The sequence below is a fragment of the Reichenbachiella agarivorans genome, assembly GCF_025502585.1.
GTDB classification, from domain to species: Bacteria; Bacteroidota; Bacteroidia; order Cytophagales; family Cyclobacteriaceae; genus Reichenbachiella; species Reichenbachiella agarivorans.
Map to the genome: position 1 here is coordinate 288,358 of NZ_CP106679.1, position 115,343 is coordinate 403,700.

Below are 115,343 nucleotides of genomic sequence, written 5' to 3' on the forward strand. Positions count from 1 at the left end.
CTCATAGTTTTCTTTACTTTCCTCACGGGATACTCTGCCATTACCAACACCGTGACAGACTGTGGCTGCTTTGGCGATGCAATCAAACTGACACCCTGGGAGTCCTTTACCAAGGACATCATTCTCTTGATAATGATTGTCGTCATTATGGTTTTGGACAAACCTAAAAAGGAAAAAGCCAATATGATGGAGCATGGTGTCATTGGAGCATCCTCATTATTATGTTTGATTTTGGCGTTCACAGCCATCAATCACCTGCCTTTCATAGACTTCAGAGCATACAAAATTGGCGCACATATCCCTACCAATATGCAACCTTCTGCGGATTTCATCTATGAATATGTGGTGAGTAAAGATGGAAAGGAATATACATTCAGCGAATACCCCAATGATCCTGAATATAAATTCGTCTCCATGACCCATGTCAATCCGGAGGCCGGTCCAAAAATCACAGACTTTGCTGTTTGGGATGACAATGGTGATTTTACAGAAGAGGTATTCAAAGGCAACAAATTATTCGTGATACTCTATGACGTGACCCAATCCAATCTGGAGGGCATAGCAGACATCAACACGCTCGTGCAATCACTCAATGGCAAAGTGGAAGTGTATGCACTGACAGCATCTGCCGCAGCGACCTACGAAGAATTTGCGCAGGCAAACAGCTTCAACATCAAATACTACTACACAGACGCTACCGTATTGAAGACCATTGCCAGATCCAATCCTGGTCTTTGGTTGCTACAAAATGGTACTGTCAAAGGAAAATGGCACCACAACGATGTGCCAAACTACTCAGAAGTATTAGATTTGCTGAAGTTATAAGAATATCAATATGAAATATACGCTACTTACTGTCAGAACCCTTGCTATCGCAACAATGATTTTGGCGATCTCATCTTGTGACAAAAATAACAACCTTTCTTTGTTTTCGGCAGCTGATGACGCACAATTAGGTGCTCAAGTAGCCGCCCAGATCGCAGATGACCCTACCAATTATCCTTTGTTACCTGAAACAGGAAATGAAGAAGCCTACGAGTACCTGCAAGCCATCGTCGACGACATCATGGCTACTGGCGAAGTGCAGTACAAAACAGAGTTTGCTTGGGAAGTGTACATCATCGACCAAGATGTACTCAACGCTTTTTGTACGCCAGGTGGGTACATCTATGTATATACAGGCTTGATCAAATACCTGGATAATGTAGATGACTTGGCAGGTGTGATGGGGCATGAAATGGCACATGCTGATCTCAGACACTCTAGTAGACAACTCCAAACCCAATACGGGGTGGGGACACTATTGAGCTTATTGCTAGGGGACAATCCCAATCAACTAGCAGAAATAGCTGCAGGACTAGCCAATGGAATTTCTTCTTTGCAATTTTCTCAAAAACATGAAAAGGAATCTGATGCAAGATCAGTAGAGTACCTAGCGGGAACCGATTATGCTTGCAACGGCGCAGCTTCTTTCTTTGAAAAACTATTGGAAGACGGCCAAGGGTCTACAAGCGGCTTAGAAGCATTCCTAAGTACCCACCCCTCTTCTGAGAGCCGTGTGGAAGACATCAACGAAAAAGCAGATGACCTAAACTGTGACAAAACCCTCAGCAATGACAACACCAATGGAATGTCCTATCAGGCATTTCAAGCTTTGTTTGACTAGTCAGAAGCTCTGCAGAGTCACTTATAAATAATGAAACATTCGAAAGCAGTACTATTCACTTGGCACTGCTTTTTTATTGAAGTTATATAAAAAAAGAAGTCTTAGATCAACACCTAATCAGAAATAAAATCCCCAGCATGGCCATCAGAGATTTTTCGTTATTGCCCAGTCATATACAAGACCTAATCTGAGAGTGTATCAAAAGTGAATATGGATAGCATTGTGATTACGACCTTTGTTCAATTCAGCTTACAATACTTCGTCATCAATTAACTGTAGATTCCATGGCTTTGTTCAGGTACGCGATTACTTTTTTATTGTCTGTTTTGATACTAAACTTCTCTGCTATCTTTTTGGTTTTGGCATCAAACACAAAGATCACTGCTGCTTCCTTGTGATTTTTCATGTAGTACAAAACCCCCATTTCCTCCAACTGTGGTTCGGTTTTTTTCTTGGTTTCACCATCAGTCACATCGTTGCTTAATACAACAATCTGCTTCCCTTCAGTATATTCATCTATCAATTGATGAATTCTTTGTCCATTGGCCTTGCAATAGGGACACCAAGTTGCCTCATTGATCACAATATACAAATCTGTTGATTGTGCATTTACTTGGCTCGAAAGCACAATCAACAAACAAAGCATTATTAATCCACTTTTCATCATCTCTATTTTATTAGTTCTCATATTACTAGTTGACTTATGTTGGTCAGTATTGAGAGTCTAACAAGTATTGAAGAAGAAAAAGTTCATCCACGACTAATTTTAAAGTACTTAATCGATCATCCAGTATTAACTTTCATCCCAATTATTATATAATCAATTTTCTTTGAACATTACTCGAATGACGAAAATGACCTGGCTCTACATCTTAATCCCCCTTCTTGTTTTGGGTATCTTTATAGTCACTGGAGCCAAAAGCCCAGACAAGTACAAATACTTGTTTCGAAACACCATTCTGAGTAAATCTCAAAAATTAGAATTGGGAGCAGTGCTGCGTGGACGAGTATATTACCCTCGCTACTTCTACATACCTACCCTCAAACAATACCTCGTCTATTCGGATGTGGACGAAACAGGGCCGTTTCATTCTAATAGACTCTACAACAATGATTGGGGCAAAGTACATGCGCGCTTGGACGAACAAGGCAATGTTTTAGAATCCTTCAAAACGGATTTGAGATTTTCGACCAAAAGTGGGTGCTTTTATGGCCCTAAAACTTACATTCCTTGGTTAGAAAGTGGTAAGATTGATCAGGTTCCCTATGACAGCATTTACAACGAAACATTTGAATTAGGTCAAAACGCATTCAATGCGTTGTTGATTGAATTGTATCAGCATGCAGATTACGTCGAGTACATCAATCTGAGAGCATCCAATGATGACTTGCATCAAGCTGCTGTGATTTTTAGGCGAGAGGGTAAGGTTGAGATCCTATTGTCAGGACTCAGAGACAGTCGTTTGAATTGCAATTTTCAAGAAAACAAAATGACCAACAATTTTGAGGACTATTACAGTCCTATCATGCGTGACGCAACTGCCTATGCGGATTCACCACCTCGCATGCAATTGATTGCCTTAGAAACCAACAACGACAATCCCTTTTTGTACTGGAGACGTTGGTTCAAGAATCCCTTTCGAATCGAGGCATACAAAAGTGAAGAATCTCAAGGGTGGGTTGGCATCATGGAATTTCACGGAATCCCAATTTATCTTCCTGAAGACGGATTAGGCTCTGCATATGTCCGCTTTTCAGTAAAAGGTGATCTCTTTAGATTCAAAGTATTGGACGTGTACAAAAGCAGCTTTTTGCCTTTGTACAACCTTGGCCTCCGAACCTTTCAGTTACCTGAATCTATCCGAACAGAGCACTCACTTACATTCATGGAGTCTGTACAAAACTCAGGTCAAAACCGACTTGGCGGTGGGGTATTTGTTGTCCGATCTAGTACCCAAAGTAATTCCTCCGCAGACCTGCCTTCAGGTCTTACAGAAGAACGTTTCAATACGCTACCCATCAATCTGCAAGAAGCATTGATGCACCCAGACAATGCTACGGATCTCATTATTCACGACAAAAGCATCTCAACATGGATTCCTGAGATAGAGCTCCTCAAAAACCTGAAACATTTGGAGCTAAACACGTCCATGACTGAAATCCCAGATGAGATTGCAAAATTCCCTCAACTTCAAGAATTGATCGTCCAGAACGGACAAATTCAACGTGTCTCTCCTCAATTGGCAACACTACAAAATTTGACACTCTTGGATCTTTACTCCAACAATCTGACAGCGTTTCCAGAGTGCATTCTACAATTGAAAAATCTTGAAAGACTAGATATTGGCTACAACGAAATCTCTAGTCTCCCTGCCGAAATCAGTGGATTGCATAGACTAAAAAATTTGGAACTGATATCCACCAACTTGAGCTCCTTGCCAGAGTCAATGATTGACATGAAGCAATTGTATATCTATGACGCAGGCAGCCTACAGAATAAACTCTCATCGGCTTATCAACACTTGTTTGAACTCAAATTTTCTAATGAACAGTAGAAGTACAAGATGTAGACGACAGGCACAAAAATATCCTTACACAATTGATATGTAAAAATGTGTTTCCTTTCGAACCGTACAGAGTCTGTATTACTTCTTTTGTGTGACTACATACACGCCACCAATCACGACAATAGCTCCCAATATCTGTCCCCAACTCAATGTCTCACCCAAAAACATCCAAGCCAAAACGATTGTAGAAACAGGGCCCAAACTAGCGATTACAGAGAAGTTGGGAGCACCGAGTATTTTGATGGCATAGGAAATCAAATAGGAAGGGATCACAGTAGAAAAAATTGCCATTGCCAAACTAAGCCAATACACCTGATGAGGGTAAGAAGTGAATTGAAAATCTCCCACCACAGCATAATGCAAACAGACACAAACACATGATACCATCATCGCCAACGAAGTAAATAAAGTAGACCCTAGCTGCGGGATCAACCAATCACTACCTACCAAATAGGAAGCGTAAGTCAAAGCACTTAATACAATCAGCCCCACACCAAGGAGGCTTGACAACTCCATAAAATTCGGTTCTTGATAGTACATGATTACTATCCCTAAGTAGGTAATCAAAATGGCCAAAACTTGAACCCTGGTGATTTTCCTTTTCAGAAAAACAGAAGACAAGACAAGCACGACAGTTGGGTATATAAATAAGATGATCCGCTCTAGACTTGCTTTGATATATTGCAAGCCTAGAAAGTCAAAATAGCTTGCTAAATAGTAGCCCAAAAATCCAAAGACAACAACAGATATGGCGATTTTGACCGTCAGTTTGCTTTTTAGAACTGACCAATTCAGCATGGCAACCAACAGGTAGAATGGCAAGGACAGCATCATCCTAAACAGCAACAGCGTAACGGTATCTACTTCATACTGATAGACCAACTTGACCATGACCGCCTTGGCAGAGAACAGCACAACGCCTAACATGGCAATCAAAACAGCAACCTTCTTTGTACTATACACACCCATATAGATGCGAAGTAAGTACTAAATAATTAATGCTACCATAATAACCTGTAAAACCATCAGTTTATTCCCCACTAATTAGCAGTTGCTTTGAGAGATAAAAAAAACTACATTTGTTTTTAGAGAAAAATTAAACTGAATCAGCCGTCAACAAGCATCAACCAATAATTAAAACGACAGACTAGCAGCATTTATGGATTTGTACGGGATTGTTGGATCACTGATCAGCTTTGGGCTAGTCGGTGTTGCAGCTATAATTTTTCAAAAATCAAAACGGGATCAAGCAATTGAGAAGGCACAACCATCTGTAGTCAGTGGTCATGAAAACACTTCTTACGAACATCTAAAACTTTTACTTGATCAGGCTCAAAAAGAAGCCAAGTTGGGCACCTGGAACTGGGATCTCCTCTCAGACACACTTACATGGTCTGATGAGATTTACCATATATTCGAATTCTCCAAACTCAACAAACCGAGTATTTCTCAAATCCAAAAAATCATCCACGAGGAAGATTTGGAAGAATACAATCATTCGATCAGCGAAATCATGCTGGGAAAATACCCTAGACGAATCCAGTATAGAATCCGAAATCAAAACAACCACATCAAGCATATCTCCGAAAAAAGAGAAATCATACGAGACGAAAACGGTCTCCCTATTCGTGTCCTAGGTACAACCCAAGACATCTCCAAACAAACCCAGACAACTGATTACCTATTTAAAACCAAGAGCAACTACCGTTTGCTCACTCAAACATTGCCCGTAGGCATATATCGATCCAACAAAAAAGGAGACATCCTTTTCGTCAACAAAAAGATGGTAGAGATGTTTGGCTTCTCTTCAGAAGAAGAAATGATGCAGAGTCAATGCCAGGACTTTTACCACAACCAAGAGTACCGTAGCAATCTCATCGACCAACTGGAAAACGACGGGATGATACTCGACTACAAAATCACCTTTCGTCGAAAGGATGGGTCCCTTTTCGTAGGGACAGAAAACGCACAAATCGAAGGAGATGAACTGCATGGTGTCATCCAAGATGTAACAGAACGAACCACCATCGAGGAAGAAAAAAATGAATTGATCTCCACCCTCCAGCGTCAAAATGAGGACATGGAACGATTTGCACACATCATATCTCACAACCTAAGGTGTCCCTTGGTCAATCTCGTAGGTCTGACACAAATCATGGATCGATCTACCCTCAGTCCAGACAACAATGAGATCGTAGACCTCATGGTGCTGTCGACCAACAACCTAGATATGATCATCAAGGATCTCAATAAGACAGTTTCGATCCGTGGCAAAAAACACGAACACTATGAAACCGTCAATCTCACCAAAAGTTTGGAACAGGTCAAGTTGGAGTTGAGAGAGAGCATTATAGACCATGGTGCCACTATCCTGAGTAATATCTCGATCACTGACGAAATACTGTCTATCCCAAGTTTCATCAACAACATCCTTTACCAAATTTTGGACAATGCGATCAAATTTCATGATCCCAACCGAGATCCAAAAGTTATGATCACATATACCTCCACAGACAAAACTGCGGAGTTTGTCATAGAAGACAATGGCATAGGCATAGACATGAGCACCAGCAAGGACAGGTTATTTAAGCTCTACGAAAAATTCTACCCCAAAATAACAGGACGAGGAGTTGGACTTTACATGACCTACAACCACATCAATGCACTCAAAGGCAGTATCCATGTCGACAGCCAATTAGGAGTAGGGACACGTATTCATATCAGCTTACCCAAAGATAACCACTGAGCCCTCAAGCATCCCATGACCTCCCATATCGAGCAGCGTGTGTTATTATTCGATGAACACCCCTATTTTCTTCGACCAATTCATTGGTACTCACAGCAACAAAGACCGCTCTCTTTCTTAATTTAGGTTTTTGGTTCAACCCAAACTCCGGTATTTTAACATTAAGCATGATAAGAAAGGCCATTTTCAATCGAAATGAGTACCATGAAACTATTGATCTATACCCTACTATGCGTCATTTCAATTTGCTTGCATAGCCATGCTAGTGAATTAACCCACACATCTATCTCTGGCCAAATCCTAGACAGTGAAACAAGAGAACCCTTGGCATTTGCCAATATCATCTATGGAAATCATGGGACGACTAGCAATATGGATGGGCATTTCGTACTCAATACCGATCACCAAAACAAAGAGACACGTCTCATCATCAAATACATCGGGTATGAGACAGCAACACTAACCTTGGAAGATGGCGGTACAGGACTAGTTATTGAGTTGAAACCTGAGTCTAAAGTTCTGGACGGAGTGACTATATATACCGCAGATGATGTGATCAAAGACGTCATTCACTTTCATCAAATCAATTATGAATTCAAAGACCAATTGCTACACAGCTACTACAAAGAATCCATCCAATCAGACGGTGATTACTATTACATAGCAGAGGGACTGTTCAGCATTTACCTACCCACGATCTATAGTGACAACAAACTCGCAGTGAGTGCGAGAAAAACGCGCAAAAAAGAATTCGTTTCGTTAGACACCGTCAAGATCCCCATGATCCAAGGGCATGTCACTGACATGGTAGATGGCTCAGCGCGTCGCAAGGGCAGCTTCCTAGACGCTGACTATATCAACAACTACAAATTCACCAAAGATGAAGTCACGACTTACGATGGAAGAGAAGTTTTCAAAATCACCTATGAACCTATCAACAAAAAGGCGACATCACAAGGGACGATTTTCATAGACATAGAGTCCAAAGCCATCATCAAAGCTGAATACTACCCCACCCTCGATCGACAAACATTCTGGACCAATGTCATGTGGACAGAAGAATACAAGGAGATTGATGGGACTTGGTATATCCACCGAGTCTCTTATCAAGGTGAATGGGAATACAAAAACAAAAAATATGCTTACGATGCACTGATGGTTGTCACGGATTTTAAAAACGTGAGCAAAAAACCCTACTTCAAAGACGAATTGACAGAAGACGCAGTTTTCTTCAAAGAAGCTTCGGTATTCTCAGATACTTTTTGGGCAAACGACACGCATCTAGAACTGACCGAAACCGAAAGGGTTTCCTTTGCCAAGAAGTAGCACTTACGCCCATTTGTTGACAGACTGCCAAGCCAATATGCTGCTATTTTTGACAGAATCTCTTTAATTTCCGCATTCAAAGAATTCTATACTTTTTTTCGATCTGTAGCGTGACACACAATATCTATCTCAATATTTTGGAATTGGAAGAGGGTGCATCCAAAACTGAGATCAAAGCAGCCTATCGCAGGTTATCCAAACAGTATCATCCCGACATCAATCGCTCGCAGGATGCCAAGGAAAAATTCATCGAAATCAACGAAGCGTATAAGTTCCTCATAGATGTAGGTCCCAGACCACAAACCATCACTTATGACCAACCAGACTATGGCTATGATCCACAGGTTGCCGCCTATCAAGAACGCAGGCGTCAGGCTCGTGAATATGCTAAGCAAAGGGCACATGATGCCATACGCAGACAAAGTGAGTTAATTAAATACTTACTGAGAGTCTTTAACCTAGCGTCTATTTTGATGCTTGCATTCAATATACTGCTGGAGATAGACAGCCATCTGCCTCTGCAAGCAGATGACCATCACATCGCAAACTACAGTCCCAAAATAGGTGGCAATATACATAGCAACCCCTCCTATGACTTGATTTTCTTTGAAGACTTCACCATGAAATTTCCAAAACACGAATTGAAGAAAATCGTCCTACCCCCAGTCGTCACTGTTCACAAATCTTTGATCTTTTCCATTCCAGTGTTGATGGATGCCAATATCGGCAATCATCTCGTTCGATTCAAACAAGAATACAGTCTGGTGGCTTTTTTCAATCTATTGGTCAAATTGGTATTCCTATCCTTTCTATTGTACCGATTTGTATTCAAGACTTTGGATACCCAACTGTCGATGGCGATTTTGATTACTTTCTTCTACCTATTTGAACTGATGATTTTCTTCTCTTAATCTCCAATTCATGAGACATGGCTTATACCTTTGCCATTCTGCTTCCAACAGCCCATGAACCACAACTTGTTTCAGGATAATCATTTTCTGGATTTTCATACACACCACCTGCGCCATGTGGATCGTGATGATGTGACAGAAATCGTCTCTATTCATATGGGTAAAGAACGGGCGCACCAATATTTCACCATAGGCATACACCCCTGGTGGATCGAACAACTCCTCACCTCGACCCAATCCGACGAACTCAAACTACAACTCAGCGATCCTCACTGTCTCGCTATGGGTGAGATCGGACTAGACAACACCAAAGGCCCTTCGCTTAAAATACAAACAGAGCTATTCAAGAGCCTTTTGCATCTAGCCGAAGACCTCAAAAAGCCTGTCGTGATTCATTGTGTGAGAGCCTTTGATCAACTCATCAAAATCAAGAAAGAATTTCCTCTCATCCCAAACTGGTGTGTACATGGCTTTGGCAGGCATGCGATTTTGGCTCGACAACTCGTCGACCAAGGGTTTTATCTTTCGCTCATGCCTAACATGCCTTCTTCCAAATATGAAGACATTATTAAATCTGTACCCTTGGATCGCATATTTTTAGAAACAGACAGCATGCCCGATGTGAACATCGAAGAAATATATTTTCGGATATCGAAATTGTCAGGTATAGAAATTTCTGATCTTTGCCGTCAATTGAATCGCAATGCAAGAGAATTTTTCAAAATATGAGTGATTGGTTAGAGAGAACGGAATTATTGATAGGTAAAGATGCACTCAACAAACTAAAACAAGCGCATGTATTGGTTGTGGGACTGGGGGGAGTGGGCAGCTATGCCGCAGAAACGCTCGTACGTGCGGGACTGGGTAAAATCACCATCATAGATGGTGACGATGTAGACCCCACCAACAAGAATCGTCAACTTCAGGCATTGGACTCTACCGTGGGACAACAAAAAGCACATGTATTGAAAGAGCGTTTCCTCGACATCAATTCAGACCTTGAGATTCGTGTCCTCGATGCCTTCATGGAACCAGATGCCATGCATTCATTCTTGCTGGAGAATCAATTTGATTTTGTCATGGATTGTATCGACAGTATCAAACCCAAGTTGTCCATGATTCTGATTTTGCGTCGGATGAAATTCAAGTTCATCTCCTCCATGGGTGCTGGAGGAAAAATGGATCCCTCCAAAATCCGCGTAACCGATGTATTCAAAACCACAGAGTGCAAGTTTGCCCAGCAAGTCAGAAAAATGCTCAAAGCCAAAGGCATAGACAGAGGAGTCCTATGTGTGTACTCTGAAGAGATCCAACCCAAACACGCACTCAAACTCACTGATGGCACTCATTTCAAAAAGTCCTTTTACGGTACCATCTCCTATATGCCAGCCATGTTTGGGATGACTATGGCAGCAGAAGTGATCAAGCGGATTACCGCCAACCAATAATACTAGAAGTTGACCACTACTATTTGCATCGAAAACAAACCACCAGATTTTCGATCTAGTGGTCTATTTCTACCATGCTGAAAATTTACTCCTCTTCTCACTGCTTTACCTTTACCCTACCAAAAGTCATTGCCTTTCTCAACCTGCATGTCATTGTATTTTTGGATAAAAAGGCTATCCAATTCTGGAGAATCTTTGTACTTGCTACGTAACTCTGTCAACTTGATTTGGAGTTCTTTCACTACATCTGCATAAGCTGGGTCGTCATAGACATTGTTCATTTCATTAGGATCATCGAGGCGATCATAAAGCTCCCATTCATCAATATCGTAGTAGAAGTGCACCAATTTATATTCCTTGGTCACGATACCATAGTGTCGCTTGACCATGTGTACGCTAGGGTATTCATAGTAATGATAGTACACAGCCTCCCGATCCCACTGCTCTTTGTGGCCTGTGAGCAGAGGCATCAGACTCTCGCCCTGCATGTCACTAGGCGCAGAGATACCAGCTGCCTCCAATAGTGTCTGCGCAAAATCTAGATTTTGCACCATTTCGTTTTCAACCGTGCCTGCAGCGACTTTGTCAGGCCATCTGACCATCAAGGGTGTTTTGAATGACTCGTCGTAGATAAAACGCTTGTCAAACCAACCATGATCACCCAAATAAAAACCTTGGTCGGAAGTATAAACCACAATGGTATTTTCAGCCAACCCGCTTTCGTCGAGGTAGTCCAACACCCGTCCTACATTGTCATCCACAGAAGAGATGCAGGCCAAATAGTCTTGCATATAGCGCTGATATTTCCATCTCATTTTTTCCTCCTCAGTCATCATGGGCCAGTGCTGCTCAAAGTAGTCATTGATCGAGTCCAACACGACATTATATTGTGCCTTTTGTTCATCTGTCGCTCGTCCAAATGGTCCATAAAATCCATTTTCGAACTCTTCGACCTTAGGCGTGACTTTATCTCCCATTTTCTCAAGGAGTTCGGGTCGGATTTTGCTATCATGGCTATACATCATGTGCGTCAATAGATTCATCTCCGCAGTCTTGGCTGCCGTTCCTCTATTTTGATAGTCATCAAACAATGTCTCTGGTTCGGGGAACTGTTTTTTGGTAAACTCCGCAAACTTATCAGGTCTTGGCCACCATGGGCGATGTGGAGCCTTGTGCATGTACATCATCATAAATGGCTTGTCTGGATCACGATCTTCCTTGAGCCAATTAAGTGTAAGATCAGTGATCACATCGGTCACATAGCCCATGATAGTCGTATCTCCGCGTGGCGTATCAAAATCTGGGTTGAGGTAATAGCCTTGACCTGGAAGGATCATGAATTCATCCGCACCTTTAGGGTTGTTGCCAAAATGCAACTTGCCAAACATGGCAGTCTGGTAACCATTGGCTTGAAAAATCTGAGGAAAAGTAACCTGTGTAGTATCAAATGGCATCAAATTGTCGATCTTCCCATTGATGTGTGTATGCTTGCCCGTCAGAATCGTAGCACGAGATGGTGCGCATATCGAGTTGGACACACAGGCATTGGTAAACAACATCCCCTCATCCGCAATCCTATCTATGTTTGGTGTCTGGAGCAGCTCACTACCGTAGGCACTGATAGCCTGATAGGCGTGATCATCTGACATAATAAAAAGAATGTTGGGTCTGGTCTCCTTTGTCTTTTCAGTTTGTTTGCAACCAAAAAGAATAGAAAGGGTGAACAAAAATAGGATCTGTGATTTAAGCATTTTTATCAATTTAAAATAAGCGCAATAGGATAACTATAGTTTGTTTTTTGCCTCGATGTAATTCAATGAAACCAAAAACAAATCAGTCTCTCGAAGGGTTTCTTCATAAAACACACCTTCATATTTATAATTATTGAAGAACCCATGACCTGCATTGTCATAAAGATACAATTCACACCGCGCACCTGCGTCATGCATTTTTTCATTGTAATTTTCAGCAATACTGACAGGGATCAAATGATCTTCTCTTCCCAAAAAAATAATGGTAGGAGGGGCTAGTTTAGTAATGTTGTGCGCAGGGGAAATCTCACGCCAGCGATCCCCCATCCGTGCATGCTCGAACCCCTCTGGGCCATTGTCAAACACAGGATTGAACAATACAAGGGCATTGGCCTTGGAACTAATACTCAAATCCTCGCCAGCTTCATCCAAGCCTGGCAAAACCCCACAGGCAGCAGCTAAGTGTCCTCCAGCAGAGCCTCCAGATGCAACTATCCTTTTCGTGTCAATATTCAATTGCTTGGCATTGCTCCGTAGAAAGCGAATTGCCGACTTGGCATCTGCCACCGACTCATATGGTGTCGTCTGGTGTCTAGACTTGACACGGTAATCTACCAAAACCGTAATCATCCCTCTAGAAGCAAAATATTCGGCCTGAGGCTGAAATTGATCAATAGTCCCACCATTCCATCCGCCACCAAAGTAGAATACAATCGCTGGATATTTTCTCGCTTTTTTGAAATCAGGAGGGAATTTCACCCGCATATTCAAGGTATCTCCCTTGATTACCTTGTATGTCAACTCTGTCACACCCTGGTGGTCGGCAATAAGCACATGATCCTTCAGATCCTGTGCACGTGTTGTGAACAAAATACTAGTTAACAATAGACATACGGTTGCTACCTTTTTGATTTGACCAACAAGCTCATTGACTAAAATCATCTCTTTACAATTTTGATTTGGCTTCCCTTGTTTTCTAATACTTCCCCATCTGTTTTGATTTCACAGTCTCTTGCTTTTGCTCCGATGACTATGGGCATTCCAGTCTCGTTTCTGAATTTCAGTCCGACAGTTTCTCCTTCATCAAAAGGTGACATGGATTCTCCATGCATGGGATGTGTGTAGCCTATGAGAATTGGGAGGGCTGTGGTTCTCTTATTTCCATTTTGAGATTTCAATACAATTTTATTGTTGCTGCCCTGAATGGTCACCAACGCATGCACTAGGCGATCTGATTCTGCAGGATCAACAGTCAATTCTACATTTACATTGCTACCTTCTACAAACATGAGAGGGCCATAATTGGCATCTCCACTGCAATTTTTGACTATGGCGTCATCACCTATCCAATAGGCACGTTCTGTACCTATTGTCTTACAGTTTTCAAGACGTATGCCTTCATTTGTGCGTAATTCAAACCCTGCTCTGGTGTTCTTTGCCGTACAATTTTTAAAATGAATATTTTTTATTTGTCCATAGGTGCGAAAACCATCTTCACACAGAGATTTCATGTAACCCGATGTGACTACATACTCTCCATCACGGTTTTGAGTCCATGTACGAAAGTCTGCATCAAATGCTGGCCCTGAGGTTTCTGCAAGTATATCATCTGTAGAGCGTACTTCTCCTTCGGCATAGCAATCTTCGAAGTAGACATTCTCAGCATCCTTTTGCACGAAAAAACAATGCCCAAAAGAACGATTGTACAATTTACATTGATAGAGTTTCGTATCACTACCAGTAACCAAAAGGCCACTGTGTTTTTGATGCCGAATGACCGTTTCACTCGCTTTTCCTTTTCCAAACAAATCACCATAGCCATAAGGATACGAGCCTGAAACATAGATGGTGATATTTTTCAACACATTGCCTCTTCCTGCAACTTGAAGTACAGTTCCTCCAGGTGAGGTGTCCTCACCCACACATCGTATGGTCAATCCAGCAAAGGAATTATTACTACCCATGATCAGGAATTCATCACTATGAATGGGAGGATTTAATGCAATACGTAATTCGGTGTCTACGATGATTTCCACCCCTTCCAAATTGAAGATATTGTCGTTACCGCTAAAATTGATATACTGAAATTGTTTGCGGTCATGACGAATCCGCATAGAATCCATTGTCAAATAGTCTGTGAGCGGGTAGATACCAGCTTGGAGGGTAACCACATTTCCACTTTCAGAAGCATACTTGGCAAGATCTGCGAGACTGCTCACCTGAATATCCGCAGCTTGTAGTGCGGTAGTCATCAAGATCAGGCCTACTACCAGTCTATTTTTCAAATTATTCATTCTCATCGTTGTATTCTTTCTCTACTCCGTTACTGGATGGTACTGCATGATCAACTTGCCCTTTTTGATTGGTGAAACAAAGTCTATCCCAATCCTATAGGCACGCTTGCCACTGCGCAAATGCTCAACTGGGACGATTTCGTCCGATATTTTTAGTTTACCTCCTTTGGCTTTGATGATCACCTCGACCTTTTGCTGAGCCAATTGCAAGATTACTCTGTCGTCATCCATGATTTCATAAGGTACATCCACCATGATCGCCGTACCGAAGGCAATGGCTTCCGTGGCACTGAATTCATCGGCAATTGTAATTGTACCATTTCCCTTCCGTTCATTTTTCATGCTTCTGGTGAGTGATTGTAGGGACGACACATCGTACGCTGCACTTAGATCCATCACGACTAAATCAGCTTTTTCTGCAAAAGAGCTCTCGATGATTTTGCCAGCTGCTTCTCGACCATTGATCTGCAATTGTCCATTGACACGAGGCACAGGATGTCCCCACGAACTACGTGCAGGGTTGTCAGGAGAGAAAGCTCCAGCAATATAAGACGGTGCGCCTATGTCTCCTGCGATCATATTCTCTCCCAATACAATGACATAACTCCCCACATCGCTGTGGTTGTGGTTCTCAGCATTGTGACCCGCTTTGATTGATACCGAAAACGGGATAGTCTGCTGCCCGCGAGAGATGACGACTCCATAGTCGTCAAAATAAGTCACTGATTCCTGAGGTCTGGCTGTTTGGTCGCCTGATATGTACGACACTGAATCGTTCCACTGAATGAGCAATTGCACGGCTTCATCAGGAACAAAAGTTTTGGGCATAGCTGCACCGTACTGTTTTGCAGCCATATAATAGGCAAAATTATCATTGTCAGAAGATACCCTGAGGACACCATCTGAATAACGAGGATAAAGACCGTTTTGAATCTCAAAGTTGGCAGGAAAGTTGGCCACTCGTTGTAATTTCTCTCTGTTGTCAAAAATGAATAGGTCTATTTTCCCATCTGTATAATCATAGAGTATTTGTGCCAAGTAGAGGTAGTGTCCAAAACCATAATTCCAATAGCCCGTTCCTTCTGAACAATATCCATCCTCACCAAAACCTGACATATAGTATCTCATACTATTGAGGGCTGCACCTATGGCTGCTGTTCTTTCTTCTTTATTTTGAGACATTACGATTGTTGTGAAAATCGTACCACTGGTGCATACAGAGTTCCAGTTGCTGGTACTGCGGATCCAAGTATTACTTGCTGGGTTCTCTTCACGACACGAGCTCAAATAGGAATCAATGATGCGCCATTGCAATTGACCTGCTATTTCTGCTCTCAAAGTATCTGACAGTCTATCTTGGAGCAGGGACTCAGACATGGCCAGTACCTGCCCAAATTTTCTCGCTCCCAAATCAATAGATACTCTCTTCCCTTCGAGCACACTGTTTTCTTTGTCATCGTGATTGGGGTGCAACCACGATTTCATATCCATGATTGCTCGACTGTAGACTTCAATCTGAGGAACAAACCGTCCTTTATTTTCCATACACTCTGCGATGACATAGTGCTCTAGTCGATCCATGGTGCGGTAATAGCGTGGCTTGTAGATGCCACGATTTCCTTCCAAATTGGCTCTTCGGTAGATTGAGTCGGCAATTGGTACTTCTGGTGCTCGGTCTAACAGTGTCTCCGTATGCTCAAGGTATTCTCTTCCCGATTGGCTGGCAGCTCTTTCATCCCAATACCCACGATCTGAAATAGGTGGAGATGGACGGTAATTTCCATCAGGGATCAATGGTCTGAGCATGGACAACTGTGCCTCGGAGGGGTAGATATTCTCTCCCTTCGTCAAAGCCAAATAATCAGCTATCTTCAATTTGTTGCTTTCATTCCCTGAGGACTGGGCCACAACTTGTGAAGCAAATAATACAAATAAGTATGCAACGAGTACTTTGATTGATGTCATCTATATTGGGTTTCGTGATTAAAAAAAGCCGAAACAAAGCGAACTTGTCTGCATGAATAGACAGAAACACTTTGTATCGGCTTTTGTATGTATCTTATTTCTTGATAACCTTTACTTGCTTGTAAGCACCTTTCCCACTCAATATGACTACATACATACCTGAGCGTCTGCTGTCAAAATTGACATTCAATGTTTTAGCATCACTTGGGATTTGATCTCTGTAGACTACTCTACCATCCAGATTGTACATGACCAAATGATCATAAACCGATACCGGGACGTTCAATGTCAGTTGAGTCGATACAGGGTTTGGATAGGCGATGATTTCCACATCCGATAAATCTGCTGACAAGATTTCTTCATCTATTTGCAAATTGTCCAAATCTGCGGATTCAAATTTCCACTGCTGATTTTGGTCGGTGACATCTAAACTGCCCAAGAACACCTTGGCTCCATCCGAACGCCCATTTCCAGCATCGATGACCATATTGTTTCCTCTCTTTTGCAAACGATAGTAACCATCCCCTGCTCCGATTTTTAACCACTGCTGATTGACGTCACTCTCAGCGCATTCAATCAAAGTCACATTTTGCTCTTCAATATTCTCTGTGCCACCGTGCAGGCAATATTCTGTGCCGTACTTTTGGTATGAAAAGTAACCATCACCACGATCGATCTCTGTCCATGTAAGATTCTCATGATTAGCATGTTTTAGCAGACTAATGGCATCACCGGCTTGCACTTCAGCACCGCCATTGATGGCATATAGCGACGCACTCCGCTTCACCATTTGAAATTCACCCCCACCTACGCTAGGCGTACCTTCGTACACTTCAACTTCGGCCAATGCCAAAGTACCTGTTCCATTTATTTGGATTCTGATGATACTTCCTATTGCTCCTTCTGCGTTTATGCTCAGGGTGGCCTGACTCAAAGAAGCAACCGTTTGGCTGTATTTGATTATCCCTGAGCTTTCTAATACACTCACGTTGAAATTGGCCAATCTTTCACTACAACAATCCGTCCTATTAAAGATTTTGATCTCACCGATGGCATAACTGCCTCCCAAGTCTACTTGCCACCATGGATAGCTAGAGTTGGCGTTGGTATGCGAAACCGAATTGTCTGCAAACACCCCACTGGTATTGCCATCTACTGCACGAATGGGAGCGCCATCATAGGCAATAGACGACTGAGTTGCATTGCCTCTGTATGCCAGATTGACTATAGCATCATCAGGAATACCCAGCAAGGCAAGGTTCGTGGTTTTAGCTACTGTAGACCCCTCGTATGCGACTGTGAATGTCTCATTGCTATTTTTCTCAACATACGCTATGTTGATCAGGTGATCTCCTGCTTCGAGACAGATACTGCCAGTGACCTCTTCAAAAGTAGCAGGTGAATGATTGATTACTTCAATTCCATCAATGGTCAAACGAGAGGCATCATCCGAAGAAATATAAAAATCATAGCTCCCCTCCTCCGCTATAGTGATGAAACCATCGAAAACCAACGCATACGTACTCAAATCATCAGTAGCAGCCACATTCAAATCTGCACTCCATCCTGAAAGAGCGGGAGACAATGAACCAAAATCAGGCAAAGCATCCCAATCTCCTTCGTACAAACTGTAATTGATCCCAGATGTCGCATAGGACGGAGGAGTCACGCCAGGCTCATTGACACAGGCCTCTTCGCAGGTTACTACTGTCACATCATTGTCAGTCCCCTCATCTGTAATCAGACCACAGGTAATTCCCGTCACATTGTAGCTGGCAGATGGTAAATCCATCTCATATCCTGACAAATTGTAAATCGTCATGTCTCTGGCAGTGTGATAGTTTTGTGAAGAAGGTTCTCCACTTAAAAAACGTTGATTTTGGAGATACCCACCCATTTGTATTTTTAACTCAGGGTTTACATCCGCCTCGTTTCCTCTCAAAACTACTCTGTGTCCACTACCTCCTATATAGGCTACACATTTGCTACCATTGTAATAAGGATCGACCGGAGGGATAATGGTAATATCTGCATTGAAGTTCCTATCATTGTCATAGGTACTTTGATAGACAGGACCATAGGCTGCGTCAGCTTTGCAATTCACAACCGAACCAGAAGCCAAAGCATATCCCTGCTCACATCCAATGATTGTACATCCTTCCACATATTTTGAACCAGTAGCATGAGCCAATGTGATTCCTCCCCTCATGTTCTTGACTGTACAGTTGAGTACTGTCACGTTACTCGTACCTCTTGAATAGTGAACACCATCAATTACTGTCTCACCAGCATTGTATGCACGAATACCCTCTTCACCAAGACTCATCATGTGTCCTGGAGGCAAGCGATACCCCCATGTAGTCATAAAATCGACCAAATCCGCAGGAGAACCTGTGCCTTCCTCAGCCAACATGTCATCAGTGGATCGTACTTCCCCTTCTACATAGCACCCTTCTATAAGTGGGTTGTTTGCTGCCTGCATAAAAATACAGTGTCCGTAGGTCCTGTGAATGAATGTACAGTTTTTGACATGATTGGACTCTCCTCTGACTAGACAAGTACTGTGTTTTTTGTGACCAATGACGTTGCCTGAGCCTCCCTTGCCAAAAGCATCTCCGTACCCATATGGGAAAGAGCCCGTGGATGTGACATGAAAGCCTTCTACCCTATTGCTAGCGCCATCAATGACAATGTTGACAGCCCCACTCGTAGGATTATCATCCACTGAACCATCATCAAACAAAGTCAAGTTTTTTAGCACATTGTTGTTACCTGTAATTTGAACTTCATAAACGTCATAGTTCCCATACGCTCTGAAAACCTCTGTTTTCACCTTGATAGTCACATCGGTAAAATCATAGGTACTGCCATTGCCTGATACCAATAGGAGCACTTTGAAATAGGAATTATTTGACTCAGTATAGGTTTGACTCTCAAACAGCTTGTTGGCAACATCCTCTGCAGTAACTGTATATGTCCCAGGTGCCAACTTCACATGGACATTGCTTTCCTTGAGATAGGGTTGCAATTCACTTAGAGATTGAACCACTGTTTGGGCGTTTAGTGATGCTCCCAATGTGATCAAAACTAAAAACAAACCAATCTCACGAATTGTTGCTTTAATAGTAGTTGAAATTGAATGGTAAATTTTTCTTTTCATGCTTAATTATTTTAGTAAGTAATCGTCTTGTCATAGCTATAAGGAGCATCATTCACCCCTTAATATTTTTTATATCTTTTCTACCTCCACAAAATAGGCCCCCAATTCAGTCTCATCATCCAAGGTGAACCAAGTCTGAAGTTTGGTATCTCCCGCTTTCAAATCCACAGTAAACTCTACGTATTCCATAGTCCCATCTACTGCCGCACTCTCCTCATAGTCTTGTACTTTCACTCTGGCCTGACGGATATCGAGTGCTTTTCCTGGTTTACTTTCTCCCACGCTGGTAGCAGGCAATGCTGGACGTATAGCTGCCGAAGCATTGAGTGCAAGATGTGTTTCTACGGGCCATCGGCGCAATCTCAGTTTGTACTGACCACTCTTAGCTACTTTGATCAACCAGTAGCCATTGTCAATGTACCCACTGCGTATATGGCGTTGGTGCCAGGGGCTTTCATGCTGGGTGTGCCAGTCATGACAGTACAGTTTTGTGGGATTTTCTGACTCATGACCTATGTAGATGTATGGCTGATCTTTGTAGCTCGGAGATATCTCTGCCCACCATTTGTCATAATAGGCCTTGTACTCAGCCACTTTCTCTGGATACTTCTCGGCGATATTGGTACGCTGCTCTGGATCGGTCTCCAGATTGTATAGCTCCACTCCGTCAATCAGTCTCCACTTGTCCTGCATCAATGATGTCCTGAGCCATGGCTGAGGCACTTCGGTTCTTTGCGAATTGGTGATTACAATTCTATCCTTAAAATCACCATTGTCACCATGAATCAATGGCACGAGGCTTTGTCCGTCAAATTTGATATGTTCAGGAACTTCCAATCTCGCCATCTCTACCAATGTAGGCAGGATATCATAGTGAGCCGTCAACTCATTGATATCTTTACCAACAGTCACACCACCATCTTTCCAATGAATAAAAAGTGGCACTCTGTGACCTCCTTCATATTTACTCGCCTTGATACCACGCATACCTGCATTGTATCCTTTTTTTACAAAACCATCTAGCCTGTGACCTTCTACCTTAGCTCCTTGGGCAGTACCATTGTCCGTAGTGAATATCAAGATTGTATTGTCCATGATGCCACTGGTTTTGAGATAATCCACCAGTTTACCTATGTTTTCGTCCACGTTGGCTATCATCCCATAAAATGCAGCCATAGGTATGCTGTCATTGTCCTCATATTCCTGATAGGGATCTAAATATTTGTTTTCAACAAAATAGGGAGAATGTGCAGCATTGGTGGGTAAGTAACAGAAGAAAGGTCTGTCCTTGTTTGCATCGATAAATTTGGTAGCCTCAGCAAACCAAATATCGGTACAATACCCTTCGAATCGTTCCAATTTACCATTATGAATGTAGGTGTCATTGAAGTAATCATTGTCCCAGTAATCCATGGTTTGCTCGATACCTCCACCTCCATGTGTCAATACTTCATCAAAGCCTTTGTCTTGAGGTCTGAAAGGATAATTATCACCTTGGTGCCACTTGCCAAATATCCCTGTAGCATAGCCATTGTTTTTCATGATTTGTGCCACTGTAGTCTCTCGCTCTAAAAGCAAAGAGCGACCATTGACGGTATGCCAAACACCCGCTCTGTTGGCATGGTGACCTGTAAGCAATGCTGCCCTACTAGGCGCACAAGTAGGGTTGACGTGATAATCGGTAAAACGCACACTCTGGGCATGCAGCTGATCTATGTTGGGAGTTTGGATGATGGGATTGCCCAAAGCAGCAATGTCACCATATCCTTGATCATCTACCAAGATGAGGATGACATTGGGCTTCTTGATTTGTTCTGCCGTTCTCTTTTTTTCAGCCGCACATGACATCAAAATCAAAACGCTCAATGCTATTTCTGTAATCCTAATTAGTCTCTTCATTGCTATCCAATCACCTATTGTTCCCCAATCTGACCTTTCGACGCTACCATGCTTATAAAATTTTCGAAAAGTCCTCGTTGATATCATTCAGAATAATTGAATCCACTCTATACCCTGACTGATTCCCTTCTGATTTAATATCCTAGCAAAACTCAATAACCACCAATACATTCAGTATCAACTATGGTTCAGAAACTATAAAAAATGAGTCTAGTTAACCACAAGCTCTTCTTTTTCATTTAATTACTCAACTCTTCTCAGGTACTTTTACTTCGTCTTCAAGTCGGTCAATTACAGCTTGGTGGTTTAGTTATTTTCATAAGCATTACTTCGTCTGTTCCTCTCTGATCATTTTCCCGTTTTTCAGTTCTCTGACGAATACCTCTATCGTGCCATCTTGACTATCTAGTTGCTCGATTTTAATTTCCTGTACTCGTCCATCGGTCAGGGTCACAACCAACTCATTTTCATTTTTGGCTACCACTGATTTGATCATTGATTTGGTTTCGTAGGGCTCGATCACAGACAAGTATCTGGCTTGTGTCCCTTTGCTGCGTACAGCCATGGATTTGAGACGTGAAGACTCATCTCCGAGCGGGAAGTCTCCTCCTATTTTGGCCTCAAAGCGCAGGACATCCATCCCATCGAGATCAACAGTGATTTTTGCCAGTTCCTCGTTATTTTCTGGCATAGCGGGTAGGGACTTCTCCATCGGCTCACCTGCTATTTTGATCGGTCCCCCATAGTAATCCTTTCCTTTGTTTTCGGGAATCAACACATTTTCATATTTAACTGGAAGTGAAGAAAGATAGACGGTTGATCCATTCTTTAGCACCAGCTTTGCATCTCCCCAGAAGATGGTGTTGTTGCGAATCTTACCTGGTGTCATGGTAGTCAGTTCTAATTTGCTCTTTCCTGAGATGTCTAGAGATATAGTTTTACTTCCCAAAATCCAAGCTCCAGTGCTATCGCTCAGGATCTGTTGATCATCTACACTGACAGTGTACCATAGTTTTTTGTTTACATAAAAACCCTCCGTAGAAGTTCCAATCATTAATTCTGATTTCGGTGGCCAAGCATTGAATACATCAATTTTTAGCGGACCATCTAGGCTATACGGCAATCTCACTCCTTCATTGTCACAACCTTCTCCCCAGCACATTTCGAATTGGGTGCGAGAAGTTCCCTCCACTTCGTACCAGTTGCAATCTGTGATGAACTGCGCACTACCGATCGGATCAGTATTCATCTGGTTGGTATGCTTGACCAATTCCACTTTGTCTGCTTTGATTCCTTTGAACCCCTTTGATTGAAACATCCAGTCAAATTCATGTTCATTTTCACCATTCAAGTAATCTGCTAATACAATGTAATCGTCCATTACAACCATCGCTCTGCGCTGCAACACTGGTTCAGTAAACTCCGTCACTTCACCAAATGCAGGCTGAATCGCTGGAAGGTCAATGGTCCGACTTTCGTCCCACATTTTTTCGGCAAAAGTCTGTCTATCGTTTGGGATCCCTCCATATGGTGGGTGGCTCCATTTTGAATTGGTTTCTATCGCAGTAGCTTGCATCATATCTCCTGTATGAAACAAGAGTCGTTTGTTTTCTACTGGCTGTTGCATTTTTTGATCCACTACTACCATGTTTTTGTTGATGGATACCTGTTTCCAGAATTTGTAGAGATAGCTCTGGTATCCATACCAAAACATCAAGGTTCCATAAAAACTACGTCCATAGCGACTCATATGCACCAAATCGGTACGGTCAAAGTGTCCATGGTATCCTCCATGTGAGCCGTAGTGTAGAGCAGCTTGAATTTGCTCGGACTGCTGCCTGCCAGCCGTCTGTGAACGCAATTGTACAATGCCCATGTTGTCAGCATAGGCCGAAACTTTCATCTTCTCTGAGGTTACTTTTGGCAGATCTGGCACACCATAAAGTAAGTCACGCGTATCTCCTCGGTTGATAATGGCGGCATATTCTGGATCGCGGTATATGTAATAGGCCAATTCGTATGATTTGCCAGACAACTTGCCTTCGACCGCATCATTGACCGCCAGCAACACCCCACGAAAATCCATAAATGGAATAGAGGCATCCCACATATCTTTGATGCTGACACTGTTGCGCTCAATTTTGCCCCATTTTTCAAATTCCATTCCCATGATTCCACCTTGTCGTCTACTCGCTAGGAGTGAAAAATGCTTGGTCGTTCCTATCGGAAAAGTCATGTCTTTGAAATTGATACCCCAAGGCTCCAGTGCCAGTGCTATTTCAGAAAATTCTGTCGCTACCCAAGTGTTGTACCCCACGGCACATTCGTACCACCAGCCATCATTCATAATACCATGTTCCAAATGCTTGTAGATTCCTGTTGGGGCATTTAATAACTGATCTATTAGGTACCAATCTTGTAGATTCAAGGCACAGTACATAGCCGCGGTGAGTTCGGCCACATTCCAGTTGCTGATCGCTCCTTTGCTATTTCCTTTGAGTGTCTGCGTGACAAACAATCGAAACGTGGCTTCTGTCCGTTGTCTATCTTCTGCTGTGACTTGAGGGCTATTTCTTACCAGATCGTACATTCGACCTACTGCTTGCCAGAATTTTCCTTCCCCTACAAATGAATTGCTTCCTCCGACAAGTGTCGCTTGATAGCCTGTTTTCGGGTCAATCAAACGTCGGAGCAATTTGAGGCATTTCTCGGCATAAGCTTCATTTCCTGTCAAGTGATAAGCAATGGCACAATCGTAAATTTCAGTTCCGTTTGTTGAAAACACTGATTTGCCCAATGGTCTCTCTGTTTCATTAGAAAAATCTGCGCCGTTTGGCACAACCCACTTTTTGGCATTCCTTTCGTACTCTTCTAAGGCTTCTTTGGCCCAATCATATTTTTCGATCTTTTCATTTATTTTCTGCCATCCTGCATCAGTGAAAATAATATTTGGGAAGGGAACATGAACTGCCGTAGTAAATTCAAGGCTTGGAGAAGATGCTCCCGATCCATTGGCAATAGCTTTCACCACTTGCTTTTCACGGATCCCCTGTGGCAAATGAGCTGGAATCTCCACCGTAAGTACGCATTTACCCACTTCACCAGGAGATAGAGAAAAAACTGAGGGTTCGATACGCGCTTTCATTGATTCCCAACCCATGGTTTCAATCACCATCTGAATACCTTGTAACTCATCTGTTGTATTGGCGACTTCCATTTCGTACTGTACCTCTGTACCTGGATCGGAAGATTTTCCTCTGATTTCTGCCTCCAATGCGGCAGTAAGACCTTTCGTTACAAATACATTTCGGATTTTATAAGTAGGGTTTTCATCGGATTGAAGGGACAACAATACATGCTTCACGGCAAAAAAGGTCCCTTGCCTCTGACCTGCATCTATGTCAAACAAATCCCATGGGATATAAACCGTGTGCCAACCTTTGCCAACCAGTCGCACCTGAGCTGTACTTACGGGGTTCAAGTCTTCATAATCCAGCGTATCCACTTTCAACACGGCAGAAATTTGCGCTGTGGTTTCTTTGTGCAGATAGACATCAAACACCAGCCCGCTGTACTTGGTCCAATCCGCAGCATCTCCATGAAAGGGTCTGCTAATTCCAGGGAAGTAAATGCGATTTTGATCTGCATAGGTGTATGAAATGGCCGTACCATTCGCGATGAGTGCCTCCCCATTTTTTACCTTGCTAGCACCTGACCAATCAGTAAAATCGTTGGCTCCCACTCTCTCCTTTGGTTGCGCCAAAGTAATTGTCGAGATTATGACTGTTAAAAAAAGTAAAGCTGCGTTTTTCATGTGTATTTTATAAATTTTATGGCTGTATGGAATTCCCAAGGCATCATTTTCCTTTAGGATGAAGATTTTCTGTTCTCAATCTTCATCCTTGGTTGGTATGCTTATGGTCATTTCATATTCAATTGTTCTTTCATCAAAATCATTTTTCCCTAATCACCTCTGCTCTCAGCTGAGCATGATTGCTACATACTCTGGCGACTAATCGCCTGCTGATACAGTTCCTCAGTCTGTATTCTCAGCTTCCTCAAAGTCTCCCCATGCTCTGGACTGTTAACTAAATTGTGCTGTTCCAAGGGGTCATTTTCCACATCGTATAGTTCCTCGATTTTGGGACTATGCTCGTAATAGACAAAATACTTCCAGCGAGCTGTACGTACGCCCCTGCTACGGTAGGATTGATTGGCTTCAATTAGTTTTTGATTGATCTCGTCTACGTTTTGGCTATATCGCTCTTCGAACATATCCACCAGAAAAAGATCCTCCATCAAGACCGCATCTCTCCAATCAGACATGTCCTGAGTCTGATTCAAAACTCCACTGATATCTCTCCCCTGCATACTCAGTGGTGGCTTCAGCCCTGCCATCGAAACAATGGTAGGAGCCATATCTATGGACGAAATCAGGGCATTCTCCCTCCTTTGACGTTTGGAATCAGGCACGCGTCCGTCATAAATAATGAGTGGAGCTTTGACTGATTCTTCGTAGAGCAGGCATTTGTCAAACAATCCATGTGAACCTTGAAAACGACCATTATCACTTGTGTAGATGATAATGGTATTTTCAAGAAGTCCTTTTTCTTTCAACTTTTCAACCAAAAGCCCCACCTGCTGATCTACTGTATAGCCCTGTGTGGCAAATCGACGCACAAGACGTTGATACAATTCTGGTGTGGAAGAGCGCTGGCGATGAAGATATACACCGCGAGCATTTTCTTTTACTACACTCGGCAATTCTTCATTGTCTCCTTCTACCCAGTTATCTGGCACTGAAAAATCCTGATCTTTGAATTGCTCAAAATGTGGCATATACATGTCTCGATTCTGATCATGCTTCACTGCATAAAAACTGACCGAAAGACAAAATGGCTGATCCACTGGCTGAGTATCTATAAAGCGCAACATGGCTTCACCAGTTCGTCGAGTGGTTGATGAGTTGTCTCTGTTTTCCATCTCTCGATATATCGTCTGCAAAACCTCATCGGTTTCTGGCCAAGCCAAAACCCCATTCCTTTCGTGTGTTTCAGCACCTGCAAAAAAATCGAAAACATGCCCCATGTTTTCTTTGTAATAGTGTTCTTTCGGTGTACTTGGCCTTTGTGCTTTTTCTGTCACCGTAAACCCAACCTTGCCAATAAAACCCGTTCGGTAGCCTGCTTTTTTCAATACTGCGGGATAGCTCTGAGCAAAATCTGCCTGTGACAAAGTGTAATCATTGGGCGCAACAAACCCGACTCGGTGACTAGATATAGGGCGTCCGGTCATCATGGTCACGCGGCTAGGCATGCAAATCGCCACAGCATAAAAAGCTTTGTCAAATGTGACTCCCTGTGTAGCCAAATTATCGATATTGGGCGTATTGAATTCAGGTTTGCCGTAGCAGCCCATGTTGTCCCAACGTTGATCATCCGTCATCAAAAAGATGATGTTGGGAGGATTGCTCTGTTCGCGCTTTGTGGATGGGTTTTGGCAAGATGACAAAACCATAGCGCACCACAATCCCCCGATCCAAACCCGTGTTCTCATGCTATATGTACATCCCATGATTTTCATCAAAGGGAAATTTTCAATTCTACACCTGCGTATCTCGTCTCTTTCGAACTGCCACCGATCACTTCTACCACCAAGTCCATTGGTTTTTGAGCAAAATCGATGTAGTCTCCCGCTGCTTCTCTAATGGTCACTTCTTGGTTCTTCTCACTATATGAAATCAATAGTTGTGAATACTCCCCTTTTTCATAGTCATAACTCTCATTGTCATCCAGATAGAGTACAAACTCAGCATCCTGACCAGGGTAAATTTTGAGTTTCAACGGCTCCTTAGTTTCTTGTGTGGCATACTGTACTTTGGGACCGAATGGAATAATAGACCCTGCCTTCACGAACATGGGCGTTTCACTCAATGGCGCACTCACTCGAATGGTAGTGCCACCATGTAATTTTTCTCCTGTCCAGTAGTTGTACCAATCTCCAGCAGGCAGGTAGATGTCCTTTTCGCGCTGTTCATATTCGGTCACCAAACCCACCATGATCGACTCTCCGAAAAACAACTGGTCTTTGATCCCCCAAGTGTTTTTATCCTCTGGATAATGATAGACCAGAGGACTCATCAGTTGTCGACTGTTGCTAGTGATCTGCCATGCTTGTGAATAGATGTAAGGCATGAGCTGGTAGCGCAGATCGATGAACTTGCGTGCAGTAGCTTCAAAAGCTTCGTCATATCTCCAAATCTCCGTCTCAGACACATAGCCATGGATACGAAAGATTGGGCTGAATGCCCCAAACTGAAACCAACGCGTAAGCAATTCGATGTATTCAGGATTGGTGTATTGGTCATCAAAATCAGGATTGATGGATTTCGAATCTCTAAAAAAACCTCCAATATCATGTGTCCAATACGGCACGCCTGCCATGGTAAAATTAAGACCTGCAGCAATCTGTTCTGAAAACTGCTCCCAAGAGGCCTCCACATCTCCAGACCAAGAAGTAGCACCGTATCGCTGCTGTCCAGAATAAGCCGAACGAGTGAGGTTAAACACACGCTCAGTTGGGAATTCTGTTCTTCGACCATCATACATGGCCTTGGTCACTAAAAGCGAATAAGGATTTTGCACGTTCTCGAAAGCTCCCACGGCAGTCATCGCTTTGGTATCGGTCACCCCTTCTGGTTCTGTTCCGTCCAACCAAATCGAACTTACTCCTAAATGAAACATGGAATCGCTCAACACTCTGTAAAATCGCTCTTGGACTCCCGAGTCATATATATCCACATAATTACTGCCTTTGATTTTTGAGAGATTGTACTTTGATTCGAGACGCTCATTTTTCATCTCAGGCCATACGGAAACCATCAGTTTCATATGCAACTCGTTCAGCTCATCCACCATCGCTTTAGCATCAGGATATTTGTCTCTGTCCCACTCTGGGCCCTTCGTACCCTTTGGCCAATAAAACCAATCTTGCACAATGTTGTCTACTGGAATTTCTCTTTCACGCATTTCACGTGCATTCACCAGTAACTCTTCTTGGTCGTGGTACCTTTCGCGGCACTGCCAAAAACCATAAGACGCTTTAGAAAACATAGGGGCTTTTCCTGTCAATTTTTGATTGAGAGCAATCACTTCACCTGGATTTTCTCCATGTACAAAATAGTAATCAATCGTATGGCCTTTTAAGCTACTAAACACCGTTTTATTGAAATTTGGCTCGTTGTAGAACAATCTTCCGGAAATTTTCGCACCTGTGTTTTGAAATACTACTTTATAGGTTTTGCCTGCTTCCAACATCATCTTGCCAGAGTATCTTCTAGGCATCCAGATCGTGGAGTAATAAATCACTTCTTCGCCATCTATTGTCACCTTGATCTCTCCACGCATACGGCCATTATTATCGCTCAAGGCCATGAATGTGTATTCGCCTGACTGCTGGGGAGTAAACGTAGTTTCGCGAATATTTTTCTCTTCATCTTCCTTGGTCGCGTATGCCGCTACATTTTCCTTTTCGCCATCTACAGGTACGACTTGTTCGTTGCTCTTGGCTTGCACTGCTTGGTCTGTGACAAACTCAATTTCCTTTTGGGTTTCGTTGAAATCGGTAAGGCTATAGTTGTGCCAGTAGATGCCATAGTTTTTGGTGGATACCAAAAATGGTATGGCGATTTCCTGGTTGTACTGCTGCAGACGAATGGGAACATTTTTCCAATTCATAATGCCACTTTGGAATTGCCCTAGACCATACAGTGCTTCATCTCCAGCCACGAAAGCTTGCGAAACTACATTGCCTTCAGCCTTTGGGTTGAGGTAAGTCATTTCATTGGTTTCGGACAAGAGAAGCTCGCCATCTTTTGACTGATATCGGACAACTCCATCCATGTCTACCAAAATCTTTAAGGCCTCGGTATCAATCACTACTTGCTCTTTTGATTCGGAAAGCTCCCATGCTACCTGCTGTGGTTCCAAAACAGTGACATAGTCAGGCACCGATGTCTTCATGCTATCCATAGTCAATCCTTTTCGGACATGGACAATGGCTTTGTCTATGATGTCAATTTGTAACGTAAGACTGTCGATGTAAATGGTGACCCCCTGAGCGGACTGTGCTATCTGATGTACAAAAGTTGACTTACACCCGGCCACCCCGATAAACAAGAAACTAAGCCCAAATATTATCCTATTCAATTTTCGAAAATTTTGCATCCTATCTTAATTACTTAGTAGTTTCTTCCTTTCGGATTATTTTTCCATTCTTCAATTCTTTCACTGATACTTTCAGGGCAGCATTTTCGCTTTCTAAGCCTGATATCGTAATCTCTTGCGACCTACCGTCCTTGAGCACGACTACCAACTCGTTGGCACTCTTAGCCCTTACTGATTGGATGGCTGACTCTGTCTCATAAGGCTCAATGATTGACAAATAGCTCGTTTCTTTGCCTTGGGTTCTCACAGCCATGGTTTTTCGTCTCTCGCTTTCATCTCCGAGTGGATAGTCTCCGCCTATTTTGGCTTGAAATCTCACAGCGTCTATTGCCGATAGATCAACAGTAATGATTCCTTTCTCCTGGTCATTTTCGGGCATCCCAGGCAAAGAATGTGGCATCAACTCCCCTGCAATCTTCACAGGTCCATCGTAGTAGTCCTTTCCTTTGCTACGGGGGATGATGATGTTGTCATACATTACCGGAAGTGAAGAAAGCAATTGCTCTGACCCATCTTTCAATATCAGTTTGGCGTCTCCCCAGAAGATTGTCTTTTTGTTTGAATTGCTTATCGCTGAGGTCAATACCAATCGTTTTTTGTCTGTGATGTCTACATCTATGTTTTTGCTGCCCAACACCCATGCACCAGTGCTGTCATTGACCAGCACCTGATCATCTGCCTCCACTGTGTACCACAGCGACTTGGCGACATTATGTGCTTCTGCTGGCATAGCCAGCATGATGTCATTTTGCAATGGCCAAGCATTAAAGACATCAATTTTTAACGGCCCGTCCTCACTATGAAGCATCAATGTCCCACTGTTATCACATCTTTCGCCAAAACACATTTCAAATTTTGTTCTAGCTGTACCTTCTGTGTGGTACCAATCACAATCCGTGAAAAATTGAGCTGCACTCAAAGGATCCGTGCTCATCTGATTGTCATGACGTACCAATGTTTTTTGGTCGGCACTCAACTCCTTGAAGCCCTTCATCTGCATCAACCAATCATAGGTATGTTCCTGTTCTGCTTTTAGGTAATCAGCGAGCAGCACATAATCATCCATCATCACCATCAAGCGACGCTGCAGTACTGGCTCTGTATATCCAGTCACTGCACCATAGGCTGGAGCATCGGTTGGTACTTCTATGGACCTACCTTCTTGCCATGTTTTTTCAGCGAATGAAACCCCTTCTTTGTCTCCATACACCATCCCTCCATAGGGAGGGTGGCTCCATCGAGCTGTGGTCTCCACAGCGGTCGCTTGCATCATTTTGCCTGTATGAAATAGGATTCTGGCGCTTTCCTGCGGCTCTTGCATTTTTTGATCCACGACCACCATGTTTTTTGTCATGGAGGTTTGAACCAAAAACTTGTAGACATAATTGGGATAGCTGTACCAGATCATTTCGGGATTGTAAAAACTACGCCCATAACGCATCATACTCAAGAAGTTCGTTCTATCAAAATGCCCGTGATATCCTCCATGTGATCCGTAGTGCAGCGCTGCTTGTATCTGCTCACGCTGAGGTCTGTCTGCTGTCTGCGATCTCAGTTGTACTATACCGATGTTGTCCGCATAGGCTGACTGTTTGTTTTTTTCTGATGCGACATCTGCCAGCTCAGGTACTCCATAAAGTAGGTTCCTTTGTTTGCTCCTCCCCACTACTACTGCGTACTCTGGATCTCTATAGATATAATAGGCCAGTTCGTAGGGTTCACCTGTTACCAAGTCCTCACGGGCATCATTCACGGCAAACATCACCCCTCGGTAATCCAAAAAAGGAATCAATGCATCCCACATATCTTTAATCCCAATGCTGCTTTTGCCAATGTTGCCCCACTTATTAAAGTTCATGCCATATAGACCTGGTTTCATACGGGACGGCATGAGGGAATAATACGAAGTAGTACCAATAGGAAATTGAACATCCTTCAAATTGACACCCCAAGGTTCCAATGCAATAGCTGCTTCTGAAAACATGGTTGCGCACCAGATGTTGTAACCCACCGAACATTCATACCACCATCCATCACTCATGACTCCCTGTGCAAACTGCTGGATAATACCTGTAGGAGCATGGAGTATCGCGTCGGCAAGGTGCCAATCCTGAATAGCAAGCGCACAATAAAACGCCCCCGTCAATTCGCTCAAATCCCAGTTGCCTATGCCTCCCTCATCATTACCCATTTGGACTGTCTCTATGTATAGACGAAAGGTGTGCTCGATCAGATCATGATCCTGCCGGCTCAAAACTCCTGCATCGTATATCATATCATAGGCTCTGGCAACATCCTGAAAGACACCACCTTCCTTTACAAAATTATTTTGGTTGACCCGAAATGTAGTTGGATAGCCATTGTCCATATTGGTAAGTCTTCGCAAAAACAGCGCACATTTTTCGGCATACTCCTGCTTCCCAGTGAGTCGATAGGCAATGGCACAATTCATCACATTACTCCCTTCGTTGAAATGAAACAAATACCTGCCAAAATGTGTGTTCGTTTTAGGCAGTGCGGTAGCTATTTCGGGAACCTTCCATTTAGATGCTTTGGATTCATAGGTTTCTAAGCCTTGTTTGGCCCACTCATATTGGCTTATCTTGTTTTTTACTTCTTCCCATTTGGGAGTAGTAAAGACAATGTTGGGATGAGGCACAGTCACAGCTGTAGTCAACTCCAATGACACCCCAGCAGCTCCTTGACCATTCGCCACGGCTTTGAGCACTTGTTTTTCTCGCACACCCTCAGGCAAGCCTCTAGGAATACGAACCTCAACCTGACATTTTTTCACCTCATTGGGAGCCAAAACTATTTGGGATGAATCTATAGAAGCAACCATCGACTCCCAGCCATATCGAGCAAACATCAATTGCACTTTTTGCACTTGCAAAGTTGGGTTGCCAACTTCTATCTCATACACGACTACTTCACCTGCTACAGCAGACTTGCCTTGAACTTTAGAGGTCAATGACACTTGTTTTCCTTTGGTCAAACTAACATTACGCAATAATAGTTTGGTGTTTTTGGAAGATTTTGCCATGATCTCCAAGGTCTTGATACCCTGCAATGTGCCCCATTTTTGGCCTTCACTCACATCGAGCAAATCCCATGGGACATACACCGTCTGCCAACCCTTCCCTACCAATTGGATTCTGGCGCTGCTCACTGGGTTCAAATCCTCTTCATCCTCTTGTGCCACTTTCAGTGCTACGACAACCTCCAAAGGGGACTCATTTTTTTGATAAATATCAAATGATAATCCAGCATAACTACTCCAATCTGACGCATTGCTATAGTACTTTCTAAAACCCTGGTAACTCACTTGACCATCAGGATAGCGATACGAAACCGTAGAACCACTTGTGAAACTCCCTTCACTTTTGGCGGTCTTGATGAATCCCGACCAGTCCGAAAAATCCTGCGCACCTACGTCTAGTCGCTGCTGGGCTCGAAGGGTGGTTGATAGCAAAAGGACGATGACTAAAAAATTAAATTTCATGTGTGTATTTTATAAATTTTATGGCTACATGGAATTCCCAAGGCAAAGTTTTCCTGTAGGATGAAGGTTTTCAGTTCTTAATATTCATCCGCTCCACGTCGGTTCGGTCGGTCTGCTTATGTTCATTTCATAAGAATAATCTTTGTTTATGAATTGACATTCAATCCAAATACTTCAGGTCACTTGTGTTCATACTTCTGAAACACATATTTTTTTTGATATCTCTTATTTTTTTACCAATACTATCTCCTGACCAGGCTGAGTCGGTATGTCATACAAGTAGCTCGTTGGCAATATGGTTAGATTCAAATCTGCCGATTTAGAAACCACCGTATTCTGATTATCAGGCAATTGATAGAATGGATTCTGGTTCACACCAACAGCTGGCAGCAGATTGCTTTTGTCGTCAAACCTCAATTCGCTGTATGTACGTACGCGGCAGTTTCCTCCGAGCGTAGATCTGATCACGACCTTGGCCAACTCCCCTTTCTGCCATTGCATATCTAAGATTTCAAAACCACCTCTAGCACGCAACCCCTTCACCTGACCATCTACCCATACATCTGGTAGTGCTGGGATCAAGTGAATGGCTCCATCATGACTTTGCATCAGCATTTCCGTCAGCCCAGAAGTAAATCCGAAATTGCCATCTATCTGAAAGGGAGGATGGGCATCCAGCATGTTAGCATAGGTTCCACCACCTTTAGGTGAATCTGGCCTTCCTACCAATTTGATTTGTTCCTCCATCAGTTTGTAAGCATGATTACCATCCAATAGGCGCGCCCACAGATTGATTTTCCAGTTCATGGACCATCCTGTAGAAGGGTCGCCTCTGTATGTCAATACATTTTTTGTTGCTTCGAATAACTCAGGTGTTCGGTAGGGTGAAATCTGATTGGAAGGATACAAGCCATACAGATGTGATACATGTCGATGGTGATCCTCAGGGTCGTCCCAGTCTGTCAGCCACTCTTGTAACTGACCATGCTGACCAATTTGCATAGGAGGCAACTGTGGTAGGGTTTCTTCTATTTTCTGAATCAATCCCGCATCCGTACCTAATAGATTAGCCGATTTTGCCGTTTTGGTGAGCAAATCATACACCAATTGGGTATCCATGGTGGTACCATAGGCAATATTTACCATGTTAGGGAAGTGAGCTGGGCGGTTTTCTGGAGAGGTCGAGGGAGCCATCACCAACCAACCATTTTCTGGTTCTGGGGTCAAAAAACTGAGACAAAACTCCGCCGCACCTTTCATGGCGGGATATACTTCGCGCAGGTATTCCAAATCACCACTGTACGCATACTTGTCCCACAAGTGCTGCGAAAGCCACACGCCCCCCATGGGCCACATACCCCACGTGGCACCATCTACGGGTCCACAGATTCTCCATAGGTCTGTGTTGTGATGGGTCACCCAACCCTCTGCACCATACATCACCTGTGCTGTTTCTTGGCCTGCCACAGACAGGTCTTTGACTAGTTCGATCAGTGGCTCATGCATCTCTGGGAGATTGGTCACCTCCGCTGGCCAGTAGTTCATCTCAGTATTGATATTGATCGTATAGGCACTTTTCCAAGGTGGATCGAGCTGGTTACACCAGATACCCTGAAGATTGGATGCCTGTCCTCCCGGTTGTGAGGAACTGATGAGTAAATACCGACCGTATTGAAAGTAAAGTGCAGCTAGCGACGGATCAAACGATGAACTGAAATCTTTGATCCTCAGATCGGTGGTCTTTTCTGCCGCTGGAGACTCTCCGAGATCTAAAGTCACCCGATTGAAAAACCGCTGGTAATGATCGATATGGGCATTTTTCAATTCTTCATAGCTCTTGCCTTCCAAAGCTCCGAGGTAATTCATCACACGCTCATGCTGATCTGCACTGATATCCTGATAATTGACAAAATTGGTTGCAATTGCTACATAGAGCGTAACGCTGTTGGCCTTTTCTACAGTCAATGCCGTATCTCCAGCCATGATGGTACCACCTTCTGGGACGATCTTTACCCGAGTCTCAAACTTCACTTGGCCTTTGGTGCCTAGCGCTTCCTTGGGCAAACGCTTGTTTTTGCGATCGTTGCTCCTTCCTTCCATTTTCAGCACATCTTTTCCTTCGGTTTTCACTTCAAAAAACGAAGGATTGGGACGATCCATCGACGCTGCAAAACTGATCTGACCAGGCTCACTGGCAGTAAGTTTTACTACCAACACCTGATCTGCAAAAGAAGTAAAAACCTCTCTTTGGTAATCAACACCATCCACTGAATAAATAGTCTTTTGGATGGCAGTACTGATGTCCAACTCACGGTAATAATTGTTGTGATTTTCATGTCCAGCAAAGTTCAAATAAAGATTTCCTGCTGTCTCAAACGGCATACCATGAGAGGTTTGGGAAATGATTTTTGCATTGGCTAGTTCATGTGCTTCTTTGTACTTGCCTGCAAAAAGAAGCTGACGAATTTCAGGCAATATCGCCTTGGTCTCAGGATTGTCATTTCGATGTGGCCCTCCTGACCAAAGAGTCCCCTCATTGAGTTGAATGTTTTCATTCTCAGGTATGCCAAATACCATCGCTCCTAACCGCCCATTGCCAATAGGTAAGGCTTCATTCCAGTCAGCAGCTGGAGCAGTGTACCACAGTGTCATATCCTTGTTCAACATTTCTGTTGGTCCACAAGTAGTCAGTAGTGAGACCATCACCACAGCCCAACCCAGTAGCCAATTTTTCGACACTTTATCCTCAGTTGATTTTTTTAGTAACCTCATTCTATTTCATCTCGAATGTAAAAATTGCCCTTTTGCGTACTCTCATCTATCTCTCCCAGACGTGACTACCAGCTAGCAATTCTTGGTATTCTTTATCCAACCGCATCTTCATATTGGCGAATTGCTCTGGATTTTGTTCTGCAAGATTTTTGGTTTCCCCTTTGTCTTCTACCATGCTGTACAACTCAAAATCCACCAATTCTGCACTTTTTACAGAATCCACATTGCCAGGATAGATGTTCAACATTTTGGGTAAATAGGCAGAATCGTACTTCAACCTGGCCATGATCTTCCAATCCCCATCACGCATGGCGATTACATGATCGTTGAGTGCGTTGTAAAAAGCCCACAACAATGGCTTGTTGCGTTCAAACACTCCGGTCTTGAGCATTGACACCATAGATTCTCCATCCAGTTCATTTTTGGGTAATTCCGCCCCTGCCAGCTCACAGAAGGTTGGCATGAAATCCAAAGAAGAAATCACAGCATCCGACTTGCCTTGAAACATCGGTTGGCCCATCCAGTACATGATGCCAGGCACTCTAAATCCCGCTTCATTTGTCCATAGCTTCATGCCTTTGAGCTCGCCAGGTGATCCATATGATCGGTAGGCTCTTTCATATCGACCTAATGTCTCAGGGCCATTGTCGGAGGTAAAAATCACAAGTGTATTGTCATCATACCCCTTTTTGGTGAGGTAATCCATCAAACGCCCCACTGCCAAATCCACATTCTCTACGTTAGCGAAATACTGTGCCTCGTTTTCGTTTTGTGCTTGAGGCAAATACTTTTGAACCAATTCCTGAGGAGAAGCAACTGGTACATGTGGCTCATGAAAGGTAACTTGGAGATAAAAAGGTTGATCCTTAGGCTTTTGATCCAGCCAGCTCATGGCTTCATCTACTACAATCTGACAACTGAATCCTTCGATCTCTCCCACTTCTTCACCGTTTCTTACAAAGTTTCTAGGGTTTTCGTGACTTGGTGCGGCATTGTTGTGCGTGGCAAACCAATGATCAAATCCAAAATGGTCCGGGGTGGGCTGTTTTTCAGGATTGTTAAACAACGAACTACAATGCCACTTGCCAGACAAGCAAGTCGCATAGCCTACTGACTTTAGTCGTGCAGGGATGGTCTCCTCGTCTGCTTGCATGTGTACCAAGTCGCGATTGTTGGGTCTAGGCTTTTCTCCTCCGATGATAAAATCGTAAATCCCTGCGCGATTGGGACTCCTACCTGTCATCAAACCAACACGAGAAGGCGAGCAAACTGGTGCAGCTGCATAAAAATTCGAAAACTGAATGCCCCTGGCAGCCATGTTGTCCAGATTTGGTGTTTGGATCACTGGATGTCCATAAGATGACAAGTCTCCATAGCCCAGATCATCACATAGAATCACGACAATATTGGGTTGATCCTGTGCAGTGGTATTTTGTTGTTTACAAGAAAATACCGCCATCACTAGAATAGATACTAAACACAGTTTGGTACGCTTCATTGTTTTATTCTTTATTCGATTAGACATCACTTAAAGTGGACATCTTTTACAAATTCATTTGTCTTCACCTGCTCCGATACCACTTTCTTCCCATCCAAAATCACGTCATCAAAAATTACATTTTCGACTGTATGAGTGTCGTCAAAACCTGTCAACTGCATGCTGGCATGGTCTCTAATGATATAGGTTTTCCAATCAGTGCCATCCTGAAATCCAGTCAGGGTAGTATCAATAGGTGCTGAAGTAGCCGTGATGTTTTTAAATGTCACATTCCGCACGTTTCCACGCTCTTCGGATTCGGTCCACCGTGTCTTTCCTATCCAGCATGAAATGAGTCTTCGGGCTTCCTCAACTCTAATGTCTTGAAAAGTAACATCGCTAATGAGCGCATCATCACAATGGTAGACTCGTAGTGCTGTTTCTCGACCTACGTCATGTATCACATCACAGTCCTCGAATAGTACTTCGCTCACATCCTCATGTATCTCTGCTCCAATGCTGAAGGCATGAGCCAGTTCGTTCCAAACCACACATTTGCGTGTATGAACATTCTTTACTTCTCCTTTCCCATCAAATGATTTAATCACTACGGCATCATCCAATGTGCGCATAAAGCAGTTTTCTACCAATACATCACGGCTGTTGGAGATATCTACGCCATCTGAATTGCCTCGCCACCCAATGATCTTAATGTTGTCGACATGGATATGATCAGAGGCCTGTATAGGCACTGTCCAGTGACTAGGGTCACAAATAGTAACCCCTTCTATTTTTAGATTCTCAGCATGTTGGGCAAAGATGGTATATCTTCTTTTTGATTTTGGAATCGCAGACTGGTCGATAATTCCTCTCCCTCTCACTGTAATGTTCTTCCCTTCTAGCAAGAAGGTTGGAGGTGTCTGATTCTGTCCGATGATTTTGTCTAGGTGCTCTAGGTCAGGATCTACCCCACATCGCAGATAGGCTCCACCCGCTAGATACACTGTCGTCCCATCACCCACAGCAAGGTGGGTCACATCGTGGATACCTGGTCCAAAGTACACTACATTGGGATCATTTGGATCAGGAATATTTTCTTCAAAAGGATTGACAAAGATGTGCAATGACTCATGCCAATCTCCATTGACCTCTAGGGTCAAGTGGCCTAGCTGCTCCACACTAAATGAGATGTCATTTCCATCTATTGTGGGGACTATGTCATATGAGGTGGGCAACACCTTTATGGTGTTTACTTTGGTAGGATAAGTCACCTTTATCTCTGCCTTTCCATTAATATCAAATGAAGCAAAAGAGGCAAAACCAAACTCGCTACGAGAATGATTGAGTCGAGGAATCGGTCCATTCGGTGGGATTTTTGTTTTATAAACAGGCACTGCGTTGTTTTCCACTTGCACTGTAAATGCTTGTGAGAGTTCAACACCCTCAGGAGCAGGATAGACTCTGACGGTTTGACTGGCTGGCGTATGCTGAACGCAGGAGGCCAAAAACAATGTACTAGCCACTAACACACCTGCTCCAAAACATTGAAGCGGGTAACTTAGATTTTTTAGGTTTATCTTCATTTTCAACATTTCAGTTATTGATTCCATAGTTTGTATGGGTCATTGTGAGTGATCATTTCTTGCAAGAGCAATGCTTCCATTTCTCTCAATTTGTCGGCATATTTTGGATTAGAGGCGAGATTGGTTTCCATCTCACCTGTTTTATTGTGCTGAGCCAGGTATTCATTTGGGTTTTCGGCAAGATTAAAAAGCTGCGTTTCTCTGACTGCCCCATCCATTACATCATATTTGATCAACTTCCAATCCCCCTTGCGAACGGTACGCATGCCTGGCTTGGTACCACCACAGTACACCCCATATTGCACGTCGCGGATGGTGTTTTTCTCTCCCATCAACACGGATTTAAAACTAGTGCCCTGTACTGTCTCAGGAATTTGGATTCCTGCCAACTCACAGAGGGTAGGCAGGACATCATAGAGGTAGATGTTGCCTTCTACTCTCTGACCCGCTTTGATCCCAGGTCCAGCTATGACAAATGGTACCTTCCAAGTGTGTTCATAGAGATTTTGTTTCCCCATCAATCCATGACGACCAATAGACATCCCATGATCCGAAGTGTACACAATGTAGGTATTGTCCAATTCCCCCATTGCTTCGAGTTTTTGCAAGACTCGATTCAACTGAATGTCTATATTTTCGGAACAGGCGTATTCTCTCCCTAGCTCATTGCGGACAGTCTGCTCGTCTCTTCTTTTCCATACTCCACTTACCCGCTCTTCGTCTCTGAGCTCAGGATGACCATGAAAAAATGGATGCTCACTCAGGTAATTGTCCTGTAGTGGTGGCTGACGCTCATTCAACAATGGCAAACTCGTGGTGTCTTTATGGTTCGTTGCTCCATACTTGGTCAGAAGTTCAGGTGTACCGTTGCGTGTGTCATGGGGATGAGAAAAACCGAAATAGATAAAAAATGGATTTTCTTCTTTGCTGAATTCTCTCTCTCCGAGGTACTCCAACACTTGCTTGGCATGCCAGGCACTTCCAGACTCTTCTGTACCTCCACGTTTGGTAGCGTCTTTTACAACAGCGAATTGCCTGTTGGCTCCTGGATATGAATTGCCCTGCTTACATGTGCGCATGGTCTTGTAACCTGCGCGATTAAAAATAGCAGGAAGCGTCATGGTATCTAGGGGATGAAATTCGGTTTGGTTTTGAAACGCTGCACTCGGAGGCAAATGCCACAAACTGCGACCTGTCATGATCATGTGTCTGGATGGTGTACAGACTGCACCATTCATAGACCCCATGTGTCTGGCACTTTCGAAAACCATCCCACTAGCGGCCAATCGATCGATGGTGGGAGTCTCCAAGATGGAGTTGGGGTCATATTGTTTCAGATCAAAAGGTGACTGATCATCTACCAATACAAATAGAAAATTAGGTCGCTTCTTCACTTCCTCCCTGCACCCTCCGAAAACCAATCCAACTCCTAGGAACAAAATGAGTATGCCACATTGAAATCTCAATTTCTTCATACTTAATCCATTAATTAGTCGATCAAAACATCATATCCCTCAGGATACGCTTTACTCTTTCCTTTCTTTAAAGTGATTCGAATCGGCTGATCCGAACTGTAATAGAGTTTGCCATCTACTGACCTCAATGTTGCTGTAGCTGGTGCATCTATGGCTTCAATCTGATATTGACCATACTGGAGCAACTTGCCCTTGCCAAGATAGAGGTAGTCCAATTCCTTACCTTTGACAGAGCTGATTCCAAAAATACCCCGAAACACATTGTTCTTCCCCGACTTGTATAATCCGTCATCAGTAGCATTGTAGATGTATTGACTTGATTCGCTAGAGACTACTTGAATGCTTACAAAATTGTCGGATGTAGCCAGAGTAGTGATACCTTGGATAGATTTGTTACCTGCCTCGTATGCTTCAAAAACTCCTACAAAAGGACTTTTCACAGCATTGTTTCCCGTCTGCCTAACCACCAATGTAGGTGTGACCTGAGGACTTTTATTGACTTGACCTGGGGTCAGGTCTGATCGCAAAGTAGTCGGCGGTGCATCCACCTGATACAATTCCCTTCCTGTCTGCCCCATCATCCACATATCAATCTTAAGCTCAGGAGATACCGCATCAATCGTCCAAGACGACCAAAAATCTCCGTCGTGATCTACTTTTCTCACATTCTCGAAGAATGAATATGCAGGATGAGGAACATCTGTGATGGAGTCCGCTTGCAAGTCCAAAACTTCATTCTTTGCATTTTTCAATTCCATCGTATTGCCCAATATGTGCTGTAGATAGTCGTTGTCCTCCAAATCGGATCTAAAAATATCCACATAATACCCAGTCGTAGGGGATGTACGAACCATCGCAATCAATCGGCGTTTTTCATCCGCAGACACATCTGCAAAAGAACAATACTCAGAAGTTGTGTTCTCGTTGTAAAATTGATCAGATGACACGAATGGATCCATGGCATTGACCGTGATGTCTCCTTTGCTATAGCCCTGAACAATGGTGTTGCTAGCAACCGCCCCACTGTAATATTTCATATCAGGTGACCAATAAGATTCATAAGCAGCTCCATCTGGTGCCAATGCCCACCCCTTGCCATAAAACTGCCAAGCCAAGCCATTGGCTGATAAATGATGTTGGTGAGTACCTCCGTACAAGGTAAACATCATACCATCTTCATCGTCATTGCCATTTTTCATGATCAGATGACGGTGAAATGACGAGTAAGCAGCTCTATTGTAGGGCAAAGTACTCTCAGAGGTGGTCAGAGGTTGATTCAAAATGATGCTCCTCCAACCGGACTGTGATCGATCATACTGTCCAGAGTTTACTCCCTTATTCAATACTGTCGCGATTTTATCTGCATTCTCTTGGTTGTTTTGCCAGGTATAATAAGTGTACAAGCGTTCGAATACCTCATAATCTAGTGGTCCTCCTCTCATGTCTCCAAATACAACCAAGTTGCCTCTGGCATCTAGCCAACCTAGGTTAGCCATTGCTGCCTTTTGAATCATTGGGTTTTCCCCTACGGTATTTACACCTGCACGATAGAGAGGCAGAGCCATTTCTAGTACAGCACCAATCATACCTGAGGCATACCCTGGTGATTCTGGCCAGAGTCCTGTATTTGTGTCATAGTTTTTCATGATCTCTGGGAGTGCATCGTGATGCTTGCCCGAGATTTGTGTGTAGTAAGGAATGTAATATTCTTTGCCTTTGCCATCTGCATAGTACTCATTGGACTCCAATACCAACATGCTACTAATGATATGGCGGTAACGATTGACATTCCAGTTGCCCTTTGCACCTCCACGCACCAGTCCTATTTCTATAAAGCGTTTGAATACCGTACCAGCCATATCTGTGACAGTCATATTCAATTTAGCGAATTGGTTGCTTGGATTTTGAACCATGTAATCATGAAGAAAATCATAAGCAACAGCAGCAGGTTGCTGTCGATCATCATGGATCACTTCATAATCATAATAACCCATAATCCCTCCTGGAGCATAGCCTCCTGGACCTTTGGTAGATTGATCAGGATCAAGTGGCGGCTCCATATAATAGATACCCATCAGCCAAGTCCATAAGATGTCGGATGAGAACTTGGCATATTTTTCTTCTTGAGTAATGTAGTATGCAAACGCGGCCTTTTCGGCCAGTTCCAGTATCTCCTTGTTGTTATTACGGATCATGTGTCCTGTCTTCTTGTACGGGATCAATACTGGAGTAGTATCACCAGAAGACCTACTAATCCCCCACATATCACCTGTTTCATTGAATGGGGTTCGTCTTTCCAAGGGTACATTGACGTAATCATTCCAACGTCGCATGCCTGGAAGTCGCACCGTAGGCACAGGAGCATTGCCCTCACCATAGTCCCAATCCTGACCTTTGATGTAACATTGGGTGTAGCGCTCACCTTCTTTCCAATACATGGCTAGTCGAGAAACAATCCATGCTGAATCAGATTGGTGACGTGTCACATGGGGGTCTATCTCAGCGAGCAATTGCTCCCAGCTGTCATTGGCCCATGATTCCGTTTCTATTTTCTGTTTCAGATTTAGACGATCCTCTTTACTGACAAGTAATGTAGGATGATTTCCGATGGAAGGGTTGGGTTGACCCAGTAGTGGAATGTAAAAAACCACTAGCAAAGCCAGGGTGTGAAGAAATCTAAATGGCATGTTGTCCAATTTTCTTGAATAATAATTTAATCTTTCTGATGGCAATTTCTCAATATTGACTCGGATTGGCTATGACTTATCGTCCCCTACTGATAAAATATGATTCAATCGTCATATTTCTTCCTAGCAATCACGGCAACACAGTCATACAAATAGAAAAGACTCGATCACAATTGTCCCGAGTCTTTTCGTTTCTCTATTCTGATTCATTGGTGTCTGAGCTATATACAATCTTGAGCATTTTTTGCACATCATCATAGTCGCCAGACACTACCTTCTTATTGATTTGCAGCGACGAAGCTTCTTGATTCATGTGAAGACGAAAGGTAGTTTTGTCTTGCCCATGAAAAACCACATTTGGCTGTTTTCCAAATCCCTCAACCAAAGCTGTGTACTTGGACAGTGCGTGTATCAGTACCTGTCCCTCGCGACGTAGATAACTACCATGTCCTATGAATAGCTCGCTGACATTGTCGACCTTGGTATCATCTGCTCCCTCTTGGAATTTCATCACCGTCAGGTACGCATCTGTCTCCCATCCATTCATTTGGTTGACACTGTTGCGATGCTTGAGTCTACCGTCTGCCAGTAGGTTAAAATATAATTGTGTTGTCTCTCCGTTTTGAGTGATTGAGACCCCGATAAAATCCTTGCCTTCGAATCGTTCGATGACAGGGAGCTGCTCTTTGTTCTTGTCAGACTTCAACACGATCGCTGATATGAATTTGATTCTATCCGTCTTTTCTGCAGGTGTGATGGACCAATATGGTTCTCTTTCATCAGGCTGATGATCCTTGTACCCCAGTTTCTCCGTCAAACGCATCTGTTCGGGAAAATCATGAGGCAAACCACCCACGGGAAAAGTCTCAGGGTACAGTGGACGAACAAGCACCTCTGACTGTTCATCTTTGACTATCAGATCCATCCCTTTTCTCTTTGACTCACCATTGTAATGGAGCAACCACTCAAATTGCCCTGGCTCATGAGCCAACAAATCATCGATGACTAAGATCACATCTCCAACCCACACAAAGTGACGGTAGTTTCTCGCCAAAATCTGAGCATATGGACCCGTAGCATTGGCCATCACATATTTAAAATTCTGTCCTTCTACCAGATAGTGCAAAGAGGCAGGATTGACTACTCCATAATAGGGATCTCTCTTATTTTGACCTTTTCCGTCAAACAACACTACATTGTGTGCCTCACTCTGACAATAATATTCACTGTACAGGGGATTACCATAGGATGACTTGCCTGATTCGGCAATGATGTATTTGCCATTGTGAAAGACCACAAATGAACCTGCATCTGCGTGGGTATGATTCCAAGTAAAACCTGACTTCACAGCAAGCAGTGTGGCATTATCTTCCCAAGAGCTACGCATAGTTGCCCACCCCATATCCGCAAACAGTATCGAAGTAGGCAAGTCAGGTACATAGTCAGATGGCAGTACAGGCAAATCTGGATGTAAAATTAATCCTTCTGGAGAGTTCAGTCTGAGGTATTCTCTATCGTTTCCACTGTTGTTGACTTGGTTGATGTACCAAGCATACCTATCCTTTTGAAACCCCAAATTCCATAATAAAGTCACACTCCCTAGTCCTGTGATCTCCATGCCTGAGTCTCCAAAAGGAACTGACTGTACTTTATTGTCCTGAACATAGTAACTCGCATGAATGAAAAAATCTGCGATTTTGTCCAATACTGGCAACTCCACCTGTGGTTGATCAGGCCAGACCTCTTGAAAAGCCAGTCTGAACAACAAATACTGAGATATGCCATAATTGGCGTAATTGACGCTTTCATAAAAACCGCCTTCTCGATCAAAAGTTGACGGTTTGTTTTGCAAAATGCTCCCAGAGTATGTCACCCACTCGGTAGCTGTCGCTGCGATTTCTTGAGCCCACTGGGTTGCTTCTGGAATCTCATCTCTCACTGCCAATGCACCTACACCTGCCATATAGACGCACGCACTCCACCAGTTGTGCCCCATGGTATCGAAGGTATGAAAGTTGGTATCGACTAGCAACCAATCTTGTCGTGCGGGATCTATACCAACCCGAACAAAGTCTGTGGCAATTTTGTGTCTTTCGTCGGGTGTCAAGAAAGTATAGATGCAATCATACCCAACGGCTATATAAAAACTCGTATGCGAGGTCTTGAGTCCGCCTTGCCAAGAGGGTGTTCTACTGAGAAGTTCATTGCCTTCCCATGTTTCTTTGGAGGTATAATCCTCCAAAATTCTTTTGATCGATTTCGCGTACTGTTCCTCACCTGTCATCCGATAGGCCAATCCCAATAGCAGACAGTCAGCAGCCCCTCCCTTGTTGCTTTTGACTAGCGTTTTGGCTTGTTTGAGTTGATCATTCCAGAGTTCCTTGATCGCTGGGTCGGACTTTATCTGACTTTTGAGTCTCGTGATGTTATCATCTGTGTACAGCAGATAGTTTCTGTCTTGGGCTATGGATGTGCTACATACTGACCCCAATAGAATGACAAATAGAGAAAGAATTTTGAACTTATACATTTGTTTGTTGGATCTAAACTTGAAATAATGATTTATTGATAGGCTACCCAAAACAATGTTGGTAAAGTGTAATAATAAAGGGCTCTCCTAGTACGGAGAGCCCAATGTTCAATTGAATGAACCAAAAAGGATTTTCAATCTCAAATAGAAAACACTAGGTCTATTTGAGAACAAAATAGCAAGGCACACACCTTGCTATTTGCCATTATTCAACTATAAAATTTTAATGGTTCTCCATATAAGCCTGAAGTTCTTCAAGGCTCTTGAATGTCATAAACCAATCACAAGACCAATCAGTACCAATTAAGCTGGCAGTAACATTACTTGCGCCAAAACCAAATGAATCCCAATAAGTAAGACCACTAGCTACGTCAAAACTCGCATTGTTTTCAATAAAGTCTCTACCATCCCAATAGAATACTCCTCCATCTAAGGCAGTACCTGCAAAATTGTTTGCTGCAAAACCTGGGAATGATGGCTCTGGAACCAGCTTAGTCCATTTTGTAAATGGCACAACACCGTCTGGCAAATCAACCTTCATAGCATAGATTGGGTATTCTTTGCTGTACACCCAGTTTGGTACATATTGAGGGTCACCTTCTAGCTTACCGCTAGTTGCAGGCTTACCATTTTTGTACATGCGGAAGAAGTCCATTCTAGCTTCTGCGAACGTAAGAACCATCTTACTCCCCGTTTGATGATATGCCATTTTGTGATCTGTAAACTCACATCTGATTTTATCGGCATCTGTCGTGGCTGTGAGTACTTCCTCATCAAATTCGAAATAATACTTCCCAACAGGTGTGTTCTCAGCGATATAAGCCTTAAGGTTATCAAGTGTCTCAAACGACCTGATGAAATCTACCGAATATCCTGTCTCAGATGAACGTGCAGTGATATTGAATCTAAAGTCGGAAACAAGGGTTTTCTCATCTACTGGTATAGTAGTCTCAACATCACTATCATCTATAAACGGAGCACTTCTCAAATCCCAGTAATACACATCACCAGACAAGATGCCTCCGTATTGATTCACATCCCCTCCAAATACACCTAAATCCGTTTCGAGTGAAAGATCAAAGTCTCCCAACCTAGTCATTTTCATCGCCACATATGGGAAGGAACCTCCATCGATCAAGATAGACTGGTTAAACTTCAGGTCGGATTGCTTACCACCTACAAACTCTACAGAGAGCATACCGTCAGCCACGGAAGAAGTTCCACCTTGCTGAGGTTCCCAACCTCCGTCACCATTATCAAATGTCTCATCAATTCCAACAAAAGGATATACAAACTGTGGACCTGTAATAGTCTCAGGTTGCACCACTAGTGTGATTGCACCTGTGACACCTACCGGTATAACGGCTTGTATCTCGGTGTCTGCTACAGAAATCAACTCAGCTACCGAATAGCCAGCGTCACTGGTCGAAGCAAATCTCACCTCAACATCACTCATCTCAGTACCAAAGTTCTCTCCAGTGATGGTAATAATCTCTCCAGCAGATCCTGCCGCAGGATCAATACTAGTAATCTTAGCTCCTGCCAATACGACGAAATCTTCATCAAATCCTGCCTCATTGGTCCAAACTTTTACTGTTACTTCTCCAGTTACCGCACCATATGGCACACGCACACGAATCTCTTCGTTATACACCGTGTCAATCACCTGCGATGCTACACCCCCAAAACTCACAGTTACGGCTTGAGGATAATCTCCAAAGTTAGTCCCTGTGATCACCACAAGTTCGTTAGGCTTTCCTGATTTAGGACTATAATCGCTAACTGTAATATCTGGATATTCAGTTATTTTGGGTAGTTCTTCTTCGAACTGACACGCAGAGTACACTGCGACAATCACTCCAATCACTATCCCAAAAAACGCCTTATTTTTAAATATGTCTTTCATAAGATTAAATTTTTTATAATGTACCAATAGGTTTACCATCCTGGATTCTGCAACAGCTCTTCTGTAATCAGAATATCAGCAAGTGGAATTGGAGACAAATAATTCTTTCTAGTAAAGTTTCTATTAGATGTAGCATCTAATATCACCGCATTTAGCAGTGTTCCTGTACCATTCTCAACTTTTTCCAATCCGAAAGGAAAAAACTCAGGCTTGTAAAGAGAAGCATCTGTTTCATAGATAGTACCTTCAATGATTGGCCCATGTACAGCAGCACTTAACTCTGCTTCTGCAATACCCCATCTTTTTAGATCATTGAATCGGCTGTTTTCACCAAACAACTCCAAAGTTCTCTCTCTTCTAATTTCTTCCAACATGTCTAACCCATTGTCATTCACTAAGGAATTTGATAATGGATCCAATCCAGCTCTGCCACGTGTCAAGTTGATTGAAAGATTAAGATCTGCATCACTGATTGCTCCGTCTCTTTCAAACAACGCCTCTGCATAGATCAAGTAAACCTCTGCCAATCTCAAATATGGGAAGTTTTGTGACTCCTGCGTAGTTTGTCTATAGTTAGGATAATCATATGACTCGAATTTTTGATTGGTCACACCTACACCAGATGCGGTTTCACTTTGTGCTGTGAGTGCTGGTGATCCATCCGCTGGTATATCTGAAAAGTATGACTTCATTCGATAGTCTCTATTCTTTATTTCGTCAGACATTTTATTATATCCTTGAAACAAAGCAGATTTATCAATTGGCAAACCATCCGTGCATAAGAACAAGTCCAACATTTTTCTACTTGGAGCCAAACGTCCCGCTACAGTATGACTAATCTGTGCACTAGCACCTGCTTGACGCAAAATAAAATCATAAATACCCTGAATAATAAACTCATTATTACTGGATTTGCCCAATCCCAGTGGATTAGATGCATCACCATCCAAGTTGAAAAGGTAGTAGTTACTCATGTTGTCTAGGACGTCATTGTGATTCCACAATTCGTACCCGCCGTTGTTAATCACATCGGCAGACAAAGTAATAGCCTCAGATAGCATATCAGATACTGAAGGGTATTGATCAGGCACGAAAGATCCCGCTCCTACTGTCTCTCCATCACCATCTGTGCTTGTACCCACATATTTTTCCCATGTAGCTTCATACAACAATACTCTGGCTTTCAAAGACTCAGCGGCCCACTTGCTCACTTTACCTTTGTCGCTGTCTGGTATTTCCTGCTCAATTGGCAGCCCTGCTATCGCAACATCCAAATCAGCTAAAACCTGTGCTACTACTTCATACCTGCTATTTCTTTTGGCTAATTTCAATTCTGCATCATCCAATTCGAAATTTTCGGTAATAATAGGAACTCCACCAAAATTCTGAAGCAATTCATAGTAATGGTACGCTCTGAAAAAGTAAGCCGTAGCTACATATCTATTAATATCAGCCATGTCTCCAGTGAATTCTTCACTTTTAGCGATCAATGTATTGACATCACGTAGAAAATAATAATGATTGGTCCAATAAGGATTAGTTTGTTCTACAGTGTTGGTACCACGACCCTCAGCTTGAGGCAAGGCAATCAAATCACTCCCAAAATCCATCCAGTCACCATAACCAGTATAATATGCATCTGCCAAACCGCTGCCTTTCACTCTGCTCCATCCAATCAAATTGAAGTACAATTGATTGGATGCATATTCGAAGTGCTCTGGGGTTTTGAAGTAAACCGCCTCGGTATAGCTACCTCTAGGTTCTAGGTCGATAAATCTATCTTGACAACTTGGCATCAATGCTAACAGCAGCGCGACAAGTGTTATATTTTTTAATAATTTCATCATTTCTTCGTTTAATAATTTAAATACTTAGAAAGTAATCACTGCGCCTAATGCGTAAGACCTCATGAAAGGGTAAACATTGTTGGCACTCTCTCCCATTTCAGGATCATATCCATCCTTTATACTGGTGGCTTCCCACAAATCATTTCCTGAAAAGTAAATTCTAGCTTTAGATATCTTCACGACATTCGTGATTTCCGAAGGAATGGTGTATCCAAGCACTAAAGTTTTCAAACGAATGTATTTGCTGTTCTGCAAAAAGAAATCGTTGTTTCTATAGTTGTATTGCGCTCTGGTAGAGCTAGTGGTCAACTTAGGGTACTCTGCATCTGTATTGTCCTCTGACCATGTTTTGCCCAAAAAGGCAGTCGTTTGATTAGACCATGCAGCATAGAATGGATAAGAAAGATGCCCTATTCTCTGTACATTTTGTTGCAGGTGTCCTTGGAAATTCGCCGTAAAGTCGAATCCCTTCCACGCTAAATTGGTATTGATTCCAAAAAAATAATGTGGGGCATTGTCTCCCATAAATTTCAAATCACCACCTTCTTCGGCAGTAGCAGAAATCTGACCATTACCATCCAAATCCTTTTTGATGATGTCTCCAGGTCTCAGTATAGATGTACCAGTTGGTAATTCCCCACCACCACCATACGCTGCGTAGTATGCATCTACCTCATCTTGTGTCTGAAACAATCCGTCTGTCTCGTACATCCAATATGCGTTCAATGGGTACCCCACACGGTATTGGTCATTCGAGGCATTGTTCAACCCAGCAACCCAGCTTTCAGCACCTTCTAATGACACCAACTCATTGGTATTGTTAGCCATATTGACTGATATACCATATCTCAATTCACCAACTTGATCTTTCCACCCAAGGACTGCTTCCCAACCTTTGGTTCTAAGGTGTCCTATATTTTGTGTAGGAGCAGTTCCTCCCAATCCTGACCAGAACACTTGACTAGCCAACATGTTTGGGTTGTTCTTGATAAAATAATCAAAGCTTCCAGACAGTTTATGCTTAAACATCGTAAACTCAACGCCAAGGTTTGTCATCTGTACTCGTTCCCAGGTTCTTACGTTGGTCGTCACACTACTCACCCTAGCTCTGGTTTGATTCGCAGGATCGACACCAAATGGAATAGTACCAAATGCCATCGTAGACAAATAATCATTCTCTCCAATACCCGCTTGACTTCCCATTTCAGACCAACTTGCCTTCAACTTCAAAAAACTAAGTATCGAATTGTTGCGCAAGAAACTCTCCTCTGACACCACCCATCCGAGTGATCCAGAGAAATAGTTTTGCCACTTGTAACCATCGGCAAACCTAGAAGAAGCATCTGCTCTGCCCAATGCTTCGACCAAATACTTTCCTTGGTAGTCGTAGTTAAATCTACCAATGTATGAATACAGACCCCAATTTCCTTCACCACTCTTATTGGTTTGGACACCCGTGCCTAAGCTTAGCGTATATACATCCAAGGATTCTATACCATCTCTTCTTGCTTCGATGTTTGACGACCTATCAAGATCAGCAGTCACACCCCCCATTAACTTAAAATTATGCCCGGAACCGATAGTCTTAGTATATGTCAAATAAGCATTGTATGACTCTCTGGTTGATTCCAAAAATTTAGAATTGATATAAGTGGTTGCATTGGCATCTTGTACCAAAACACCTGCCCAAGTGTACAATGGAACAGACAATACATATTTATCTTCCATATCAGATCTTTGACGGTAAGATGCCAAAACCTTGAATTCCAGTCCTTCTACTATCTGAGCTGTCAATCCTACATTGATCTTGGTAATATGGTTTTCCTTTTCTTCTCTACCTCCATCAACAGTCTGGCCTACAGAGTTTCTATTTCCTATTTCAAAATTAGAAAACCACTGGCCGTAAGGGTTGTAGGCAGGAAAGATCGGAGGGTCACTGAAGATACTACCCGCTTGAAGTCCCGTAGATGGAGATGATGTTTTAATAAACTGATGAGACAATCCTACATCCAGACTGATTCGATCAGTGATTTTCTGATCTACATTCATTCTAAATGTATATTGCTTCTGTCCGTCATATGCAGTCTTCAACGCACCTTGGTCATCAGAGAAATTCCCAGATACTCTATAGTTCGTTTTATCGGTTGCTCCAGAGATAGACAAATTATGTTGCTGTGAATAGGCATTGCCATACATCTCGTCAAATCGATCAGCATCTCCTAGATAAATCGATCCCCAAGCCGTGTCGTCATAAACTCTTTCTACACCGTTGGACATATCGACCAAATTCTCTCTTGTACCCCATTGCAGGTACTGACCGTTACCTTCAGCATCGACTGCTGCTAAAAAGGCTGTACCAAATTCACTCATGTTTGGCACAGGAGGTTTATTACCTATGGTCTTCACACGGTAGCTACCACTATACTGAACCTGCATAGCGCCAGAGCCTTTTTTTGTCGTCACCAAAATAACCCCGTTGGCTGCTCTGGACCCATAGATCGCAGCAGAACCATCCTTTAGGACAGTCACCGATGCAATATCATCTGGGTTCATGTTGTTGAACTCCGTCTCTACAGATGGTACTCCATCAATCACATAAAGAACCGAACCTCCATTGATCGAAGTAGTCCCTCTGATACTGACATTCATGTCCTCATTTCCTGGACGAGCACTTGCTCTTGTGATCTGAAGTCCTGGAGTCTGTCCTTGCAAAGACAACAAAGGATTGTTGACGGCTTGACTTTGAAAAGCCTTGTCATCGACAACCTCTACAGCACCAGTCATAGTCTGCTTGGTTTGTTCACCATATCCCACGATGATGACCTCTTCTAGACTTTGTGCGTCCACTTCCATGTTGACCGTGAATTGCGAACGTCCCCCTACTGTTATATTTTGAGATACATATCCAATAAAGGATACTGTGATCTGAGCGGATTGATCGGTAACTTTCATGCTGAACTTACCATCTAGATCAGAAGTAGTACCATTGGTAGTACCTACTTCCATGATCGTTGCTCCTGGCAATCCTATGCCAGTTTCGTCTAATATCTGCCCAGAAATCTGGGTTCCTTGTGCGTAAACTGATATTGCCGATAAGCAAATCAGCATCAACACAACCATACCTCTTGATAGAGTATATGCTATACTTTTAGTTATAGTTCTTTTCATAAATTTAGTTTCATAATTAATGCTTAATACCTTACTGATAAGGTGCTACTTGCTCAGGTCCCAGACTCCCTTCTAGTCATACAGGACTGTTGACAAGTTGCTAATCTGACGGTGTAATTTTTTGTCTCATAAGTTTATCGTTTTAAATAATCATCCATTACAGTGTAAACCGAGCTCATGGTTTACAATACAATCTTAGATATTCAAGTTATGAAGCGATATAATTCATGATTCATTGGTTATAAAACATCGCCCAAAAGGCTCATACGCTCAAACAGAGCCGTTTTTCGCTCATTTTTAGGCCTAGAAAAAAAAATTACAAAATTTAAAAGAGCGATAAGTTATAGAGTATCAAGACGATTCCTAGGCAAAGACATAGCTCAACTCAGGAATCTCACGCACCGTGCCCCTCACTTGCAAACTCTTGAGGAGTCTTGCCAAATAGTTCTCGAAAAGTTTTGGAAAAATAAGCAGTCGAGTTGAAGCCAGACATGTAAGCTATTTCTTTGATAGAACCAGTTTTCTTCTTCAACAGCTCTGCCGCGTATTTGAGACGAATGGTTCGGATAAAATTGCTAGGATTTTGCCCAGTGAGGGAATTGACCTTTCGATAGAAGTGCGACCGACTCACCCCTATCTCGTGGAGTAGTTGCTCCAGCCCAAAATCAGAGTCGCTTACATTGTCAACTATAATCTTGGTCACATCGTCCAAAAATTTCTCATCCAGCGAATTGGTGGTCAATTCATTGGATGCGATAATTCCTGTTTGAGATAGAAATTTTTCTCTCAGTCTCTTTTTCGATTCAAGTAAGTTTTTGATCCGTGCCCGCAGTACGTGTACATTGAAAGGTTTAGGCAAATAGGCATCTGCTCCAATATTATAACCTTCTATTCTATCTTCTTCCAGACTACGAGCAGTCAGCAATATGACAGGGATATGACAGGTGTCTGGATTGGTTTTGACCGAACTACACATCTCAAAACCATCCATCTCTGGCATCATGACATCACTGATGATGATATCTGGATAAAACTTCAAAGCCTTTTCTAAACCTTCTCGACCATTGGCGGCTTCTTTGATTTTAAATTGATGTCTCAGTTCATTTTTGAGATGTAACCTTAGTTCCTTGTTGTCCTCTACAATCAATATGGTTTGACGATCAGCAGTATCTATGTCTATTTGCTCGTCTGCATCCAAAATATCCATATCTGAAATTGACAACTCGTACTCCAGAGATTTAATGCTGTTCATATCAAAATCTTTGATATTACGCCTTACTTCCTGATTGGATCGCAGTGCATCACGCAGTTGTTTACTTTCTTGTGGTAGTCTCACTGTGAAGCGACTTCCCTTGCCGTACTCACTATCGACCAAGATTACTCCATCATGTTGCTCTACCAGACTCTTAGTAAAGTTGAGTCCTATCCCTGTACCAGAATTGGTGCTATCAATATGAAAAAATCTCTCGAAAATAGCTGCTTGCTGTTCCTTTTTGAGTCCTATGCCTGTGTCTTCCACGATGATCTCTACATACTCCTCAGAAGTCTTTTTTGCTGAAAACATAGGCTCCAAGGTATTCTTGGTGTATTGTCTGACTGATACTCGTATGCTACCAGCAGGTGGCGTGAATTTGAGCGCGTTGGACAATAGGTTGGTAACGATCTTCTCCATTTTGTCTGGATCAAACCATATATATATGTTTTCTACATTGGACTCAAAGTCCAATGCAATGGATTTTTCCTTCGCCAAATCCTCAAAGAGTTTTGAAATATCCTTGGTAAAACTCACGATATCCCCTTTCAGGGGGTCTAGCGGTGCCTTACCCAAATCCATTTTTCTAAAATCCAGCAACTGATTGACTAGATTAAGAAGTTTTCGTGCACTTCTTTGGATCGTGTATGCAGAATTTTTGACAATCTCAGGATCATCAAACGACGAAATGATCTTATCAACTGGGTTCAAAATCAAAGTCAACGGTGTTCTAAATTCGTGAGATACATTTATGAAGAACTGAAGTTTCATCTGATCCAATTCATGTGTTCGTTCTTCATTGATCATCTTTGAGTAATATTTAAAAACAGCCCAAACCACCAGTGATACCAAACAAAAATAGATAGCATACGCCCACCATGTCTTCCAAGGCGGAGGCAATATTCGAATATTCAGTTTGGCAGAAGGGGAACCTTTCCAAACCCCATCCAACGAGGCTTTCACCTCGAACTGATACTTTCCAGGGGGTAAACCTGAATAATTGGCTGTCCGACTCTTTCCAGCATTTACATAGTCTTGATCAGCACCGTGCAATTGATAAGCATATTTTACTCTGTCAGGATTATGAAAATGCAGTGAGACAAATTCCAAAGTGATGTACCCCTCGTTGTATTTCAGAACTATTTCCTTCGTTTTGTCAAAAAAGTCCTCCAAGATGACTCGCCCATTTACTTCCTCACCTACATGCACAGGTTGGTTCAACAATTTCAACTCGGTAATCCTAGGCCCACCTTCTAGTGAGTCTTGTTCGATTTTTTTTGGATCAAACAGGTTGAATCCGTTGATCCCCCCCGCCAATATCCGTCCGTCTGTCATTTTGATGATTGACTTGCTTTGGTATTCCATCCCTTGTAGTCCATCATTGATATTGTAATTTTTAAAACTCTCTGTCACTGGATCGAAATGACTCATGCCACTTTTGGTGATGATCCATAGCTGGTGCTGATCATCCTCTTCTATGCCAATGACGAGGTTGTTGGGAATCCCGTCCTTCGTAGAGTAAGTTTTGATCAACTCAAATTCACTGTTCAAATGATGAAGTCCTATATCTGACCCTACCCAAATGCCTCCATGATGGTCTTCCATGATGGTATTCACCAAATTACCTGTGATATTAGGCTCCATTATGGAATGAAATTTCAACCCATTCTCTATATCTCCAGCTATACTCGTCCAACACATCCCTACAGATGTCCCTATCAGGAGTCTATCTTTGGAATCTACATAAAGTGAAAAAACATAATTGCCTATGATGCTAGTGGAATCAAGTGCATTGTGTTTGAAAAAACTAAACTTGCCATCTCGTGGATCCAAGAGATTGAGACCTGCTTCTTGAGTGCCTATCCATAATCTATGACGGGCATCCTCTATCGCACACCATACAGAGTTTTGACCTATACTATTGGTGGTATTGTCATGTTTGTATTGTTTAAAAATCCCCGTTTTAGGATTCAGTTTATTTAGTCCTCCATCTAAGGTGCAAATCCAAATCCCACCATCAAAACACTTTTCGAGGTAGAGTATCTTGTCGGAACTCAAAGAGTTAGGTTGACGGGGATCGTGCTTGTATTGCTTGAAGGTGCCTTGTGACTCATCAAAAAGATTGAGTCCTGCTCCATCTGTACCTATCCATATATTTTGATTAACATCTTGAAGCACCGACTGGGCAATCCTGATATCAGATCCATTAGATTTTTTATAGAAGTGATGGCCAAATGCACTCTTGGAAATGTCAAGTTTAGCCATTCCTTCGTTGTAAGTGGCTATCCAAAAAATACTGTCTTTGTCCTGCAAAATCTTGGAAGTCTGGTTGTTGGGCAAAGAAAAAGGGTCCGCTGGATCGTGTACCAATGTATGAACCAATGACCCTTTGGCATCCAATACATAGATGCCATGATCAGATGTTGCTATCCATATATAACCTCCAGCACCCTGATATATATCATAGATAGCTATGCTCTCTGTTGTGATTTGAGGTAGATAGAACTCTCCCGAGGTGTCCATGATCGACAGTTGCGAAAGATCGTTTCCTATCCAGACCTTTCCTTCTCGATCCACCAGTAGGGATTTAGGCTGATGATCCAACCTATCTCCCCCTTGATTTTTGATCGCGATTCTTTCAAAATCATCTGTATCACTGCGGTATCTATGGACATGATTACCTCCTGTCACCATCCATATCTGGCCGTCTTTGTCTATATCTATTCTTGAGACATCATTATGATCTATAGAATATGAATTTGACGGGTTGTGTACATAATGTGTGAAACGTAATTTTTCATAATCCCCACCCGCTATTTCATCGAGTGGCGCTTTGCTTATCCCATTTTTTGTCGCAACCCATATCTCATTGGTCAGGCTATTGTAATTGATATCATTGATGACAGCTCGGGTGCTGGCTCTCACAAAATCCCCCTTGTACAATTGGATGCGCCTAAACACACCACGCTCTCGACGGTAAATATTCAAGCCATTTTTGGTACCCACCCATAGATTACCATAGCGATCTTCTTCTATAGCCTGGACTCGGTTGTTGCTGATAGATGCCGTGTCATTGATAATGGGACGAAAGATTTTGAATGTATAGCCATCGTAGCGATTGAGACCATCAATGGTACCAAACCATAGGAATCCCTGACTGTCCTGATAGACGTCCACACAGGTACTGCTTGACAGCCCCTCAAGTGTTGAATATTTCTCAAATTTTAAATTGGAAAACTGAGCCTGAAGTGTTTGCATCACCAAACAGCACATCAGACTATACAACAGATAGTATTTAATCCTTTTTGCTTTCATAATCTTTCTCACCCCTTTTTGCTGCACAGTGCAGTCTATAACTCCCCGTCGATCGCCTAACCTTTCCCAATTATCGGCTGTTCAACTACTGCTATAAAATCGCATCAATCTGGCGCAGATTGATGCGATTCATAATTACTGTGCTCTAAATATAGGAAAATCTTCTACTCGCTCGCAACAAACTTGCTCCATTACTTGTTGTAGTTGTGTTTTGAGCATTCCGATGATGTGGTCACCTCCTTCATTGCCCAGTGCTGCTACGCTGTACATGAAGCTTCGTCCCATGAAAGTAAACTCCGCACCACTCGCCAATGTCCTCGCCACATCTGGTCCTGAACGCAGACCACTATCCATCATGATTTTGATCTGTCCTTTGTATTTTTCTGCGATTTTGGTGAGAGGTGCAATCGTTGATTGCCCTGCATCCAGTTGGCGTCCTCCGTGATTGGAGACGATGATCCCGTCCAAACCTAGTTTAATGGCTCGCTCGGTATCTTCCTCACTGGCTACACCTTTTAGCACAATTTTTCCCTTCCATTTGTCACGAATGGCAGCTACTTTGTCTTCATTGAGTCTCCCTGAAAACGTCTGATCCATGAATTTCCCCAGCTGCTTCATGTTTAGTCCCTTAGGCATGTAGGGAATCAAAGTCTTGAAATTAGGTTGACCATGTAGCAGTGTCTTGACGGCCCATTCTGGACGCCCCATAATCTGGAGTATATTGCTCAGTGTCATCCTAGGGGGCATGGCTAGTCCGTTTCGTATATCTCTGGGACGAAACCCAAAAGTTGGCACATCAGACAACAGTACCAAAACGGGGCATTCTGCTGCTTCGGCTCGCTTCAAAATATCGTCTCTCACCTCCTCTTTGGCTGGATGATAAAGTTGAAACCAGGCTCTGCCTTCTGTCAGTTCGCTGGCACGCTCTATGCTCATAGTCGTGACCGTGCTAAGGATAAAGGGCACATTGTGACGGTAGGCCGCTTTGGCTAAAATCTCAGGTGCATTGGGCCACATCAACCCTTGCAGTCCTACAGGGGCAATACCAAATGGGGCATCATAGGTATGTCCAAAAAGCTCTGTGGACATATCCGATTGAATATGCTTGCTCAAATATTGCGGAATGAGCTGCACATCACGAATCTCCTTGGTATTGCGAATCAGATTGACGTCCTCATTGCATCCCCCATCCAAATACTCAAATGCGAAACGAGGTATTTTCTTCTTGGCCTTTTCGATCAAGTCCTCAATCGAAGGATAGCCTGAATTGTATGTCCATTTACTCATAATTCAAATATTTTATTCATCAAAACCCATTTCTCATTTCCTGTAGCGAACGGCAATCTTGCCTGGTATTGATCCATCAATTGCTCCCATTCTTGTACTTTGGGATTGGCCTCATCTATCTCATTTTTGCGCTGAAAGGAAAACTCCTCGTCAGCCTCTATCATCATAAACAGTCTGTTGGCTACTTGATAAATCTCCATAGTATGGATCCCAGATTCTTTGATGCTATCCAGTATCTCAGGCCATACTTGCTGATGGTGCGTTATGTATGCTGCAATCAAAGATTCATCGTCTTTTAGATCCAGTGTAAGCGTATATTTTTTCATCTCCAATTAAATTTTACCTCTCATCACACGAATACCATAGCTGGCAATGAATACAAAACACAACAAGGGCAATACAAAAGAAAAATTGACCTCCGACACGCCTAATATCTGTACATCTGCATATCCGTCACCTCCCAAATCCAAAATCATTCCTTGAAAAGCGGGCATCAGCGCGCCGCCTACGATAGCCATGACCAAGCCAGCAGCACCAATTTTGGACTCGTCCTCTGTCAATCCTTCTAGGGCTATCCCATATATCGTCGGGAACATCAGGGACATACAAAACGATATCGTCACCAAACAATAGAGTCCAAAAATGCCTTGAATAAAAATGGTACCAAGTGTAAAAACAATAGCTAATAAAGAGAGCAACGCCAATAATCGACCAGAATTGATAAAACGCAGCAGGTAAGTACATAAGAACCGACCCACGAAAAACAAAATAAAGGCAGCAAATTGATAACTCCCTGCAGTGACACCATCCACTCCCATCGACTCTGCATACTGGTAGATATAGGTCCAGCACATGATCTGTACACCTACATAAAAGGCTTGAGCCAATACACCCTGTGCATAATGTGGTTTTTTGATCAGTACCTTGATGATCTCCCAAGTACTAAGATTGTCATCTTCATCTTTGCTCTCTGGCATGTTGCTGATGACGATCAAGATGAAAACCCCTATCACCACCAAGCCTAAGACCACATAGGGGTCTCTAATCACCATCAAATCAGATTGTCGTATAACGGTTTTGGCTGTTTCTGATAAATCCGAAAACTTCACATCATCAGATTTCAGCTTGGCCAACACAAAATTCTGTGCCACCAGCAGCCCTCCAATCAAGCCGACAGGATTGAAGGATTGCGCCAGATTCAAACGACGGGTCGCAGTTTCCTTACTTCCCATTGATAAGATGTAAGGGTTCGCAGTTGTCTCCAAAAAAGCCAAACCAAAAGTCAATACATACAAGCCTATCAAGAAAAAACCAAACTGCTCTGTAACGGCCGCTGGATAAAAAAGCAATGCGCCCGTAGCGTACAGACCTAGACCTATGAGGATTCCTGTTTTGTAGGAGAACTTCCGTATAAACATGGATGCTGGCAATGCCATGGTAAAATAACCTCCATAAAATGCCAACTGTACCAGCGAAGCTTGGAGATTGTTGAGTTCAAGTACTTTTTTGAATGCAGATACCATCGGATCGGTTACTGCATTAGCAAATCCCCACAAAGCAAACAGGGAAGTAATCAATATAAAAGGTAACAGTATCTGTCTGGATACCACTTTGTCATTTTTCATCATCATGCTTAATTTAGTCCTTTGTGATTAGGTCGTAGAACGATCCAAATGTACATATCCTCCATCTACAAAGAGCCACTGGCCAGTAGTGTGAGCACTACGCTCTGAGAGTAAAAACACAGTCATCGCCGCAATTTCAGCTGCTTCGGTCATGCGTTTTTCTAAAGGAATTTTTTCTACGATACGTGCTAGTTTCTCATCTGGGTTGTCAAAGGTATTGAGCCATGTCCTATAAAGTGGCGTCATCACTTCGGCTGGCAAGATGGCATTGACTCGAATACTGTATGGTGCCAACTCTACAGCCCATTCTCGTGTCAGAGCCAATTGAGCCCCTTTGCTCGCTGCATAGCCAGACGTCCCACCTTGACCTGTCACGGCAGTCTTAGAACTGATGTTGACAATTGATCCTTTACTCTCCTTGAGATATGGGAGCGCATAGTGTACCATATCGTAGTAGTGCGTCAAATTCGTCATTACAGATTGTTTAAACCTGGAAGGACTGCCTGACTCCAGCCCTACGCCATCATTGGCACCTGCATTGTTGACCACACCATCAATTTGACCAAATGTCTGGATGGCCTGATCGACAATTCCACGACAAAGATCATCTTCACCTAGCTCAGTTACGATGTTGAGACACTTACCTCCGAGAGATTTGATTTTCTTTTCTAGTGCTTGACCTGCCGCTTCTGAGCGACCTACAATCACTGGAATGGCACCTTCGGCGACCAACTCCATCGTGATGGCTTCCCCAATTCCTTTGGCTCCACCAGTCACTATGTACACTTTATCTTTTAGTTTTAAATCCATTTTTTTAGTAATTAAACTCAACTATTGAGTGTTTATACTTTTATGCTATAGAAATCTGCGGCAGTCTTGCCCATGATTTGATCCTGCTCAAATACTGACAAGGATGCGATATAGTCTGCCAATAGGTCGTGCACCTGACCATAATCCGCTGCCAGCAAACATACTGGCCAGTCCGAACCATACATCAAGCGCTTTGCCCCAAAATGCTCCATACAAAAATCCAAGTATGGTGCAAAATCATCACGGTCCCAGGACTGCCAACCTGCCTCCGTGACCATACCAGATAGCTTGACAGCAACGTGATCAAACCGACTGATTTTCTCCATCTGTTTTGCCCATTCGGCGAATGATGCTTGCTGGATGTTGGGCTTGGCGATATGATCTATCACCAATGGCATCTCAGGCAAAAGTTGTATCAATTGGGTCGCTTCATCCAACTGTGATTCAGTGATCAAGATATCATAGGTCAAGTTGTGATCCTTCAGTTTTTTGACACCTTGTACAAATTGATCCTCTGTCATATATCCAGCAGTTTCTGCTTGGAGGATATGTCGGACTCCTTTGAAATAAGGATTAGCTACATAGCGCTGCAAATCTGTCGACAGATTATCCGATCGGAGATCTACCCAACCCACCACAGCTTTGATACAATCGTGCTGCTGGGCTAGTCCTAGCAAGAAGTCCGTTTCTGTCAAGGACTGATCTGCTTGCACAGCAACACATCCATCTATGCCTCTTGTCTCTAACAAAGGCTGCAAATCAGCGGGCATAAAATCCCGCCGAATGACTGACATCTCCTCTGTGATCCAAGCGTCTCGCTGCGGATCAAATTGCCAAAAGTGCTGATGGGCATCTAACCTCATTGTCCTGAATAAGCTACAGCAGTTTGCTTTGAGGTACCCAAACCGTCGATTCCCAGCTCCATGACATCCCCTGGTTTCAAGTACACGGGAGGATTGAACCCTAAACCTACTCCTGCTGGTGTACCCGTAGATATGATATCGCCAGGCTCCAAAGTCATGAATTGCGACAAGTAACTGATCACAGTAGGAATATCAAATACAAAATCAGAGGTATAACCATCCTGAATTTTCTTTCCATTCAATTTCAACCACAGGTTCAAATTGTGAGGGTCTGCTACTTCGTCAGCTGTGACAATGTATGGCCCTAGTGGTGCAAAAGTATCACAACTCTTACCTTTGACCCATTGACCACCACGCTCTAGTTGAAAAGCACGCTCACTCACGTCGTTGTGCAAGGCATAGCCTAGGACATAGTTCATGGCATCTGCCTCACTCACATAGCTCGCAGTTTTGCCTATCACCACGGCCAATTCTACTTCCCAATCGCTCTTTTGGCTGCCTTTAGGTATCACCACATCGTCATTGGGTCCACAAAGACTAGAGGTAGCTTTAAAGAAAACAACAGGCTCCTTGGGCACTTCCATGCCACTTTCTTCGGCATGTTTTCTGTAATTCAGTCCAATGCAAATAATCTTGCCCGGACGATATATCGGCGCGTCAAATTCTGGATTAGTGATCGTCTTTAAGGACTGAGAGTCTAAGAGTGATTGAACTTCTTTCACTTTATTGTGATCAAAGAAATCTCTATCGATATCCTTTATATGCTGAGATAGGTCATAGTGTACATCACCTACACTGACTCCTGGCAATACTTGGTTGTCTTGTCTGTATCTAAAAAGTTTCATATCTGTTTCTTTTCAATTAATTAATTAATTATTCAATGTGATAAATCCTCCATCTATTGGAAAATCACTACCTGTGATAAATGATGCCTCATCTGAGCACAAGTAAAGCACCAAATCACCAATTTCTTCTGGTTTACCCATGCGTCCAATCGGTTGTGTTTTGGATAGTGCCTCAAACATTTCTGCTTCATTTCCTGGATAGTTTTTGGATAGAAACCCATCTACAAACGGTGTATGCACTCTGGCTGGAGAGATGCTGTTGCAACGGATCTGCTGCGAGAGACAATCCTTGGCTACCGAAAGCGTCATGGCATGCACAGCACCTTTGCTCATAGAATAGGCAAATCGGTCGCTGATCCCAACATGCGCTGCAATAGACGACATATTGACGATGGCTCCACCCTTGCTTTTCATCATCCCTACACCAGTCTGCAGACAATGAAATACTCCCTTGACATTGACTGCATAGATTCGGTCGAGATCTTCTGGAGTCGTATTGCTCAGGTTACCTATGTGCGCAATGCCAGCGTTATTCACCAAAATATCCAAGGGATTGCCGTCGGTAGCTTTGGAGAAAGCTGCCTGTACACTACTGAGATCAGACACATCACAGGCAAAACAGGTAGCTTGCCCTCCTGCGGATCTGATTTCATCAACCACTGCACTGCCTCCCTCTTCATTCAGTTCTAGAATACCTACATCTGCACCATTGCCTGCCAATGCGATCGCTATGGCTCTGCCAATACCACTGCCTCCACCTGTGACAATGGCTCGTTTTCCTGTCAAATCAAATTTCTTTTTCATAATGAGACTCCTCTTTTCCAAAGGATAAAATCGTTTTGTTCCAAATCCATTGCCTTGGTTGATTCACCACTGGCAACTGCTATAATTTTTTCAAGTATTTCTCCCCCTACTTCCGCGATTGTTTTTTCACCTCTCGTAATAGGTCCAGCATCTAGATCGATGATGTCGCTCATTCTCTCTTTCAAACTGGTGTTGCTAGAGATTTTGATCACAGGTGCTACGGGATTGCCCGTCGGTGTCCCTAGTCCAGTAGTGAAAAGAATGATATTGGCACCTGACCCTGCCAAACCAGTCGTAGATTCGACATCATTGCCTGGGGTACACAGCAGATTCAATCCAGGTTTGGTCAATGGCTCTGTGTAGTCCAGCACATCTGTGACCAGAGATCTTCCACCCTTTTTGGCTGCTCCTGCTGATTTGATCGCATCCGTGATCAATCCATCTTTGATATTGCCTGGTGAAGGATTCATATCAAATCCTGACCCGACAGATTTGGCCTGCTGTTCATAGGCACGTTGGATGCGAACAAATTTTTCTGCGACCCGATCGTCAGCACAACGGTCTATGACATCCTGCTCCACACCGTTGAGTTCGGGAAACTCGCTAAGTATCGTAGCTGCTTGTAACGACACCAACAAATCCGAAGCATAGCCCACCGCAGGATTGGCAGAGATGCCAGAGAACCCATCAGAACCTCCACACTCCAATCCTACCACCAGCTTACTCAATGGCGCTGGTTGACGTCCTGTCTTGTTGACTTCTTTGAGTTGCTCAATGGTCTCGGAGATTGCCGTTTTGATGAGTTTTTCTTCGGATTGAATAATTTGTTGCTCCAGATAGATCACTGGTTTGTCGCCAGTAGGATACAATTCCTTTTGAATCTCCTTGAACCAATCGATCTGTGCATGTTGACAACCGAGGCTCAAGACTGTAGCACCCGCCACATTGGGGTGATGCAGGTAGCCCGCCAACAGGCGCAACAGTGTCTCGGCATCCGCACGTGTACCTCCACAACCTCCGTCGTGGTAGAGGAACTTAATGCCATCCACATTCTTAAATACCCGCTGCTGCAGTGGAGATTGATCCGCATCTACACCTCCAATCAAGTCATGCGCATATTGCATGTATTGATTGGGCTTTTTGTACCCCAATGAGGACTTGAGAGTCTCTTCGATCACTTTCAGATTCCTGTTTTCACAAAAAACCAATGGAATAAAAAGCCAATAATTGGCCGTCCCGACCTTACCATCCTGGCGATGGTACCCCATAAATGTCCTATCCTGCCATGCCGCGACATCCAGAGGTTGCCATTCGTGTTTCTTTCTGTTTTCCAGTGAAATTGGGTCTGCAAAATGAGTGACATTGGCAGTAGTAATTGTGGTTCCTGCTGCCAAATCCACATTGGCTGTACCGACTGGTACGCCGTACATATATATTTTCTCTCCTTTTTGGAGACTTTGCGTCAAAAACTTATGTTTCTGATTCACAGGATCTTTTACTTCAATGGTTGCACCATCGACTGTTACTTGTCCTCCTTCGAAATTTTCCAATGCTACGACTACATTGTCATGCTTGTCAATTTTCAAAAATCTTTTGTCATCCATAATCATTACGCTATTCTACTTTCACATAATTAGCGGAAGTCACAATCAGAGACAATTAGAACAGGCATTAATTGCTATGCACAGGTGTGCGCAGTATCTTTGTGCATGGGTAAATATGTCACACTGAAACAACTCGCTCAACAACTCAATCTCTCGCATACGACTGTCTCTAGGGCACTACACGATCACCCTCGCATCAGTCAAGCAACGATCCAAAGAGTCAAGCAACTGGCGGATGAATTGGGCTATGTGCATAATCCCAATGCCCAAATCATGAACCGCGGCAAGACGAAATTCGTCGGGGTGATTATACCAGACATTACGATCTTTTTCTATTCCAAAATAATAGAAACGCTTCAGATCGAATTGGGCAGAGTGGGCTACAGCCTACTCCTGTTCAATACCCAAGAAAATGAAGCAGAGGAAAGAAAAGCTGTTCAATCGTGCATAGAGCAAAGAGTAGCGGGCGTTTTAGCTGCGATCAGTGCTGGCACAAAGCAGCACGATCACTTTGAGAAAATATTGAAACATGAGATTCCTTTGGTGTTTTTTGATCGGGTGGTCAATTTCCTACCTGTTCCCAAAATCATTGCGGATGATTACAGAGCCTCTTATCAAGCCAACCAATACTTGATCGAAAAAGGCTGCAAATGTATCGCTCATGTCACGGCAAGTATCCATCTCAACAATAGTAATAACAGACTATATGGCTATATGGATGCCCTTACCGACAAAGGAATCACCGTAGACGAGCAACTCATAAAATACTATGAAATGAATCCTCAAAGTATTGAACGGTTTTTGATCAAAACTATCAAGAACTATCCTCAACTGGATGGCATCACGGTATTCAATGACTATGTGGCCAACGTCGTGGTAAATGCCCTGCTCAAGCTCGGAAAAAAAATACCAGATGAGATTTCGGTATTTGGGTTTTCGGACGAGCCCATCGCTAGCTACATGCACCCTCAGCTCTCCTCTGTACAGCAAGTGGCTCCAAAGATGGCGAGCCTCAGCGCTCAAAAACTCCTTTCGATCATCAATCAAGATGAAGCACTCACCGCTGAAAAAATTGTCATCAATCAACAACTAGTCATCAGAGAGTCTACTAAGAAGTAACCCCCAAATTTCTATCTCATCTCAAGCTTGGTTTTCAAAACTGGTAAAGCCGTCTGGTTCATACTCTATAAAAATATCGTCCTAATATTTCTCATATCGCTTTCATGAGCCACCCATCAGTATAATTCATAGAACAAAACACCTACCTCATTTGACCAATATGCACTTCAAACATCGATTTGACTCATGATTTATGTTCTATGAATCATAAGTCATATCACTCTTTTTCATTTTCCACCAATATTGTAAAGAGAATGACGAAAACTCATCGTGTCAAGACGATACATGTTAATTGAATCAGTTGGACACTAAGAGCAATTCGATCAAGAAGCAATGATTATGGAATGAACATGCATATCAAGTACAAACTATCTTGTATACCTCATTTCACATCACAGGTGCTTCTCACCTTCATAGAGTCAAATTCAAGATCACGCTAGAAGGAACACATTAAAGAACAAATAATAGATCGCACAAATGAATAACGGAGTATTGTGGGGGATAGATCTGGGGGGAACCAAAATCGAAGGAGTAATCCTCGATACGTTGAATCAAAACAAGATTCTATTCAGAGAGCGCGTACCTACAGAAGCCAGCAAAGGATACACTCATGTACTCAATCAAGTCAAGCATTTGTTTGATTCCATGGTAGCTCATCAGGGCACACCTCCTACCACATTAGGTATCGGGACACCGGGGACTTTGATACCTAGCACTGGACTCATGAAAAACAGCAACGCTGTGGCACTCAATGGCAAACCCATGAGAGATGATCTTTCGCAACTGTTAGATATACAAATAGAAATGGCCAATGACGCCAACTGTTTTGCATTGGCAGAAGCCAAATTGGGAGTAGTGAAGGAACTCTACCCAGAGGCAAAAGTCGTATTTGGAGTGATATTGGGGACAGGTGTCGGAGGCGGTCTAGTTGTGAATGGTCAAGTAATCAATGGTCATCATAGCATTGGCGGAGAGTGGGGTCACAGTTTGCTTCCAGGATTTGAGGGTCGTCAGTGTTTTTGTGGCAAAACAGGAGACAACGAGAGTATCCTGTCAGGACCATCACTAGAATGGTACTACCATCAACAGACTGGCGTACAAAAGGAACTAAAGGAAATCGTCGCATTGGCAAGATCCAAATCTGACCATGTAGCTGTACAAACTCTACAAAGACTCACATCTGGTTTTGCACAAGCGATCAGTGTGGTGATTAATATCATAGATCCAGATGTGATAGTCATAGGTGGTGGTGTAGGCAACATCGATGAACTGTACTCCGATGGACGTGCAGCAATCAATCAACACATGTTTAACCATGATTTTCAAGCAGCCATGGTCAAACCTGCACTAGGTGATAGTGCGGGAGTATTTGGAGCTGCCTTTTTAACAGAGAACTAACATCAGATAATAAACATCTTGCTCCGAAAAGATTAAAAACCATAGAAGAGCATAAAACAATACATATGAAAAATCACATTTTAACAATCGTCCTAGTCGGACTTATCGGTATGGGGTGCCAACAAAAGCAAAAGGAAGCTTTTGATATCGACAAACAGCTCGATTATTGTGTCTCACAAGCTCAAAAAACGCTTCAACTCATTCCCGATGATTCTGCTTCTATACCAAGAAATATCCCCAACGGCGCAAAGGATTGGACGTATGTTGAATACAGAGATTGGACGAGTGGTTTTTGGCCAGGTACACTTTGGTATCTGTATGAATATACGGGAGCGCAAAACCTAAAAGAGGAAGCAAATCAGTTTACTCAATATCTGAAACCACTTTCAGTAGAACCCGCCACAGATCACGACTTGGGATTTCAAGTATTTTGTAGTGCAGGCAACGGATACCGTCTGACAAACAACCCGGCCTACAAAGAAATGATCCTCAAATCATCAGACACACTCGCTACACTCTACAACCCAGTAGTAGGTACAATTCTGTCTTGGCCTGTCAAGACAGAATATCCTCACAACACGATCATTGACAACATGATCAATCTAGAAATGCTGTACTGGGCAGCAGAAAATGACGGAACACCCGCATTGAAAGAAATTGCTGTGACACATGCAGACAAAACCATGAATAATCACTTCCGTGACGATTTTTCGGCATATCACGTAGTGATCTACGATACTATCACTGGAGAAAAAATCAAAGGCATCACCCACCAAGGGTATGCTGACGAAACCATGTGGGCTAGAGGACAAGGTTGGGCGATATATGGCTATACCATGATGTACCGAGAGACAAAAAAGCCAGCGTATCTCAAAATGGCACAAAACACGGCACGCATCTATTTGGATAGGTTGCCTTCAGACATGATCCCTTACTGGGACTTTGACGCGCCAGGCATCCCTGATGCACCTAGAGATGCATCAGCAGCAGCGATAGTTGCTTCGGCATTATTAGAATTGTCCTTGTATAGTGAAGAGGCACTGTCAAATGAATATGTGTCTAAGGCCACGGCCATGTTGGAAGAATTGTCCAACAACTACCAGAGCAGGAATAAAAATACTGCATTTCTGATGCATTCTACAGGTCACCACCCCAATGGGTCTGAAATCGATGCTTCTATCATCTATGCAGACTATTATTATGTAGAGGCACTTTTGAGACTGAAAAAACTACAACAAGGAGAACCAATAGTAAATTCTGTATTGGCTAGTTTCCTTCCTAAGAGTAATAAATCATAAATTAGATATTGGCAGAATTAAATTCTACCAAATCAAACCCACAAAAGCATGAACAAAAGACTTATTTATTACTCCATAGTCGTCGCGATGGCGGGCTTTCTCTTTGGATTCGATACGGTCGTGATCTCTGGAGCCAACCTACCTATCAAAGAACTGTGGCAAACCTCTGAATGGTTTCATGGCACTTTTATCATGTCCATGGCTTTGTGGGGGACTGTCATCGGAGCATTGATAGCAGGGTTTCCTACTGACAAATTTGGTAGAAAAAACACCCTTATTGGTATTGGAGTTCTATACTTCGTATCGGCCATTGGATCAGGATTAGCGACTGACCCCTACATGTTTTCATTTTTCAGATTCATAGGGGGGCTAGGTGTAGGCATCTCTTCGATCGCCGCACCTACCTACATCTCTGAGATATCCTCAGCCAACAACCGCGGAAAACTGGGTGCTCTGTATCAATTCAACATCGTGTTTGGTATACTGATCGCTTTCATCTCCAACTACCTACTCAAAGGAGTCGGTGGAGCCAATGACTGGCGATGGATGCTTGGGATCGAGGGATTGCCAGCGATTATTTACACAGTCATGGTATTTGGTATTCCCAAAAGCCCAAGATGGCTGGTATTGCACAAAAATGATGAGGCTGCAGCACTAAAAGTATTGCAAAAAACCTCGACCGCAGAAGAAGCTCAAGCAATCTTGGTTGACATCAGATTGGATCAAGAACAAACGAAGGACGATGTATCGAGTGTATTCTCCAAAAAATACAAGGTATCCTTACTGCTGGCCTTTTTGATTGCTTTTTTCAATCAATTGTCAGGCATCAATTTCATCCTCTACTATGCTCCAGAGATACTAGAAAAAGCAGGATTTGCCACATCTGATTCTCTGTTTAGCTCCATAGCCATCGGGTTGGTCAATCTGATATTCACCATCGCAGGGATGTACCTGATCGACCGAGCAGGAAGAAAGCAACTCATGTATATAGGTTCGTTTGGCTATATCATTAGCCTTTTGATGGTCGCCTATGGCTTCTACACCGAAGCTACCGCCAGCTTCAAACTTGCCTTCATTCTCCTGTTCATTGCATCACATGCCATAGGACAAGGTGCAGTGATATGGGTGTTTATCTCCGAGATATTCCCCAACAGGGTACGGGCTTATGGACAAGCTTGGGGCTGTGGCATCCACTGGGTATTTGCAGCATTGATCACCTTATTTGGTGCAGTATTGATTCATGTATTCGAACCATGGATGATCTTCGCGCTATTCGGTGGCTTGATGGTATTGCAGCTTGTTTTTGTACATTTCATGATGCCTGAAACCAAAGGAAAGTCACTCGAACAACTTGAAAAAGAATTAGTTAAATAATAGTAGTAAATGCCTGAAGTCAAGTAATAATCAATCGTAGATTAAGTAATTAGTTTTAGTGTTTGGTAATAGTTTGAATTAAGATTAATTATTTGAGGACAGGTAATAGGTGGGTTACTTCTCTTGGGAAGTTTCCCACCTTTTTTATCCCCCTTAGCTAAAACAGTCTCGTCGTACCTGCCTTTGCAGGCAATAAAATTGTCGTGCTTCTTCAATCTTTGTTTCTTCCAGTCAGTACAAAAAAAGAAGTCGGACATTGCCGACTCCTCTTCTATATCTACAACAGATTTTTCTCCCTACCTGCTTTTGATGTATTGATTACTCCTTAACTAATCTAAGAGTTTTACTGTCATTTGCTCCTTCTAATTTGAGCAGATAGATGCCAGCACTGTATTGTTTTACGTCTATGGCCAATTCTTCGACGGCTGGATCAAAGACATCTCGTTGAAGCATGCCTCCCCTCACATCAAAAAGCATATAGCTGCTAAATCCTTTGTCCTTGACTAGGATTTTAAAAGTCTCCATCGCAGGATTAGGATATATTGTCAATTCGTTTGTCAATATACTTGGGTCTACGGTCTCCTGACTGACTACTCTGGCGCTGCTTACATTGTCAAAGCGCCATTGTTGGTTTTGATTGGTGCTGCTAGACGCCCATAAATACACGTTTTGATTTATTGCGCCTCCATTCCCTCCGTCAATAGAAAAGTTGGTGCCACGTTTTTGTAATCTGTAGTGTCCATTGCCTGCATCTATTTTTTGCCACTGTTGAGCATAATTACTTGACGAACACGTCTTTAGAGTCACATCTTGTCCATTGGATCCTCCACTCCCTCCATCAAGGCATACTGTAGTGTTTAGTTTTTGATAAGAATAATAACCCCCACCACGATCGATCTCAGTCCAAGTCAGGTTGGCATGTTGTACATAAGTATAGAGCTCAACTGACCTACCTACCACTGCACCTACTCCACCGTCGATGGCGTAGTTTGTTGCGTTTCGTTTGACGAGCTGAAAATCCCCTCCAAACGAAGGACAGTTTGACGAACTGCTAATGCTGTTGTTGGATCCGCTATTGGTTACTGTACCACAAGACTCCCCTGTTATATAGTTCGTGCCTGATGCTATGACAATCGGATAGTTTGTGAAGTTTTCTATATCTACATGATAACCTGAATGATTATTCTGCGATGCGTTACTTCCATTCAAGAAACGAATGTTTTTGTGATCACCACCCATTTGTATTTTTAGGTTTTGATTCACTGTGGCTTCAGAACTCCTCAGCGTAACATTGGAATAATCACTCCCAATGTATGCCACACTTTTACTCCCGTTGTAGTACGCATCTACCGCAGGGATAATCGTGATGTCCGCATGAAAGCCATTATCATTGTCATAAGTGCTTTGATATACAGGGCCAAATGCCGCATCGGCTCTACAATTGACCACATTTCCTGAGCCAATTGCATATCCCTGCTCACAGCCAATGATCGTACATCCTTCGACGTATTTGGTTCCAGTAGCATGTGCCAGCGTCACTCCTGTTCTCATGTATTTGACTGTGCAGTTGAGCACAGTAGGATTAGAGGTACCTCTTTCATATCCGACACCATTGATGACTGTCTCTCCTGCATTGTAGGCGCGGATTCCACCTTCACCCAAACTCATCATGTATCCCGCAGGAAGTTTATATCCCCAGACGGTCATGAAATCCACGTTATCCGCTGGTGAACCTGTGCCTTCCTCGTCCAACATATCATCGGTAGTCCGCATTTCACCTTCTACATTGCACCCTTCGACCGTAGGGTTGCTAGCTGCCTGCATAAAAATGGCATGACCATAGGATCTATGAATAAATGTACAATTTTTGACGTGATTAGATTCACCTCTGATCAAACATGCGCTGTGTTTCCTATGAGAAATCACGGGTCCTCCACCCTTGCCAAAAGCATCTCCGTACCCATAGGGATAAGAACCTTTGACTGTCACATGAAAACCCTCGATTCTGTTGCCAGATCCGTCCATGACTAGGTTGCATGCTGACTTGCTTGGGTTGTCATTTACAGAGCCATTATCCACCAATGTTAGATTTTTGAGTACATTGTTGTTGCCTATGATCTGCATTTCATACACGTTGTAGTTACCAAAGGACTGAAACACCGCTGTGGAGACATTGATAGTCACACCTGTAAAATCATAGGTACTGTTGTTTCCCTCAAAGAGAAAAAGAACCTTTGAGATTCTACCCACTACATCGGATTGATCTGAGTACAATCCGTTGGCCACATCCGCTGCGGTGACAGAGTATGTACCTGGAGCCAATTTGACATTGGCATTGTTGTCATCAAGGTATGGCTTCAAAGCACTGAGCGAATAAACTGTCGTCTGTGCATGAGAAACCAATCCAAAAAACATGAGGCATACGGTGGCTTTCATACACCATAGCCAAGTTTGGCTGATTGTAATTTTAGTTTTCATAATTATGCTTTATTTAATTTTAGTTTTTAAGTCTTAGGTATTGGCCAATTGACAAATACCAAAAGTGCGCTAGGACTGAATGATCGGATTGGATCAAAATTCAATCGACTAAAAACACTCACTGATACAAAAGCATATAGTAGGGAGGTAGAAAGAAGGTAGTTACCTTACTATCCAAAAATCTGGTTGTTTGCATTGATCTGATGTTTAAGTAAAGGTTGTGAAACAGCAACAACTACTCTCTGCCATACCATGAACAGAGATAAATAGTTAAACTTCAACTACTCAACCTAATTCGTTGTTGGTTCAATTTCCTCATTTGATCATCCAACTCATATCAACTATCAACCAATATGTGTAAAACAAGGCTCCTTAAAAATGTGACAAATCGCGAAAAAGCAAGCTCTCAATCAAACTGTATAACAAAAAAGGGCCATACCGATGAAACATCGACATGGCCCTTTCTCCACATAATCGCACACAACGATTTTAATCTATTTGTTCGATGAGCATGACGCTCCAGGGACTAATTTTCTGCTCTAGGATCAACTTCCCCTTTTCATCTGCACTCACCAGACTGGTCTTGAGGGTAGATGCAGCCTGCTTCATTACCTTAGCTTGCTCACGTGTAGGAGGCTCTGGTTGTCCCATATTCTGCCAGTAGTGGTAGATATTGCCATGATCTCTGTCCAGTATTTCTATCTTGAACATCGCACCTGGTTTCAGATCAGAAAGCACGATGGATAGATCCTTTGCGCTTCCCTTAGCCATATCTGCATAACTCATGTTGCCTGCAGGTACTGCTCCATTTGCCTCTTTGGGGTAGTTGTATGCCAAGGCCACCACCTTGCCACTACCCGATTTTCTGGTCACAAAAAGATGCTCTTCTTGAGATAGCACTTCATCCCCCAGCTGATGCAGCATACGATAAGCATGATAGGATGGCTTGACGAATCCTTGATAATTGATCATTCCAAAACCACCATGAAAGATACTCGCTGCGCCTCCCTTTTCTTCGAAAATATCTGTAAAGGTCCAAAAAGCCAATGAATGAGTCAATCCGATACAATCCAAATTGGTCTTGACGATATAGGCAGCTGCAGGCAGGAGATCGTGCATCCTGTCACGACTACTTGGACTGGTATTCCACTCTGTGAGGTGAATTTCAGCTTTAGGATAGGCACTTTTTGCTATAGTCGCATTGAGCCACTCCAAATCATCTTTGGTAGACCCAACATATCGAGTCAGTCCCTTGCCTTTGCCTGTCTCTGGATTGAAGGCGTAATCTGTAGGATATGGATGACAACTCACAAAATCGACTGGCAAACTTTCTTTTTGACAAAAAGCCAGAAAATCCTCAATCCATACTCCATGCCATTCCAACGAATTGATGTCATCAGTAGCAAAGAGCGCATCAGAGATACTGCGATCTTCTCGCTGTCCCTTGTATCGATCATCCGGCACAAAATTGCTCGTCGAAGGTCCACCTACTTTTAATTGACTGTTTACCGATTTTACAGCCAGCGCAGACTGCTTGTACAGTTCAAAATATTGTGCTTTGGTTCCATCAAAAAAGCCCCAATCTAAGTTGGGTTCATTCCATACTTCAAAATACCATGTTGATACTTCATCAATCCCATAGCGATCCACGCAGTGTTGGGTAAAAGCCTTGACCAAATCATGCCACATACCAAAAGTTTCTTCTTTAGGTGTCACCCGTGCCTTCCACCAAAACACCGTCTGGCTGCTATCTGCTGCCAATGGCTCTGGAAAAAAGCCCAATTCTACAAAGGGACGTACTTGGAGATCGAGCATGCGATCAAACAAGTCATCAATGTACTGCCAGTTGTAAGTGATCTTTCCGTCCTTTTCGAAGACTGGAAACATATCATCGTGAAAGAGACCATGAAAACGTACATATTCAAACCCACAATCTTGCTGTACTGTTTCGAGTTGCTCCAACCATCCAGCGCGCAATCCCTCATTGGCACGTCCTGCGCCCACACATTTACTCCAATAATGCTCAAATGCCTGCCCTTGGGAAGTAGCACTCACTTTTGTCTTCTTCTGCGCCCATAGCCCTGTCGCCATGAGCACAAGTGTCCATATCAATACTTGTGTCTTTCTATTCATACTTATGTTTATTCTACTACGACGATTTTTTCAAAACTTGTTTCCAATCTAAATTCGACCCAATCTGGGCTATCACTACTGATGATTCCTTGGCGTGCATCTATTTCCTGATCCCCTCGGTATATCTTGATCATTTTGGGATCAAAATCCTTGGTCCTTCTCAGTGACACCACCACAGGTTGATCATTTTGCATCTTCAGTTCACGACCATCACGCTCCAAACTCACTGTTGCAGGTATTCCCGTAGTGATTACTTTCACCTCTTGGTTTTCGAAACGTGTGATTCCTGATAGAAACACAAAATCAAAATCAGCATGCTCCTTGGCACGAACCGTTGACAACAAGCCTTTTTGATAAAATCCTTCTTTCTCAATCACACTAGAAACAGTCTCTCCCACGTGAATAACATCGCGTGTGCCATCTATCAATGCTACTGTGATTTGCTGTGCTCCCAGACGATTGCCGTCAAACTGTATGTCAAGAATCTGATTGGAATCTACCCCTATGTAGGGATTGAAAACTGCCACAAAAGGATCACTCCATGCCGACCCCTGTCGCCTCAGCATAAGCGTCGGTATCTTTGCGTCTAGTAGTTCACTAGGTGCAGTACCTTCAGTGATGGCGTTACATTTGGGTCCGAGGACGGAAAAAACCTGCTGCCCCGTATAGCCCTTGGCCCAAACATCCATGAACTGATCGGGTTTGTTGTCACTTTGGATAGTGAAACGCGCTTTTAGGTCTAACCCTGTTTGTGCTTTTTTCTTATCAGTGAAATAATCATAAGCTTTCAACTCCCCATGCTTTTCTCCCAATTCATCTGTTGGAGTGAGTGTTATTTTTTGACCCTTGGTATCGAGAATATCAAGCGACTGACCTAGGTTGTGATAAAAATAGTCATGTTGTTCCTTTCCTCCGTTGACTTTGCCCGAGCGAAAGATATCCAAGGCATAGCGCTGGCCAGCGGGTGTTTCGATCATGGTGGTCACACGGCGCTGATTGGCCTCTGTCTTTGGCTCAAAAAAAGAAACATCCACGAAGCTAACTTTGTCAAAAAATGCTTGCTCTCCAGACTTGGGGAAACTGCCTTCGAGGGTATATGGATCATAACTGCGCATCGATGCATAGGTAGATACTCCGTCTACCACCACGGTATTGTGGGCGGGAAACTGCGAGTAGTACTCCAAAAAATCAGGATGCCAATAACTCGATCCACGCCCCATATCTGGCCCGAGTACGTAGTTGTTGGCATACAACTCCATCGCGATACCATTGGCATGGGCATGGTTGCCGTAGGAACCCAGCGTAGAGATCATCATGGCGTCCTGCCCTTGGCCCTGACGCTGCACAAACAAACTCACATTGGGGGCATAAAAAGTAGGTGTCACCAGAGATTCACCCTTCTCAATCTCTGATCTCGACAGCAAATCATCTGTGTAAAAAAACAGCTCAAACAATCCACCACCTTTGCGCTGGTAATGTCCTCTATCCATCAAATCATACAATAGTCCACTTATTACCTTTTCTTTGTCCAATTCATCATACTTATGATAATTGGCAATCAGCAGTTCAAAATTGTCGGCAGGCAAAGTATGATGCCCAGAGTCTCCAAACCCCAGAGTGTATCCATTGGGAAACTGATACTGAAAAGCTGCCAATGCGGCCTTTTCCACAATGGGAAAATTTTTCAGTTCATTCTCATGGGTAAAGTTGTCCAACAGCGTCAAAATCTCCAACAAACTAGTAGTCACATGCATGGAATAGGATGGTGATTCAGGCCAAATCCCATTGTCCTGATCGTATATTCGCATAGACTCACGTAGGGCAATTTGCTTCGGTGATGAGATATCAAAGGTGTTTTTGAGATAGTATTGGCGACCCTTTCCATTCTCATATTGGCTATCATCCTCCAGTACGATGGCTATATAGGTAAGAAAACGAGCTTGAAACAAATTCCAATTGTTGTCTGGTACGCCATAAGTGATGATCTGATCCCCCCACTTCTGAAACACAGCCTGTGCATGCGTCAGATTCATCTTGTGATTTTGAAAATAATCATAGAGGAAATCATAGGTCTCAACCAGAGAAACAACGATCCTTTCATGTATCACTTCGAAAGTCGCCAACCCAGAGATGTTTCTCTGGCTGGATGAGTCCAGTACTATGGGGGCATCTCGATAATACATCCCTTCTATGTATTGAAAGAAGACTGGAGTCGCTAATTCTGCGTATTTTTCTTCTCCAGTGAGCCAGTAGAGAAAAGCAGCATCCGCAGCGATCTGCATGATGTGGTCATTGATTTTTTCGATCGAGTGCCCAGACAATGAGGGCTTGATCCATTCCCATGCGCCGTTATCCTTCCTCTGTCTATAGATGCCACGGGCATCGTCTTGATAAGGCTCCACCTCCTCTAGGCTAGGTGTACGGTAGTCTGTCGCCCAATCACGTGTGCCAGAGTAGCGCACAGTCGGTACAGGTGCCTCTCCTGCCGAGTGGTCAAAATCACCCCCTATCAAATAGACCTCCGTGTGCTTCGTATTCCAGTTCATCTGCAATCTGGACAGCAACCAAGTAGAATCTTCTTCTACATAGGCAAGGTATTTTTCCAAATTGCTCTTTTTCTTATCAATGATGGCTCTCTTCCAGCTTACCTCCTTGACAGATGTGACAAAATTGTCCTTCTTGCCATCGTTGACATAAATCCTCGGATGCCCACTGTATTCTTGTTCGGAACTGGAAGTGCATGCGCACATCACCCAAACCATGAAAAAGAATAGTGATAAATGATGATACGTCTTTTTCATATTTGCGTCATATTATTTCAAAGTCTTATGATGAAACCAAAAAGGTCGAAACGTTTCATTACGACCTGTCAGTCGACAGAATATTAGTAGTTAGCAATGGTCACAGTACTGATCGATTTGGCCTGTAAGCTTAGGTTGATAGTTTTATCTCCCATCTTAACGGTACTCGTTTTCACGCTTTCCTCCCCGTTGTAAATAACGAGTACGATGCTACCATCAGACTTTTTGAATGCCAAGTGATTCTCCCCGTCCGACTTGAGGAACTGATCCCCAGGTTGTACAAAGTGTGAGACATGCTTGAAAAGATAGTATTCATCCGTGTACTTCACGGTTTTCGCCTTGCGGTCTATGATTACCATTGAGTTTTGAGGCCATCCCCACGAGCTCATACCAGTTTCGTCCAAGACCATGTTCCAGTACATATAAGAACCAGCTCCTGACCTGAGGTAATGAATAAAAGTCTTCCAAGACCTTTCGAGTGAGGTCCAATCGTTTTCACTTTCTCCACAGATGTTTTCAGTTTGCATGAGTCGAAAATCAGGATATTCTTCATGGACTGTAGCGATGGCTTTAGATCCTCCCCATTGAAAACCTACTCCTGTGAGGTACTTGGCGGTTTTTTCATTGTTGAGAATCGTACGTACATAGTCAGGATTGCTCCAGTTGATCGTCCCGAGCCATATCTCGGTATCCAAACTATCCTGCTCAAACTGTGGTCCGAGATAGCCTCCTATGAAGTAAGACATATCCTCTGCTCGCCAAGTACAGCTGGGCCAGTTGGGAGAGTAGGCAATTTCGTTTTGAGGCATGATCGCAAAAAGTGGCACTCCTGCAGCTTCGTAAGCCTTTACGAATTTAGAGAAGTAGAGCGCATAAGCCTTCAAATAACGCTCCTGCATTTTGAACCCTGTGGCATTGTTGAACATCTGTGCGCCTGGATCCATGCGGTTGCCTCCTTGTCGACCTTCCCAATCTCCTGCCCGCAGGGAGTAGTGCTCATTGACCTTCATCCAAGCAGGAGGAGTCCATGGAGATGCCCACACTTGTAGATCAGGCCTTATTTTGAGGGCTTCTTTGATGTATGGAATCAATATGAAACGATCTCTATCAATATTGAAATCTCGCATCACAAAATCCTCCGCTACATCATTGGAGGAATAATAGCTCAAGGCATAATCACTCGCTCCCAAAGGAATCCGACACATGGAGAAATTAGCTCCTTGCGCTGAAAACATCTCCTTAAATACCTTTTGGTAATCTGTAGTAGGCAGACTGGTCAAGGCTGTCCAACCCAGTTCGTTGAATGCTCCACCGAAACCATCCATAGTTTGCAATGGTAGCTCCGGGTACAGTTTGATGGTACTTTCTACTGTCCCTTCTGATTGAGCGATGAATTTCTTAGGCTCTACCCAACGCTTGCTCTCCGTAGTATAGACCATATCTATGTTTTGTGCTGCTGAGATTTGTACAAGTAACATACTCATCCCCAAAAGCACAATATGCCAAATCATTTTGTTGTTTTTTTTCATATGTTCTTTATCCAAAAAAAATTAATACCAAAAACACTCCGCAATTCCATTCAAAATCTATGACTGCTTTATAAATCATTGTTATTTGAGGGGTTGGGTATGTATGGCTTGATTTCTCATGACCGAAATCTCTGCTTTTGTTTCGCTCATTTTTACCATATCCAGCCCCAATAGATCATCTGTACTTCTGATCTTGGTATCACCTATTTTCAAGATCACATCACCTTCTCGCACACCAAGAGCTTTAGGCTGTCGGTCCATGATTTTCATGACCCACGCACCTTGCATCTCATGTAGCCCTGCTGCAGACTGTTCTGCCATGGTTTCGATGCTTTTGAGTTTCATTCCCATCCAGATAATAGCATTGGGTACGGTATTCTCGCCTTGGTACTCTGGATCTATTATAGGTACTTCGGGGGTTTTGGCCAAAGCCTTCAAGGCAGGAATTTGTACACCAAACGCATCCATCGGGAAATTCTGAAAGCCTACTTTCAAAGCAGGTGAATCGTCCCCAACCTCAAAATTCAACTGTGTCGGATCCAAGAACAATGGATCCCCGAATACACTGGCCGAATCTACACCTTTGGTGAGGGAGAGCTGTAGGGCATCTTCGTTGGTAAACAGGTTGTGATCCACTTGCTGACCCCAACCACGCATCCCCACGTCTTGATGGGATTTCATGGTGATATTGTTTCTAAATATGTCCTTGGAGTTGGCAAACCACACATGAGGGTGAAACCCATTGTTGATCATTATGTTGTTTTCGACCACCCGATCAAAGCCTTCGCGCAACTTGATCCCTCCATTGAGGCAGAGATTGTTGTAGATATGGTAGTTGGTAGAGCCATCATCGAGATCTATGTCCCAACCATGATCACAGCGGAAGCGGTTGTTGCGAATCACTGTGGTATGTATTGCATCCCAACCAGTGATCGAGCGATGAGCCAGCGTGAGGCTATCCATGTATTGCCTATTAGGATGCCAAAATCGGTCTCTTCCCCAAGAATTGAACGAACCATGGTCACCTGTCTCCAATACAGTATTGAACACATCGTTGTATTCCAATACATGCCCGCCCCAGGTACCATCACCTATGTTGATACCTGCGCGAGGCACATCGTATATACTGTTGTTGCGGACAGTTATATTCATGGACATGGCGATTTCTACGCCAGCTGTTTGTTTTTCTACTCTACCTATACGGTATATCAGGTTGTTTTCTACTAGACAGTTTTTGGGATAAAAATCATTTTGTGGACCTGATAGGGTATCCATCTCTTGCACAGGTACGAATTCCCCATAACGAAACGCTGGAGAGCGCACTGCTGAAGATTCGCCTACAAAACAAATGGCACTCGCACCACTCTCATGAATGTGATTTTGGGATAAGGTAATGTCACGATTGTATCCACTCACAAAAACCACATTTCCTCCCAGATTGACAAATTCACAATCACTAATGCTACAGTGCTCTGCTCCTGCAACAAACAATGCTCCACCACGGAATATGGACCAGTCACTTCGCAAAAGCTGCTCATACTCGTTCATAAATGTACGTTTGGTATGTTCAAATTTGATTCCTGTGATGACCACATCACGTACAGGCTCTTTTTCATCTCCTTGTATAGAAATCAAATTTTCCAGAACAGTCCCTTCAAATTTGGCAGTTGCCAAATCCAAACCCAGCTCTGGCCAGTAGTATATTTTTTGATTGTCACGATCCAAGAACCACTCACCTGGGCTGTCGAGTTCTTCTAGGACATTTTCGACCATTCGATACTGCTCATGTGGACGAGAGGGGCGATTGTTTTGCTGCCCACCAGCCAATATCGCATTTCCAGTGCTATCCACACCGGTGATTTCAAAGTGAAACCCTCCCCACTTGCCACTATGCATGGCATGAAAGTAGGCTCCCTCTGGATGTTGCCAAGTCTGGATTCGCTCTGGTGATATGGCATCAGCAGCATGACCCTGCCAGTAACCTCCCTCCTCGGAGTAGTTAGGGTAGCGAGCCAAAATTTGTAGCTTTCCATTGGCCAAAAATTGATCAAAATTTATGTTTTGATTCAAAGACGCAACAACTATGCTGTCACCGTGATTTTTCCAATCTAGATCCAAAGGAACAGAACCTTTGAGTACGACTTGGTCACTGCCCTTGCCTTTCAGTGTCAATCCACTCAGCAACGGAGATATGAGAATAGGTGAAGATAAATAGTATTCGCCTGGCTCCATCTCAATGGTCAGGGCAATTGGGGTGCTTGCAGATTTGATTTGTTCTGCCCGAGCTATTGCTTGAGCAAGGGTAGGAAATGGTTTCTCCTTGGAGCCATCTGCGTCCTGTGGACCACTGACATCTACAAAGATTTGAACAGAGGGCTGTTCACAGCCAGACAATATAGACACCCATCCCAGCAACAGCAGGGCGCAATAACAAATAGTCTTCTTCATATCTCGATTGGAGAATATACCGATTGCCCAAATGAGCAATCGGTAACACATCATTTAACTAATTACAGTTCTTACAATTCTATCTTGATGACCGTAGCAGATGAGTCCAATGCACTAGTAGGTAAAACTACCTGAGATTGTTCTACATCCCATTCTAACTCCACCCCAGGATCAGCTAGCAATGACATTTTGCTAGGTTTGATGTCGGTATTGATCGCTAGACGGCCATTGGCTGGCCACTCGAATATGTGCGCATAGATCACACCATCTTTGGCAGTATATCTTCCCCACTCTGGTCTGTCGTATGGACTTGCTTTTGCACCATAGATCGACTCACCGTTGACCTTGGTCCACTTGCCCATGTCGGCCAGACGTTCTACACTTTCTTGTGGGAATAAACCTTGTGGATCGGGCCCTATATTGAGTAGAAAGTTTCCTCCTTTGGATACTATGTCCACGAGGTTCTGAATGAGGACTTCACTACTCTTCCAGTTGGTGTCAGACGGCTTATACCCCCACGAACCATTCATTGTCATGCACGATTCCCAATCTGCATCGATACCAGTAGCGGGGATTTCTTGCTCTGGCGTACCAAAGTCTCCCGCATAATTGCCTTCCATATCCATCCCTTCCATGCCATTACGACCTTTGTCTACACGGTTGTTGACGATGGTGCGTGGCTGCATCTCTAGGATCATATTGTACATCTCTTTGCCCATCTCAGTGGTGTAATCTGGAATCCAATCTCCATCAAACCATACCACACCTATATCACCATACTTAGTCAAAAGCTCTCGTACTTGTGGTTTTAGATAGTTTTCATAATATTTTGGAAACTCTGGATTAAAGGCTGTGGAGTCCTTTTGTCCCACATTGTAATTAGGATACAAGGGTGCCTGTGCCTCTGGGTGATGCCAATCTACTATAGAGTGATAGAAGCAAAATTTAATTCCACCTTTTTTACACGCCTCTGCCAGTTCCTTGACAATGTCACGCTTGAATGGCGATGCTTCCATGATATCATAGTCTGTCACCTCAGAATCCCATAGACAAAAACCATCGTGGTGTTTGGAGGTCAATACGATGTACTTCATACCTGCGTCTTTGGCCATAGCCACCCAAGCGTCTGCATCAAATTTCGTTGGATTAAACTGAGCAACTACTTCTTTTTCGTAGTCTTCGATGGTATAATCCAATTTGTCCATAATCCACTCAGCCCCTCCTTTGCAGATTTCACCGTTGCGTTCACCACCAGGCACTGCATAGGCCCCCCAGTGGATAAACATGCCAAAACCTGCATCGCGCCACCACTGCATTCTTTCATCATCACTGATGACAACTGGTTCTTCAATGATCACTTTTTCTTCCTTAGCTTTTTGCTGACACGCTGCCCCAAAAAGCACCAAGGCTACCCATAGATAATTCGCTACTTTCTTCATTCAACTTTACTATTTAGTATATACTTTAAAATCTTTGTACCTCCCAGAACGGGTAAACATATGCCGCAATCCTATTCGTCCCTCGACGACTGGCTCAAAACCTGTCAGATCCCATTGGTATAATTTTTCCTTTTCATCTCCCTCTACCTTCAGAAAGAGCTTTCCATCTGTTTTGACCCAAGTCATGTGGTAGGTGATACCAGGAAGAAACAACTCAGTCTTATCAAAAGACGGTGGCACCTCGGTCTCTCCAAAGGTTTCTTTGCTCTGAGCAGGGTACTTTCGTACTCGAATATAGTCATTGGTCGGGTCTTCATTGACCATCGGAAAAGCCGCATAGCTGATGTGGATTGTATTCATATTGAGCCAATATTTGCTCATAGTCGGAACTTTACGATAGTCATTCCACTCAGTAATATCTTTGCTAAATTGCCCCTCACCAGTGCCTGTGGCTTGAATAAATAGTATATTGACATTGACTACCTGCTCATCTGTCCGCGTAAAATCGTACTCAATCTTCACGTCCCCCTCAAAGGACTGTTTGGTCCACAATACAGCATGATGAGCATCATTTCTGTTGATTGGACCTGCCGAAAAATCCATTCCGCTATCCGAATTTTCAACCGTTGCGATCTCACCGTCCAAAAACCAATGTGTACGCCAGTCATCGGTACATGGATCTACTAATGCCAACTCCCATTCAGTATCCGCATCGAATTTTTCAAAATCATCTTGTGGTTTGGTCTTGCAAGCCCACATCCCTGCGGACAAAGCTAAAATTGTGATCAATATTTGTTTGTTCATTGTCAATTCTTTCATTTCAATGGAATCACCATGTTCCATGTTTTGCTACCGTTTTTGAATCCTCCAGGTCCATCCATCGTAGCGAAAAATATATGGGTAGGCTCTCCCTCTTCTACCAATACAAATGGACGCTCTAACTGCCCTTGCTGAATGATCTTACCATTGTCCCATTTCACTGTTTTGGTATAGGCCTGAGGATTTTGATCTACTACCCAAGTGAGCCCATCTTTAGAGTGCGCAAGTAATCCATCTCCTGCTTCTCCAGTGATTCTCCCTCGTTGATCTTTGGCCACCATGTGATAGCCATGGCGGTCAGACCACAAATGTGGGTCTTCAATCTCACCAAAATTTTGTTCTGAAAAAAGCGGCTCGTCACCCATCACCACATAGGGTCCTTTGTAAGACGGCGCTGTAGCTACACTGACACTCATGTCACCATGTGAAATCTCATCAGATTGGTATCCCCTACCCTTAAAAAGCAACACTACGCTACCATCATCTTTGATCAATGGAGATGGGTTGGATGTCAAAAAGCTATAGAATGTATCTGGCTTGACATCTAGGATAGGGGCTTCCAATCGCTCCCAAGGGCCGTATGGACTTTTAGCAGTAGCAATGCCTATGCGTTTTCTCCAGCGACCTGCGATGCACCATTTGCTATCTAGGGTAAACTCATCTACATTTTGTGTTGTGACTTCTTCAAACGGATGTGTAGAGCCCATGTAGTATAGGATGTAAGTATCCTTGTACTTCACCACTTTGGGGTTATGACTAGATCTACCGTCCCAGTATTGCGCCCCTCTTGCCCCGAGTGCTACATCACTGAAGCGATAGGGACCCTCGGGCGTTTCTGAGACGGCATGTACTATCTCAGAAGCTATCATCCACCCTGGATGAAATGGCAAATATTGAGGCCATCTCGATACATACATATGGTACAGATGGTCTTCGCCTTTGATTACAGAACTACCCCACACCCAGTAACCCTCCTGTTGAAAACCTCCATTTGTTGGTGCTTCTCTTAGATTGGTCATCATGGTATTTTGTCCAAAACAGTGAGTGGTCAAAATAGCCAATAAGAGTACCAGGTTTAATATAATCTTCATGTTAGTCTTTCTGCAAATAGATTGTTGCATTCTGCATGGCAAGTTCAAAAATTTATACCATCGAGCATATAAATAATGAGTCTGATGAGATAACTATTGGTTCATACAGCCTGTCGCCAAACCAAAAACCTCATTTAAATACATATACTACCAAATCTAGTTACCGAAAGATAAGCCCATCATTGGAGAGGTACAGGATGTGGATATGCTAAATAAACTTTTATGGGAGGAAAATAATCAGAGACTACTCACTCCATAAAATGCAGAAGCCTTGATTGACATCAAGGCTTCTATCCCACTACCGCAGCATTGGGTGGTGATGCGTGAGCATCGTATCAAAATTAACTACAAACTTGACCGTTTGTGCTTCTCAATATTAAAAAAAAATCTTTAGCTCATTTTATCAAGTTGTAATTTCATCTCCTTTGATTTTGCGCAATCTATTCTCAATAGAGACTCTGGTCTATTTTGTAATACTCGTTGCTTGAATTTGGTACGATAAACCAACCTATTTTTTTCTTAATTATTTTTCGACACCAAAACCGATACCTTATAAGCAAAAAACCTCTGGAAATCAATAGATTAACAGAGGTTTATGTGCCAGAGGCGGGACTTGAACCCGCACGACCAGAAGGTCACAAGATTTTAAGTCTTGCGTGTCTACCGATTCCACCACTCCGGCAGTATCATGGAGTATTGTTGTACCCTCAAGCCTATGATAAGAACTGCTTGTACACAAAAAAAGTGTATGCGCGATGCTATTGCACCTTCTCACTCACATACACTCTCACACTCAATTGAGCGAAAGACGGGGTTCGAACCCGCGACCTCCACCTTGGCAAGGTGGCGCTCTACCAGCTGAGCTACTTTCGCGTTGTTATTAGTCCATCTGACTAAATTCGAGTGCAAAGATAGACAGCAATTTTAATTATTCAAGCCTTGGTTTATAAATTTTACGAAGTATTTTCTAAGCAATTGACTATCTGATTTTTCTGATCCAAACTATTTTTTCATCAAGTCCATTTGACGCGACAAGATCAGCCTACTGACTACTTTCTCAAGTACCAAAAGAAACAACACCCCTTCAATCATCAAAAAAATCTCTACAGAAACAATACCCACCAATCCTGAAAAATATGGTTTCACCCAATTTCGTGTCATGTCCAGGTATGATGTCGGATTATCAACTGCTGTCCCTCCTAACATGAATACACAAAGTCCCATGGTAAATACCAACAAGATCAACATCACGATAAGTATTCGCAAATTGGTCTTGCGTTTCTTTCTGAGTACTGCGGCTGACACCACTCTATTTGTGAAATCATCGGTCACCGTTTCTATTGGCAACTGTTTCATCCATTGATCCATTTGATCAAACGACTCGTCTCTTTCCGATAATGAATTGTGTTCTTTCATTTCCTTTGACTTTAATGCACGACAGATTCCAATTCTGTAGGCATGATAACCTTCAATATTTCCCCCAAACGCTTTCTTGCACGATGCAATTTCACCTTTAGGTTGTTCTTATCAAAACCTGAGATGGCTGCCACTTCCTCCATATCCAACTCATCCAGATAGTACAAAGTGATAATCAGCCTATCATCTTGACTCAAACGGCTGATGGCCAAATTGAGATAGTAGTTTCGATCCTTGGTATCTAGTTCAGCTGTTCCTGAGTCTCCCACGAAATCACTGTGACCTTCGCTAATTTCTATTACATCCAACTTTTTCTTTCGCCCACGACTAATCGCCATATTGACTACTATCCTGTAAAACCAGGTCGTAAACTTTGATTCATATTTGAATGAACCCAAGGAGGTGTATGCCTTGACAAAAGCATCATGTGCTATCTCCTCCGCATCCTCCTGCACCAATACGATCCGTTTGGCAATGGTCAATGCGTAGTTTTTATGGCGATTGACCAATATGGTAAAACTGGCTTGGTCGCCTTTCTTGATCTTTTCGATCAGCTCATGATCCGTTATATGGTGACTCACGCTCTGTTGGACGCTTGCTGTTCGAGTCAAGTTACACACAAAAAATATTTCTTTTTGGGTGTAACCGCTACCATATCACTGCTGTCATATGGAGGAAATCAAAAAATCAAAATTATGGACGCAGAAATAATCATTCCAGTTGTACTTTTTACTTCTACAGCAGCAGTTCTCATCGTGATCAGAAAATTCATGAACGACGAACGCTTGGCACTCATTGAAAAAGGCGGTGATGCCAACATCTTTAATCGCAAGGCCATTACCTTCCCGGCCGTGAAAATTGGACTCTTGCTCATCGGCGCAGGCATCGGGATTCTGGTAGGCAATATGATCAGTGTTGCAGGCCTAGTATCTGAAGAAGTAGGTATCTTTTCATGTCTCATGATATTCGGTGGCTTAGGTTTGTTTATATCCTACTTCGTCGAAGAAAAATTTCGCAACAAAGAAGAAAACAAATGATCCCTTTACATAATGGTCACCTAGCCAATATAGTTTGGTGACCATTCATTCTCTTCTAGGATTTAAAGAGATTACCTCCTGTATCCGTACTGCTATCAAATACCCTAATAGCCACTACGTCTGCCTCAGCGGTTTTCTCTCCGAGACAGTAAAAATCACATTTCAAGACTGTTTTCTTCCCTTTGACTTCTATGACTTTGGCTCTCAACTCTACCTGATCGTTGTTGGAAGTAGGTTTAAGGTACTTCACAGATAGCGTCCCAGTAGCGTAGCGATACTCAGGCTGCGAACCTAGCTCTCTCCCTTCGACTTGATATGCATGCGCCATGGCAGTACACATACAGTGGCAGTCTATCAATGTTGCCATTACACCACCATTCATCAGATTGGACCAACCGTGGTATTTTTCTTCGGAGCGCCATAGGCAGACAGATTCCTCTCCTTCCCAGTAGCTTTTGACATGCAGTCCTTGATCATTGTTGATCCCACAACCAAAACATACGTTCTCTGGCATGTAATCCTGAAAGTACTTTTTTTCAAATAGTTTACTCATTGTCGTGTTGGGTTAACTGTTTTTGCTAATTTAAGCGGATTATGACAGAAGAGGCAATGCGACAGAGATACATAATCATGGCAATGGGTGCTATGTTGTTTTTATTTGGCTTTCAAGCCACCGCACAAGACGATACCCTAGATGAAGAACAATACCTTGCTAGCAAACAACTCCTATCCAATGGATGGACGATGATAGACCAAGAACAGTTTGAAAATGCAGTAGATCAGTTCAATCAATCCATCACAATATTTGATGGCAACACAGATGCTTTTGTGGGTAGAGCTACAGCCTTGATGAGATTGGGTCGATTGGCGGATGCCGAAAGAGACATCGAGCAGGCACTCTTGCTATCACCTGATCAGGCAGACATGTATTACTTGGCAGGCAACATCTACTTCAAGATGGACAACTACGAAAAAGCAACAGAAAATTACAGTCTGGCAATCAAAAGCAACTACAGCGCTGAAGTACCTGTCGATATCGTCAACCTCTACTACAACCGTGGAAATGCCTACTTTTCGGCTGGAATGTATAGGTCTGCTATCAATGATTTTTCGAGAGTGATCGAGGAAAAAGAAGATTTTGTAAATGCCTACCACAACCGCGCCCTCGCGTATAAAAACCGTGAAGACTACGAGAGTGCCTGTAGAGATTTTGAAACCGCCGTTTCACTAGGCAGTACCCTCTCGCAAAAGTTCATAGACCGCTATTGCAAATGAAAAAGGAAGAGAAAAACAAGGCTACTGAGGAGCTAAAAAAGAAGCCCAAAACCACAAAACCTGTTGCCCCCCCTGACCAAACCCAGAAAGAGGATGAAGCCAAAGTCGGTCTACCCGATATTGACCTCAAAAAATTCATGGGCTGCGGCGGGTAGAAATTAATAGCACATGATTAAACAACATTTTGTCTAAAGTCTAAGCACTAAAATCTAGCATCTAAATCAATCAGACACGTAAGTTCTCTTTACCCTCTGACTGATGTTCGTGAGAATCTCATAGGGTATAGTCCCTATCCAAGTCGCCAAATCCTTGATGGTCGGGCTGTCACCAAACACCACCACCTCTTCACCAGACTGTACTTTCACATCTGTCACATCGAGCATTGTCATATCCATGCAAATATTACCAATCGTAGGTACCCATTGCCCTTTGATAGACATCTTGCCTACACCGTTGCCAAATGCCCTCAAATAACCATCTGCATATCCAATCGGCACGACAGCTATCTTCATATTCTTCTCTGCAAAGCCCATCCTACCATAACCTATCGACTCCCCTTCTTTGATATTCTTGACTTGTGAGATATGTGTCTTCAGTGTACCTACTATTTGTAGTTTCTTCTCTTCAGATTTGACAGGGTCAAAACCATAGAGTCCTATTCCTAACCTAACCATATCAAAATGAAATTGCTTGTAATTCTCAATCCCTGCTGTATTAGTCAAGTGTCTCATCGGTTTGTACCATAGTGCCGCCATGACTTCTTCACTCATCTCTTCAAATCGACGACCTTGCTGCAAGGAAAACTCCTTGTGGCGAGGATCTTCGCTACCAGCCAGATGACTAAAAATACTCTTGACTTTCAGTTTTTTCTTCAGTTTCAATATCTCAACCAAACGCTTGAGTTCATTTTCTTTGAATCCCAAACGGTTCATTCCTGTTTCCAATTTGATATGGATCGCTGGTATCGCCTCCTCTCCTTCGAAATAGTCCACAAAATCAATCAATTGCTCCAAAGAGTACATTTCAGGTTCCAAATTGTACTCTTTGAAAAACCTGAAAGAATCAGAAGAAGGATTCATAATCATGATGGGTAGATGAATTCCGTTCTTGCGCAACTCCAAGGCCTCATCTGTATAGGCCACTCCCAGATAATCCACCTTGTGAAACTGTAGCAGATTGGCAATTTCAAAATTCCCTCCACCATAAGCAAAAGCCTTGACCATCACCATGATCTTGACTTCTGGTCTCAATTTGGCACGATAATGATTCAGATTGTTGGTCAAACTCTCCATGTTGATCTCTAGAATCGTACCATGCGCCTTGTACTCTAGCCTTTCGACGATCCGTTCAAATTCAAAATCTCTCGCCCCCTTCACCAACACAATTTCATCCTGGACAGCAAAATCTGAGGCCAAAAATGCCGCAGTAGTATCATAAAACTCCGCCTCGGTGTGAAATTGATCTCTCACGCTGGAAATCTCCTTTCCTATGCCGATCAGGCGATGAATCTGTTGATTGCGCAACAGATCGTCGATCCTACTGTATAGATCTGGCAGTGCCAATCCTGTCTGATAAAGATCCGAAAGAATGACCGTCTTTTTCGTTTTTTGATTTTGACGATGCAAAAAATCCAGTGCTACCTCCAAACCATAGAGGTCATTGTTGTAGGTATCGTCTATCACATAAGATCGATTCACAGCCTGCTTCATTTCAAGACGCATTTTTACAGATGAGAGTGTATCGAGTCTGCTCTGAATCACCTCCTGACCAAAGCCCAACACATGAAGTGCCACTGCACAATGAAGGCTATTTTCAACAGAAGCTGGATCAGAAAAACGCAACTTCAAATTCAAAAAATGATGACCAATCTGCACGGTTATCTGATTGCCCTTGCTATCATCAATCTTCCAGGCGACCAATTCTGTCTCTGGAGAAACCGTTTCCTTCAATGCTTGTGCAATTTCGGGATAGGCTTGGGAGTAGATGACCTTTTTACAGTCTTTGAACAATCTGGCCTTTTCATCTGCCTTCTGTTGCAGAGAACTAAAACCAGCATTGTGCGCCTCTCCTATGTTGGTAAAAATACCCAAGGTCGGACGAATGATTTTTTCCAGTCGCTCCATCTCCCCGCTCTCAGAGATTCCTGCTTCGAAGATACCCATGTGGTGGGATTCCGTCATTTGCCACACAGACAGTGGCACGCCGAGCTGAGAGTTGTAGCTCTTTGGACTCTTGACAATGCTAAATTTGTAATCCAGCATCTGAGCCAACCATTCTTTGACGATCGTCTTGCCATTGCTCCCTGTCACTCCTATGACTGGATACGTAAACAGACTCCTGTGATAGGCAGCTACCAACTGCAAAGCAGGCAGTGATTGTCGCACTTCTATCACATTGACATCCGACGGGAGTCTTACTTCCTTTTCTACCACGAAACACCGAACACCCTTGTCATAGGCATCTTGCACAAAGGCATGACCATCATGATTGATTCCTTCGATCGCAAAAAACAGTACCCCCGAGCGGATGGATATATTTCTGGTATCGGTTACCAATTCCTTGATTTCTGCGTCTTTGACTTGATGTGTAATTTTCCCCTTGCACAGTCCCTCCAGTTCGTGAAATTTCATAAATTGCATCCTTTATTTGCTGTCCCAATTTAATTGGAATATTAAATAATAGCCGACCTAAATTTTACATTTTTTACTTCAGGGTACGGGTTTTTGGATTAAATTGCAAGATTAAATCCGAAAGGGTTTTGTGTTTTTTCAACGTAATTGCTTGTAGATGAAAGTCTCTCCTAACGAACCCTTTCAATTGATTTATACCTTGTTTGATCACCAGTATCTGGGGTATCTATTCGAGTCATTCGTGATCCAGCTGGACTCAGAGGGTAGGCTCACATTCTCTCATCAAAATATCTCTGCCAAAAACGCCAAGGAGTTTGCCAGTGGACTGGATGATAACGACTATGAACTCATCAAGATCATGGACTCGATGCAACCTGACATAGTGGTCAAGCATTTTGAAAAGAAAAAAATCAAGGCAGATGACTTTTTCCTCAAAGTATTTGATCCTAAAACTGGAGATGAGACCAAGCAAGAACAAATCATCGCACATGTAGAACGCAGAAGATCAAAAATCATGCCTCTACTCAAAGGAAAGCGCCTATTCGAAATGGGTAATGATGGTGAACCTGCATGGAAGGAAATCGAAATTCTCAAAGAAGAGGCCAGCGTACTCTTTCATTTCCGAAGAAACGAAGACAACACCCATTACTTTCCCACCATCAAGTACCAAGATGAAAAAGTGGATTTTCAATACAAGGGTGCGTACATACTCTGCAATGATCCTGCCTACATTGTGATCGAAAACAAGCTGTACAGTTTTCAAAAAAATGTGGATGCAAACAAACTGAAGCCTTTTCTAAACAAAAAATTCATTGCCATCCCTCGAAAAATTGAGGACAACTATTATCGAAAATTTGTAGCTCCGCTTGTCGCATCTTTCGATGTATATGCCAAGGGCTTTGACATCAAAACTGAAAAATACGAATTAGAACCGACTTTGTATTTCTCAGAGTTAGCCAGCAATGGCGGGCAAGTCGCAACTGATTTATTTGGCAACCAAACCAACAGCAATACATTAGAACTTGAAGAAGCCAAGATCTTGTTTGAATTGAAGTTTCAATACGGAAAACATAAATACAAAGCTGACCATAGCCAAGAGGTCAATGTCCATGTAGAAAACGAGGACGATGAATACACCTTTTACCGAATCAAACGTGACCTCAGCAAGGAAAACAAGTACCTCAAATTTTTGCAGGAGACGGGCATGCCTCTCAAGTCTTCGCAGAGTACGGTACCACTTGGACAGGCATTTTCATGGATCAACGAGTCCAAGAAATTCTTGGAAGACGCTGGGATCAAGTTGATCCAAAACGGCAAGAACATCAAAAAATATTTCCTCGGAAAGTCAGAAATGACCGTGGAAATTAAAGAAAACATAGACTGGTTTGACGTCCATGCCATTGTCAAGTTTGGAGATTTTGAAATTCCCTTCAAAATCATCCGAAACTACATCCTCAAAAATATCAAGGAAATAGAACTGCCCAACGGTGAAATCGCCGTAATTCCGGATGCGTGGTTTGAACAATATTCCGAGCTGATGGCATTCAGCAACGAGGGCAGCCTCGAAGAGCTACAGTTGCAAAAACATCACATTTCGCTGGTCAAAGAACTAACAGATTCCAACCTTGCCCAGATGAGCCTCAAAGGCAAGTTGCAAAAACTCAATGATTTTGATAAGATTGACGACTTTGAGATCCCAGAGGGATTCAAAGGTGAATTGCGACCCTATCAAAAAGCTGGTTACAACTGGATGCGATTCTTGCGATCATATAATCTTGGTGGCTGTCTCGCAGATGACATGGGTTTGGGTAAAACAGTGCAGACTCTGACGCTGCTACAATCTATACATGGAGAGCAGGATGCTGGCACGAGCCTCCTGGTCATGCCTACCTCACTGATCTACAACTGGGAAAAAGAAGCTGAAAAATTCACTCCCAATCTCAGAATACTCAACTACACAGGAGTCAAGAGAAACAAAGACGTCACCCTGTTTAGTCAATATGATCTGGTGCTTACCTCATACGGTATTGTAAGACAAGACATTGATCTATTCGAGAAGTTTCATTTTAACTACATCATCTTGGATGAATCCCAGGTCATCAAAAACCCTGAATCCATCATCTCCAAATGCGTAAGAGAATTGCACTCTTCGAGCAAGTTGATCTTGACAGGCACACCGATAGAAAATACCACATTGGATTTGTGGTCACAAATGTCTTTCGTCAACCCTGGACTTTTGGGAACCAAATCTTTCTTCAAAAAGCAATATCAGATTCCTATCGAGAAAAGAAAAGATGAGGACAAGACAAAAAAACTGTACTCACTCATCAATCCTTTTCTACTGAGAAGAAACAAATCTCAAGTTGCCACTGATCTACCCGAAAAGATAGAAAGCGTGCGCTATTGTACCATGTCACCAGAGCAAGAAGAAGCCTATGAAAAGGTCAAATCTGCCTACCGTGACAAAATCATGAAGGAAATCGAGTCAGGAGGTTTAGGAAAGTCGCAGTTTATGATCCTACAAGGGTTAACCAAACTGAGACAAATCGCCAACCATCCTATGCTGGCTGATGAAACCTACGAAGGAGATTCTGGCAAATTGGAAGACATCAGTTTCATGCTTGACAATGCCATCAACAAGCATCACAAAATATTGGTGTTTTCACAGTTTGTAAAACATCTAAAAATTGTAGCGCAATACCTCGACGAACAAAAAATCAAATATGCTTACCTAGATGGTTCTACTAAGGATCGTCAACAGCAAGTGGAGAATTTTCAAAACGATGAGAGCATACAGGTATTCTTGATTTCGTTGAAAGCGGGAGGTCTAGGTCTCAACTTGACCAAGGCAGAATATGTATTCCTGCTGGACCCGTGGTGGAATCCTGCGATCGAAGCACAAGCCATAGACAGAGCACACAGAATTGGACAGCAAAACAAGGTGTTTACTTACCGATTCATCACCAAAAACACCGTTGAAGAAAAAATCATGCTGCTGCAGCAAAACAAGAAACAATTGGCAACAGATTTAATCACGACGGAAGAGAGTTTTGTAAAGAATCTATCCAAAGCGGATTTGGTAGGCTTACTCGATTAATCACCAAAGGCCATCGAAAAGATAAACGAACTGGCGTTTTTGATGCGTTTTGATGGATAGATACCTTGAGCCACTACGATATATTGGTAGGCCTTTCGAAAGTCTTCTCCATTCAATGCTTTGAGACTCTGATTGTAATAGTGCAAACCTGCAAGTTCTTTGATGCCCACGCGGTTGTCTATGATGGTAACTTTGCTTGGCTTGCCTCTGCTAAAATCACTAGATACCCCAGCCAATGCTAGTTCCTCATTGATTCGTTTGGCATCCCCTAGTACCACTGACTTTCGTTCTTCGATCTCTTTAGCATCTGTAGCGAAACCATAGATCGGATCGGTTGCTTCCATCAAAAATTCCCTATCCTCAACTTTTACCATCAGATACACATGATAATCCGTCTCAACCACATCATAGGCATAACCCAAATCATCTAAAAACAACGCGAGAAGTGCAGACCCCGTCACACAATCATATTTACCAGATACCTCAAAAATCTCACTAAACAACGCTTGCTTTTCATAGTTCTTCAAAAACCGTCTGTGGACTTTGTAAAACACGTGCTTCAAAAAAGCTTCATCTGATTTGATAACAGCTTGCTTTTCCTTCAATTTCGCCAACTCATCTACATATCGCTGTTCGATGGCATCAAATTTTTCTTGTGGCATGTTGCCAAAATCATCCCGAATAAACAATGGCAATTTGGTAATCCCAGTCGGCACAGCAGCACTTACTTGGTCCACTGTGAGAAGCAGACAAACAAAAAAGGAGACGATAATGATTCCGAACTTTTGCACGACCAGTGATTGTTGTTACCTAAATATACTTAATGTTAAATTAATGTTAAAACAATATTAACAAATTATTCCCCTTAAAACTATAGGCAAATCGCGTAAATACGGGGATCAATCGCGTTTTAAGCCGATTTTACACTACCTTTTCCGCTAGCACCAATAACCAGAACCCCAAAATAAGAGATCAACAACATGAGAGACACCATCAATAGACTGTTTGTAAATCAACAGAAAAAATCACAGGAACTCAGAATAGCTCCTATCGCAGATCGAAAAGCAGAACTAAAGAAACTCAAGAAATGGATTTTGACTCACAAAGACAGAATACGCAAAGCAGTATATACGGATTTGCGCAAACCAGAATCAGACATTGACATTACGGAGATCTTTACAGTCACATCGGAGATCAATCATGCGCTGAGAAAACTAAATGTATGGACGGAACCTAAGCGGGTCAGTTCTGGGTTCACCTACATAGGCACCTCTGCCAAAATCATGTATGAACCCAAAGGTCGTTGTCTCATCATTGCACCTTGGAACTTTCCATTTCAATTGATGGTCTCACCCTTGGTCTCTTGCCTGGCGGCTGGCAATACTGCCATCCTCAAGCCCTCAGAAAACACACCTGCTACATCTACATTGATCAAGGAAATGATCTCGGAGCTCTATGCACCAGAATTAGTCACCGTGGTAGAAGGAGCCATCGAAGAAACCCAAATATTGCTTTCTCTGCCCTTTGACCATATCTTTTTTACTGGTAGTACAGCGGTAGGCAAGATCATCATGGCAGCAGCTGCCAAAAATTTGACTTCCGTCACCTTAGAACTAGGAGGAAAATCACCCGTCATCATTGACCAAACAGCCGATACAGATGATGCGGCACGCAAAATTGTCTGGGGACGCTTTACCAACAACGGTCAAACCTGCATAGCACCTGATTACATTTTCATCCACACACACCAGCTGGACTCCTTTGTAGCATCAACTAAAAAATACATCGCTCAGCTATTCGATCCTGAGTCACAAGGCATGCGACACGCGGATGGATACTCTAGAATCGTGAATGAAAAACAAGCGAATAGATTAGTAGATATTCTCAATGATGCGGTGACCAAAGGAGCAAAAGTAATTGCAGGTGGAGATCATGACGTGACACAAAGGTATATTGAACCCACCCTATTGACACATATAGACGAAACCTCCAGAATCTGGCAAGAAGAGATTTTTGGTCCCATCATGCCTATACAAACCTATGATGACCTAGCAACTGTAATCCAACACATCAACACGCAAGAAAAACCGCTCTCGCTTTATTTATTCTCCAAAAGTAGTGTCACACAAAAACTCATCGAGCAACAAACATCGGCAGGTAGCATGGTTATCAATGATGTAGTGATCCAGTATGCACATCCCAACTTACCCTTTGGCGGAGTAAACCACAGTGGGATCGGCAAGTCACATGGACATTTTGGATTCTTAGAATTTTCTAATCAAAAATCGATTTTGAAGCAACGTATCGGACTTACCAATGCCTCTCTATTTTATCCTCCAGTTGGTGGCTTCAAAAAGATACTATTGAAATGGATGATCAATCATTTTTAGTGTTTACTTCTCCTCCCGCTCGTAGATCATCTTGCCACGCTCGTCCCATTCACGAATGATGTAGGATCTGAATTTTCCATCAAAGGGATACAAGTAATATTTTGGTTAATTCAATGTAAACAGAAGATGAATAAATTTGATTTCAAATTCGGAATCACTTAATTTTAGCCTCCATCCAATAGAGAGCAATCAACTCGATAAAAACAACAATCAATTTACAGCACAATAATATATGTTAATAGAAAATAGACCAACAGTAAGTAGTGAATTATTCGATGATGAAGTAGTTATAGTTAATCTGGAAAACGGAAATTATTACTCCTTTGGAGGCTCTGGTATTGATATTTGGAAAATAATAAAAGATGGTGTCGACCTGCCCAACCTCAAAGAAATATTTGAAAACAAATACATGTTTGACCAAGACCAAAAAAAAGTATTTTCTCAAATAATAAATGAACTAATTGAAGAAGGCTTGGTAGTTAAATCAAAAGACCCCTCGGATAAGGTATCCAATGAGTTGATTTTTAAACACGATAGTTTCAAGCCTGCCATCTTAAAGAAATTTACTGATATGCAGGATTTGTTATTATTAGATCCGATTCATGACGTTGATGCCACAGGTTGGCCTATGCCTAAAGAAAATCCTTCTATGGACTTGGACACAAACAAAGATGTCTAACGTCAAACCACTAGTAAGTGTAATCATAGCGGCATATAATGCAGAAAAGTATATTGAATCAGCTATTGAAAGTATCCTAAATCAAACGTACACCAATACCGAAATCATTGTAGTGGATGATGGCTCTACAGACCAAACAGCATCGTTGGTAAAACAATATCCTGTGACCTATTACTTTCAAAAAAATCAAGGTCAACCTACAGCACTTAATTTTGGGATATCACAAAGTCATGGCTCGTTTTTAGCTTTTAATGATGCTGATGATCTTTGGTCTACAGATAAGCTTGAGCTTCAATTGGAAGCTTTCTATTCTTGCGCTGACCTAGAGGTTTCATTTGGACTAGTACAACAATTTATCAGTCCAGAATTGACCAAAGAACAAGCAGCTAGGGTGCATTGCCCTAAAGACCCTATGAATGGATATAGCAAGCAAACTATGCTCATCAAAAAAGCTGCTTTCAACAACATTGGTAGTTTTAATCCTAGTGTACGTATGGGCGACTTTATTGAATGGTTTGCAATGGCAAAAAGAAATGGTGTAAAATATACAATGGTGGACAAGGTAGTAGCTCACAGAAGATTACATCTTGAAAATATGAGCATTCAACAGCGCGACCAAAGAAACAACTTTGCCCAAATCTTGAAACGGCATTTAGATGCACAAAAAAAGTAATTCGCTCAGCACATGGATAGACTACTTTTCTCTTTATGGCGATAAGAAAAAGTATCTATTGTTTGCCATCATACTCGCAATCATCCAATCGTTTGTATTAATACCTAGTACTTATTTTGTACAGCAGATTTTTGATGTTGGCTTGGCGTCCAACAATCTTGGTTTAATTCTCCGCTATTCCATAATGGCTCTTTTTTTGATCCTCATCAACCAAGCCTTGTGGCTCTGGGGGAGAAAAATAGTATTAAAAATAACCAAAGAAATAATCGCATCCATCAGATCTGGACTACTAATCGGAATATTACAATCCGATTACTCTGCTTTCCAAACGTATCAAAAAAATAAACTACATAATCAGATCATTAATGACAGTGAAAGAGTCGATCGGATGAGCAATGCCTTTGTTGCCATTTTCATACCTTCCTTTTTCTCCAGTATATGCCTACTAGCTGTTCTTTTTTACCTCAATTGGACATTGAGCATTGTACTACTTCTACTTGGCCCAGCATTATGGTTGATGATGAAATTACTAAGAAAAGGAATCAGAGACAACACCAACAATTTCAACAATCATTTCGAAAGGTTCAGTAGCCAATTAAGGTTCATTATTCACTATTTTGACCTAATAAAAAGTAGTGCTTTCGAAGAGCAAGAGTCCCAAGAAAAAACAACTACCATTAAAAATCTAAAAGATTCCAGCCAATCTATGGCTTGGCAACAGGAGCTATTCAAATCGCTGCAAGACATAATAATCTCATGTGTCAGTTTGCTCATACTTGTAATAGGCTGCTTTTTGGTCTTGAATGATCAGCTTACATTTGGAACCTTGATGTCATTTTATTTTGTACTCTATCTGCTGAGGAGATTTATGTTTAATCTGTCACAATCAATCCCAGAAATACTGTCTGGGAAGGAATCTCTCGCACCTATCATGGAGTTGACTAAAACCTTGTCTAGTACGAAGGAAGTTTCTGGTACTAAGCTTATAGATCTTGAGAACACATTAGAACTAGAGAATATATCCTTTCACTATCCTAGTCAAAAAAGTTTGCTCTCTAAGTTGAATCTTCAAATTCAAAAAGGAAAAACCTATGCAATCATTGGATCCAATGGTGTAGGGAAAAGCACTTTAATAAAACTCATTATGGGGTTTTACAAACTCAATCATGGGCAGATATTGATCGACGGGCACCCTCTAACTAAAGTCGATATTAAGCATTGGAGAAATCAGATAGGGCTTATTTTTCAGGAATCTTACATCTTTGACCAAACAGTAAAAGAAAACATTCTATATGGATACAATGAAAATATAAGCGACGAAGAACTAGAGCAAATTATCAAACTATCAACCCTAGATCGTGTCATTTCTAAACTACCAAATGGAGTGGATACCCAATTAAATTCAGCTATAAACTTGTCTGGAGGAGAAAAGCAAAAAATTGCTATTGCTCGATCTTTGGTTTCACAACCGAACCTACTGATTCTGGACGAACCTACCAACCACCTAGATTCCGAATCACTGAAGCAGCTCTATGTTAATTTAAAGAATCTCTGGTTCAAGCCCGCCATACTCATTATTACACACAATAAAGATTTTCTAGATTTGGCCGATGAGGTTCTTGAACTGAAAGATGGGGTACTACATAAATATGATTTAAAATGAAATCACACATTGATTTTTGGCCATCTAGCCAACAACTATTTTTACTAAAAGCCTGTACATTGTCAGGAACAGAGGCTATCTCTAATTTTGAAAAATGGCAATTGACACTCGTACTCAATCCTCAAAAAACTGGAGATCAATTGCTCGCAACTGTATTTGATCAAATTGATGGTGGATCCCAAAGGCTTTTACCTTTACTTCATTACAATTTGCACCTACATCTACCTGACGACCCAATCTTAAAGGCTATCAAAGGTTACAATAGGTACGTCTGGTCTAAAAATCAAATTATTTTTTTCCAAGTCAAAAAAATAATCAACCTTCTGGATAATCATCAAATCGAACACTTTTTTGTTAAAGGAGTTCCTTTGGCAAAGCATTATTATGGCTCTGACGGTATCCGACCTATGTCTGACCTAGATATTGTAGTACATGAGTCTGATGTACATGAATTGTGGGATTTACTTTCCCAAGAGGGATGGAAGGATTTGTACTCTAAACAATACGTCGATACCAAGCGACTTGTAGGCAACTCTAGGTGCTTAATCAATAATAAAAAAGATGAAATTGATACTCATTGGAGGGTTTTTAAAGACTCCTTTAGTGAGCATGACGAAATAGAATTATGGGAAGACCTTGCTCTACTAGAAATAGATGGTATGAAAACCAAAATGTTGAACCCAACTTTCCAATTGCTTCACACAATAATCCATGGCATGAGATGGAACGAACTTCCATCTTTTCGTTGGATATGTGATTCTATGATTATTATAAAAACAGATTCTATCAATTGGGAACAATTATTATCGTTTAGTGAAAAGAGAAAATACAGTCTCCGAATAAGTGCTGCATTATCTTATCTTCGAGACGAATTTGATGCAGTTATTCCTGATGAGGTATTTGATAGGCTGAATAACATCAAGGTCAGTTCTATTGAAAAGAAATTCTTCAATAAACTTACGACCAAACATGAAGCACGCTCATTATCTAATGTTCTTCTGCGTCATTACCAATTCAAATTGTACCATGCCAACAACAATGTTTTCAATGAAATTTGGGTCTATCTAAACCATCATAAGACCAATTGGGGAACAAAAAACGTATTGGCTTCTCTTTTTAGTTTAATTGGCCATAAGATGGGCTTAACTAAACACCCTCTGGATAAATTAAAATGAACAAGAAATCCTTTTTGTCATTCTATGATGAACTAAGTGCGGAATATTCTGTTGCTGAACAAACCTTAGCTACTAATCGTCATCATATCTCTTTTGCCAATCATGTGTTTGCTGCGACATTTATTGGCTCTGAAACCAATGACTTCTACCTGCCCGCTCTCACTCACTTGAAAATTTCACTTCCTTCAATTCATGATTTTGAAGTATGGGTAATAGAGGGAGAATCATCTAAAATAAACCTTCCCAATCCTACCTGGGATTGGAATAACGTGTCTCCCTTTGGAGAAATCTATCGTGATGAAAATTTTATTCTAAATTTCGAGTCTTGGAGTAGTGTACTTAGAGTTTTTAATAGAATTGAAAATAAAGCCTATATATGGATCCAATCTATCGATGCGTTACCCAAATGGATGAGAAGTTTTCCCCTAAGAAGTATAGTAGATTGGTATTTTGAATCTACAGCTATTCAGCCAGTACATAGCGGTGGAATCGCCCTTGGCAATAATGGTGTGATGCTAACAGGCAAAGGAGGCTCAGGCAAATCCTCAACCTGTCTTTCATGCCTAAATCATGATGAACTAAAATACCTTGGGGATGACTTTATGCTAGTCGATTGCGAAAATGGGAAAGAGGCCTTTAGCCTTTATAATGTGGCCAAAGTTGAGTTTGAAAACTTAAAAAAGTTCAAATTCTTAACGCCCTATCAAGAGCAATTCAAAGTGGATGACGAGAAATATCAGATTTTCTTGCATGAATTAATCCCAAGTAAACTCACCAATCAATTTATGATTGACGCCATTTTTCTACCTAAAATAACGGGTTCCAAAAAAGGAAACCTTGTAAAATCTAACGCTAGTGACGCACTCATGGCTCTGGCTCCCTCTACTATCTCATTGCTAAGAGGCAATCGCGAACTAACCTTCAGTAAAGTATCTAACTTAGTCAAAAAACTCCCCATATACACCCTTGAATTGAGTTCGGATTTCGAACGAAATCCAGAGATTATATACAATCACTTGAATCAATAAACCCTATTTCTCTTATAATAGGTTGATTAAGCAAATAATGGAGGTCACCCACTATGATATTATTCAATTACTCCTTACACTTTGAGCCCTCCAATAATTATTGATCTCAGCTAAAAGCTTTTCTAAACTAGCCATAGTAGATCGATAAATATTGACCAGATAATTTGGGTGATTCAATTCATCGCCTTCTACCCCTATTTCAGGCACATAATCGCATTGGGGTTCATACCATGTTCCAAAAAATTTGTCCCACCAAACGAATATAGTTCCCAAGTTTTTGTTAAAATGCTCTCTTTCAACACTATGATGAATTCGGTGCGCCATAGGTGAAATCAACAAATATTTACCAATCCAACCTAGGTTCCACTTCAACTCAGAATGTTGGAGAGAAAGCATTATATTTCTGATCAACTGCACTCCTATATAAGTCTCGACTGGACTGCCAGCTATAGCTAAAGGCAACGCATATAAAATTCTCTTGATAGACACATCAGAGATCGGGTTCGTTCGCAATCCAGAAATAATATTGAATCGATTGGGTGCATGATGCATTTTGTGCATTTCCCAAAGTACCGTACTCGTATGCTCAATTCTATGAACCCAATAGTCTAAGAAATCTATTAAAACAAATACAACTATGACCTGTATGAGAGAATAAGGTATTAGCCTTATAAGATCAAAACCAAAATAAAACCGTATTTCCTTGGGTATAAACAGGGCTACTCCAAGCAACAGTCCATAACCCAATATTTCATTAATCATTGTGTATCTAAAAACGAATCCAGTCCAATCGTTTTTAGCAGAATTATCTAGCACTAGGAGTCTTTTCATCGACGACTGCTCCCATCCTATTAGGATTCGTTCAATAATTATCAACGTGAGTGGAATTAATATGAGTATCAATATCAGCTCATACGATTCGGAAAAATAGTCGACATAGTGATCTATGAATTTCCCAAAAAAATTGACTATCAAATCTCGAAATCCTCCCATCAATAAATATTACAAATAATTGTCAAGTTTGTTGTTACGATGTAAAATTGCCTCTTTTTTTCTAATAAATTGCTGATCTAAAGTCACGAAGATAATGACAAATATTTCTGTTAGTATAATAATACCCTGCTACAACGGAAGTCAACATTTAGCTCCTGCCATTCAAAGTGTTTTGGATCAGCAAATAGCAAATAGTCAAATAATTGTAGTTGATGACGGTTCCACTGATAATTCGGTTGAGATTGCTTCTGCCTTCGACCATGTGCAAACAATACAACAACCCAACGCTGGTCCAGCGGCAGCCAGAAATAGAGGTATATCAATTGCAGAAGGTGATTTCATAAGCTTCCTTGATGCGGATGATCTATATCCCAAAAACAAGCTAAAGAATCAACTGGACTATTTGAACAAAAACCCAGAGATTGAGCTTGTCTCTGGCAGAATAAAATGCATTGGTAACAACGCCGATCACATGTTCTCCAAAATTTATGAAAATAGTGAAGAAAAAACCATGCTTAATTTCCACCTTGGAGCAGGTCTTTATAGAAAACATACAATAGATAAAATTGGATATTTCGATGAAGATTTGAAATACGCGGAAGATGTAGACCATTGGTTCAAAATAGTAGAACAAGGCATCTCATACCATTTTCTACCAGAGGTTACCCTCTTGCACACGCGTCATGAAAATAATATGACCAATTCCTCTCACGCAATACAAACCCCATACCTTATTCGTGCAGTCAAAAAGAGTATGGATCGAAGGAAAAAACTAGCTAAATTCGAAATGCCTGAGTTTTTTAAAAACACCCTTTCTCATCGAAACAAGTAATTAACCTTTCCAATCACAACAGAGACAAAGCAAGAGTAAAATGTTTTAATACTATTACTCCTCCCGCTCGTAGATCATCTTGCCACGCTCGTCCCATTCACGGATGATGTAAGGTCTAAACTCTTCATCAAAGGGGTCTTTGGAGTAAATAATTTCACGTTTTCGACGGTTTCTTTGATCGTAATATTCTCGCCAGATCCCTATGCGATGATCGAATTGATACTCACCATAAGCTGCCAGATTGCCGCTTTCATGAAAAGCATAATAGTTACCCTCCTTCTCTCCGAAATGCACTGGTATAATTTCCTTGAGTTGGCGTTCGTCGCGGTTGTGGTAGGCTACCAGCGACTCCTTAGGCCATCCTTTGTAGTATTTTTCTTTGCTTTGCAGGATGTTGTGCTTGTTCCAAGTGGACCAACGCCCATGTTTGACGCCCATGTAGAAGATCCCCTCTTCGATCACCTCATCATCGACCATCTTCTTGTAGGGCCCATGTAAGATGCCTGCATTGTCTTTGTCTATTTTTCGAGAATTAATGATTTTTCGCTTTCTGAAATCATACCAATAGACATCCCTCACATAAGGAACTGGCTCTTCATAGTGTTTGAGATAAGAAAACAATTCCATCACTTCATTGTCTCCAAAACCCGATCTAGTAAAACCCTTTCTGGTCTTCTTCCCAAAGTACACATTGCGTTTGGGTTTCTTTTTCTTCAAGACAATTTCACGATCCTCTTCCTCTGCATCCATGTCTACCGTGAGTGGCGCTTCGTATTGTGTCTCTAGTAGTTCTTCATCACTCACATACTCTTGGGCATAGGTATTTAGACTCTGTGTCATGCAGCCAATCACCAATAAGTATAAGAATTTCATTTTCATATAAGTAAAGCTAAATGCTATTATAATAAAAAACCTCTGAGCAAGCTCAGAGGTTTCACTTTTTTCAAGCTATCTGAGTTTACTCAGCACTAATTTCGATAGACCGATTGATAAACTGTGTCAATGCCTCTCCTACCAACAGCCCTTGAGACAACAAAGCCAAGTCATACGCTTGTCTCGCCAAAGTCTCTTTGTTCTCTTCTTTCTTAGATTTCAAAATCTTGGAAACCAAGGGGTGGTTTGCATTGACTGCTACATTGTACTGATCTGGGAAGTCCCCCATCATCATCATACCACCACCGCCGTTGCGCTGCATGTCCTTCATTCTACGCATGAACTCGGGCATGGTCACGATCACTGGCATCTCATCTGCTGCCAATGACTCCACGCTGACAGTTGAGTTCTTGTCATTGATAGATTTTTCAAATAACTCCTTGGCCTTTTCTTTGTCAGAATCAGACAATACAGATTCTATTTTCTCATCCTTGTCTATCAACTTGTCCACTGTATCCGCATCCACACGCTTCAACTGGGTTTTGTCCATTTTGTGCTCCAACGTCCCTATAAAGTGTGAATCCAATGGCCCATCCATTTTCAAAACATCATAAGACTTCTTTTTCACAGATTGGATAAATGCGTGCTGCTTGGCAGGCTCGGTCGCGTACAGATAGATGATGTTGCCATCTTTGTCCTTCTGAAGCGTTTCTGTCTTGGTTTTGTATTCATCGAAAGTAAAATACTGACCATCTACGTTTTCGAGCAATGCAAAATCCTTTGCTTTGTCGTAGAACTTCTCATCACTGAGCATACCATATTTCACGAATAGTCCAATATCTGACCATTTCGTCTCGTATTCTTTTCTATCCTTCTTGTACAAGTCGCTCAACTTGTCAGCCACTTTTTTGGTGATGTAAGAGTTAATTTTCTTCACATTGCTATCGGCCTGCAAAAAGCTTCTGGATACGTTGAGCGGGATGTCTGGTGAATCAATAACCCCATGTAGCAACATCAAAAATTCTGGCACTACATCTTTCACTTCATCGGTGATAAATACCTGACGAGAGTACAGTTGAATCTTGTTCTTTTGCAACTCAATATCCTTTTTCACTTTAGGGAAATACAAGATACCTGTCAAATTGAATGGATAATCTACATTGAGGTGAATCCAGAAGAGTGGCTCTTCTGAGAAGGGATACAATTCTCTATAGAATGACAAATAATCTTCGTCCGTCAAATCCGCTGGAGATTTGGTCCATAATGGCACAGGATTGTTGACAATGTTGTCCTTTTTGACCGTTTTGTATTTTGGCTTATCTTCATCGTCCTTGCCATCCTCTACACGCTCATCCCTCTCACCAAACTTCACCGCTACAGGCAAGAATTTACAGTATTTGTCCAAGATGCCCTGGAGTCTGCTTTCATTCAAAAACTCTTCAGAATCTTCGGTATTGACATGCAGTATGATATCTGTACCTCTCTCAGTTCTATCACCCGCTGTGATCTCAAACTCTGTCGATCCATCACAAATCCATCTAGCCGGTTGTGAACCTTCGACATGAGAAAGAGAATTGATTTCTACTTTTTCGGCAACCATAAAAGCCGAGTAAAATCCTAAGCCAAAGTGGCCAATGATTTGCTGCTCATCACCTTTGTCCTTGTATTTTTCCACAAACTCGGTCGCACCACTGAATGCGATCTGGTTGATGTATTTCTTGATGTCATCGGCAGTCATACCAATGCCTCGGTCGCTGATCGTAATGATCTTTGCCTCTTTGTCAAAGCTCACTTCCACTTTCAAATCCCCCAATTCGCCTTTGAACTCACCGATCCCAGCGAGCTGCTTGAGTTTCTGGGTAGCATCTACCGCATTGGAAACCAATTCTCTCAAAAAGATCTCGTGATCGGAATAAAGAAACTTCTTGATTATTGGAAAAATATTCTCGGTATGAATCGAAATATTACCTTTCTCTTGCATGGTGTATTTGTGTTTTACTATTTGGTTAATACTAAAATATTCTCACCGCCCTATGACAAAACTCATTCCAAAATAGAAATTGATCTAATCCGTGACAGGATGACAGAAAATGGCAGGCAGGAGTGGCAGGGTAGGAGTCAAAACAGGATATGTTAATTGTGGAGATTCTCAACCTTACATTCATTAGTAACCTAAATCCCCTTCATTCAATTGTAACCCCATTCAGTCCATTCATATTAGATAAACTGCCTTTTTCTTGGAGCAATCGGACAGCATTTCTAATTTTGCAAACATAACCCCACAAATAAAAATGTAAAATATAATTTCTTTTCAGACAATACAGACAGCAGGCTCATCACGGGCGTGCCTATTTATTCATCTTCCAAAAAAGAAATTATGTTTACTCTTCATAGCGTTACTTACGCGCATCCCAACAAGGATATGCTGTTTGACGACATCAGTCTTACAGTCAATACTCACGACAAAATAGCCCTGATCGGCAACAATGGAGCTGGAAAATCCACGCTACTGAAAATCATAGCTGGTGAGCTACCTGTCTCTGATGGAGTCATAAAAGTCGATATTCAACCCTATTATGTTCCACAAATCTTCGGACAATACAATCATCTGACCATTGCGCAGGCATTGAGGATAGACCGAGAACTTCAGGCTCTTCAAGAAATATTGGGTGGTCATGTCACGGATGAGAATATGTCCATCCTCAATGACAATTGGGATGTTGAAGTCCGCTGCACAGATGCATTGCGCTATTGGGAGTTGGATGATCTGGACTTAAACCACAAAATGGAAACCTTGAGTGGCGGACAAAAGACGAAAGTTTTCCTTGCAGGTATATCCATTCATCAACCTGACTTGGTACTGTTAGACGAACCGAGTAATCACCTAGATGTATCTGGCAGACAGCTATTGTATGATTTTGTGCAATCCACATCTAGCACCTTAGTGGTAGTGAGTCATGACAGGAGATTACTGAATATTTTGGACACGGTATGTGAGTTGAGTAAGCGAGGCATAACAGCCTATGGCGGTAACTATGACTTTTATATCACGCAAAAGCAAATAGAAGTTTCTGCTTTGAACCAAGACATTCACAGCAAAGAAAAGGCATTGCGAAAAGCGAAAGAAAAAGAACGGGAAACCAAAGAACGCCAGCAAAAACTGGACGCACGAGGGAAAAAGAAACAAGAAAAGGCTGGTGTATCAAGGATCATGATGAATACACTGCGCAACAACGCCGAAAATAGTAGCTCCAAAGCTAAAAGTGTTCATGCTGAAAAGATTGGTGGCATTGCTGGGGAATTGCATGAGTTGCGCGCTACTGTGTCAGATCTGTCCAAAATGAAATTTGGGTTGAACAACTCCTCCATGCACAAAGGCAAGGTACTGTTCACCGCCACTGATGTCAATTTTAGTTACGGTGCTACACCGCTATGGAAGGAGAAGCTCAACATCCAAATAACAAGTAGCGAACGTATAGCACTGAAGGGATCAAACGGCTCAGGAAAAACCACATTGATCAAACTCATTTTGGGAGACTTGGAGTCAATGTCTGGAACGATTTACCATGCAGAAAACAAATCTGTTTACATTGATCAAGACTATTCTTTGGTTGACAACACTCTCAAAGTGTACAAGCAAGCCCAGCAATTCAATACTACGGCATTACAGGAACACGAAATCAAAATTAGGCTCAATCGCTTTTTGTTTTCCCAAGAAGATTGGGACAAACCGTGTAGTGCCTTGAGTGGAGGAGAAAAAATGCGCTTGATGCTCTGCGGACTGACCGTCAACAGTCAATCACCCGATCTCATCATCTTGGACGAACCGACCAACAATCTGGACATCCAAAATATTGAAATCCTAACAGCTGCGCTCAACGAATACCAAGGAACGCTGATAGTAGTGTCTCATGACGAATCTTTCTTGGAACAAATCAACATCCAGCGAGCAATCAAACTCTGAATTGTATATTGTATCATTGGATGCGCATAGAAAATAATGCTATGCCTATGGAAATAATTTTTCTAAGCATAGAATTATTTTCTATGCTTATGGGATTGGAAAGCGATAAGCATAGCTTTCTAATCCTATAAGCATGAAATCGAAAAACCAATATTTCTATAGCTAATAAGAGAGATTGACACAGGTTTTCAATCCGATGACAAATTCTAAATTAATTCCAAATTGAAAGGTTAATTTGTACTCATGAAGATTCTGATAGTCGAAGATGAGGAAGAACTGGTCGCAGATATTTCCAAATACCTGACGGGAGAAAATTATCTATGTGAGACTGCCAAGACCTACCAAGAGGCCATCGACAGGATACATGCCTACGCTTATGACTGCATCCTGCTAGACCTCATGTTGCCCGGAGGAGATGGAATCCAACTATTAGAGTACCTCAAAGCACAACACAAACAAGATGGTGTCATCATCATCTCTGCCAAAAACTCTCTGGAAGACAAAATCAAGGGATTGCAAATAGGTGCAGATGATTATCTGGCCAAGCCATTTCATCATGCGGAATTGGCGGCACGCATCCATTCGGTGATCAGGAGAAAGCAGTTTGACAACTCCAATACACTAACGCAAAACGAAATCACGATTGACCTGCTCTCCAAAACTGTACGCATCTCAGAGGAAAATATCGTACTGACTCGGAAAGAATACGATCTGTTACTATTTTTTATCGGCAACAAAAACAGGATCTTGTCCAAGAGTGCCTTGGCAGAGCATCTATCAGGTGATTTTGCTGACATGTTTGACAACCACGATTTCGTCTATGCACATGTCAAGAACCTGAAACGAAAACTCAAAGAGCATCAATATGGTGACTACATCAAAACCATCTATGGCTCAGGTTACAAATGGGAAATATGACCAAACTACTCGACAAGCCCTTTAGGATTTTCACAGTGTATGCACTGATTATATTGATTGGGAGTGTGCCTGTGTACTACATCGTCGTAGATCATATCTGGCTCCACGAGCTAGATGAGCACAATCTGATCATCAAAGACCGTATCATTGGCTACTTTGATCAACAAACGATAGATTCCACTGAACTACGACAGACAATCAATGCATGGAAGATCATGCAGCCTGGCACTAGTTTGAATCTAGTCCAAGAAATAGGACAAGACAGCATCTATGAAATCACCAAGCAAAACATATACGCTCCAGCGTTTGAAATCGATCGGTTCAGAGGCTACCAGACTTACCTTCATATCAATGGTCTGCCCTACCGCATGATCATAGAGACCAATATCGAAGAGGCTGACGAAACACTTGTCGCCATTGCCGTGGTGACCATTGCATTTTTCATCCTTTTGGTGATCGGGTTCATCTATCTCAACAAAAGAATAGCCAAAGGAATTTGGCATCCCTTTCACCAAACTTTACAGACACTACAGTCCTTTGATCTCAGTCAGGACAATAGTATCGCACTGGGCGAAACTGATATTGAGGAGTTTGCGCAACTCAATACCGCCTTGAGCGAGTTGGTCGCACAGAACATCTCCGTCTATCAGCAACAAAAGGTATTCATCGAGAATGCCTCTCACGAATTGCAAACACCACTGGCGATCCTCAAGTCAAAACTGGACATCCTCCTACAACAGGACAACTTGACCCAGCAGCAATCTGACTTGCTCAACGCTATTGGCTTGCCATTGTCCCGAATCAGCCGGATCAACAAAAATCTATTACTGCTAGCCAAGATAGAAAACAGTCAATTCAACGCAAATGAAGAAATTGATCTCACACAACTCATAGACAAAACCATCCATCTATTTGCGGACTATTTTGATGAGAAAACATTGAACATTTCCTTTCAATACAAAACCCCATTAACTATCGTGTGCAGTCCCTACCTCGCCGAGACATTGATTCACAACCTGCTATCCAATGCCATCAGACATAGTCCAGTAGGCGGAACAGTACAAATCCATGTAGCAGATCAAAAATTGAGCATTCAAAACACAGGAACAGCATCTCTCAAAGTCGAGAAACTATTCCAGAGGTTCGCCGTCTCTACAGCCGAAACCACCAACAGTGGCTTAGGACTGGCTATCGTCAAGGAGATTTGTGCGCGCTATCATTGGGAGGTATCTTATGATTTTCAATCTAATTTTCACATTTTTTCGGTGAGCTTCCCTAAATTCTAAATCTCTTCTAAATCGGTTTGCAGTTTTGTCTCATAAATTTTTCAACATAAAGATCAAAGACAATGAACAAGCCGATTTTAGTCCTAGGCATATGCCTATCATCCCTGATGTCCTGTGGCCATGAGGATCAAGTACCACAAAAGGTATTGACAGCTTTTCATCAAAAATTCCCGCAAGCCAAGGATGTAGAATGGGAACTTGAAAAAGAAGACGACATGGAATGGGAAGCCGAATTCAACGTAAATGACATGGAATACTCTGCCAATTTTGATCCTGAGGGCACTTGGCATGAGACAGAGCATGACATCAAATTCCATGAAATTCCACCTATAGTGATTAGTACCATCCAACACGATTTCGCAGATTCAGATTTTAAAAAGGCTGAAATCTCTGAGACTCCCAAAGGACAATTCTATGAGATAGAATTGATCCAAGGGGAAACAGAAATAGAACTGACTTTGAATGATAAAGGAGAAATCACTTACAAAGTGACTACATTAGAAGAGGAAGAATATGAAAATTAGCATTTGCACGATTGCACTTTTTTGTCTGTTCCATACAGGATTGTTTGCTCAAAACTCAACCATAAGTATCTCAGGCACAATCAAAGATAAAGTCTCTCAGGAGGCTTTGTCTTATGTCAATGTGATACTCAAAAACAGCAAAGACTCCACCTTCGTCACAGGATCCATCACCAACGACCAAGGATTATTCACACTAGAAGCTCCTAAGTCTGGCGAATACCTCGTGGAAATTTCCTTCCTAGGCTATCTCACAATACAGCAAAAAACATTCATAGGTTCTCAATCAAAGTACCTTGATTTAGGAGATACTCAGCTAGAGGAAGATGTGCAAACTCTAGGAGAAGTGATCGTCACAGGACAGCAAGATGCCGTCTCTGAGACCATGGACAAAAAGACCTACACCGTGTCTGACAACATCAGCCAGAGTGGTGGCTCAGTCCTACAATCCATGAGCAATCTACCAGGCGTCACGGTACAAGATGGCAAGATTCAACTCAGAGGAAATGAGAAAATAACGGTACTCATAGACGGAAAGCAAACTGCCCTCACTGGCTTTGGTAGCCAAACTGGCCTAGACAATCTGCCTGCCTCAGCCATCGAGAAAATAGAAATCATCAACAACCCATCTGCCAAATATGACGCCAACGGCAATGCAGGCATCATCAACATCGTGATGAAAAAAGAAAAAAAGACCGGCCTCAATGGCAAAGCCGGTCTCAGTACGGGACTCGGCGCACTCTGGGTAAGGAAAGAGAACCTACCTACCATCAGACCTCAATATCAGATGACACCCAAAATCAACCCTTCTCTGTCACTCAACTACCGTAAGGATAAAGTCAACTTCTACCTACAGGCAGACAATCTATACACCCAGACACTCAACAAAAACGAATTTGTCACACGGACATACGATGATGGCACTGTGATACATCAGCAGTCCAAACGCAATCGAAACACGAACTTTTTTACTTCCAAGGCAGGTCTAGATTATCAAATATCGGATGTCAACAGTTTCAGCGCTTCAGTACTATTTGGGAGTGAAAAAATAATCGACCATGGAGATGAGCCCTTCTTCAATCAAGATTTATCCCAAAGATTAAGGCTTTGGCAATATGTAGAAGACGAACTAAAGACTACAGCCATGGCTACAGGTAGTTTTCAACACCAGTTCAGGCAACCTGGTCACACGCTGTCTGCAGGGCTCAACTACACTTTCCACAGAGAAAACGAGCAATATTTCTTCGACAACATTCTTCCTAGTTCCAGCAGCAAGGATGCTTTCAAACTCCTCTCAGACGAGCATGTGGCAGATCTCATGATCGATTATGTGCGTCCTCTCAGATACGGACGGGTCGAAACAGGATTGAAATTTCGCAAGCGAGTGATACCTACCGATATGCAGTTCTTCCCAGGCACTAACTCTCCATTGGATGCTGACGCTGGCGGTTGGGCAACCTACAACGAGACGATACCGGCACTGTATGGGAACTATATCTACGAGACCAAAAAAATAGAAGCAGAACTGGGTCTTAGACTAGAGTATTTCAAATTGCAATACGATGTAAACCCAGGACACAATACCTACAAGAGTGATGGCTATGACTATACGCAACCCTTCCCTAGTATCAGGTTTGCATACAAAATCAATGACAACAACAGGCTCACCACATTCTATAATCGTCGTGTAGATCGACCCAATGAAGTGGACATTAGAATCTTTCCCAAATACGATGATGCCGAAATTATCAAAGTAGGTAACCCTGCACTCAGGGCACAGTTTACCGATGCGATAGAAATAGGATACAAGACTAATTGGAACACAGGTTATTTCTATTCTGCTCTTTATCATCGCATGGCAAATGCTACGATATCACGCATCTCGACCACAGTAGATAGCACCAATTTAATCTATGCTGTTTTCCAAAACATTGGAAAAAGCTACAACAGTGGTTTAGAAATCGTCTTCTCTCAAGAAGTAAACGATTGGCTACTACTCAACCTCAATCTCAATGGCTATCACAACCAAATCAACGCCTATACCGTGACCAATCTATATCCAGTCGAAAATGTATTCAGTGTGGACAAACAAGAGATGTTTTCTGGCAACATCAAGCTCAACAGCACATTTCAAATCAGTTCACGCATAGAAGCTCAACTGACGGCCATCTATCTAGCTCCCGACCTGATTCCTCAAGGACGCATTGGCGCCCGCTACACGCTAAACATGGGGATCAAAAGCAGTATCCAAGATGGCAAGGGAGAGCTATTCCTGAATGCGACTGATTTATTGAATTCCATGGTGATCAAACAAACCATAGACGGCAACAATTTCAGTTATACCAGCAGCAACTATTATGAAACTCAAGTCATTCGACTAGGCTACAACTATAAATTTTAATACTTAGTGTGCACACTCACTTTGTACAGAAGACAGACACAAGAAGAATCAAAAAACACCCCACTTTTTTATCTAAAGTCTAGTGTCTAAACACTAAAATCTATCAGCATTCTGCACCTCATCGCTCAGCATCACTTTGGAGGATTTGAGAAAACGGGAATACCAATAACCTGAATCCTTCACGATCCGCTTTTGGGTTTCAAAATCATTGTACACCAAGCCAAACCTCGGAAGATACCCTTCGGCCCATTCAAAATTGTCCATCAATGACCAAACAAAATACCCATCTACTTTGATCCCACTCCTTTTGGCTTTAAGTACTTCACTGATATATGCCTGTAGGAACTTGACACGTTGTACATCCTTGACCTTTCCTTCTTCACAGTGATCTGGAAATGCCACACCATTCTCGGTCACAATGATAGATTTTACATTCTCGTAGGCATTGAACTTCTTCAGCATCTTGTGGATCCCAGGAGGATAGACCTCCCAGCCCATCGCAGTAGTCTCTACACCACGTTCCTCTGCCTTGACAATCTGACCTTGTAGATAGGGCATGTACCAATTGTATTTCACTACCTCGCGCGTATAGTTCTGCAGACCGACAAAATCAAAATCAAAGGGCATATTCATTTCGTCATCCGCTTGGATAAAATCCTCTACTCTCTTGGCTACAGGCAGATCTTCAATAGGATAACCTAGTCCCATTGCAGGTTCGATAAACAAACGATTGAGCAAAGCATCAAAACGCTTGGCAGCCTTTACATCTTTTGTTTCCTGACTGGCAGGATCTATATGAGAACAAGAAAATGTCGTCCCGATGTTCGCATGAGGCAGCAAATCTCTGATGATTCTCCCTCCCAAACTCTGGCACAGCGTAGCATGGTGCATTGCAGGCAGGAAATTATTAATCCCCTTCTTCCCCGGTGCATGATATCCCAAAAAGTAGCCAGCACCTGTAAAAACCATAGGCTCATTGAGTACCATCCAGTTCGTCACCCGATCACCAAATAATTTCACACAGGTAGTTGCAAACTCTTCAAACCAGTTGAGTATCTCACGGTTGACCCAGCCTCCTTTCTTCTGCAATTCTTGAGGCAAATCCCAATGATAAAGTGTAATCCAAGGCGTTACATCATTTTTGAGGCAAGTATCTATCAAACGGTTATAAAAATCTACTCCAGCCTGATTGATATATCCTGTACCATTGGGAAATATCCTTGACCATGAAATCGAAAACCTATAATTCGGAATA

The 115,343-nt window shown here is 42.5% G+C and carries 75 protein-coding genes and 2 tRNA genes (2 of these 77 only partly in view); 28 read left to right on the forward strand and 49 right to left on the reverse strand.

Annotated features, from left to right (window positions below):
• Both N6H18_RS01250 and N6H18_RS01255 read left to right on the forward strand, forming a co-directional pair.
• A protein-coding gene (locus N6H18_RS01250; RefSeq protein WP_262310031.1) for a BT_3928 family protein crosses the window boundary here: on the forward strand, nt 1-825 show its 3' portion. Its footprint begins 267 nt before the window's first position; only the last 825 of its 1,092 coding nucleotides appear in the window; its start codon lies beyond the left edge, outside the window; its stop codon occupies nt 823-825.
• 10 nt (nt 826-835) lie between these two features.
• Nucleotides 836-1,666: a M48 family metalloprotease gene (locus N6H18_RS01255; protein ID WP_262310032.1), complete on the forward strand. Its 831-nt coding sequence runs from the start codon at nt 836-838 to the stop codon at nt 1,664-1,666.
• A 265-nt stretch (nt 1,667-1,931) separates the two neighbouring features.
• On the opposite strand, the gene N6H18_RS01260 is transcribed toward N6H18_RS01255, so the two are convergent.
• Nucleotides 1,932-2,354 carry a thioredoxin domain-containing protein gene (locus N6H18_RS01260; RefSeq protein ID WP_262310033.1) on the reverse strand — a complete coding sequence of 141 codons (423 nt, stop codon included), beginning with the start codon at nt 2,352-2,354 and terminating at the stop codon, nt 1,932-1,934.
• A 157-nt stretch (nt 2,355-2,511) separates the two neighbouring features.
• On the opposite strand from N6H18_RS01260, the gene N6H18_RS01265 reads away from it, so the two are divergent.
• Nucleotides 2,512-4,221 carry a leucine-rich repeat domain-containing protein gene (locus tag N6H18_RS01265; protein WP_262310034.1) on the forward strand — a complete coding sequence of 570 codons (1,710 nt, stop codon included), beginning with the start codon at nt 2,512-2,514 and terminating at the stop codon, nt 4,219-4,221.
• 90 nt (nt 4,222-4,311) lie between these two features.
• Here N6H18_RS01265 and N6H18_RS01270 read toward each other — a convergent pair whose 3' ends face one another.
• Nucleotides 4,312-5,202 carry a DMT family transporter gene (locus tag N6H18_RS01270; RefSeq protein WP_262310035.1) on the reverse strand — a complete coding sequence of 297 codons (891 nt, stop codon included), beginning with the start codon at nt 5,200-5,202 and terminating at the stop codon, nt 4,312-4,314.
• Between the two features lie 190 nt (nt 5,203-5,392).
• Here N6H18_RS01270 and N6H18_RS01275 point away from each other — a divergent pair, with 190 nt between their 5' ends.
• The 5 genes from N6H18_RS01275 (at nt 5,393) to N6H18_RS01295 (ending at nt 10,664) form a co-directional block, all read left to right on the forward strand.
• Nucleotides 5,393-6,979 carry a PAS domain-containing sensor histidine kinase gene (locus N6H18_RS01275; protein ID WP_262310036.1) on the forward strand — a complete coding sequence of 529 codons (1,587 nt, stop codon included), beginning with the start codon at nt 5,393-5,395 and terminating at the stop codon, nt 6,977-6,979.
• Between the two features lie 204 nt (nt 6,980-7,183).
• Complete coding sequence (locus tag N6H18_RS01280; RefSeq protein ID WP_262310037.1) at nt 7,184-8,305, forward strand: carboxypeptidase-like regulatory domain-containing protein; 1,122 nt, start codon at nt 7,184-7,186, stop codon at nt 8,303-8,305.
• A 110-nt stretch (nt 8,306-8,415) separates the two neighbouring features.
• A complete protein-coding gene (locus tag N6H18_RS18620) occupies nt 8,416-9,216 on the forward strand; it encodes a DnaJ domain-containing protein (RefSeq protein ID WP_316044826.1) in 801 nt (266 codons plus the stop codon).
• A gap of 54 nt (nt 9,217-9,270) precedes the next feature.
• The gene (locus N6H18_RS01290; protein ID WP_262310038.1) at nt 9,271-9,945 is read left to right on the forward strand and encodes a TatD family hydrolase; all 675 of its coding nucleotides are present in this window, start codon (nt 9,271-9,273) and stop codon (nt 9,943-9,945) included.
• Nucleotides 9,942-10,664, forward strand: a complete 723-nt coding sequence (locus N6H18_RS01295) for a tRNA threonylcarbamoyladenosine dehydratase (protein WP_262310039.1) — start codon at nt 9,942-9,944, stop codon at nt 10,662-10,664. Before N6H18_RS01290 ends, N6H18_RS01295 begins: the two co-directional genes overlap by 4 nt.
• A gap of 116 nt (nt 10,665-10,780) precedes the next feature.
• Here N6H18_RS01295 and N6H18_RS01300 read toward each other — a convergent pair whose 3' ends face one another.
• The 28 genes from N6H18_RS01300 to N6H18_RS01435 all read right to left on the reverse strand — a co-directional run bounded on the left by N6H18_RS01300 (nt 10,781) and on the right by N6H18_RS01435 (nt 65,310).
• Nucleotides 10,781-12,415, reverse strand: a complete 1,635-nt coding sequence (locus tag N6H18_RS01300; protein WP_262310040.1) for a sulfatase family protein — start codon at nt 12,413-12,415, stop codon at nt 10,781-10,783.
• Nucleotides 12,416-12,448: 33 nt separating this feature from the next.
• On the reverse strand, nt 12,449-13,357 hold the full coding sequence (locus N6H18_RS01305; RefSeq protein WP_262310041.1) for an alpha/beta hydrolase: 909 nt from the start codon (nt 13,355-13,357) through the stop codon (nt 12,449-12,451).
• Complete coding sequence (locus N6H18_RS01310; RefSeq protein ID WP_262310042.1) at nt 13,354-14,709, reverse strand: hypothetical protein; 1,356 nt, start codon at nt 14,707-14,709, stop codon at nt 13,354-13,356. The genes N6H18_RS01305 and N6H18_RS01310 overlap by 4 nt, the downstream gene beginning before the upstream one ends.
• Nucleotides 14,710-14,730: 21 nt before the next feature.
• On the reverse strand, nt 14,731-16,674 hold the full coding sequence (locus N6H18_RS01315) for a heparinase II/III family protein (protein WP_262310043.1): 1,944 nt from the start codon (nt 16,672-16,674) through the stop codon (nt 14,731-14,733).
• A gap of 94 nt (nt 16,675-16,768) precedes the next feature.
• Nucleotides 16,769-19,834, reverse strand: a complete 3,066-nt coding sequence (locus tag N6H18_RS01320; protein WP_262310044.1) for a galactose-binding domain-containing protein — start codon at nt 19,832-19,834, stop codon at nt 16,769-16,771.
• 69 nt (nt 19,835-19,903) lie between these two features.
• On the reverse strand, nt 19,904-21,733 hold the full coding sequence (locus N6H18_RS01325) for an arylsulfatase (RefSeq protein ID WP_262310045.1): 1,830 nt from the start codon (nt 21,731-21,733) through the stop codon (nt 19,904-19,906).
• A gap of 325 nt (nt 21,734-22,058) precedes the next feature.
• On the reverse strand, nt 22,059-25,547 hold the full coding sequence (locus N6H18_RS01330) for an alginate lyase family protein (protein ID WP_262310046.1): 3,489 nt from the start codon (nt 25,545-25,547) through the stop codon (nt 22,059-22,061).
• A 182-nt stretch (nt 25,548-25,729) separates the two neighbouring features.
• Complete coding sequence (locus N6H18_RS01335) at nt 25,730-27,289, reverse strand: sulfatase-like hydrolase/transferase (protein WP_262310047.1); 1,560 nt, start codon at nt 27,287-27,289, stop codon at nt 25,730-25,732.
• A 26-nt stretch (nt 27,290-27,315) separates the two neighbouring features.
• Nucleotides 27,316-29,940 carry a glycoside hydrolase family 31 protein gene (locus tag N6H18_RS01340; RefSeq protein WP_262310048.1) on the reverse strand — a complete coding sequence of 875 codons (2,625 nt, stop codon included), beginning with the start codon at nt 29,938-29,940 and terminating at the stop codon, nt 27,316-27,318.
• A gap of 28 nt (nt 29,941-29,968) precedes the next feature.
• Entirely contained in the window at nt 29,969-33,460 is a 3,492-nt protein-coding gene (locus N6H18_RS01345) for an alginate lyase family protein (protein WP_262310049.1), read from the reverse strand.
• A 225-nt stretch (nt 33,461-33,685) separates the two neighbouring features.
• Nucleotides 33,686-36,199, reverse strand: a complete 2,514-nt coding sequence (locus tag N6H18_RS01350) for a glycoside hydrolase family 95 protein (protein ID WP_262310050.1) — start codon at nt 36,197-36,199, stop codon at nt 33,686-33,688.
• A gap of 79 nt (nt 36,200-36,278) precedes the next feature.
• On the reverse strand, nt 36,279-37,730 hold the full coding sequence (locus N6H18_RS01355; protein ID WP_262310051.1) for a sulfatase-like hydrolase/transferase: 1,452 nt from the start codon (nt 37,728-37,730) through the stop codon (nt 36,279-36,281).
• Between the two features lie 26 nt (nt 37,731-37,756).
• Nucleotides 37,757-39,292: a glycosyl hydrolase family 28 protein gene (locus N6H18_RS01360; RefSeq protein WP_262310052.1), complete on the reverse strand. Its 1,536-nt coding sequence runs from the start codon at nt 39,290-39,292 to the stop codon at nt 37,757-37,759.
• A gap of 14 nt (nt 39,293-39,306) precedes the next feature.
• A complete protein-coding gene (locus N6H18_RS01365; RefSeq protein WP_262310053.1) occupies nt 39,307-40,767 on the reverse strand; it encodes a sulfatase-like hydrolase/transferase in 1,461 nt (486 codons plus the stop codon).
• Nucleotides 40,768-40,781: 14 nt separating this feature from the next.
• The gene (locus tag N6H18_RS01370; protein WP_262310054.1) at nt 40,782-43,454 is read right to left on the reverse strand and encodes a hypothetical protein; all 2,673 of its coding nucleotides are present in this window, start codon (nt 43,452-43,454) and stop codon (nt 40,782-40,784) included.
• A gap of 196 nt (nt 43,455-43,650) precedes the next feature.
• Entirely contained in the window at nt 43,651-45,984 is a 2,334-nt protein-coding gene (locus N6H18_RS01375) for a heparinase II/III-family protein (protein ID WP_262310055.1), read from the reverse strand.
• Nucleotides 45,985-46,207: 223 nt separating this feature from the next.
• On the reverse strand, nt 46,208-47,890 hold the full coding sequence (locus tag N6H18_RS01380; RefSeq protein ID WP_262310056.1) for an IPT/TIG domain-containing protein: 1,683 nt from the start codon (nt 47,888-47,890) through the stop codon (nt 46,208-46,210).
• 32 nt (nt 47,891-47,922) lie between these two features.
• Entirely contained in the window at nt 47,923-49,737 is a 1,815-nt protein-coding gene (locus N6H18_RS01385; RefSeq protein ID WP_262310057.1) for a RagB/SusD family nutrient uptake outer membrane protein, read from the reverse strand.
• A 24-nt stretch (nt 49,738-49,761) separates the two neighbouring features.
• On the reverse strand, nt 49,762-52,905 hold the full coding sequence (locus N6H18_RS01390) for a SusC/RagA family TonB-linked outer membrane protein (protein WP_262310058.1): 3,144 nt from the start codon (nt 52,903-52,905) through the stop codon (nt 49,762-49,764).
• A gap of 394 nt (nt 52,906-53,299) precedes the next feature.
• Nucleotides 53,300-57,472 carry a two-component regulator propeller domain-containing protein gene (locus N6H18_RS01395; protein ID WP_262310059.1) on the reverse strand — a complete coding sequence of 1,391 codons (4,173 nt, stop codon included), beginning with the start codon at nt 57,470-57,472 and terminating at the stop codon, nt 53,300-53,302.
• Between the two features lie 135 nt (nt 57,473-57,607).
• Nucleotides 57,608-58,759, reverse strand: coding sequence for an alpha-hydroxy acid oxidase (locus N6H18_RS01400; protein WP_262310060.1), 1,152 nt, complete (start codon nt 58,757-58,759; stop codon nt 57,608-57,610).
• Complete coding sequence (locus N6H18_RS01405; protein WP_262310061.1) at nt 58,756-59,085, reverse strand: L-rhamnose mutarotase; 330 nt, start codon at nt 59,083-59,085, stop codon at nt 58,756-58,758. The genes N6H18_RS01400 and N6H18_RS01405 overlap by 4 nt, the downstream gene beginning before the upstream one ends.
• Before the next feature lie 6 nt (nt 59,086-59,091).
• On the reverse strand, nt 59,092-60,390 hold the full coding sequence (gene fucP / locus N6H18_RS01410; RefSeq protein WP_262310062.1) for an L-fucose:H+ symporter permease: 1,299 nt from the start codon (nt 60,388-60,390) through the stop codon (nt 59,092-59,094).
• 21 nt (nt 60,391-60,411) lie between these two features.
• The gene (locus tag N6H18_RS01415) at nt 60,412-61,194 is read right to left on the reverse strand and encodes an L-fucose dehydrogenase (protein ID WP_262310063.1); all 783 of its coding nucleotides are present in this window, start codon (nt 61,192-61,194) and stop codon (nt 60,412-60,414) included.
• A gap of 32 nt (nt 61,195-61,226) precedes the next feature.
• Complete coding sequence (locus N6H18_RS01420) at nt 61,227-62,057, reverse strand: amidohydrolase family protein (protein WP_262310064.1); 831 nt, start codon at nt 62,055-62,057, stop codon at nt 61,227-61,229.
• Nucleotides 62,054-62,902: a fumarylacetoacetate hydrolase family protein gene (locus N6H18_RS01425; RefSeq protein WP_262310065.1), complete on the reverse strand. Its 849-nt coding sequence runs from the start codon at nt 62,900-62,902 to the stop codon at nt 62,054-62,056. The genes N6H18_RS01420 and N6H18_RS01425 overlap by 4 nt, the downstream gene beginning before the upstream one ends.
• A gap of 24 nt (nt 62,903-62,926) precedes the next feature.
• The gene (locus tag N6H18_RS01430; protein WP_262310066.1) at nt 62,927-63,706 is read right to left on the reverse strand and encodes an SDR family NAD(P)-dependent oxidoreductase; all 780 of its coding nucleotides are present in this window, start codon (nt 63,704-63,706) and stop codon (nt 62,927-62,929) included.
• Nucleotides 63,703-65,310 carry a UxaA family hydrolase gene (locus tag N6H18_RS01435; RefSeq protein ID WP_323131529.1) on the reverse strand — a complete coding sequence of 536 codons (1,608 nt, stop codon included), beginning with the start codon at nt 65,308-65,310 and terminating at the stop codon, nt 63,703-63,705. The genes N6H18_RS01430 and N6H18_RS01435 overlap by 4 nt, the downstream gene beginning before the upstream one ends.
• A 105-nt stretch (nt 65,311-65,415) precedes the next feature.
• On the opposite strand from N6H18_RS01435, the gene N6H18_RS01440 reads away from it, so the two are divergent.
• The 4 genes from N6H18_RS01440 to N6H18_RS01455 all read left to right on the forward strand — a co-directional run bounded on the left by N6H18_RS01440 (nt 65,416) and on the right by N6H18_RS01455 (nt 70,499).
• Nucleotides 65,416-66,429, forward strand: a complete 1,014-nt coding sequence (locus N6H18_RS01440) for a LacI family DNA-binding transcriptional regulator (protein WP_262310068.1) — start codon at nt 65,416-65,418, stop codon at nt 66,427-66,429.
• Between the two features lie 477 nt (nt 66,430-66,906).
• Nucleotides 66,907-67,827, forward strand: coding sequence for an ROK family protein (locus N6H18_RS01445; RefSeq protein WP_262310069.1), 921 nt, complete (start codon nt 66,907-66,909; stop codon nt 67,825-67,827).
• Between the two features lie 65 nt (nt 67,828-67,892).
• Entirely contained in the window at nt 67,893-69,125 is a 1,233-nt protein-coding gene (locus tag N6H18_RS01450) for a glycoside hydrolase family 88 protein (protein WP_262310070.1), read from the forward strand.
• Nucleotides 69,126-69,173: 48 nt separating this feature from the next.
• The gene (locus tag N6H18_RS01455) at nt 69,174-70,499 is read left to right on the forward strand and encodes a sugar porter family MFS transporter (protein ID WP_262310071.1); all 1,326 of its coding nucleotides are present in this window, start codon (nt 69,174-69,176) and stop codon (nt 70,497-70,499) included.
• Between the two features lie 318 nt (nt 70,500-70,817).
• Here N6H18_RS01455 and N6H18_RS01460 read toward each other — a convergent pair whose 3' ends face one another.
• The 12 genes from N6H18_RS01460 to N6H18_RS01515 form a co-directional block, all read right to left on the reverse strand.
• Nucleotides 70,818-72,977 carry an RICIN domain-containing protein gene (locus tag N6H18_RS01460; protein ID WP_262310072.1) on the reverse strand — a complete coding sequence of 720 codons (2,160 nt, stop codon included), beginning with the start codon at nt 72,975-72,977 and terminating at the stop codon, nt 70,818-70,820.
• Nucleotides 72,978-73,466: 489 nt separating this feature from the next.
• Nucleotides 73,467-75,110: a GH39 family glycosyl hydrolase gene (locus N6H18_RS01465; protein WP_262310073.1), complete on the reverse strand. Its 1,644-nt coding sequence runs from the start codon at nt 75,108-75,110 to the stop codon at nt 73,467-73,469.
• 8 nt (nt 75,111-75,118) lie between these two features.
• Entirely contained in the window at nt 75,119-77,911 is a 2,793-nt protein-coding gene (locus N6H18_RS01470) for a heparinase II/III-family protein (protein ID WP_262310074.1), read from the reverse strand.
• A gap of 83 nt (nt 77,912-77,994) precedes the next feature.
• Nucleotides 77,995-79,422: a glycoside hydrolase family 30 protein gene (locus N6H18_RS01475; RefSeq protein WP_262310075.1), complete on the reverse strand. Its 1,428-nt coding sequence runs from the start codon at nt 79,420-79,422 to the stop codon at nt 77,995-77,997.
• Between the two features lie 99 nt (nt 79,423-79,521).
• On the reverse strand, nt 79,522-81,888 hold the full coding sequence (locus N6H18_RS01480) for a right-handed parallel beta-helix repeat-containing protein (protein ID WP_262310076.1): 2,367 nt from the start codon (nt 81,886-81,888) through the stop codon (nt 79,522-79,524).
• A gap of 71 nt (nt 81,889-81,959) precedes the next feature.
• Complete coding sequence (locus N6H18_RS01485; protein ID WP_262310077.1) at nt 81,960-83,327, reverse strand: alpha-L-fucosidase; 1,368 nt, start codon at nt 83,325-83,327, stop codon at nt 81,960-81,962.
• Between the two features lie 9 nt (nt 83,328-83,336).
• On the reverse strand, nt 83,337-84,131 hold the full coding sequence (locus N6H18_RS01490; RefSeq protein ID WP_262310078.1) for a YesU family protein: 795 nt from the start codon (nt 84,129-84,131) through the stop codon (nt 83,337-83,339).
• An 11-nt stretch (nt 84,132-84,142) separates the two neighbouring features.
• Entirely contained in the window at nt 84,143-85,237 is a 1,095-nt protein-coding gene (locus N6H18_RS01495; protein WP_262310079.1) for a glycoside hydrolase family protein, read from the reverse strand.
• Between the two features lie 598 nt (nt 85,238-85,835).
• Nucleotides 85,836-85,919, reverse strand: a tRNA-Leu gene (locus tag N6H18_RS01500).
• A 118-nt stretch (nt 85,920-86,037) separates the two neighbouring features.
• Nucleotides 86,038-86,110: transfer RNA gene (locus N6H18_RS01505), tRNA-Gly, on the reverse strand.
• Nucleotides 86,111-86,239: 129 nt separating this feature from the next.
• Entirely contained in the window at nt 86,240-86,653 is a 414-nt protein-coding gene (locus N6H18_RS01510; protein WP_262310080.1) for a hypothetical protein, read from the reverse strand.
• An 11-nt stretch (nt 86,654-86,664) separates the two neighbouring features.
• Nucleotides 86,665-87,234 carry an RNA polymerase sigma factor gene (locus N6H18_RS01515; protein ID WP_262310081.1) on the reverse strand — a complete coding sequence of 190 codons (570 nt, stop codon included), beginning with the start codon at nt 87,232-87,234 and terminating at the stop codon, nt 86,665-86,667.
• 114 nt (nt 87,235-87,348) lie between these two features.
• Between N6H18_RS01515 and N6H18_RS01520 the strand changes: the two genes are divergently transcribed.
• Entirely contained in the window at nt 87,349-87,690 is a 342-nt protein-coding gene (locus N6H18_RS01520) for a DUF6249 domain-containing protein (RefSeq protein ID WP_262310082.1), read from the forward strand.
• A 55-nt stretch (nt 87,691-87,745) separates the two neighbouring features.
• On the opposite strand, the gene N6H18_RS01525 is transcribed toward N6H18_RS01520, so the two are convergent.
• Complete coding sequence (locus N6H18_RS01525) at nt 87,746-88,243, reverse strand: PaaI family thioesterase (RefSeq protein ID WP_262310083.1); 498 nt, start codon at nt 88,241-88,243, stop codon at nt 87,746-87,748.
• Nucleotides 88,244-88,284: 41 nt separating this feature from the next.
• Between N6H18_RS01525 and N6H18_RS01530 the strand changes: the two genes are divergently transcribed.
• Nucleotides 88,285-88,965, forward strand: a complete 681-nt coding sequence (locus N6H18_RS01530) for a tetratricopeptide repeat protein (protein ID WP_262310084.1) — start codon at nt 88,285-88,287, stop codon at nt 88,963-88,965.
• Nucleotides 88,962-89,120, forward strand: a complete 159-nt coding sequence (locus N6H18_RS01535; RefSeq protein WP_262310085.1) for a hypothetical protein — start codon at nt 88,962-88,964, stop codon at nt 89,118-89,120. The genes N6H18_RS01530 and N6H18_RS01535 overlap by 4 nt, the downstream gene beginning before the upstream one ends.
• A gap of 66 nt (nt 89,121-89,186) precedes the next feature.
• Here the strand turns inward: N6H18_RS01535 and N6H18_RS01540 are convergent, their stop codons facing one another.
• Nucleotides 89,187-91,595, reverse strand: a complete 2,409-nt coding sequence (locus N6H18_RS01540; RefSeq protein ID WP_262310086.1) for a bifunctional UDP-N-acetylmuramoyl-tripeptide:D-alanyl-D-alanine ligase/alanine racemase — start codon at nt 91,593-91,595, stop codon at nt 89,187-89,189.
• A gap of 157 nt (nt 91,596-91,752) precedes the next feature.
• Between N6H18_RS01540 and N6H18_RS01545 the strand changes: the two genes are divergently transcribed.
• On the forward strand, nt 91,753-94,692 hold the full coding sequence (locus N6H18_RS01545) for a DEAD/DEAH box helicase (RefSeq protein ID WP_262310087.1): 2,940 nt from the start codon (nt 91,753-91,755) through the stop codon (nt 94,690-94,692).
• Here the strand turns inward: N6H18_RS01545 and N6H18_RS01550 are convergent.
• A complete protein-coding gene (locus N6H18_RS01550) occupies nt 94,689-95,483 on the reverse strand; it encodes a hypothetical protein (protein WP_262310088.1) in 795 nt (264 codons plus the stop codon). The genes N6H18_RS01545 and N6H18_RS01550 overlap by 4 nt on opposite strands.
• Before the next feature lie 189 nt (nt 95,484-95,672).
• On the opposite strand from N6H18_RS01550, the gene N6H18_RS01555 reads away from it, so the two are divergent.
• The 6 genes from N6H18_RS01555 (at nt 95,673) to N6H18_RS01580 (ending at nt 102,300) form a co-directional block, all read left to right on the forward strand.
• Entirely contained in the window at nt 95,673-97,082 is a 1,410-nt protein-coding gene (locus N6H18_RS01555) for an aldehyde dehydrogenase family protein (protein ID WP_262310089.1), read from the forward strand.
• Between the two features lie 232 nt (nt 97,083-97,314).
• Nucleotides 97,315-97,761 (forward strand): hypothetical protein, encoded by a 447-nt coding sequence (locus N6H18_RS01560; protein ID WP_262310090.1) that lies wholly within the window; start codon nt 97,315-97,317, stop codon nt 97,759-97,761.
• On the forward strand, nt 97,754-98,434 hold the full coding sequence (locus tag N6H18_RS01565; protein ID WP_262310091.1) for a glycosyltransferase family 2 protein: 681 nt from the start codon (nt 97,754-97,756) through the stop codon (nt 98,432-98,434). The genes N6H18_RS01560 and N6H18_RS01565 overlap by 8 nt, the downstream gene beginning before the upstream one ends.
• Entirely contained in the window at nt 98,418-100,097 is a 1,680-nt protein-coding gene (locus N6H18_RS01570; RefSeq protein WP_262310092.1) for an ABC transporter ATP-binding protein, read from the forward strand. The genes N6H18_RS01565 and N6H18_RS01570 overlap by 17 nt, the downstream gene beginning before the upstream one ends.
• Entirely contained in the window at nt 100,094-101,272 is a 1,179-nt protein-coding gene (locus N6H18_RS01575) for a nucleotidyltransferase family protein (protein ID WP_262310093.1), read from the forward strand. Before N6H18_RS01570 ends, N6H18_RS01575 begins: the two co-directional genes overlap by 4 nt.
• The gene (locus N6H18_RS01580; RefSeq protein ID WP_262310094.1) at nt 101,269-102,300 is read left to right on the forward strand and encodes a phosphoenolpyruvate carboxykinase (ATP); all 1,032 of its coding nucleotides are present in this window, start codon (nt 101,269-101,271) and stop codon (nt 102,298-102,300) included. Before N6H18_RS01575 ends, N6H18_RS01580 begins: the two co-directional genes overlap by 4 nt.
• Nucleotides 102,301-102,363: 63 nt before the next feature.
• Here N6H18_RS01580 and N6H18_RS01585 read toward each other — a convergent pair whose 3' ends face one another.
• Entirely contained in the window at nt 102,364-103,131 is a 768-nt protein-coding gene (locus tag N6H18_RS01585) for a sterol desaturase family protein (RefSeq protein ID WP_262310095.1), read from the reverse strand.
• Between the two features lie 256 nt (nt 103,132-103,387).
• Between N6H18_RS01585 and N6H18_RS01590 the strand changes: the two genes are divergently transcribed.
• A complete protein-coding gene (locus N6H18_RS01590) occupies nt 103,388-104,125 on the forward strand; it encodes a glycosyltransferase family 2 protein (RefSeq protein WP_262310096.1) in 738 nt (245 codons plus the stop codon).
• Between the two features lie 54 nt (nt 104,126-104,179).
• Here N6H18_RS01590 and N6H18_RS01595 read toward each other — a convergent pair whose 3' ends face one another.
• Together N6H18_RS01595 and htpG are read right to left on the reverse strand one after the other, a co-directional pair.
• Nucleotides 104,180-104,998 carry a toxin-antitoxin system YwqK family antitoxin gene (locus N6H18_RS01595; protein ID WP_262310097.1) on the reverse strand — a complete coding sequence of 273 codons (819 nt, stop codon included), beginning with the start codon at nt 104,996-104,998 and terminating at the stop codon, nt 104,180-104,182.
• 85 nt (nt 104,999-105,083) lie between these two features.
• Nucleotides 105,084-106,979 (reverse strand): molecular chaperone HtpG, encoded by a 1,896-nt coding sequence (gene htpG, locus N6H18_RS01600; protein ID WP_262310098.1) that lies wholly within the window; start codon nt 106,977-106,979, stop codon nt 105,084-105,086.
• Between the two features lie 396 nt (nt 106,980-107,375).
• On the opposite strand from htpG, the gene abc-f reads away from it, so the two are divergent.
• The 5 genes from abc-f to N6H18_RS01625 all read left to right on the forward strand — a co-directional run bounded on the left by abc-f (nt 107,376) and on the right by N6H18_RS01625 (nt 114,088).
• Entirely contained in the window at nt 107,376-108,962 is a 1,587-nt protein-coding gene (gene abc-f, locus N6H18_RS01605; protein WP_262310099.1) for a ribosomal protection-like ABC-F family protein, read from the forward strand.
• Nucleotides 108,963-109,205: 243 nt separating this feature from the next.
• Nucleotides 109,206-109,880: a response regulator transcription factor gene (locus tag N6H18_RS01610; RefSeq protein ID WP_262310100.1), complete on the forward strand. Its 675-nt coding sequence runs from the start codon at nt 109,206-109,208 to the stop codon at nt 109,878-109,880.
• Nucleotides 109,877-111,166, forward strand: coding sequence for a sensor histidine kinase (locus tag N6H18_RS01615; protein ID WP_262310101.1), 1,290 nt, complete (start codon nt 109,877-109,879; stop codon nt 111,164-111,166). The genes N6H18_RS01610 and N6H18_RS01615 overlap by 4 nt, the downstream gene beginning before the upstream one ends.
• Before the next feature lie 62 nt (nt 111,167-111,228).
• Nucleotides 111,229-111,690, forward strand: a complete 462-nt coding sequence (locus N6H18_RS01620) for a PepSY-like domain-containing protein (protein ID WP_262310102.1) — start codon at nt 111,229-111,231, stop codon at nt 111,688-111,690.
• Complete coding sequence (locus N6H18_RS01625) at nt 111,680-114,088, forward strand: outer membrane beta-barrel family protein (protein WP_262310103.1); 2,409 nt, start codon at nt 111,680-111,682, stop codon at nt 114,086-114,088. The genes N6H18_RS01620 and N6H18_RS01625 overlap by 11 nt, the downstream gene beginning before the upstream one ends.
• Before the next feature lie 93 nt (nt 114,089-114,181).
• On the opposite strand, the gene N6H18_RS01630 is transcribed toward N6H18_RS01625, so the two are convergent.
• Nucleotides 114,182-115,343, reverse strand: the 3' portion of a protein-coding gene (locus N6H18_RS01630; protein ID WP_262310104.1) for a GH1 family beta-glucosidase. 221 nt of this gene lie beyond the right edge of the window; 1,162 of the gene's 1,383 nt are visible here — the last part of the coding sequence; the start codon falls outside the window, past its right edge; it ends in the stop codon at nt 114,182-114,184.

Excerpts from the sequence above, each read along its gene's own strand:
- N6H18_RS01610 (WP_262310100.1), top strand. The coding sequence starts at position 109,206 with ATGAAGATTCTGATAGTCGAAGATGAGGAAGAACTGGTCGCAGATATT.
- N6H18_RS01545 (WP_262310087.1), top strand. The coding sequence starts at position 91,753 with ATGAAAGTCTCTCCTAACGAACCCTTTCAATTGATTTATACCTTGTTT.
- N6H18_RS01355 (WP_262310051.1), bottom strand. The coding sequence starts at position 37,730 with ATGAAGCGTACCAAACTGTGTTTAGTATCTATTCTAGTGATGGCGGTA.
- N6H18_RS01435 (WP_323131529.1), bottom strand. The coding sequence starts at position 65,310 with ATGGATGACAAAAGATTTTTGAAAATTGACAAGCATGACAATGTAGTC.
- N6H18_RS01315 (WP_262310043.1), bottom strand. The coding sequence starts at position 16,674 with ATGACATCAATCAAAGTACTCGTTGCATACTTATTTGTATTATTTGCT.
- N6H18_RS01365 (WP_262310053.1), bottom strand. The coding sequence starts at position 40,767 with ATGAAGAAATTGAGATTTCAATGTGGCATACTCATTTTGTTCCTAGGA.
- N6H18_RS01400 (WP_262310060.1), bottom strand. The coding sequence starts at position 58,759 with ATGAGTAAATGGACATACAATTCAGGCTATCCTTCGATTGAGGACTTG.
- N6H18_RS01415 (WP_262310063.1), bottom strand. The coding sequence starts at position 61,194 with ATGGATTTAAAACTAAAAGATAAAGTGTACATAGTGACTGGTGGAGCC.
- N6H18_RS01445 (WP_262310069.1), top strand. The coding sequence starts at position 66,907 with ATGAATAACGGAGTATTGTGGGGGATAGATCTGGGGGGAACCAAAATC.
- N6H18_RS01530 (WP_262310084.1), top strand. The coding sequence starts at position 88,285 with ATGACAGAAGAGGCAATGCGACAGAGATACATAATCATGGCAATGGGT.
- N6H18_RS01510 (WP_262310080.1), bottom strand. The coding sequence starts at position 86,653 with ATGAAAGAACACAATTCATTATCGGAAAGAGACGAGTCGTTTGATCAA.
- N6H18_RS01330 (WP_262310046.1), bottom strand. The coding sequence starts at position 25,547 with ATGAAAAACGCAGCTTTACTTTTTTTAACAGTCATAATCTCGACAATT.
- N6H18_RS01590 (WP_262310096.1), top strand. The coding sequence starts at position 103,388 with ATGACAAATATTTCTGTTAGTATAATAATACCCTGCTACAACGGAAGT.
- N6H18_RS01360 (WP_262310052.1), bottom strand. The coding sequence starts at position 39,292 with ATGAAGATAAACCTAAAAAATCTAAGTTACCCGCTTCAATGTTTTGGA.
- N6H18_RS01385 (WP_262310057.1), bottom strand. The coding sequence starts at position 49,737 with ATGATGAAATTATTAAAAAATATAACACTTGTCGCGCTGCTGTTAGCA.
- N6H18_RS01560 (WP_262310090.1), top strand. The coding sequence starts at position 97,315 with ATGTTAATAGAAAATAGACCAACAGTAAGTAGTGAATTATTCGATGAT.
- htpG (WP_262310098.1), bottom strand. The coding sequence starts at position 106,979 with ATGCAAGAGAAAGGTAATATTTCGATTCATACCGAGAATATTTTTCCA.
- N6H18_RS01300 (WP_262310040.1), bottom strand. The coding sequence starts at position 12,415 with ATGCTTAAATCACAGATCCTATTTTTGTTCACCCTTTCTATTCTTTTT.
- N6H18_RS01455 (WP_262310071.1), top strand. The coding sequence starts at position 69,174 with ATGAACAAAAGACTTATTTATTACTCCATAGTCGTCGCGATGGCGGGC.
- N6H18_RS01425 (WP_262310065.1), bottom strand. The coding sequence starts at position 62,902 with ATGAAACTTTTTAGATACAGACAAGACAACCAAGTATTGCCAGGAGTC.
- N6H18_RS01495 (WP_262310079.1), bottom strand. The coding sequence starts at position 85,237 with ATGAAGATTATATTAAACCTGGTACTCTTATTGGCTATTTTGACCACT.
- N6H18_RS01565 (WP_262310091.1), top strand. The coding sequence starts at position 97,754 with ATGTCTAACGTCAAACCACTAGTAAGTGTAATCATAGCGGCATATAAT.
- N6H18_RS01440 (WP_262310068.1), top strand. The coding sequence starts at position 65,416 with ATGGGTAAATATGTCACACTGAAACAACTCGCTCAACAACTCAATCTC.
- N6H18_RS01295 (WP_262310039.1), top strand. The coding sequence starts at position 9,942 with ATGAGTGATTGGTTAGAGAGAACGGAATTATTGATAGGTAAAGATGCA.
- N6H18_RS01625 (WP_262310103.1), top strand. The coding sequence starts at position 111,680 with ATGAAAATTAGCATTTGCACGATTGCACTTTTTTGTCTGTTCCATACA.
- N6H18_RS01485 (WP_262310077.1), bottom strand. The coding sequence starts at position 83,327 with ATGAAGAAAGTAGCGAATTATCTATGGGTAGCCTTGGTGCTTTTTGGG.
- N6H18_RS01580 (WP_262310094.1), top strand. The coding sequence starts at position 101,269 with ATGAACAAGAAATCCTTTTTGTCATTCTATGATGAACTAAGTGCGGAA.
- N6H18_RS01305 (WP_262310041.1), bottom strand. The coding sequence starts at position 13,357 with ATGATTTTAGTCAATGAGCTTGTTGGTCAAATCAAAAAGGTAGCAACC.
- abc-f (WP_262310099.1), top strand. The coding sequence starts at position 107,376 with ATGTTTACTCTTCATAGCGTTACTTACGCGCATCCCAACAAGGATATG.
- N6H18_RS01480 (WP_262310076.1), bottom strand. The coding sequence starts at position 81,888 with ATGAAGAAGACTATTTGTTATTGCGCCCTGCTGTTGCTGGGATGGGTG.
- N6H18_RS01335 (WP_262310047.1), bottom strand. The coding sequence starts at position 27,289 with ATGAGAACACGGGTTTGGATCGGGGGATTGTGGTGCGCTATGGTTTTG.
- N6H18_RS01290 (WP_262310038.1), top strand. The coding sequence starts at position 9,271 with ATGAACCACAACTTGTTTCAGGATAATCATTTTCTGGATTTTCATACA.
- N6H18_RS01395 (WP_262310059.1), bottom strand. The coding sequence starts at position 57,472 with ATGAAAGCAAAAAGGATTAAATACTATCTGTTGTATAGTCTGATGTGC.
- N6H18_RS01370 (WP_262310054.1), bottom strand. The coding sequence starts at position 43,454 with ATGCCATTTAGATTTCTTCACACCCTGGCTTTGCTAGTGGTTTTTTAC.
- N6H18_RS01470 (WP_262310074.1), bottom strand. The coding sequence starts at position 77,911 with ATGAAAAAGACGTATCATCATTTATCACTATTCTTTTTCATGGTTTGG.
- fucP (WP_262310062.1), bottom strand. The coding sequence starts at position 60,390 with ATGATGATGAAAAATGACAAAGTGGTATCCAGACAGATACTGTTACCT.
- N6H18_RS01345 (WP_262310049.1), bottom strand. The coding sequence starts at position 33,460 with ATGAAATTTAATTTTTTAGTCATCGTCCTTTTGCTATCAACCACCCTT.
- N6H18_RS01535 (WP_262310085.1), top strand. The coding sequence starts at position 88,962 with ATGAAAAAGGAAGAGAAAAACAAGGCTACTGAGGAGCTAAAAAAGAAG.
- N6H18_RS01320 (WP_262310044.1), bottom strand. The coding sequence starts at position 19,834 with ATGAAAAGAAAAATTTACCATTCAATTTCAACTACTATTAAAGCAACA.
- N6H18_RS01595 (WP_262310097.1), bottom strand. The coding sequence starts at position 104,998 with ATGAAATTCTTATACTTATTGGTGATTGGCTGCATGACACAGAGTCTA.
- N6H18_RS01620 (WP_262310102.1), top strand. The coding sequence starts at position 111,229 with ATGAACAAGCCGATTTTAGTCCTAGGCATATGCCTATCATCCCTGATG.
- N6H18_RS01450 (WP_262310070.1), top strand. The coding sequence starts at position 67,893 with ATGAAAAATCACATTTTAACAATCGTCCTAGTCGGACTTATCGGTATG.
- N6H18_RS01325 (WP_262310045.1), bottom strand. The coding sequence starts at position 21,733 with ATGAAGAGACTAATTAGGATTACAGAAATAGCATTGAGCGTTTTGATT.
- N6H18_RS01265 (WP_262310034.1), top strand. The coding sequence starts at position 2,512 with ATGACGAAAATGACCTGGCTCTACATCTTAATCCCCCTTCTTGTTTTG.
- N6H18_RS01420 (WP_262310064.1), bottom strand. The coding sequence starts at position 62,057 with ATGAGGTTAGATGCCCATCAGCACTTTTGGCAATTTGATCCGCAGCGA.
- N6H18_RS01275 (WP_262310036.1), top strand. The coding sequence starts at position 5,393 with ATGGATTTGTACGGGATTGTTGGATCACTGATCAGCTTTGGGCTAGTC.
- N6H18_RS01405 (WP_262310061.1), bottom strand. The coding sequence starts at position 59,085 with ATGAAAAAATATACGCTTACACTGGATCTAAAAGACGATGAATCTTTG.
- N6H18_RS01585 (WP_262310095.1), bottom strand. The coding sequence starts at position 103,131 with ATGAAAAGACTCCTAGTGCTAGATAATTCTGCTAAAAACGATTGGACT.
- N6H18_RS01280 (WP_262310037.1), top strand. The coding sequence starts at position 7,184 with ATGAAACTATTGATCTATACCCTACTATGCGTCATTTCAATTTGCTTG.
- N6H18_RS01310 (WP_262310042.1), bottom strand. The coding sequence starts at position 14,709 with ATGAATAATTTGAAAAATAGACTGGTAGTAGGCCTGATCTTGATGACT.
- N6H18_RS01475 (WP_262310075.1), bottom strand. The coding sequence starts at position 79,422 with ATGATTTGGCATATTGTGCTTTTGGGGATGAGTATGTTACTTGTACAA.
- N6H18_RS01255 (WP_262310032.1), top strand. The coding sequence starts at position 836 with ATGAAATATACGCTACTTACTGTCAGAACCCTTGCTATCGCAACAATG.
- N6H18_RS01490 (WP_262310078.1), bottom strand. The coding sequence starts at position 84,131 with ATGAACAAACAAATATTGATCACAATTTTAGCTTTGTCCGCAGGGATG.
- N6H18_RS01615 (WP_262310101.1), top strand. The coding sequence starts at position 109,877 with ATGACCAAACTACTCGACAAGCCCTTTAGGATTTTCACAGTGTATGCA.
- N6H18_RS01520 (WP_262310082.1), top strand. The coding sequence starts at position 87,349 with ATGGACGCAGAAATAATCATTCCAGTTGTACTTTTTACTTCTACAGCA.
- N6H18_RS01375 (WP_262310055.1), bottom strand. The coding sequence starts at position 45,984 with ATGTATAAGTTCAAAATTCTTTCTCTATTTGTCATTCTATTGGGGTCA.
- N6H18_RS01270 (WP_262310035.1), bottom strand. The coding sequence starts at position 5,202 with ATGGGTGTGTATAGTACAAAGAAGGTTGCTGTTTTGATTGCCATGTTA.
- N6H18_RS01260 (WP_262310033.1), bottom strand. The coding sequence starts at position 2,354 with ATGAGAACTAATAAAATAGAGATGATGAAAAGTGGATTAATAATGCTT.
- N6H18_RS01525 (WP_262310083.1), bottom strand. The coding sequence starts at position 88,243 with ATGAGTAAACTATTTGAAAAAAAGTACTTTCAGGATTACATGCCAGAG.
- N6H18_RS01390 (WP_262310058.1), bottom strand. The coding sequence starts at position 52,905 with ATGAAAAGAACTATAACTAAAAGTATAGCATATACTCTATCAAGAGGT.
- N6H18_RS01380 (WP_262310056.1), bottom strand. The coding sequence starts at position 47,890 with ATGAAAGACATATTTAAAAATAAGGCGTTTTTTGGGATAGTGATTGGA.
- N6H18_RS01570 (WP_262310092.1), top strand. The coding sequence starts at position 98,418 with ATGCACAAAAAAAGTAATTCGCTCAGCACATGGATAGACTACTTTTCT.
- N6H18_RS01555 (WP_262310089.1), top strand. The coding sequence starts at position 95,673 with ATGAGAGACACCATCAATAGACTGTTTGTAAATCAACAGAAAAAATCA.
- N6H18_RS01540 (WP_262310086.1), bottom strand. The coding sequence starts at position 91,595 with ATGAAATTTCACGAACTGGAGGGACTGTGCAAGGGGAAAATTACACAT.
- N6H18_RS01575 (WP_262310093.1), top strand. The coding sequence starts at position 100,094 with ATGAAATCACACATTGATTTTTGGCCATCTAGCCAACAACTATTTTTA.
- N6H18_RS01465 (WP_262310073.1), bottom strand. The coding sequence starts at position 75,110 with ATGAATAGAAAGACACAAGTATTGATATGGACACTTGTGCTCATGGCG.
- N6H18_RS01430 (WP_262310066.1), bottom strand. The coding sequence starts at position 63,706 with ATGAAAAAGAAATTTGATTTGACAGGAAAACGAGCCATTGTCACAGGT.
- N6H18_RS01460 (WP_262310072.1), bottom strand. The coding sequence starts at position 72,977 with ATGAAAACTAAAATTACAATCAGCCAAACTTGGCTATGGTGTATGAAA.